This is a genomic window from uncultured Aquimonas sp., assembly GCF_937888285.1.
Classification (GTDB): domain Bacteria; phylum Pseudomonadota; class Gammaproteobacteria; order Xanthomonadales; family Xanthomonadaceae; genus Aquimonas.
On the sequence record NZ_CALART010000024.1, the window covers coordinates 1 to 102,952 of the forward strand.

Sequence of the window (102,952 nt, forward strand, 5' to 3'; positions counted from 1 at the left end):
TGGCCCTGCAAACCTGGCAAGACTGAAACAGTCGTGTAGTTCAGAGGCTCCCTAGCTCGAGGCTCTTGATGTGACGATGGGAGACCAGCTTCCAGCAGTATTCAGCGCTCATCACATCGCGATGATGTCGACAGAAGAGACAGCCATCCGCCCCAATGCAATCAGGCACAGGCGCCTCCGAGCGCGCGTTGTCGACCATCTCGGGCACACCGTTGAGATTAACGCAAAGTCCCGGCCCGGGTGGGGCGATGCTGGGGTCAGTAGCGCGGTGGAACTGCGATATCTCCACAGCGGCGGACTGAAAGTGCGGTTCTTCGTAGTCACGCGCGAGCGTTTCCTTCAAGTGGCCGCTCATGTCTGCTGTTAAATCAGGATCACGACTGCGACGAAGTAACCAGTTGACTCGGGTTTTGCGTAGAGCGCGAGTGTTTATGAAGCGGATACCCAGAGCGAGACAGTGCCTACGTGTAGCGCTGAAGTTCCGCAGGGCGCCAACTGCGGGAAGTACTCCGATGTAAAAAAATGGAAACAGGCGGTCATCCTCACTGTCAGGGGATAACTCGTCGAGCCAAGCCAAATAGCGCACGAAGTGCTGCTTGTATAGGCGAAATGCCCGGAAGACGGCTTCACCGCCGCGTCGCCCCTTGTACGCATATGCAATCATCTCGTCGCCGGCAGTTTGATAGCGAAATTTGACTCTGCGTAATGCTATGGCTTGGCTGAGGTTCATTGAGGTCTGCGCACAAAACAGTAGGAGTTCAGCCTCAATCCGTAGATTGGCGAGCGGGGCGCGCTTTTCCGCCGAGTCGCGGGGGTCCAACATGGCGCGGTTGCGACGAACCCTTTCTCGCTGGGAAGTCTTAAAGTCCTCCAGGTTCGCTGTGGGTTTCTTCAAGCCGGCGGCAAGCGTTAGCTTCAGGTTATTTGGCAGATCAATCGACAAAGGCAGCGGTCCGCGGAGGGCCTCAATTGTTAATGATTCGCATAATGTGGTGATAAATTCCCCGAAAACAAATGTGTCCTCCAGGTTCTGTTTGGATGTGGCGGACGATAGTGCGCGCTTCGTCTTCGTTGGCGAACGAAGACGCGTGTTCCTCAGAATCGCATTATCTCGAAGCCCTAGGGCTCGACCTATTACGGTAGAAGCAGCCATGGCATATGAGTATGCACTCGTTGCTTTCAGGCACTTCGTGATTCGAACGCGGTAAAGTAGTGACTCGGTCCACTGCTTGTACATTATGCTCGCGTTCTCCTCTGTAACGCTCAGGCTGTTGTCATCTAGCCAGGAGTAGAACTTGCGTAAGGCGAACATTTGCTCTTTAGTCGTTGCTGGCGAGCCTCCTCCGACAATCGCTGCATTCATAACTTCATGCAGCCTCGTTACGAGTGGTACACGTTCCCTCAGTAGACCCCCAAGCTTTCCGGTGGCTATCATTGCCAGAACGTCAGTGATCCTTGTCTTCGCGCCTCCACGGTAGAGAAAAACGCGGAAGTCGAACACAGTCTGGTGGGTACCGTAGGGCAACTGCCGAAGGGCTAGGTCCGGAAGGTTCATGTCACGCACCGCCTGCGTTCCTTACAAGGCCCATCATCGCTCCCGTAAAGGCATCGGCGATCTCCGCCATCGCCGCTGACTTTTCGACGAAGTGGATGTACCGCCATGTAGTTTGTTCGTGGCGGTGAAGGCAGGCATCGCGCACAAGCACTAGAGCATCTCCAGGATTCATGCCAGCGCGAATCGAAGCGCGTGCAAGTTCCGTAGCGAAGGTAGCTCGTGTCCTATGGAAGTTGAAACCGTATAGCGAGTTAACACCGGCGGCGACGCCCGCCTTACGCAACCTACCCATTTCGACGTTCACAGCGCGGCTGTCGCGATCATTAAGGTAGGGCGCCCCGAATCGGTTCAGGAACAATGTTTCGCGATGTTCTTTCGCAGCGAGTGACTGTCGCTTCAGTCGACGAGTACTGAATGCATAGACACGGAGTTGGGTGAGCAGTCCGTTAGGAATGGGCACCTGGCCTGTGACACCGAACTTGGTACGGACCGGAGGATGTGCGCCGGGTCCGATGGACAATCTGTGCCAACCTTGTAGTGTTGGGTCTTCAACCGCTCGCTCGATAGTTCTCATCTTCAAGTCACAAATGGATCCGAGGCGAAGTCCTGTTTGAAAGCCCAGCCGCAGCATGAGCGCGAGTTCGGGGCTAGCCACCGAATCTGCAAAATCCATGATGCGAAGTGCCGATTCGGTGGAAACAGGTAACAGGCCACCTTCCAGCTTGGGGCTGCCGGCCACCCTTCGATTCGGAATGGCGAGACTGGTGGTCCTGACGTTTAGCGTGTGTTGCAGGCCAAATGTGTCTGTGAGTTGAATCCCGATCTGTCGCTCGCTCCACATGGGCCATTCGGGGCTGAGAAGTCGCGTAGCCTCCAACCAGCGATAGAATCTCACGACAGTCGACATGCGGGCCGAGGCAAGTGAAGGCGCAAGTTGCCCAGAATTTCTTGCTGCGATCAATGCGCCTCTATAGCGATGCAGACACCGGTCGCTCTCGCGTGCAGGGAAGTGCCACCAGTTGACATCTTCCTGCTCGAGCCACTTCGCATACGCATGCAGACACCTCATGGCGCTCTTGACCGTTTCCAGGTCCTTGCGTTGGCTCGTCGCGTGCTGCAACGCCCAGAGATTTGCTTCCGCCCAGGTTCTGCCGTCTTTCCAACAGATCTGCGGCAAGCGGTCGATTGGCATCAGATCCTTCCGGTGCACCCAGCGCACACGTCCGTCAACTACTTCCGCTCGGCGCGGAATGTGTCGGATGAGTTCAAGACTTGCCATCCCGATGGCTCCTCGCTTGACGGTGACTTTGCCCAGGAAGGGCTAGATGTCCATATGTAGAGCGAACGTTACGGATACGCGGAGCATGCGCCATGTTACTGGTAGACACCCAGTGGGACATGTTCCTGGCGCTGTGCGGAGCGATCGCGGCGCAGCTGCTGCTGGGCCGCTGGCATGCGCGCCAGCTGCCGGCGGCCTGAGCCTGATCCGCTAAACTTCGCGGCGTTCGGCGCGGCTCGGCCCGCGCGTTTCGAGACTCGCAATGAAGATTTCCCTTGGCTCGGGTGGCGTCCGCATTCCCGGCTGGCTGCACGTCGATGCCGACGCCCACTGGCAGCCGGATATGGTCGCCGACCTGTCGCAGCCGCTGCCCTTTGGCGATGACTACGCCGACTTCCTGCAGTCCGAGGACTTCATCGGCCAGCTCAGCTTCGCCCAGGCCCGCGAGCACCTGCGCGACTGCCATCGCGTGCTGAAGCGCGGCGGCGTGCTGCGCCTGCTGACGCCCGATCTCGCCGTGCTGGTCGACCACTACCAGCGTGGCGACACCCGCGTGCTGGAACTCTGGAAGCGCGAGGTCGGCATCCCGCTGGTCACCGACACCCTGGGTGAGCTGCTGCACGCCGCGCTGACCTTCGCCGGACAGAAGAGCTTCTACGACGAGGCCACCCTGCGCGCTCTGCTGGAGCCGATCGGCTTCGAGGTGCAGCGCGTGGCCTACAACCAGAGCGCCTGGCCTGAGCTGCGCGGGCTCGATCTGCGCAGCCCGGACAACGCGATCAGCCTTTACCTCGACTGCGTGAAGCGCTGAGCCGCATGCCGCGCACCCGCCTGCAGCAGTGGAAGAAGCGCCTGCGCGAGATCGTCGAGCTGTGGCTGGTGCCGATCGGCAGCGCCCTGCTGCCGTGGCCGCTAAGCCGACGCCTGCTGTGGCGGCTCTCGCGCTTCCGCGGCTGGTACTACGAGGAAGCCATCGTGTCGGTGCGCCACGCGGAGGCGCTCGGCGTGACTGCCGACGCAGAAGCCTTCTGGCGACGCCTGCGCTTCCGCCTGCTGATCGAGCACATGGACTGTTTCCTGGTGCCGCTGCGCTCGCGCCGCTACATCCGCCGCTGGGTGCGCGTGCATGGTGATGCGTTGCCGGCGACCGGCGGCATCCAGCTGATCGGCAGCCACCATGGCTGCGGCTATTGGTTCGTGCCCTGGGCGGATTCGATCGGGCGCAGCCCGAGCATCGTGATTCCCAAGCTCGGCCCGCATCTGGCCCGCGCCAGCCTGCTGGGCTGGCTCTACCTGCGTCTGCGCTACTACCTGCTGGCGCGCGCATCCGGGCGGCCGATGATCGTGCGCGATGGCACCGCGCGGAACCAGGTGGCCGAGCTGCTGGCGAAGGGCGAAGTCGGCTGGGGCGCCTGCGACATGCCGACCAATCGGCCCGATGCGGTCGAAGTGCGGCTGGCCGGCTGGCCGACACGACTGGCGCAGAACATGTTCGAGATCGCGCAGGCGCAGGGCGTGCCGATCTTCCTGTTCACCTCGGACACCGACCTCACCACCGGCTACCGGCACATCCACATCCAGCGCGCGGTGGACGGCACGCCCGAGGAGCAAGTGCGGCAGTTCGCCGACCTGCTCAGCGCCTCGATCCTGCGCGACCCGACCGGCTGGCGCTTCTTCTCGATCGCGCATTCCTTCTTTCCGGACCGGCTGCGCTCGCCGGACGCCGCTGACTGAGCGTGCCGCCATGCGTCTGATCCTGACCTATCACGCCACCCGCCTGGAGCGCTTCGACCGTCGCGGCTGCGATCTGCTGCGGCTGCTGGCCGATCTCGATCTGCTGGCCGATGCCGGCCTGCCGGTGTTGCCGCTGGAAGCGCTGCTGGCGCCGGACTGCCGCGAGGGCGTGGCGATCACCCTCGACGACGGCACCCGCATCGACGGCGAGCCGCATCTGCATCCGGGTCTGGGCCTGCTGCCCTCGATGCTGCAGGTGCTGGCGCAGGCGAAGCGGCGCCTGCCGCAGCTGCGCGCCTCGAGCTTCGTGATCGCCTCGCCGGCCGCGCGCGCCGACATGGCGACCGCCCTGCGGGTCGACTACGGCGACGATCTGATGCACGAGCGCTGGTGGCCGCAGGCGCAGGCCTCGGGCCTGATGGACATCGAGAACCACAGCTGGGACCACAACCATCCGCTGGTGGCGCGGACGGCGCAGCGCGACAACCGCCGCGGCAGCTTCCTCGACATCGAGACCGAAGCCGAGGCCGAGGCCGAGATCAGCGCCGCCAGCGAGTACCTGCAGCGCGCCACCGGCCGGCGGCCACGCTACTTCGCGTATCCCTTCGGCCACGTCAGCGAGTTCCTGCGCGCCGACTGGCTGCCGCGCCGCGGCCCGCAGGTCGGGCTGGAAGCCGCTTTCAGCACGGAGCCGCGCGCGGTGTGCGTGGACGACGACCGCTGGGCCCTGCCGCGCTTCGTCGCCGGCCGCGATTGGCGCGACGATCCCGGCCTGCTGGCACTGCTGCGCCGGGCCGATACGTGAGCCTCGGACTAGCCGCGGGGCGGGGACTCGTCAGTGCCAGCGGGGCCCGGCGTGGAATCGCGATTGGGTGAGCGCGTGAGACGCATCTCGCCGCCCTCGATCCGCAGCGGAAACTGCACCACCACGCCGCGCAGCGGCGGCGCAGCGGGCGGCGCGCCGCGGCGCGGGCCGTCCCACAGCGGCTGCACGTCCCTGGGCGGTGCGGGCTCCCAGGTCGCCTGCTCCAGCGCGCGCTGCTCGGCTTCGAGCTCTTCCTCGATCTCCCAGCTGTAGCGCTTGCGCGGCGGCAGCGGGTCGAGCCGCGCCCACAGCAGGCCGCTGATCACGCCGAACACCGCGCCGGCGAGGTGGTACTCCCAGCTCACGCCCGGTTCGCGCGGCAGCACGGTCAGCAGCATGCCGCCGTAGAGGAAGAAGGCGATGAAGCCGGTGGCGATGGCGACGCGGTCGCGGCGCTTGAGGCCCAGCGTCAGCAGCAGGAACATCAGGCCGTGGGTCAGCCCGCTGGCGCCGATGTGGAAGCTCTCGCGGGCGAAGCCCCAGACGGCAAGGCCGGCCAGTCCCCAGATCAGCGGCAGGCTGCGCCAGCTCGCTTTCGGAAACGAGGCGAAGGCCAGGGTGCCCAGCACCAGCAGGGCCAGGGTGTTCGACATCAGGTGCGCGACCGAGCCGTGCAGCAGCGGCGCGGTCAGCACGCCGAGCAGGCCGGCCCACTCGCGCGGCCGATTGCCGAGCACGCCGAAGTCGAGGTCGAAGGCCAGTTCGAAGGCCTTGATCCACCACAGCAGCACGATGAAGCCGCCGGCCGTGATCAGCCCGCGGCGGAAACGCAGACGGTCATGCGCGGCCTGGGCGGCCGGATCCGGATGAGGTTCGTAGAGGGGAAGGTCCATGCGGTCGAGGGGTTGGGGCGGCCGCGCGCCGGCGCAAGGGCCGCCGGATCGGTCCACCGCAGCGGACGACGGCGGGATCGGCTTGGCCAGGAGGTCCTGCGCAGCCCCGCTTTCAGCCGCGCTTCATGCCGCGCAGTCGTGGCTTCGGATCCGGGAAGCCGCTACAGGTGTTTGAATCCATTGGCGAATTTGGGTGTGGCCGCAGCGCCCGCCGGAGGCTCCACCGGCGGCGCGCCGAAAGCACGCCCGTGCCGCTCACCTCGTCTTGCCCTTGCTGCGCTGCCGCAGGCCGTAAGATGCGCGCCTTCACGAATGTCCTGCGCCCGCCGCGCTTTACGCGCAGCTCACGCGCGCTGCCACGAAGTCCCGAATGACCGAAGCTGCCGCCATCGAGTTCGACCGCGTCACCCTGGCGCGTGGCCCGCGCGTGATCCTGCGCGAGGCCAGCCTGCGCGTGCCGGCCGGCAAGGTCACGGCGGTGATCGGCCCGTCCGGTGCCGGCAAGTCGACCCTGCTACATGCGGTGACGGGAGAGCTGGAGCCGAGATCCGGCCGCGTGCGCGTGCTCGATCACGCGCACCCCACGCGCAGCACCGCCGAGCTGTTCCGCCTGCGCCGGCGCATGGGCGTGCTGCTGCAGGGCAATGGCCTGCTGTCGGATCTGTCGACCTTCGAGAACGTCGCTCTGCCGCTGCGCGAGCACACCCGCCTGCCGGAGCCGGTGCTGCGCGAGCTGGTGCAGATGAAGTTGAACGCGGTGGGCCTCGCCGAGGCCGGCGCGCTGATGCCGCAGGAGCTCTCGGGCGGCATGGCCCGGCGCGTCGCGCTGGCGCGCGCCCTGGTGCTGGACCCGCCGCTGATGCTCTACGACGAGCCGCTGACCGGCCTCGACCCGATCGCTTGCGGCGTGATCCTGTCCTTGATCCGCAACTTGAACGACAGCCTCGGCCTGTCCAGCTTCGTGATCACCCACCACGTGGCGGAGACGCTGGCGATGGCCGATCAGGTGATCGTGGTCGCCGAGCAGGGCATCGCCTTCGCCGGTTCACCGGCCGAACTGAACGCGACCCGCGACCCGCTGTTGCGCCAGTTCCTCGACGGCGCTCCCGATGGGCCGATCGGCTTTGACTACCGCCGCAGCGGCACGGGGGCCTCGCATGGCTGAGATGCTCGCCTCGCTGGGCCGCATGGGCCTGTTCCTGCTGCGCGTGCTGGGCGCGATCCGGCCCGGCCATGGCTTCGTCCGCGACACCGCCGCGCAGATCCATTCGATCGGCTCGCGTTCGGTCTCGATCGTCGCCGTCGGCGGTGCCTTCGTTGGCCTGGTGCTGGCCCTGCAGGGCTATCGCACGCTCAGCACCTTCGGCGCCGGCAGCTCGCTCGGCACGCTGCTGGGCCTGACGCTGTACCGCGAGCTGGGTCCCGTGCTGGCGGCGATCCTGTTCTGCGGCCGCGCCGGTTCGGCGATGGCCGCCGAGCTGGGCTTGATGCGCGCCACCGACCAGATCACCGCGCTGTCGATGATGGCCATCGACCCGGTGCGCAAGGTGGTCGCGCCGCGGTTTCTGGCGGGCGTGATCAGCCTGCCGGTGCTGACCATGGTGTTCTGCGCCTTCGCCATCCTCGGCGGCTACGTGCAGGGCGTGCTGGTGCTGGGCCTGGACAGCGGCTTCTACTGGAGCTCGCTGCAGCAGAGCATCGATCTGGTCGACGACTTCGGCCAGTCCATCGTCAAGTCGATCTTCTTCGGCATCGCCACCACCCTGATCGCCACCTACGCCGGCTACCACGCGCCGCCCACCATCGAGGGCACCTCGGTGGCCACCACCCGCTCGGTGGTGATGGGCTCGCTGATGGTGCTGTGCCTCGATTTCATCCTGAGCGCTACGCTGTACTGAGGACGCCATGGCAACTTCTGCAAAGACCGAATGGAGCGTCGGCTTCTTCATCCTGATGGGCTTCGCCTGCGCGCTGGTGCTGGCGTTCGCCTCCACCAATTCGAAGGACGGCCTGCGCGGCGAGAGCTACAGCGTGATCGCGCGCTTTTCCAATGCCGGTGAGCTCAAGGTGCGCGCGCCGGTGCGCATCGCCGGCGTCAAGGTCGGCGAGGTCGCCAGCGTGGTGCTCGACCCGGTCAGCTTCGACGCTATCGCCACCCTGCGCCTCAGCGCGGACGCGGGCGAGCTGCCGGCCGATACCGCCGCGGCGATCTATACCAGCGGCCTGCTCGGTGATCGCTACGTCGGCCTGGCGCCGGGCGGTGATCCCGAGCCGCTCAAGGACGGCGACGAGATCCTGCTGACCCAGTCGGCGGTGGTGCTGGAGCAGCTGATCGGCCAGTTCATGTTCGGTAACGGCGAGTCGGGCGAAAACGCCGGCACGACCCCCAGCGCGACGGAGTAAAGGAGAACCCCATGCGCATCACCCAGATCCTGCAGTCGAGCGTGCTGACCCTGCTCATCTTCGCCAGCGCGGCTGCAGCCGCCAATGTGCGCCCCGCGGCCATCGTCGAGGAACGCACCGAGACCGTGCTCAAGACCCTGGTCGACCAGCGTGCTGCCTTCAGCGCCGACCGCGGCAAGCTCAATGCCTTCGTTGAGAGCGAGCTCGACGCGCTGTTCGACCGCGAGTACTCGGCCCGCCTGGTGCTGGGCCGGCACAGCCGCGGCGCCGATCCGGCCAAGATCAGCGCCTTCGCCGATGCCCTGGTGAAGAGCCTGCTTAACAAGTACGGCGCCGCCATGCTCGATGCCGACCCCAGCCTGGACGTGCGCGTGGCCGGCGAGACCGAGCTGCGCGGCGGCCAGATCGTGCGCGTGGCCAGCGAGATCCACCGCCGCGGCGGCGCGCCGGTCAAGGTCGACTACCTGTTTCGTCCGGTCGGGGAACAGTGGCTGGTGTTCGACGTGATCGTCGAGGGCGTGTCCTATGTGCAGACCTTCCGCACCCAGTTCGACGAGCGCCTGCGCCGGCAGAACCTCGACCAGGTGATCGAGGGCCTGAACCGCGGTGAGATCGATGTCGAAGGCTGAGCCGCGCCTGCAGGCCCGCTTCGAGGCCGGCGTGCTGCAGCTCGGCGGCCGGCTCGGCGCCGACGAGGCCGCCGCTCTGCTGGCCGCGGCCGCGCAGCACGACGCCGCACTGACGCGCATCGACCTCGGCGCACTCGACGAGATCGACAGCGCCGGCGTGGCCAGCCTGCATCTGCTGCAGCGCCAAGCCCGCGCGGCGGGTCGCACGCTGGTTCTGCAGCCGGTGTCGACGCGCTACCGGGCGATCTGCGTCGCCCACCGACTGTCCATCGACTGACGCGTACACTCGTGCGCTGGCCGGCCCATGCCCGGCACGGCGCATTCACACGACGCACCTCACAGAGCGCAGGAGAGCGCCCATGAGCCAAGCCATCGCACGCACCCTGGCCGCGCCCGCGCTGGCCCTGATCCTGCTCGGCAGCAGCCTGGACGGCCGCGCCCAGGACGCTGCCGCCCCGCTCAGCTGGGGCCCCGGTCTCGACCTTGAGAATTCCGGCCCGCGTTCGGCGGCGGATGATTCGCGCGAGGCGCAGTCCCTCGACCCCTGGGAGCGCTTCAACCGGCCGATGCACCGCTTCAACATGGGCATCGACCGCATCGCCCTGCGGCCGGTGGCCAAGGCCTACCAGCGCGTGACCCCGCAGCCGGTGCGCAACGGCGTGCGCAAGTTCTTCACCAACCTGGTCCAGCCGCTGACCGCGCTGAACCTCCTGCTGCAGGGTGAGCCGGGCCATGCCGGCACCGCGCTGGGCCGCTTCACCGTCAACACCACGATCGGGCTCGCCGGCTTCTTCGATCCGGCCAGCCGCATGGACATCCCCTATCGCGACGCCGACTTCGGCCAGACCCTGGGCCGCTGGGGCTGGCGCGACTCGCGCTATCTGGTGATGCCGATCTTCGGGCCGGGCACGGTGCGCGATGTTGCTGGCCGCCTCGGCACCACCCGGGTCAGCCCGGTCAGCTGGGCCGCCCGCGAGTACGGCTGGGGCATCAGCGTGATGTACGGCGTAGACGCCCGCGCCTACGCCCTGCAGTTCGACGACCTGCTGCGCGAGGCCGAGGACGACTACCTGCTGATCCGCGACGCCTACCTGCAGCGTCGCCGCTGCCAGATCGAAGACTGCAGCGGCGACCTGCCGGACTACCTGCTGCCCGACTACGACTACGAGATTCCCGACGTCGATTTCGGCGAGTTCCGCCGCTGAGCGGGGTCGGTCCCGGCACGCCTGTCGTGAGCGACCGTGGCGCGGCATGGATCTGAAGCTCCGCAACCCCAGGCCTGCGGCTGCACGAGGCACATTCACGGCGCGCCATGGCCGCCCGCACTAGCCTCTCGCGCATCGGGCCGCGCGGCGGTCCTCTGCCGATACAGGCGCTTCGATGTCCTCACTGCCCCAGCCCGACCGTCTCGATGCGGTGCTCGACCAGACCTGGCAGCTGCTGATCGAAGGTGCTGCGCGCCGGCATTCGTCCTTCCACCAGGGCGTGCTCGCCAACCTCGGTTCGGAGGGGCCGGACGCGCGCTATGTGGTGCTGCGGCGGGCCGAGCGTCCGTCTGCGCGCCTCGCCTTCCACAGCGACCGCCGCTCACCCAAGATCCGCCAGCTGCTGAACGATCCGCGCGCCAGCTGGTGCTTCTTCGGCGAAGGCGTACAGCTGCGCCTGGCCGGCCGCGCCACCCCGCTGTTCGAGGGCGAGTCCGTCGATGCCGCCTGGCAGCGCACCAGCGCCTTCGGCCGCCGCTGCTACACCGTTGGCAGCGCACCCGGCGCGGAACTCAGCGAAGCCGGCAGCGGGCTGCCCGAGGGTGCGCTGCGACCGGGCCTGGAACCCGCGCTCAACGAAATCGGACGCGAGCACTTCTGCTTGGTCGAGTTCCAGCTCGAGCGCATCGACTGGCTGCACCTCGCCCACAGCGGCCACCGCCGCGCGCAGTTCGAAGCAGCGGACAGCTGGCAGGGGCGGTGGGTGCAGCCCTGATGTGCGGCTGCAAGCTACGCGCTGCCTTGTAGTTGAGGCACGGTGTGCACCGCTTCAGAGATCAGCGAAAGAAGCGCTTCGACCGAGGCCCCAGCCTCTCGCGAGGGTCTCGAGTGGCCGGCAAGCGGCGCAGCTTTGAAAGGCGCGTCCCGCCTTCATCCAGTTTTGACGCTTGCCGCAGCGAGCCGATACCGTACGCGCGTGCGCCCTTCGCGCCGACTTCCGGATTTCTCTTCCATGAGCCAGACCACCAGCGGCCTGCGCGCCGCCCTTTCGCTGCCTTCCGTCTATGACTTCGTGCAGAACCTCGTAGGTGCGGCGCGTGCGCGGCGCGAGCTGAGTGCCCACTATCTGCGCGCCGAGTCGGGGCAGCTTCTGGTCGATGTGGGCTGCGGCACCGGCGAGATGCTCGACTTCCTGCCCGCGGGTGTCCGCTATGTGGGCTTCGATCTCTCGCAGCGCTACATCGACGCGGCGCGTCGCCGATACGGCGAACGCGCCCGCTTCGAATGCCTGGATGTCGCCGAGGCCGGCAGGCTCGACATCCATGATGTCGACATCGCCCTGGCCTTCGGCCTGCTCCACCATCTCGACGATCACGAAGTCCTGGGTCTGCTGCACGCCCTCGCCCGACTGCTGGGCCCCAACGGACGCATCCTCACCATCGACCCCACCCTGAGTCCCGGCCAGCACCCGGTGGCCGCCTTCGTTGCCCGCCGTGACCGCGGGCAGAACGTGCGGTCGCCGGAGGCCTACCGCGCGCTGGCCGCACGGGTCTTTGATCGGGTCGACTGCGAGGTCCGCCACGACCTGCTGCGCATTCCGTACTCGCACTGCATCCTGCAGATGCGCGCTGCGCCCCGGGTCTGAACCAGGGCAAGGCTGAAGCATGCAGCGTTGCCGCGCGCCATGCAGGGCGCGCCCGCGCATCGAGCACCTGATGTTGGGTGCAGCGCGGGCGTCGCCGCCCAGCGCCCGAACGAGTTCGAACCGGTGCCGGACGCGCGTCCACGCATCAAGGCCAGGAGGGAACGGGTCCGCGTGGCGCTGGTGCGAAGCGCCGTCACACTGCGCGCTCGCGCATACTCCGGCGCGCTGTCCCTGAGCCACCGGAGCCGCCCGTGACGCCTGCCATCGAACTGATCGGCCTTGAGAAATCCTTCGGCCCCAAACGCGCGGTGCGCGACCTGCATCTGAGCGTGCCGCGCGGCGCGCTGTACGGAATCATCGGCCCCAACGGCGCCGGCAAGAGCACCTCGCTGCGCATGCTGCTGTCGATCCTGTTTCCCGACCGCGGCGAGGTGCGGGTGCTGGGCTTCGACTCGGCGCTCAAGGCCAAGGACCGCATCGGCTACCTGCCGGAAGAGCGCGGCGTCTACCGCAAGATGAAGGTCGCCGATTTCCTGTTGCACATGGGTGTGCTGAAGGGGCTGTCGCGCGCGGAGGCCAAGCGCCGCACCCTGCAGTGGCTGGAACGCGTTGGCTTGGCCGAGGTCGCGAAGAAGCGCTGCGAGGAGCTGTCCAAGGGCATGCAGCAGAAAGTGCAGTTCATCGCCGCGGTGATACACGCGCCCGAGCTGCTGATCCTCGACGAGCCCTTCAGCGGGCTCGACCCGGTCAACATGCGCCTGCTCAAGAGCCTGATCGAAGCCGAGCACGCGCGCGGCTGCACCGTGCTGTTCTCGACCCATGTGATGCCGCAGGCCGAGACGATGTGCGAGCACATCGTGATGATCCACCAGGGCCGCAAGGTGCTGGACGATACCCTCGCCGGCATCCGCGCCGGCCACCAGCCGAACGCCATCCAGCTGGAGCCGCTGCAGCCCGGCGGCGAGGTGCCGGCGAGCGTGCGTGCGCTGCCCGGCATCACCGGCGTCAGCGCGCAGGACGGCGGCTACCGGATCGCGCTGGCCGACGGCACGGAGCTTGCGGCGACCCTGGCCGCACTGGCCCGCGAATGGCCGCCGGCGAAGCTCGAGATCGTGCGGCCCAGCCTGGAGGACATCTTCATCGACATCGTCGGCAGCGACCTCGCGCAGGAGCACGCCGCATGAGCAAGATCCTGCAGATCGCCTGGCGCGAATTCGTCGCCACCGCGCTGACCAAGGGCTTCATCATCGGCCTGGTCGCGGTGCCGGTGATGATGCTGATCGCCATGCTGGCCATTCCGCTGCTGACCAATTTCAAGACGCCGGCGGTGCGCGGCGAGATCGCCGTGCTCGACCTCTCCGGCGCGGGCATCGACGCGCGCCTCGCCGAGGCGCTGTCGCCCGAGGCCTTCATCGAACGTCGGCGCAAGACCCAGGCGCGCATCGATGCGGTGATGCCCGACGCGCTGCGCGGCCTGCAGGGCAGCGCCCAGGCCCAGCAGGGCATCGACGCCGCACTCGGCGAAGTGCCGAACCTCAGCGTCACCGCGCTCGTGCCGGGTGTCGACGTCGAAGCCGAGAAGGCGCGCCTGCTCACGACGGAAGAAGGCCAGGCGCGCCGTCTCGCCCTGCTGGTGATCGCGCCGGACGCCGTGCGCGCGGGTGAGTCGGGTGCGCTGGGCAGCTACGCGTTCTACATCCGCAAGAAGCTCGACGAGCGCGTGGTCGGCGAGATCCGCGATGTCCTGCGACCGGCCTTGATCGACGCCCGCATGCAGGCCAATGGCCTCGATGCCGACCAGATCCGCGCCTTGAACGAGCTGCCCCGGGTGCGTGCTGTCACCGTTGGCGAGGATGGCGACAGCAGTGCGGCGCTGGCGGTGGCCGAGATCCTTCCGGTCGCCTTCATGATGCTGATGTTCATCGCCATCATGACCGCCGGCCAGATGCTGGTGACCACCACGGTCGAGGAGAAATCGAGCCGCGTCGTCGAGGTGCTGCTGGCGGCGGTGTCGCCGACCCAGCTGATGGCCGGCAAGATCCTCGGCCAGCTCGGCGTCGGCCTGCTGATGATGTCGGTCTACGCGGGCCTCGGTGTGCTCGCCCTGCTCAGCTTCGCCCTGACCGGACTGGTCGAGTTCTGGCAGCTCGCAGTCTTCGCCCTGTTCTTCCTGATCGCCTTCGCCACCTTCGGCGCGCTGATGGCCGCCGCCGGTGCGGCGGTGAACGAGCTGCGCGAAGCGCAAAGCCTGATGACGCCGATCGTGCTGATGGCAGTCGCGCCGATGATCCTGTGGATGCCGATCCGCAGCGACCCGAACTCGACGCTGGCCACCGTGCTGAGCCTGACCCCGCCGGTCAGCCCCTTCGTGATGGTGATGCGGATCAGCTCGAACACCCCGCCGCCGGTCTGGCAGATTGGCTTGGCCCTGCTGATCGGCGTGCTGGCAGCGATGGCGGCGATGTGGGTCGCCGGCAAGGTGTTCCGGGTGGGCTTGCTGATGCACGGCAAGCCGCCGAGCTTCGGGACGTTGGTGAGGTGGGTGCGGATGGCGTGAGGGGCTTGGGGTGGGCCCTGGCCCACCATGGGCTCCACGCTCGCCTCGATCTTGCTCTGTGCGTTCGTTGCTCGAAGCGAAGCGCAGAGCTTTCGGTCCGTCCTTCCGCGCTCCCAAAGCATGGCCATCCATGGCCATTCCCGCGTGCGGCTGGCGCGACCCAGCGCTCGTCATAGGGTGGGCCCTGGCCCACCATGAGCTCCACGCTCGCCCCGGTTTCGCTTGGTCGCTTGGTCGCTTGAAGCGAAGAGCAAGAGCTTTCGGTCAGCCCTTCGGGCTGCCCGACCTACTTCTCTTCGCGTGCCCAAAGAGAAGTAGGCAAGAGAAAGGGCACCCCTCGTCCGCGCCCTTCGCGCATCCGTGCGCTCAGGGGTCGCGTGAGTCCGTGGGTGTTCGTGGACAGGCCATCCCTGGCCTGTCACGAACATCGGCCGCATCCCTGCGGCCGACCCTGCGGGCTGATCCACGAACTCCCGCCGCTCCCCAGGGGCCCCGGGAAGAGCGCGGGCTCCTGCCCGCAAGAGCCAGAGCAAAAGCGAGAAGCTCTGGTTGGGCGGGTCTTGACCCGCCGAAACCTTGCGGAGTCCTCAGCGTTCGATCCTCCAGACGACAAGCCCCGCCGCGCCACACCGCAGCCGACCTTCGCCCGAACGGGTCAGGGTCGCCGCGGGAAACTTGGATCAACGGCGATCTGCCAAGCCCAGCTCTCGCTTAAGCGCCTCACCCACATCGCAATAGCTGTGCTCGCTATGCCAGCTGTGCGACTCCTCGAAATAGAGCCACGGCCGCCCCGGGATCCCCTCAGGGTTGTGTCGCAGCGTCAACTCGCGGAAGCGAACAAGGCGTTCCTCGAAATAGGATTCGTGCAGCTCCCGCTCCGCGACCACGATCACGGGTTCTGACTCCGGTGTAACCGTCAGGCGGAAATCGCCCAGCACGCAGTCCGCACCCTCGTGCGTTCTGAGCGAGACGGACTCGCCGTCCTGTTTGAAGAAGGGAACGAGTTGCTGGACAGCCGGGGCCTCCGATGGGCCGGCGCTGTGCACGAACAGCACGTCGAAGCCATGCGCGTTGAAGTTCTCACGCCGCAACAAGGTCGTGCGCAGGCCAAGTTCGGTCGCGGCGCCTCGCACTTCGTGGGTCCCGTACGACAGGCGGAGGGTTTCCCTGCGCTCTTCCGCAGAGGCGAATGTCGTGGCCGCGGTGGCTACCATCACCAGCAGGAACTGCATCCATCGCCTGCAAGCGAAAGCAGGCAGCACGCAGCCGCAGGACCGATGTTTCATACAAGTCACCCCTGAAGAATGCTGACGCCGGGCGGGCTCGAATGCTTGGCTTCCCTACCAACAGCTGCAGAGATCGGGCAGGCGCCCGCTGTATGCGCAGGGTAGCGCAGCGAGGAGCGTGTCCCCCAACCAACGGCCCTCACCCCCGCGCCACCCCGCATCCATACTCCGCGCCACCCCATCGGCAAAGGACGCTCCATGGCCCCCTCGATCTTGAGCCGCGCGCTGCGCGCTTCGCTGGTTCTCGCTGGATTCGCTGCGGCCGGGCAGGCCAGCGCTGAGACGAAGCTGCTGCGCTTTCCCGACGTGCACGGTGAGCGCGTGGCCTTCGTCTATGCCGGTGACATCTACATCGCCTCCACCCAGGGCGGGCTGGCCCAGCGCCTGACCTCGCATCCGGGCCGCGAGCTGTATCCGAAGTTCAGCCCGGACGGTACGCAGATCGCGTTCTCGGCCGAGTACAACGGCACCCGCCAGGTGTTCGTGATGCCGGCCGCTGGCGGCGAGCCGCGGCAGCTGACCTGGTACAACGACGTCGGTCCGATGCCGCCGCGGGGCGGCACCGACAACCGCGTGCTCGACTGGACGCCGGACGGCCAGCACGTGGTGGTGCGCATGAACCGCGTGCCCTATGACGAACGCAGCGGGCGCCCGTACCTCGTGCCAGTGGCCGGCGGCATGGAGCAGCCGCTGGCCATCCCTGAAAGCGGCGGCGGCATGCTGAGCCCGGACGGCACGCAGTTCGTCTACACGCCGATCGACCGCGACTTCCGTGCATGGAAGCGCTACCGCGGCGGCCGTGCACAGGAGGTCTGGACCTACGACCTCGTGAACAACACCTCGCGGCAGCTGACCAACCACCCGGCCACCGACCACCAGCCGATGTGGATCGGCGACACCATCTACTTTGTTTCGGACCGAAACTACACGCTGAACCTGTACGCGATGCCCGCCAGCGGCGGTGAGCCGCAGCAGCTCACCCGGTTCACGGACTTCGACATCCTCTGGCCCAGCGCCGGGCCGGACAGCCTGGTGTTCGAGAACGGCGGCGCGCTCTGGCAGTTCCTGCCGGCCTCCGGCGAGACCCGGCAGATCCCGATCACGGTGCGTGCGGACTTCCCCGAAACCCAGCCGCGCTTCGTCGATGCGTCGAAGAACATCGAGAGCTTCGACTTGAGCCACGACGGCAAGCGCGCCCTGTTCGGCGCGCGTGGCGAGGTCTTCAGCGTGCCGGCCAAGCACGGCGAGGCGCGCAACCTGACGCGCACGCCGGATGCGCGCGAGCACAGCGTGAGCTGGTCGCCGGACGGCCGCTTCGTCGCCTACCTGTCGGATGCCTCGGGCGAATACGAGCTGTACGTGCAGGCGCAGGACGGCAGCAGCCCGGCGCGTCGCGTCACCACGGACGGCGACATCTGGCGCTTCGCACCGAGCTGGTCGCCGGATGGTCGTCATTTCGTCTACGGCGACAAGCGCCAGCGCCTGCGCCTGGTCAACGCCGAGACCGGTGCCACCGCCGAGATCGACAGCTCGGTGCAGGAGGACATCACCCAGTACAGCTGGGCGCCCGACAGCCGCTTCGTGGCCTACGTCAAGACCGGCGGCAGCCGCAACGGCTCGATCTGGCTGTACAGCCTGGACAGTTCTTCCACGCAACAGCTGACGCCGGACGAGACCAGCGAGTTCGCGCCGACCTTCGACCCGGAAGGCCGCTACCTGTATTTCCTCTCGAACCGCGACTTCAACCTCGGCTTCTCGGCCTACGAGTTCAACTACCTCTACCAGAACGCCACCCGCATCTATGCCGCAACGCTGGCCGCCGACGGCCCGGTGCTGTACGCGCCGAAGAGCGATGAAGTCGCACCGCGCAGCGCGGCCGAGGCCAGGTCCGGCAACAGCAATGGCAGCGGCAAGGCCGAGGCGAAGCGTCTGCGCATCGACGTGCCCGGCTTCAACCAGCGCGTGCTCGCGCTGAAGGCCCCGGCCGGCAACTACCAGGGCCTGTCGGCGAATGCCAAGGGCGTGTTCTTCGTTGCCGGCAATGGCCAGGGCCCGGGTGAGCTGCGCTACCTTGGCCTTGAGGACGAGCAGCCGAAGAGCGTGGCGGGGCAGATCAGCGGCTACACGCTGGCGGCCGGCGGCGGCCACCTGCTGCTGCGGCGCGGCGAGCGCTTCGCCATCGTCGAGGCCAAGCCCGAGGTCGACTTCGAGGCCGGTGCGCTCAAGCTGGATGGCCTGCAGCTGCGCGTCGATCCCAAGCGCGAGTGGGCGCAGCAGTACGCCGATGCCTGGCGCATCCTGCGCGACTGGTTCTACGACCCGGGCATGCACGGCCAGGACTGGGCGGCGATCCGCGACCGCTATGCAACCCTGCTGCCGCATGTCGCCAGCCGCGCCGACCTCGACTACCTGCTGACCGAGCTCGCCGGCGAGACCAATGCCGGCCACGTCTACGTCGAGCGCGGTGACGAGCCGCAGGTGCCGCGTCGCGCGGGCGGCCTGCTGGGCGCGGACCTGCGTTCGCACGAGAGCGGCTACTTCCAGGTCGGCCGGATCTTTGCCGGCGAGAACTGGAACCCGGCCCTGCGCAGCCCGCTGACCGAGGCGCACGCGAATGTGCGCGAAGGCGAGTTCATCCTCGCCATCGACAACGTCAGCACCCGCGAGGTGGCCAACGTCTACCAGCTGCTGGAAGGCAAGGGTGATCGCACGGTCAGCCTGCGCGTGAACACTCGACCGGAAGAGGCCGGCGCGCGCTCCGTGCGCGTGCAGACCCTCACCAGCGAACAGGGCCTGCGCTACAAGGACTGGGTCGATGCGCGGCGTCGCCTCGCCGCCGAGCTGTCCGGCGGCCGCGTCGGCTACATCCACCTGCCGAACACGGCGGTCGACGGCAACCGCGAGCTGCACCGCGGCATGCTGGCCTACGCGCACATGGACGCGCTGATCATCGACGACCGCTACAACGGCGGTGGCTTCATCCCCGACCGCATGATCGAGCTGCTGTCGCGGCAGCCGCTGAACTTCTGGAAGCGCCGCGGCCTGGAGCCCAACCCGACTCCGCTGCTGCACCACGCCGGGCCGAAGGTGATGCTGGCGAACGGACTGTCCAGCTCGGGCGGCGACGCCTTGCCCTACTACTTCCGCAAGATGGGTCTGGGCCCGATCATCGGCACCCGTACCTGGGGTGGGCTGATCGGCATCAGCGGCAATCCGCGCCTGGCCGACGGCGGCGCGATTCTGGCTGCGACCTTCCGCTTCATGGACACCGACGGCCGCTGGGCGGTGGAGGACGAAGGCGTGGCGCCGGATATCGAGGTCATTGATCGTCCCGAGCAGATCGCCGCCGGCCGCGACCCCAGCCTGGAGCGCGGCGTGGCCGAGCTGCTGCGCGCGCTGGAAGCCAATCCGCCCAAGCGCGTCGAGGCGCCACCGGCGCCGACGCAGTTCCCGCGGATGTAATGCCTCGTCGCGGGCGCTCGCAAGGGCGCCCGCGCATGCCGTGCACGGGCGCTGTTCCAGTGCGGCACAGACGCAGACGCGCTGCCGCCACGGGCGTTCAGAGGCGGCCGCAGCAGGCGGCGGGTTTTCACAGGCTCCCATTGATGCCGGTGCGGCGCTGGTCGCCCCCACGCGCCACACCGTGCCAACCGGCAGATCGGCAGGCCGGTTCTGCGCCGCTATGATCGCGATCCCTTATCCATGGATCCGGAGCAGCCCATGCGCCTGCCTTCCACCAAGCCGCTGGCGGTTGCGCTTCTTGGCGCCCTGCTGGGCGTCTCGCTTGTCGCCTGCACGCCCGCCGAGCGCGTGCGCAGCGACGCCGCCAGCGCACCCGCAGCGGCGGAGATCGCACTGCCGGTCGATATCGCCTACGAGACCTTCACCCTGCCCAATGGTCTGCGTGTGGTGGTCCACACCGATCGCAAGGCGCCGATCGTCGCGGTCAATGTCTGGTACCACGTCGGCAGCAAGGACGAGCCGGCCGGCAAGACCGGCTTCGCGCATTTGTTCGAGCACCTGATGTTCCAGGGCTCGGAGAACTACCGCGGCGAGTTCTTCGAACCTTTCGAGCAGGTCGGCGCCACCGGCCAGAACGGCACCACCAACACCGACCGCACCAACTATTTCCAGAACGTGCCGACCACCGCACTCGACATGGCGCTGTGGATGGAATCCGACCGCATGGGCCACTTCCTCGGTGCCATCGACCAGGCCCTGCTCGACGAGCAGCGCGGCGTGGTGCAGAACGAGAAGCGCCAGGGCGAAAACCAGCCCTATGGTCAGGCCTGGGAGCGCCTGTCCAAGGCCATGTATCCGGAAGGCCACCCCTACAGCTGGAGCGTGATCGGCTCGATGGCCGATCTCAACGCTGCCACGCTCGATGACGTTCGCAACTGGTTCCGCACCTGGTACGGCCCGAACAATGCGGTGCTGGTGCTGGCCGGCGACATCGACGTCGAAACCGCGCGCGAGAAGGTCACGCGCTACTTCGGCGACATCCCGCCCGGCCCGGTCACCACCCAGCCCAAGGTCGATGTCGCCAAGCGCGAGGCTTCGACCCGCGAAGTGCTGCCCGACCGCGTGCCGCAGACCCGCGTCTATCGCGCCTGGAATGTGGCCGAGGCCACTGATGCCGATTCCGACCGCCTGCAGCTGATCACCCAGATGCTGGGCGGCAGCCGCAGCTCGCGGCTGGATCGGCGACTCGTCCATGGCGACCAGCTCGCCGACAGCGTGTCGAGCTTCCTGCTGCAGGGTCAGCTCGGCAGCCGCCTGCTGGTCTTCGTCGACGTCAAGCAGGGTGTCGAGGTCGAAACCGTCGAGCGCGTGCTCGATGAGGAGATCACGCGCCTGCTGGACGAGGGCATCAGCGCCGAGGAGCTGGCGCAGGCGCGCACCGTGTTCGAGGCGCGCTTCATTCGCGGCATCGAGCGTGTGGGCGGCTTTGGCGGCAAGTCCGATGTGCTGGCGCAGTGCACGGTCTACACCGGCAACCCGGGCTGCTTCCGCGACAGCATGCGCACGATCCTGGCCGCCACGCCGGTCGAGCTGCAGGCCACCGCGCAGCGCTGGCTGTCCAGCGGTGACCACACCCTGGTGGTGGTGCCGGGCGAGCGTCCGCCTTCGCCACCGGATGTGCGCAGCATCGATGCCGGTGAGGAAGCCCTCGCCCTGGTCGAGCCGACACCGGCACCCGGCCTGCGCGCGCTCGACGCGGGCGTGGACCGTTCGACCGGCGTGCCGCAGACCACCGAGTTCCCCAAGCTGAGCTTCCCCGCGCTGGAGCGCGCGACCCTGTCGAACGGCGTGCAGGTGGTGCTGGCGCAGCGCCATGACGTGCCGGTGGTGCAGCTTGGCATCGAGTTCCGCGGCGGCTACACCTTGGACCAGGGCCGCACCTTGGGTACCGCCGGTTTCACCATGGGCATGCTCGATGAGGGCGCGGGCGAGCTGGATGCTCTGGCCTTCGGCGCCCGCGCGGAATCCTTGGGCGCCAACATCGGCTCGGGCGCGGGTCTCGATGGCGCCAGCATCTCGCTGTCGGCCCTGCGCGAGAACCTGGATCCCTCGCTGGCCCTGCTGGCCGACACCCTGCTGCGGCCGCGCTTCGACGCCGCCGACATCGAGCGCGTGCGGCAGAGCTGGATCGCCGGCATCCGCCAGGAGAAGGCGCGGCCGAACGCGATTCCGCTGCGGATCCTGCCGCCGGTGCTGTTCGGCGCGGGCCACCCGTATGCGATTCCCTTCAGCGGCAGCGGCACCGAGGAGTCGATCGCCGCGCTGACCCGTGAGGAACTGCTGGCCTTCCATCGCGAGCAGACCCATCCGGGCCTGGCCACGATCGTCGCGGTCGGTGCGATCACGCTCGACGAGCTGATGCCGCTGCTCGAGAAGCACCTCGCCGATTGGAAGGCCGACGGCCCCGCACCTGCGGTGCCCGCACTCGCCGAAGTGGCGCTGCCGCAGGGCCAGCGCGTGTTCCTGGTCGACCAGCCCGGCGCGATCCAGGCCAACATCCTCGCCGGCCAGCTGGTGGCGCCGACCAAGGACCCGCGCTCGATCGAGTTCGACGTCGCCAACGGCGTGCTCGGCGGCACCTTCTCCTCGCGCCTCAACATGAACCTGCGCGAGGACAAGAGCTGGTCCTACGGCAGCTACAGCTTCGTGCCGGCAGCGCTGGGCCAGCGTCCGTGGATCGTCTCGGCACCGGTGCAGATCGACCGCACGGTCGAGTCCATCGCCGAGATCAAGCGCGAGCTGCGCGAGTTCACCGGCGCGCGGCCGGCCAGCGCCGACGAGGTCGAGAAGATCAAGGCCCGCAACGTGCGCGCCCTGCCGGGCTCGTTCGAAAGCGCGGGCGCGGTGCTCGGCCAGATCAGCGGCATCCTGCGCTACGACCGCCCGGACGACTGGCCGCTGCGGTACCAGGCCCTCCAGGAATCGATGAGCCTCGACCAGGTCCGCGCTGCTGCCGGCGTGATCCAGCCCGAGGCCCTGACCTGGGTGATCGTCGGCGACCTCGCCAAGATCGAGCAGCCCGTCCGCGAACTGTTCGGCGCCTCGGTGCCGGTGCAGGTGCTGGATGCGGATGGGGAGCTGGTGGAGTGAGGCCCGTCGCCTGAGCGAGCCACCAAGCTGCTGCAAACCCGAACGCCGCCGGAGAGATTCGGCGGCGTTCGGGTTGACTGACGATGTTGTCGACAGCCGAGCACAAAGATGTGATCCAGTCAGCGTTGAGCCGCAATGCGTCGCGCCCTGAGAGGGGCGTTGGCACATCAACGCTGGCCGATCTCGTCACCCTCAAAGCCTGAGCGGAACAACGGCAAATCGATCAGTGCCAAATGTGAAGCGGGTTCGCCTGCGCCATTGCCGAAGAACCCGGCGACGATGGCCCCGCTTGGAGTGCTTTGAATGTCGTAGACCGCTTCAAAGATCTTGCCCTGACCAACCGGAACTCGCGAAGGCGCCCAGCGGCCTTGATCGAAGATGGCGGTTCGCGGGCTCGATAGTTCCAGACCATTAGGCCCCTGGATATTGGAGAACCCTCCGCCGATCAGAAGTTGCGTTCCCCTGATCTGCAGTGCTGTTACGAAGCCATCCACGCCTTGGTCTGGACCGCCCACCGGGCGCCACTCAGAACCTGTCCAAAGCGCGACGTTGCGTACCGCTATGGCGGACGGGTCTCCGGTGTTTGCCTCGTAGAAGTTGCCGCCCACGTACAGACCCTCGGGGCTCGCCTGCAGCGCCAACGCGTATGCCGGGCCGCTAGGCGTATTGCGTATGAGCGCGACCCCTGAGCCCGTGCCGGAGCCCAGGCGTTCCCATCGGACACCGTTCCAACTAGCAATACCTCGCGCCTCTATCGCTCCGGACGGATCTGACGCGAAATGGAAGTTGCCGCTCACGTACAACCTTTCATCAAAATGCTCTAGCGCCTCGACGGTGCCTTGAACGCCGTTCATCACGCCTGATCCAAAGATCGTCCAGCCATCAGCTTCAAAGCGCGCCAAAGACCGCGCCTCGACAACGGAACCGGCGACGCTCACCCGGCCGAATGTTCCTCCTACCACCAGGCCGTCACCGTCTTGCAGCAGCGCTCGAACGATCCCATCCGTCCCCACGCCTGGTCCGAGTGGCGCAAGACTGGAGCCATTCCAGACCGCGAGCCGCGCGGATGGCGTTCGCTGGTCTCCGTGCTCGATCATGGTGAAGGCGCCGCCCATGACAAGCGTTTGGCCACGCGATGCAAAGGCGAGTACCGGGCCGTCAAGGCCGGTACCGTCCGGTCCAAGTGCACGCCAGCGGCTCCCATCGTGGCGCGCGACGCCTCCGGCAGCTACGCCGCCAATCGTGCTGAAGACACCGCCAGCAAACAGTTCACCGAGGTGCTCGTAGAGCTCGAGTATGGCGCCGTTCGCGCCACCACCCGCCGAGGTGCCAAGGGCTGCCCAGCCATCGCGGTTCAATAGCGCCACGTGGTTGACGATTCTTGGAGGCGCACCACCCGTCCATCCAAACTCCCCGCCGATGAGGTAGCCCGCGCTGGATGTGGCGAGTGTGCGGACCTCGGAGGCACCTCCACCGATCGGTTGCGGTGATGCGGGCTCCCACGTACTGCCGATCCAGCGGGCGAGCTTTGGACTCGCTGCAGTGCCCGCGATGCTGAAACGTCCGCCAGCGAGCAAGCTCGCGGCGCTCGAATGCAGGGCCAGGACCCGACCGTCAAGACCTGCGCCTACAGCGCTCCATTGGCTACCATCCCATCTGGCAATGTTGCGGACCTCGACCGGGTTGGCGGCCCCGGCATCCACCGTGGAAAACTCCCCACCCAGGTACAGGGCTCCGGCGTGGACGGCGAGGCTGAGCGCCAGCACGCTTGATTCGCCCCCTAGAGCGCCACCGCCCTCGGTGCCGACAACGCGCCATGCGCTGTTGCTCCAGCGTGCAACGCGACGGGTTCCGGTGGGGCGGTGGCCGTTGATGGGAAGCATGTTCAGTATCCCAGCGATATGAACTTCCCCTTGGAAAACCGCTATCGCGTCAACCCGGCCATACCAGCTGCCTGCCCCAGGCGCGATAGGCGCGAACGACGCTCCGTTCCACAGCGCGATGTTGCTGAACGGCTCGCCGTTAGCCTTCGCGTCGAATTCTCCTGCGAGATACAGGCCCGCTTGCGTCGATAGCAGAGCGTTGACCGTCACAGCCTCTATTTCGCTTTCCCCTTCCAATCGATGCCAGGTGGCGCCATCCCAGATGGCTATCTGCTGCACGATCAGCGAGCTGTCGTCACCCGACATGGCCTTGCCGAAGTTGCCTGCGGCCACGAGCGTGCCCTCGTGGATCACCAAGGCGTTCACAGGGGCGTTGACGCCGTTGGACGAACGGCTGCCCAGCGCCGACCAGGTTTGTGTTTCGGGATCAAAGCGCGCGATGTTGTTGACACTGACATCACCGCATAAGCTGAAGTGGCCGCCGACATAAATGTCACCGTCTGGTGCTTCCACCAGCGCGTTGACCGGCCCATTGCAGCCGGCACCCAGCGCCAGTGAAGACGCTGAGCCGGCACGGTCGAGACCGGAAACGGGCTCAGCCGTCGCAAGCCCGCAGGCAAACCAGAGACAGACCGGCCCAAGCGCTGGCCGCAGTAGTGAGGAACGCAGAATATTCATCGAAGCTCTTATTGGGGCGGAAGTCGGCCGGTACTCTAGGAAGCAATCCCGTCAGCGGCAACTGCGGAAGAACTCCCGCTGACCCGGGACCACACGCTGCCAGTTCTGACGGGTAGCGGGCAGGCCAGACGAGCCGAGACTGCGGGTCGCTATCTCTGGCTGGAGGCTGGGTACGCGCTTGCTGAACGGAGCATCCACGCTTGCCGCTGCGTGTGCGCCAGCGCTTGCTAGACTCCGCGCGATCAAGAACCCCGGAGCCCCAGCCATGTCGCCTCGCATCCACGTTGCCCTTGCCGCCGCTCTCGTCGCCCTGCTGCCGGCCTGCACCTGGGTCAAGATCGAGCCCGAGGCCAAACAGATCCGGGTGGTGGATGCCAGTGCGGACATGAGCCGCTGCGGGCCGATGTTGAGCGAGATCAGCGTCAGCGTGCGCGATCGCGTCGGCTTCGTTGACCGCAACGAGATCAAGGTGCGCGACGAGTTGGAGACGCTGGCGCGCAATCAGGCCGCGGGCGGCCAGGGCGATACGCTGAAGCCGCTGGCCGAGCCGATGAACGGCGAGCAGCGCTTTGGCACCTGGCGCTGCGGCGGCGGCACCCCGCCGCGGGCGCAGGCGACCCAGCGCGCCGCCGAGACGCGGCCTTCGAACTTCGAGGAAGTCGAGGTGATTCCGCTGGAGGACTGAGTCCATCGACTTCGATGCACATGACGGGCGCCTTCGGGCGCCCGTTTTCGTTGGCCTTTCGACCTCCTGCCGTCATCCTTGACGCGCGTTGGCGATCAGGCTGCAGGGTGCGGAGGGCGTGATGGGGGGCGGGCGTGGCGTCTGGTCAGGGGCTGGGGCGGGGGGGCGGTACATGCGCTGCGCTTATGTAACCTACGCGCGCAGGAGCCTAGCGCTTCGATGCGGGCAAGGCGTCTCTCGAGCCGTAGGGCGGATAAGCGCAGCGCATCCGCCATCCACTCTTGAGGGAGCGCTGGGATCGCGGGCGAAGTCCGCCCGCCTCAGTCCTGCATCCAGCCCTGGATGCGCGCTTCCGATTCGATGGCTTCGATATCGATCTGCAGCTGGCGCTGGCGCCGCTGCAGGGCGCCGGCCTGGTCTTCGCTGGCGCCGCGCAGCCGCTCGCCGATCTCGGCGAACTCCGCGCGCAGGCCGGCCAGTTCGGTGCCGAGCAGATGGGCTTCCTTGGCGGCGTCCTCGCTGCAGGTCGGGTCGGGCAGGCGGCGTTCGAGGCCGGCGCGCCACTGCGCCTGCGGGCTGCAGTCGCTCACTGGCGCAGGGGTTTCGGTACAAGCACCGAGCAGGAGCACGAGCAGGCTGGGGGCGATCTGGCGGAGGTCGGCGCGCATGCGGGTTCTCGCGGCGGTAGTGGCCTGCGATTATGCCCGCCGGATTCCCTGCATCGAGGTCGTGGCATGAGTGCATCGCGCTGGCGTCTGGACGGCCAGGTGGCCCTGATCACCGGCGCCAGCTGGGGCATCGGCCTGGCCTGCGCGCGCGAGCTGGGCGCGCTCGGCGCGCGCCTGCTGCTGGTGGCGCGCGAGGGCGAGCGGCTCGCCCAGGCGCAGGCCGAGCTGGAAGAGGACATCGGCGGACTGTCGTGCTCGACCTTCGCCGCCGATCTCGGGCAGCCGGAGGAGCGCATCGCCCTGTTCGACTGGATCGAGGACCGCGGCGAGGCGCTGTCGATCCTGGTCAACAACGCCGGCACCAATGACAGCCGCGCGGCGGTGGACTACGAGGACGCGCAGTGGCGGGCGATCGTCGAGCTGAACCTGGCCGCGCCCTTCGAGCTGTGCCGGCTGGCCTATCCGCTGCTGCGCCAGCATGCGCAGTCGAGCATCGTCAACATCGGCTCGGTGTCGGGCCTGAACCACGTGCGCACCGGCGCGCCCTACGGCATGAGCAAGGCCGGCCTGCACCAGCTCTCGCGCAATCTCGCCTGCGAATGGGCGGAGGACGGCATCCGCGTCAACACGGTCGCCCCCTGGTACATCCGCACGCGACGCACCTCGCCGAAGCTGGCGGATCCGGACTACCTCGATGAAGTCATCGAGCGCACGCCGATGCGGCGGGTGGGCGAGCCCGAGGAGGTCGCGGCTGCGGTGGCCTTCCTGTGCCTGCCGGCGGCGAGCTACATCACCGGGCAGTGTCTCGCCGTGGACGGCGGCTTCAGCCAGTACGGCTTCTGACCCGCGCGTGCAGCGCGCAGCGATCGAACGACCGCTGCGCGCCGCGTGCACGTGACCTCAGCGCTTCGGCACCACGTACTCGCTGGTGAACTCGATGCCCTCGGCGCTGAACAGGATCTGGCCGTCGGCGCGCTCGATCATGTCCTCGTAGAGCTTGAACATCGCGCTCATGTCCGGCGCGTTCGGATCGGCCTTGGCGGCTTCCTCCATCACGCTGCGCATCACCCCACCGTAGAACTTGCCCTGGTAGCTGAACTGCAGCAACGGTTGCGGGCCGCCGGCGTCGACCGCGAGCGAGGTGCGCAGGCTGTCGCGCTGGGCCTCGCCGATGGCGATGCCCAGCGCCTGGCCGCTGGCCGCACCGAACAGCTGCAGGTCGACGGGTGCGTCCGGCAGCGTCGGCAGGGCGACCGGCTCGGCGTCGGTTTCGAGGCGGAACTCGGCCAGCTGCGGCACGAAGTTGCGCGCCATCGCCACCAGGCCCTGCGGGTTCGGCGAGCCGATCAGCAGCTTGCCTTCGAAGCTGGGCGTTTCGCCCGAGGACAGGCCGCCGGCCGGCAGCTCGAACGTGCTGAGCAGCACGTGGAAGGCATTGGCGCTGGGGCCGATCGCGTACACGGCCGGGTTCTGCAGCGCATCGCCCAGCTCGCTGAAGCTTTCATTGAGCGGCTGCAGGGCTTCGCAGGTCCACGGCGCACTGCGTACGGCGTTGGCCCATTTGCTGGCCAGCGGCGGCAGGGCGTCGGCCTTCAGCGCGAACGAAAAGCTGACCAGGGCATTCGCGGCTTCGGCCAGGCCAGGCGTCGGCGCCAGCACCGTGCGCAGGTCGTCCATCACCGGCTTCGGCGCTTCGATCAGGGCGCGCATGCGGTAGCCGCTGGCGTCGAAGCGGGTATAGCCGACCGCAGTACGCGGCCACTGCGAGGTCAGCGCGCGGCCTTCGCTCAGGCAGGCCTCGGAGCTGGTGTCCGGCGGGGTGATCTTGAGCGCCTTCATGAAGGCACCCTGGCTGCCGGTCATCGGCTTCATGAACAGCTCGAACAGGCGGGCATGGTCGAGGTAGCCCGAGCCGTAGGCGACGAAGCCGAGTCGCGTGTTCAGCGCGGCCAGGGTGCCGGCCTCGAGCAGGTTGGATTCGGGCAACTCCAGACCGAGCAGGCGACGCAGCAGGGCATCATCCGGCGCGGTCGGTGCCAGCGTCGCCACGAGCTGGTTGGCCTGGGTGGCGAACACCAGGCGCAGCGGTGCGCCTTCGGGCTGGAAGCTCCAGTAGGGCAGATCATCGACGGTGCCGCGGGTCAGAGTGAGGCCGGCGGCTGTCTCCATGCGCGCCACGCCCTCCGCGAAGCGCGCCGGGTCGGCCAGCTCCAGGCGCAGCACGGGCACCAGATCGATGCCGTAGACCGCGCTCAGCGGGGTCAGCGTCAGGCCCCAGGCCTCAGCCAGCTGGGCCAGGTCGGTCTTGCCCTCGAGCTCGGCGCGCATGCCGCGCAGCAGGGGCAGGCCAGGGGCCTCTTCGGCCGGCTTGCCTTCGAGTTCGGCGATGCTCTGGTCCAGCAGGTCGCGGTACAGCGGCAGCAGGGTGTTGCTCAGCGCCAGCCATTGGTCGGCAACCGCCTGCGGGATCGGCTCGATCGCGCCCATCACGTAGGGGGTGTCGGCGGGCACATAGGCGAGCGGTGGCAGCGGGCCCTCGTCCTTGCCGCAGGCGGTGAGCATCAGAAGGGCAAGCGCAGCGGGCAGCACGGCGAGACGCGGCTTCATGGCGGAAGTCCAGACGGTGAAGAGGGCGTGGATGGTAGCAAGCCTTGCAATTCGCACCAGCGGACTGTGAGGCTTGCCGACGAACGCGCACCCGACCCGCGGAGACCGCATGCGTGACATCAGCCCTGCACTACGACCACCCCCCGCAGGCCTGCTGGACGCTCTGCGTCGCGCCTTGCGCCCGCTGCTGCTGAGCGGCGCAGGCATGTCGGCGGAAAGCGGCATCGCCACCTTCCGCGGCGGCGAGGACAGCCTGTGGTCGCGTTTCGATCCGCTGCAGCTGGCGACACCCGAAGCCTTCGATGCCGATCCGCCCCTGGTCTGGGCCTGGTACCGCTGGCGGATGGCGAAGATCGCACGGGCGCAGCCGCATGCCGGGCATCGCGCGCTGGCGGCGCTGGCGCGGCTCAAGCCCGGCCTGGTGCTGGCGACGCAGAACGTCGATGACCTCCACGAGCGTGCCGGCAGTGCAGAGGTGCTGCACCTGCATGGGCGCATCGCTGCCACCCGCTGCCGTGACTGCGATGCCGATCAGCCCATCGAGATCGATCCGTGCTGGGCGGATGCGCCCGAACTGCGCGTCGCCCCACCGGCCTGCAGCGCCTGCGGCGGGCCCTTGCGACCCGGTGTCGTCTGGTTCGGCGAATCACTTCCGGTCGAGGAATTCACTGCGGCTGGACGTGCCGCGCGGGCGGCCGATCTGGTGCTGGTGGTCGGCACCTCGGGCCTGGTGAATCCCGCCGCCGGGCTGCCGGACATCGCGCCCGGAAGTTGCCCGCGCTTTGAGATCAACCCGGAGATGTCGGCCCTCAGTGGGCGCATGGATGGCGTGTGGCGGGCCAGCGCTGGCGAGGCGCTGCCGCGGCTGGTCGAAAGCCTGGGGGTGGCTTGAGCGCTTCGCTGCCGGCGCGCACGGCATGCGGTGGTGTCCGTACGCTGCATGCAGAGGGAGGCCTTGGTGGGCCAGGGCCCACTCCATGCAGGCGCGTTGTTCGAGGCCTGGCAGGCAGGCTCGGCTAGGCTTCGCCTGAGGGACGGCGCCGGCAGCGTGCCGGCGGCGTCCTCAGTCTGAGGCTCAGCGGTTGGTCAGCTGGATCTCGATTCGGCGATTGCGTGCCAAGGCGTCCTCGCTGCTGCCGGGGTCGAGCGGATGGTGCTCACCGAAACCATTGGCGGCCAGACGCTGCGGCGGAATGCCGGCCTGGGTCAGGAATTTGACGATGGCGATGGCGCGCGCGGCAGACAGCTCCCAGTTGGAGGGAAAGCGGCCGGTGCTGATCGGGCGGCGATCGGTGTGGCCATCGATGCGCAGCACCCAGTCGACATCGCCGGGGATCTGCGCGCTGACCTCTTTCAGGGTGCTGGCCAGCTGCTGCAGTTGCTGGATGCCGGCCGGGTTCAGCTCGTCGGAGGCGCTGGGAAAGAGCAGCTCCGAGGGCACCACGAAGCGGTCGCCCACCACCTGGATGTCGGCGCGGTTGCCGAGCGCTGCGCGCAGCTTGCCGAAGAACTCGGAGCGGTAGCGGGTGAGTTCGTTGACCCGATCGGCCAGCGCCAGATTCAGGCGTGCACCCAGCTCTTCGAGCTGCAGATCCTTCTGCCGCGCAGTGCTTTCGGCGGTGGCCAGCGCGGCTTCGACCCGCGCCAGCTGCTCGCGCAGTGCCAGCAGCTGGCGGTTGAGCAGCTCGGCCTGGGCGGCTGCCTTGGCCGACAGGTCGGTCTGCACGACCAGCTTGTCCTTGTTTTCCTCCAGCTCGGCCAGGCGCGAGGCCAGCTCGGCTTCGAGCTGGCGCTTCAGCTCCGCCAGCGCGTTGACGTCGGCGGTCAGGCGTGCGCGCTCCTCCTCGCTGTCGCTGAGGGTGTCGCGGGTGCTGTCGAGGTCGAGCTGCAGCTGGGTCCTCGCCTGCTCGCTGGTGGAGAGGCTGGCGGTAAGGTCGCCGACCTGGACCAGGGCCTGCTCCTTGGCGCCGCGTTCCATCGACAGGGCTTCGGCCAGCGCCGCAAGTTCGCGGTTCAGCGCATCCAGCGCGCGGTCGCGGCCTGACAGTGCATCGGACAGTGCGAACTGACCGACCGCGAACACCAGCAGCAGGAACACCAGCACCATCAGCAGAGCCGACAGGGCATCGACGAAGCCCGGCCAGAAGTCGACGCCGCGGCGGCGGCGCGCGGCAAGCGTGCTCACGGCGCGCCCCGGCGCGCCTCGCCGGCGGCCGCGATGGTGCGGCCGAGCAGGCGGAACTCCGAGCGCAGGTCCTCGCTGAGCGTGTTGCCCTGCCCCAGGGCCTTCAGCGCGCCGCGCAGCTCGACCTGGGTGTCGGCGAGTCGCGCCAGGTGGGTCGAGAGTTCGGCCATCTGCTCGGCGGCGCCGCGGCGCTCGCGCTCGCTTTCGACAATGGCGCGCTGCATGCGCTCCAGACCGTCGGCGGTCTGCTCCAGCAGCGCCTGCACATAGGCCGGCACGCTGGCCTCGCCCTCGCCGCTGCCGATGCCACCGGCCGAGAGCCGGGTCATGCCCGAGAGCCATTCCTCGACTTCGTTGTAGAAGCGGTTGGCGGCGCGCGCGGTGAGCAGGTCGGTCAGGCCCAGCACCAGCGAGCCGGCAAGGCCGAACAGCGAAGTCGAGAAGCTGGTCGCCATGCCGCCCAGAGGTTCCTGCAGGCGCGACTTCAGCTGTTCGAACATCTGCGCGGCATCGGTGCCGGCCGACAGCCCGGCGATGATCTCGCTGACCGAGCCAATGGTGATCAGCAGGCCCCAGAAGGTGCCGAGCAGGCCGAGGAAAATCAGCAGCCCGATCAGGTAGCGCGAGAGGTCGCGCTGCTCCTCAAGCCGCAGGTAGACGCTGTCGAGGATGGTGCGGGTCGACGCGGTCGACAGGCTCTGCGGCTTGACGCCCTTGCCGAGCATCTTGGCCATCGGCGCCAGCAGCAGGGGCTGGCCGCCGGGCGGACGGTCCGGGCTGGCGCGGCGGTAGTCCTCGATCCAGCGCACTTCGCGCTGCAGGCGCAGCACCTGCAGCAGGTTGACCGCGAGGCCCACCGCGAACACCGCGAGGATGACGCTGTTGAACACCGGCGTGGCGCCGAAGGCCGCGGCCAGCGGCGTGGCCAGGGCGAGCGCGACGCCGGCCAGCACGATCAGGACGCCGAGGATCCAGGCAAGCACGCGGATCGGTTGACTCATGGGGCGCTCCAAGGGGGAAGGGGAGGGGCCCGGAACATCAAGGCTTCGGGGCGCGGGCAAGCATGACTGCAGCCGACAGGGCTTTGTTCCCTCGCAGCTGAACGAGGTGAAGCCCGCGTCAGCGTCCTGCGGCAAGAAGCTTGCAAGCCGCTGTCGGCGGCCCGTGTGTCGCACTGCGGCAGCATCGCTGCGCAGCGTTGCTAGAATCGGCCAGCGACACGTCGCCAACGGCCCGTACCGCAGCCCCTTTTTCCGGACTCCGCCCATGTCCTCGGCCCAGCCCGCTGAACTCGCCAGCGCCAAGACGCTCGCCGCCCAGGGGCGGGCCCGCGAGTGGGTGGAGAGCTTTGGCCGCCTGTTGATGGGCCAGTGGCAGCCGACCGAAGTGTTGGCCCTGCACGAGCGCCTCGATGAACTGGTGCACGAGGCTGATATGGCAGGTGTCGCCGATGTGGTCGAGCACGCGATCGCGCTGTCCGCCTATCTGTGTTCTTTCGTCGAGGAAGGCCGCCAGCCCGATCCGAACCAGCGCCTGCGCCTGCGCCGGCTGTGCGAGGACCTGTCTCCGGAAGTGCATCTGGACCTGCTGCCTGCCGCGGCGGCCAGCTCGGCGCAACCCGCACGCACCCTGCTGCTGGTAAGTCAGGACAGTGTGCTGGCGGGTGCGCTCGCGGAGCGGCTGCGCGACACAGGTATCGAGGTGCAGGCGCGCAGCGATGTCGAAGCGGCGATCAGCCAGCCGATCCAGGCCGGGCTTGACGCCGTGCTGATCGATGCCACCGAACTGCCGGAGTACGCCCGCCGCGCGCGCGCCTTCGGCCATGCCTATCGCAGCGAAGACCGCCGCCTCGCCCTGCTGGTGCTGACCCGCAGCGCTGATCCCGCCGAGCGCATGTTCGCCCTGCGCGCCGGCGCCGATGAGGTGATCCGCCATGCCGACGGCGTCGAGGCGCTCGCCACGCGCGTGCTCGAAGCCGTGCAGCCGGGCCAGGCCAGACCCTTCCGCGTGCTGATCGTCGACGACGATCGCAGCCAGATCCTGTTCTGCGAGGCGGTGCTGCGCAGCCAGAACGTGCAGACCCGCGCCTGCATGGACCCCGAGCAGGCGGTCGAGGCGGTGCGCGAGTTCCAGCCCGAGGTGGTCCTGTTGGATCTGTACATGCCGGGCATCGACGGCATCGAGATCGCCTCGCGCATCCGCGCCCTGCCCGGCAGCGAACTGCTGTCAATCGTGTTCCTGTCGGGCGATCACGAGCAGGACGTGCGTTTCGACGTGCTGGCCGCCGGTGGCGATGATTTCTTCACCAAGCCGATCCAGCCGCGCCATCTGGTCACCGGCGTGATCAGCCGGGCCCGCCGCGCGCGCGCGCTGGCGCGCCGCCTCGGCGAAAACTGAGCCCAATCGGGTCGCGCCCAGGCCGCATCCGAGCCCGCATGATCATCGATGGCGAGGGTGCCCTCGCCCCGCGGCGGCGCGTCTGGTTCGCCGCCATTCCTGAACCGATCCCCACTGCAGGCCTACGCCCAAGGTCGATCATGACTTATGGCCTATCGCGCGCTCGATTTGGTGTTGTAGTCTACCAGCACACCACATCACGGAGACACCACCATGAACAGCCCGGACCCCCGCACGACCCCGCGCACGCCGGCTGTCACGGCCCCCCTGCCGACGCGTCCGCTGCCCCAGCAGGACGACGGCCACGAGCGCTACCGCGAACGCGACTTCGGCATCGGTTACGGCCGCAGCAGCGGCTATGCCCAGACCCGCCGTTACGTGCCCGGCATGCGCAGCAGTCCCTTCAGCGTGCGCTGATTGGATGCCGATTTCCCGGTGATGGCGGGGCCGGATGCCCCGCCCGCCCGTCGGCACTGCCGCCGGGAGTCCGGAGACCGGTGCCAGGACGGTGCCGGGGCCGGGGGCCAGGGAGGGCCCACCTGCGCAGGGACGCGCACGCGGTGATGCCGGTCGGGCAGGAGGCCCGTCGGACGCATCGCTCGACATGAGGGAAGCAGGGACCGGGGCCCGCACACGCGGGCCTTTCCTTGTGTCATCATTTCGACGTTTCCGGAAGCATAGAATCATGGACACCTTGATTGCACTCTACTGCCTGCGGGCGCTGGGCCAGGAGCATCGACTCGCTGCCTTCCGCGCGCTGGTCCAGGCCGGACCGGCCGGCCTCTGCGTGGGAGAACTTAAGGACCGGCTCGGCATTCCCGGCCCCACGCTGAGCTCTCACCTGAACCAGCTGCGTGCCGCCGGCCTCGTCCAGGACCGACGCGAGGGGCGACAGATCCAGCTGGCCGCTGATTTCCGGCGCATGAACGACCTGCTCGCCTACCTCACCGAAAACTGCTGCGCCGGTGCCAGCTGCGCGCCGGCCAGCCTCTGTCCACCGCCGCTTCAGGAGACCGCCCCGTGAGTTCCGAACCTGTCCGCGTCCTGTTCGTCTGCGTCGAAAATGCCAACCGCAGTCAGATGGCGGAAGCGCTTGCGCGCATGCATGGAGGCGTGCACGTCGAGGCGCACAGCGCCGGCTCCCGACCCTCGGGCGTGATCAATCCGAAGGCCGTGCGCTTCATGGCTGAGCTGGGCTACGACCTGGCGGCGCACGGCTCGAAGTCGCTGGACGAAATCGCAGGCATCGACTTCGACGCGGTGATCACCATGGGCTGCGGCGATTCCTGCCCCTGGGTGCCTGCGAAGCGCCGCGAGGATTGGGCGCTGCCCGATCCCAAGCACATGGACGATGAGGCCTACCGGGCGGTGCGCGACGACATTGCTGCACGCGTGCGCCGCCTGCTGGCCGAGCTGGGCGTGCCGGCGTGACCGCGGTGATGCAGGACAGCATCCCGGCGCAGCGCCCCGGCCTGGATCTGTTCGGCCGCTACCTGACGCTGTGGGTGGCGCTGTGCATCCTCGTCGGCATCGGGCTCGGCGAGCTGTTTCCCTCAGCCTTCGTGGCGCTGTCCGCCATGGAGGTCGAGCACGTCAACCTGCCGATGGCCCTGCTGATCTGGCTGATGATCATCCCCATGCTGATGAAGATCGACTTCGCGCGCATGCGCGAAGTCGGCCGGCAGGCGCGGGCGATCGGGGTCACCTTGGCGGTGAACTGGCTGATCAAGCCATTCACCATGGCCGCACTGGGCGCGCTCTTCATCTACGGGCTGTTCGCTGACTGGCTGCCCACCGATCAGCTCGACAGCTATGTGGCCGGGCTGATCCTGCTGGGCGCCGCCCCCTGCACCGCGATGGTGTTCGTGTGGTCGAACCTCGTCGACGGCGAGCCCAATTTCACCCTGAGCCAGGTCGCGCTGAACGACGCGGTGATGGTGTTCGCCTTCGCACCCATCGTCGCCCTGCTGCTGGGCGTGTCGGCGATCAGCGTGCCCTGGGCCACCCTGCTGCTGTCGGTCGGCCTGTACATCGTGGTGCCCCTGCTGATCGCACAGGCGCTGCGGACGTGGCTGCTTGCGCGCGGTGCCCAGACCTTCGAGCGCGTGCAGGCGGGGCTCGGGCCAGTCTCCATGCTTGCCCTGCTGCTCACCCTGGTGCTGCTGTTCGGTTTCCAGGGCCGGCAGATTCTCGCCCAGCCGCTGATCATCCTGCTGCTGGCGGTGCCGATCGTCATCCAGGCCTATCTGATCGCGGCGATTGCGATGGGCCTGAACCGCTGGCTCAAGGTGCCCCACTGCGTCGCCGGACCCTCTGCCCTGATCGGCACCAGCAACTTCTTCGAGCTCGCGGTCGCAGTGGCGATCAGCCTGTTCGGGCTGGGTTCGGGGGCGGCGCTGGCGACGGTCGTCGGCGTGCTGGTCGAGGTGCCGGTGATGCTGTCGCTGGTGGCGTGGATCCGCCGGCGCGCGCCCGTGCAGGCGCTCTGACGCCCGTTTGCCCGTTTCGCAGCAGGCTGCGCCAAAAGGGTGCAATTGCCTGTCGGTCCGCACGTGTATGGTGCGATGGGCCTTCTGATCTTCCGGAATAATCATATAAAACAAAGACATGGCAAACCGTCGCCGCTGGCATGATGATTGCTGCAACTGCAGCAGTCCCCACCACCCGCGGAGCGTTTCATGTCGTTCGAACAGGTTCAGAAGCTGGCCCAGGACAATGAGATCGAGTGGATCGATCTGCGATTCACCGACGTCCGCGGCGTACAGCACCACGTCACCTTCCCGGCCCGCGTGCTCGAGCCCGGCCTGTTCGAGGACGGCAAGATGTTCGACGGCAGCTCGATCCCGGGCTGGCGCGGCATCAACGAGTCCGACATGGTGCTGCTGCCGGATCCGAGCACGGCCTTCATCGATCCGTTCACCGCTGATCCGACCCTGGTCCTGATCTGCGACATCCTCGACCCCAAGACCATGCAGGGCTACACCCGCGACCCGCGCGGCGTGGCCAAGCGGGCCGAGGCCTACCTGAAGTCGACCGGCATCGCCGACACCGCCTTCTTCGGCCCCGAGCCCGAGTTCTTCATCTTCGACTCCGTTCGCTACAAGAACGAGATGAGCGGCGCGTCCTTCGAGGTCGACTCCGAGGAAGCGCCGTGGAACACCAACCGCAAGTACGACGGCGGCAACAGCGGCCACCGTCCGACCGTCAAGGGCGGCTACTTCCCGGTGGCGCCGGTCGACTCGCTGCACGACATCCGCGGCGAGATGTGCCGCCTGCTGGAGCAGGTCGGCATTGAGGTCGAAGTGCACCACCATGAAGTCGCCGGCCCCGGCCAGTGCGAGATCGGCGCGAAGTTCAACACCCTGGTGAAGAAGGCCGACGAGCTGACGATGCTGAAGTACATCGTCAAGAACGTCGCCCATCGCAACGGCAAGACCGCCACCTTCATGCCCAAGCCGATCGTCGGCGACAACGGCAGCGGCATGCACGTCCACCAGTCGCTGGCCAAGGGTGGCAGCAACCTGTTCAGCGGCGAGGGCTATGCCGGCTTGTCGCAGCTGGCGCTGTGGTACATCGGCGGCGTGTTCAAGCACGCGCGCGCCATCAACGCCTTCTCGAACTCCACCACCAACAGCTACAAGCGCCTGGTGCCCGGCTTCGAAGCGCCGGTGATGCTGGCCTACTCCGCCAGCAACCGTTCGGCCAGCTGCCGCATCCCCTTCGTCAGCAACCCGAAGGCGCGCCGCATCGAGATGCGCTTCCCCGATCCGATGAACTCGGGCTACCTGACCTTCACCGCGCTGATGATGGCCGGCATCGACGGCATCCTGAACAAGATCGACCCGGGCGCGCCCAGCGACAAGGACCTCTACGACCTGCCGCCTGAAGAAGAGAAGAACTTCCCGACCGTCTGCCACAGCCTCGACCAGGCGCTCGACGCCCTCGACAAGGATCGCGAGTTCCTGAAGGCCGGCGGCGTGATGAGCGACGACTTCATCGACGGCTACATCGCGCTGAAGATGCAGGAGGTCACCAAGTTCCGCGCCGCCACGCACCCGCTGGAGTACCAGCTGTACTACAGCCTGTAAGCCGCACCAGTGGATGCCTGCCTCTCCCCAGGGGCACACAGCGGGGCCTGCGCGAGCAGGCCCCGCCTGTTTCGCAGTCGGGTGTGAGCGCGGTAGATGTGCTGTAGCCGCGCGAGGCATCCGGCCAGCGCGTCACGCGAGGGGTTTCGAAGTCAGTGCCCTGCCCGGAGGTGGCTGCACTCGGTCCAGCCCGCCTGCACACCGAACACTCCTGTCGTGGTCGGAGATCGCGCGGCACGCGGCAGGCTCAAGAAGCACCAATCCTCATCGCTGCCGGGTGCACGCAGCCGTGCGGTAGCCCAGCCGCTCACACCGCTCTCGAAGCGATCCAGCTGATTGCCGAACACGGGCGCCTCGGCCCAGAGCGTCAGGACCTCGTTGGGAGTGTCGTCGCGCACCGGTGAACTTCGCAGCAGGCCTTCGCTACGGGTGGTCACCGGCTCGGGCGCGGCGCCTGAAGCCGGCGCCTGCGTCTGGGCGTCGACCCCCACCTGCGCCAGGGGCTCGGGATCTGACAATGCCTGGATCCTGTAGACATCCACGCGGTCGGCACAGCAGGCAGCAAGCCTCAACAGGAATGCGCCGGCGGGATCATGCTCAAGCTGGACATACAGCGCATCTCCGAAGGCCCAGGAGGCGACATGCCAAGCATCAGGTTCGCGCGTCCAGAGCACGCTGACGGAAGCCTCGGAACAGTGGGAGGTTCCGGTGTAGAGGATTCGATGCTTGGCTTCCGTGGAGTTTCCCAGCCAGCGGAAACTGCCGCGAACATCCCCATCGCTCCCCAGCGCTCGCGCCACGAAGCTGCAGCTGTGCTCCGATCCCACGTCGTTCTCCTGCAGGGCGTGGCGTACAGCGCTCGCCATGTACGCGACACGCAGGTCAGCCGAAAGCGCGCGGAGTTCCGCGTCGGTCACCGCGGGGAACTCCGCTACCGGCGTCCACTGCAGCTCTGGTGCAAACAGCCGGCGCGGATCGAGTTCCGGCTTGGAGGGAGGGTGCTGCGCGCAGCCCAGGCCGGAACAGGCAAGGAAGCTCAGCGCCGACCACAGACACGCCCGAAACGAGCGGGCAAGTGCGCTCATGCAAGCCCCGTTGTTGTGGTCGCGGCCGTGCTCACGCGATAGCGATAGCGCGCGATGACCGGGTTGCCCCAGTACTGGATCGCCATCAAGGTGAAGGGGCGGTTGAAGTACTCGCCGGTGGCCGAATAGCCCGAGCGTCGGGCGGTCCACATCTGGCCGGGGCTGGCGAGAATGGCGAGATGCCCATTGAACTGCAGCACGTCGCCTGCTTGCCCAGCCTCGCCTTCACTCAGGCGCCGGAACGGGATGTGACCGCTGTTGACGGCTTGGGACCACTGCCCCGAGGCGCGATAGGTATAGGGGAAGCCGGCAGCGCCGTAAACCTTCCAGGTGCTGCCGGAGCAGTCGCCGCCCACCCCGCGCTCGGCGCCGGCGCCGTTGTACTGCCGGTACGGCCCGGGTGGCTGCAGATGCGGCTGATCCGCATAGGGCGTGTCCTTCCAAAGAGCGGCCTCGGCGACGATGCGCTCGCCTTCGGCTGCAGTAACATCGCGGGCTTGCGAAGCGGTGGCCGGCGCCGTGCTCGCAAGCAGCACGTCCGACGAAGGCACGCCGCCGTGGGCAACCCCGGGCGGCTGAGCTGGGCGCCACGGTGTGGGCGTACCAGTGTCGAACCGGTGCGCCACCGGATACAGACCCAGCGGGCCGGGAATTCGATAGCGGGACATGGGCGTTGTCGCTCAGGCTGTCATGTGGGGCGACAGTATAGGCAAGCGCGAACCGGGCGCGCCGGTGCTGCCTTCCCGAGAGATGTTGTCAGACCCCCTCGGGCCTGTCGGAGCCCGTAGGCGCGTCCGCTGCGCCAGCCCATCGAATTCGGCTCCGGCGTGCGAATCGGGAGTGCGGTCGGAACGCGGAGGGCTGCCCGGAGCCCACAGGGTAGGCCCTGGCCCACCATGGCCTCCAAAACGCCCCACGCCCCACGCCACGAACAAGTGCCGGCGCGCGTCCTACGCTCAGGCACTCGCCAACGCCGCCACCCCCAGGCTGCGCGCGATCGACTTCGCCGCCTCGCGGCCTTCGTACACCGCCGTAACGACCAGGTCCGCGCCGCGCACCATGTCGCCGCCGGCGAAGATCTTGGCATTCGCGGTCTGGAAGGGCAGGGCGCCGGCCTCGGCCACGCGCACGCGCCCGTTGTTCTGCAGCGTAACGCCGTGCTTGCCCAGCCACTCCGGCGGGCTGGGCGTGAAGCCGAAGGCCACCATCACCTGGTCGGCGGCGATCTCGCGCTCGCTGCCGGGGATCTCCTCGAACTGGCGGCGGCCCTTGGCATCGGGCGGGCCCAGCCGGGTCTCGACCACCTGCACCGCGCGCACTCGATTCTCGTCATCGCCAAGAATCGCCTTGGGCTGCAGGCGGAACAGGAAGTTGACGCCTTCTTCCTTGGCCTTGACGACCTCGCGGCGGCTGCCGGGCATGTCGTCCTCGTCGCGGCGGTAGACGCAGGACACCGAGGCTGCGCCCTGGCGGATCGCGGTGCGGTTGCAGTCCATGGCGGTATCGCCGCCGCCCAGCACGATCACGTGCTTGCCCCACAGGCGCGGCGGCTCGGGGTCGATGCCCAGCGCATGGCGGCCGTTGCTGATCAGGTAGGGAAGGGCGGGCACCACGCCGTCGAGGTCCAGACCCGGCAGGCCACCGTCGACCGCTGTGTAGGTGCCAAGGCCCAAGAAGACCGCGTCGAACTCATCCACCAGCTGATCGAAGCTGACATCGCGGCCGACGTCCACGCCCAGGCGGAACTCGATGCCCATGCCCTCCAGCACCTGTCGGCGCGTGCGCACGACCTCCTTGTCCAGCTTGAAAGGCGGAATGCCGAAGCTCAGCAGGCCGCCGATCTCCGGGTGCCGATCGAACACAACGGCAGAGATGCCCTGCCGCGCCAGCACGTCGGCGCAGGCGAGGCCCGCAGGCCCCGCGCCGATCACGGCGACGCGCTTGCCGGAAGGGACCACGCCGGAGAGATCCGGCCGCCAGCCCTGCGCGAGAGCGGTGTCGGTGATGTACTTCTCGATGCTGCCGATGGTGACCGCGCCGAAGTCCTCATTGAGCGTGCAGGCGCCTTCGCACAAACGGTCCTGCGGGCAGACGCGGCCGCAGATCTCGGGCAGCGGATTGGTCGAATGCGAGAGCTCGGCGGCCTCGAACAGGCGACCTTCGCGGATCAGCTCCAGCCAGTTCGGAATGTAGTTGTGGACCGGACACTTCCACTCGCAATAGGGGTTGCCGCAGTCCAGGCAGCGCGCCGCCTGGTCGGCGGCGTCGGCGGCTTCGTACTGGCCGTAGATCTCGCGGCCGTCGAGGATGCGCAGCTTGACCGGCACCTCGGCCGGCATGCGGCGGCCGGAGCTCAGGAAATGCATGGGATCGCGCTTCATCAGGCAGCCCTCCGCAGCGCGTTGATGAGCGAATCGAGGCCCGCGGCCTTGGGCTTGACCAGCCAGAAGCGCGGCAGGAAGCCGCGGAAGTCGTCGAGCACCTCTGCCGCCAGGGTGCTGCCGGTGAGCACGCGGTGGCGCTCGATCAGGCCTCGCAGGTGCTGCAGATGTGCCTCCAGGCCTTCCAGGGTGATGCGGTTCAAGTCGATCAGCTCGTGGTTGTAGCGGTCGACGAAGCTGCGGTCGATATCGAGCACGTAGGCGAAGCCGCCGGTCATGCCGGCGCCGAAGTTCAGCCCCGTGCTGCCCAGCACTGCGACCACGCCGCCGGTCATGTACTCGCAGCAGTGGTCGCCCGCACCTTCCACCACGGCGGTGGCGCCGGAGTTGCGCACCGCGAAGCGCTGGCCCGCCGTTCCAGCCGCGAACAGATCGCCGCCGGTGGCGCCGTACAGGCAGGTGTTGCCGAGGATGGCCGACTTGCGCGCCAGATAGCGCGCGTCATCGGGCGGCCGCACCGTGATCAGGCCGCCCGCCATGCCCTTGCCGACGTAGTCGTTGGCCTCGCCGGTCAGGTGCAGCTCCAGGCCACCGGCGTTGAAGGCGCCGAAGCTCTGGCCGACGCTGCCGGACAGGTCCAGCCGCACCGGGTTGGCCGCCATCGCGGTATTGCCGTGGCGGCGCGCGATCAGGCCCGACAGCGCGGTGCCGACCGAGCGGTGCACATTGCGCACCGGGTAGCTGAAGCGACCGCCCGTGCCCGCTTCGATCGCCGGGCCGACCTCGGCCAGCAGGCGCTGGTGGAAGTCATCGGGATCCTTCGTGGGGCGCCCCGGTGCGCAGGACGCTGCCGGCGGGTTCGGTGGCGGCGCCAGGATCGGCCGCAGGTCGATGCGCTGGCGACGCGCGTCGGTGTTCGGTCGCGGACGCAGCAGGTCGCTGCGGCCGGTCAGCTCGGCCAGCGTGCGGATGCCGAGCCGCGCCATGTAGCCACGCAGCTCCTCGACCACGCCGATGAAGTAGGCCATCACCTGTTCGGGCATGCCCTTGAAGTGCTTGGCGCGCAGCACGTGGTGCTGGGTGGCCACGCCGGTGGCGCAGTTGTTGAGATGGCAGATGCGCAGGTACTTGCAGCCCAGCGCGATCATCGGCGCGGTGCCGAAGCCGAAGCTGTCGGCGCCCAGCAGCGCTGCCTTCAGCACGTCCAGGCCGGTCTTCAGACCGCCGTCGGTCTGCAGGATGATGCGGTCGCGCAGGCCGTTCGCACGCAGCGCGTGATGCGCTTCGGTGAGGCCCAATTCCCAGGGGCCGCCGGCGTACTTGATCGAGGTCAGCGGGCTGGCGCCGGTGCCGCCGTCGTAGCCGCTGACGGTGATCAGATCGGCGCCGGCCTTGGCCACGCCGGCGGCAATCGTGCCGACGCCGGCGTGGCTGACCAGCTTCACCGAGACCAGGGCGGTCGGGTTGATCTGCTTCAGGTCGTAGATCAGCTGGGCCAGGTCTTCGATCGAGTAGATGTCGTGGTGCGGCGGCGGGCTGATCAGGCCGATGCCGGGCTTTGCGTAGCGCAGCCGCGCGATCAGCTCGTTGACCTTGTGGCCGGGCAGCTGGCCACCCTCGCCGGGCTTGGCCCCCTGCGCCACCTTGATCTGCAGCACGTCGGCATTGACCAGGTACTCCGGGGTGACGCCGAAGCGGCCGGAGGCGACCTGCTTGATGCGCGAGGTTTTCTCGGTGCCGTAGCGCGCCGGGTCCTCGCCGCCCTCGCCGGAGTTGCTGCGCCCGCCGAGCCGGTTCATCGCGATCGCCAGCGCTTCATGCGCCTCGGGCGAGAGCGCGCCCAAGCTCATGCCGGCCGAATCGAAGGCCTTGAACATCGCGGACGCCGGTTCGACCTCGTCCAGCGCAATCGGCGTGGCGCCCTCGAAATCGGGCTCCAGCAGGTCGCGCAGCATGGACGGCTCGCGTTCGTTCACCAGCTTCGCGTACTTCAGCCAGTCCTCGTGTTCGCCGGTCAGCGTGGCGACCTGCAGGGCGCCGACCACGTCCGGGTTGAAGGCGTGGTACTCGCCGCCGTGCATGTACTTGAACAGGCCGCCGGCCTCCAGCCCGAAGCCGGTGTTCCAGGCGCGCTCGGCGAGCTGCTGCTGGTCGGCCTCGATGTCGGCGAAACCCGGGCCGCCGACGCGACTGGGCGTGCCGGCGAAGCAGCGCGCGACCACGTCGTTGGACAGGCCGACGATCTCGAACAGGGCCGCGCCGCGGTAGCTCGCCACCGTGCTGATGCCCATCTTCGACAGGATCTTGAGCAGGCCGTTGCGAATGCCGCGGCGGTAGCTGCGGCCGAGCTCGCGGTGCTGTGCCAGCCGCGAGTCCGAGTCGCCGCTGCGGGCGAGATCGAAGATGGTCTGGAAGGCGAGGTAGGGATACACCGCCGTCGCGCCGTAGCCGATCAGGCAGGCGAAGTGGTGCGGGTCGCGGGCGGTCGCGGTTTCGACCAGCAGGTTGCAGTCCGAGCGCAGGCCGCAGGCGACCAGGTGCTGGTGCACCGCGCCCACCGCCAGCAGGGCGTGGATGGGCAGATGACCTTCGCGGATTGCGCGGTCCGACAGCACCACCAGCAGCTTGCCTTCGCGCACGGCGTCTTCAGCCAGCCTGCAGCAGCGCGCCAGCGCCGCATCGAGGCCCTCGGCTTGGGCGTAGTTGAGATCGATCACCACCGAGCCCACGCCTTCCTCGCGCAGGGCCAGGATCTGCAGGAACTTGCGCTGCGACAGCACCGGCGAATTGATCATCACCTGGCGCGCGTAGGCGGGGTTCAGTTCGAACAGGTTGCTCTCGCGCGCGATCTGGGTGTGCAGGCTCATCACCAGCTTCTCGCGATAGCTGTCGATGGGCGGGTTGGTGACCTGGGCGAAGGCCTGGCGGAAGGCGTCGTAGAGCGAGCGCACGCGGGTCGACAGCAGCGGCAGGGGCGTGTCGTCGCCCATCGAGCCGATGGCCTCGCCTTCGGTTTCGGCCAGCACCTTGAGCACGGTGTCGCGCTCTTCGGCCGAGAGGTTGAACATCTTCTGGTGGCGCAGCAGCTCCTCTCGCGGCATCGGCTCGGCGGCGAGGCTGGGGTCGATCAGGTCGGTTTCGAGATAGCGCACGCCCTGCTTCAGCCAGCGCTTGAAGGGCGCGCGCTCGCGGTTGATCTGGTCGATGCGCGCGGTGTCGAGGAACTCGCCGCGGTGCAGGTCCACCGCCAGCATTTCGCCGGGGCCGAGACGACCCTTGGCGACGATGTCGCGGGCCGGCCAGTCGACCACGCCGGCCTCGGAGGCCACCACCAGCATGCGGTCCTTGGACAGCGCCCAGCGCGCCGGGCGCAGGCCGTTGCGGTCGAGCGCGCAGGCGGCGTAGCGGCTGTCGGCGACGACGATGCCGGCCGGCCCGTCCCAGGGCTCCATGTGCAGGGCGAAGTATTCGTAGAAGGCGCGCAGGTCCGGGTCCATGCCGTCGACGTTCTGCCAGGCCGGCGGGATCAGGATGCGCATGGCCTGCAGCAGGTCCATGCCACCGGTCAGCAGCACCTCCAGCATGTTGTCGAGGCTGGCCGAGTCCGAGCTGTCCTGGCTGACCAGCGGCTTGAACTCGCGGAAGTCGACGAAGGGCGAGCGCATTCGCGCGCCGCGGGCGCGCGCCCAGAAACGGTTGCCGCGGATGGTGTTGATCTCGCCGTTGTGGGCGAGGAAGCGGAAGGGCTGGGCCAGGGCCCAGCGCGGCATGGTGTTGGTCGAGAAGCGCTGGTGGAAGACCACCGCCGAACTCGCCAGCCGCGGATGCGAGAGATCCGGATAGAACTCGCGCAGGCGCTCGGGCATCACCATGCCCTTGTAGCCCAGGCTGTGCTCGGCCAGCGTCACCACGTGGAAGTCGCTGACCTCCACCAGCGCCATCTCGGCCCGACGACGTGCCATGTACAGGCCACGCTGGAAACCGGCGGCATCCTCGCCGCGATCGGCATTCACGAACACCTGCTCGATCCGCGGCAGGCGTTCCCGCGCCAGCGGGCCCGCGGCCTGTGGATTGATCGGCACCTGTCGCCAGCCGGCGATGCGCGAGCCGACCTTCTCCAGCTGCGCCTGCAGCTCGCTGCGGCAACGCGCGGCCAGCGTCTCGTCGATCGGCAGGAATACCAGGCCGGCGGTGGCCAGCGGCGCCAGCGAGAAGCCGTGGTCCTCGGCCAGCGCGCGGATGAAGGCTTCCGGGCGGCGGATCAGCAGGCCGCAGCCGTCGCCGGATTCACCGTCGGCGGCGACGGCACCGCGATGGGTCATGCGCGAAAGCGCGCTCAGGCCGAGATCGACGATCTCGCGGCTGGGCGCATCGTCAAGATGCGCGATCAGGCCGAAGCCGCAACCGTCGTGTTCCAGCCGTGGGTCAAACAGACCCTGCGGCGCCTGATGCTCGATTCCGCTCATACGCTTGCTGCCCCCGGGGGATGGTGCTGGCGCGGTCCACGGCGCCCACCGTGGGCGGCCGGACCCCCACACAATCACACCCTTGTGCGACGCGTCAAACTACCAAGGGGCATATTCCGGGCGGCCATGTGCGGGCGTTTCCGCACGACGGCAGCTGCGGTGCGTGGAGCCGCCTCAGTCGCGGTGCTGCAGGGCCTTCAGCAACTCCGCCACGGCCCTGCCGCGGTGGCTGATGCGGTGCTTCTGCGCGGGCTCCAGTTCGGCCGCCGAAAGGCCGGAGTCCGGGTCGAGGAAGACCGGGTCATAGCCGAAGCCGCCGCTGCCGCGCGGGGCGTGCAGGATACGGCCCTGCCAGCGGCCCTGTGCGATCAGCGGGGCGGGGTCGAGCGGGTGGCGGATGAGTGCGATCACGCTGATGAAGAAGGCGCCGCGTTCGCTGTCGTCGCGGCTGGCGAGTTCGCCCAGCAGTTTCCTGATGTTGGCCGCATGGTCGCCATGCGCGCCGGCGTAGCGCGCCGAATACAGCCCAGGCGCGCTGCCGAGTGCATCGACGCAGAGGCCCGAGTCGTCGGCCAGCGCCGGCAGGCCGGAAGCTTCGCTCGCATGTCGCGCCTTCAGCAGGGCGTTCTCGACGAAGCTGAGTCCGGTCTCGTCAGGGTCGGGGATGCCAAGCTCGCCCTGGGCGATCAGCTCGAAGCCGTGCGGTGCGAGAATCTCGCGGAACTCGCGCAGCTTGCCGGCGTTGCCGCTGGCCAGGACGAGCTTCTGCATGGCCTCAGGCCGCGTCGAGTGCGGCGCGCTGGAAGCCGATCAGGCCCTGCACGCCGGAGGCGGCGAGATCGAGCAGGCCGTCGAGTTCCGAGCGACGGAAGGCGTGGCCCTCGGCCGTGCCCTGGACCTCGATGAAGCCGCCGCCGTCGTTCATCACCACGTTCATGTCGGTGTCGCAGTCGCTGTCCTCGGCGTAGTCGAGATCCAGCACCGGCGCGCCGCGATAGACGCCCACCGAGACCGCGGCGATGGCGCCGTGGATCGGGCTGCGCGTGATGTCGCCGCGCTTCTCCAGCTTCCGGCAGGCCAGCGCCAGGGCCACGTAGGCCCCGGTGATCGCGGCGCAGCGGGTGCCGCCGTCAGCCTGCAGCACGTCGCAGTCCAGCGTGATGGTGCGTTCGCCCAGTGCCGCGCGATCGACGCAGGCGCGCAGGCTGCGGCCGATCAGGCGCTGGATCTCATGGGTGCGCCCGCCGATCCGCCCGGCGCTGGCCTCGCGCTGGGTGCGCTCCTTGGTGGCGCGCGGCAGCATCGAGTACTCGGCGGTGACCCAGCCCTCGCCTTTGCCGCGCAGGAAGCCCGGCACGCGGTTCTCGACCGTGGCGTTGCAGAGCACGCGGGTGTCGCCGACGCTGATCAGCACCGAGCCCTCGGCGTGCCGGGTGAAGCCGGTTTCGATGCGGATCTCGCGGAGGGCGTCGAAACGGCGGCCGGAGGGCCGGACAACATCAGTCATGGGGGCTGCTTCTTAACGGCGGCCGCGCAGTTTACCATCGCCCTCCCCGCGCCCCGGCTGCCGCCGTGGCCTCGATCCCGCTGCGAGCCGCGCGCGCCACCGGCGCATCGCCTGTTCCAATCCCGAGAGTTGCCGCATGAGCGCACGCACCGCCGCATCGATCCGCAGCATGACGGCCTACGCCTCGGGCGAGCGCGCCACCGCGTTCGGCACGCTGGCCTGCGAGGTCCGCGCGGTCAATCACCGTTTCCTGGAGCCCGGTTTCCGCCTCTCCGAAGAGCTGCGCGGGCTGGAGCCGGCGCTGCGCGAGAAGCTGGCCCAGCGCATCGCCCGCGGCAAGGTCGATGTCGGCTTCCGCCTGCGCGCAGCCGCCAGCAGCGAGGGTCTCAAGCTCAATCCGCAGGTGCTGGACCAGCTGAGCGCACTGGCGCTGGAGATGTCGGGCCGCTTTCCCGGCTTCAAGGTCGAGTTCACCGAGCTGCTGCGCCAGCCCGGCCTGATCGAGCAGGCCGAAGTGGATGCCGAGGGCTTGCAGGCCGAATGCCTGGCGCTGATGGATGCGGTGCTCGATGACTTCGTCGCCGCCCGCGAGCGCGAGGGCGCAGCACTCGCCGCCGCCATGCGCGAGCGCCTCGACGGCATCGAGCGCATCGTCGCCGAGGTCAAGATGGCGCTGCCCGAAATTCGCACCGCGCTCCGCGCGCGTCTGGACGCGCGCATCGCCGACCTGAAGCAGCCGCTGGATCCGGGCCGGCTGGAGCAGGAGCTGGTGCTGCAGCTGCAGAAGATTGATGTCGACGAGGAACTCGACCGGCTGGGCGCGCACATCGCCGAGATGCGCCGCACGCTGGCCAGCCGCGAGGCGGTGGGGCGCCGGCTCGACTTCCTGCTGCAGGAGTTCAACCGCGAGGCCAATACGCTGGGCTCGAAGTCGATCGACGCGCGCTCCAGCGCGGCTTCGGTCGAGCTGAAGGTGCTGATCGAACAGTTGCGCGAACAGGTGCAGAACATCGAATGAGCGGCTCGCTCTACATCGTCGCGGCGCCGTCGGGCGCCGGCAAGTCCAGCCTGGTCAACGCCCTGCTCGCACGCGAGCCGGATATCCAGCTGTCGATCTCCTACACCTCGCGTGGCCCGCGCCCCGGCGAGACCGAAGGCGCGCACTACCACTTCGTCAGTCGCGAGGCTTTCGAAGGCATGGTCGCGCGCGGCGAGTTCTTCGAGCACGCGGTCGTGCACGGCGACTTGAAGGGCACCGCCCGCCACACCGTCGAGGAGCCGCTGAAGCAGGGCCGCGACGTGCTGCTGGAGATCGATTACCAGGGCGCGCGCCAGGTGCGCGCCCTGGTGCCCGACTGCGTCAGCGTGTTCATCCTGCCGCCCTCGCGCGAGGAACTCGAACGCCGCCTGCGCGGCCGCGCCCAGGACAGCGAGGAGACGATTCTCAAGCGGCTGGAGAACTCGCGCGAGGAGATCGCCCACCTCGACGACTTCGACTACCTGATCGTCAACGACAGCTTCGAGCGTGCGCTGGAAGACCTCTGCGCCATCGTCCGATCCCACCGCCTGCGCCGCACCGAGCAGGCGCGCCGGCAGGCAGGCTTGATCCGGGCGCTGCTGGCCTGAACTTGCCTGCTGGCGTCCAGCGGGGCTATCCTTCCGCTCTTGTTTGAATTCCCGGAGCCGGTCCGCCATGGCCCGTATCACCGTTGAAGATTGCCTCGCCGTCGTGAACAACCGCTTCGAGCTGGTGGTGATGGCCTCGCGCCGCGCCCGTCAGCTGGCCAACGGTGCCGACAACCAGCTGGGCCTGCAGGACCCGGAAGACAAGCCGACCGTGCTGGCCCTGCGCGAAATCGCCGCCCGCCGCATCGACATCGCCACCATCGAGGCGGTGGAGAAGGCCGAGCGCGAGCGCGCCGAGCGTGAAGCCCTGGCCTGGGCCGCGGCCGAAGTCGATGACGACCTGTCCAAGGGCGGCGACGACCTCTAAGCCGGTCCGGCACCGAGGCACTGCAACGGCCCCCGCGTGGGGCCGTTGGCGTTTTCGGAATCCGTCGTCCTCGGTCGGTCCTGGGTGTCCGGGTGCGCTCGCCCGAGGCTGCAGCTTGGCCCGCGCCAGGGAATTCCTGCCCGAACCGGCCCCAAACGCTTGCGCCAGCGCGCTTGCCGCCGGGTCGGGCGCTGTTTAGGCTCGCGTCATGCCCCCTTCTGCCCTAGCCAGCGCTGACGCGCCCTTCGACCCGTGTCCGGAGGCCATCGAGGCCCTCCTGGTCAAGCTGCGCCCCTACCTGCCGGCCGAGCAGATCCCCACGGTCAAGCGCGCCTACCACGTTGGTGCCGTGGCGCATGACGGCCAGACCCGCAAGAGTGGTGAGCCCTACATCACCCATCCGCTGGCGGTGGCCGGCATCCTCGCCGAGCTCGGCATGGACGTCGAAACCCTGTGCGCGGCGATCCTGCACGATGCGCTGGAAGACACCCAGCTCGGCCGCGAGGCGATCTCGGGCGAGTTCGGCGAAGCCGTGGCCGAACTGGTCGACGGCGTCACCAAGCTCGACAAGCTGAGCTTCCGCGATCGCAACGAGGCGATGGCCGAGAGCTTCCGCAAGATGCTGCTGGCCATGGCCCGCGACCTGCGGGTGATCCTGATCAAGCTCGCCGACCGCCTGCACAACATGCGCACGATCGGCTCGATGTCGGCGGAGTCGCGCCGCCGCATCGCCCGCGAAACCCTGGACATCTACGCGCCCATCGCCCAGCGCCTGGGCATGAACCGGATCAAGTCCGAGCTGCAGGACCTGGGCTTCCGCGCCATGCATCCCTGGCGACACGCGGTGATCGCGCGACGCATCGCGCAGCAGCCGGTGATGCGTCGCGAGGCGATGGCCACGATCGAGGCCGCGCTCTCGCAGAAGCTCAAGCAGGAAGGCCTGAAGCACCGCCTGGTCAGCCGGGTGAAAACGCCGCACAGCGTCTACAACAAGATGCGCCACGAGTACAAACCGCGCTCCGGCGAAGCGCGCGGCAAGCGCTTCGAGCGGGTGATGGACGTATTCGGCTTCCGCGTGGTGGTCGAGCAGACCATGCAGTGCTACCACGCCCTGGGCGCGGTGCACGCCCTGTACAAGCCGGTCGAGGCGCGCTTCCGCGACTTCATCGCGATTCCCAAGGCGAATGGCTACCAGAGCCTGCACACGGTGCTGTTCAGCCCCTACGGCTCGCACGTCGAGGTGCAGATCCGCACCGAGGACATGGACCTGCTGGCCGAGCGCGGCATCGCCGCGCACTGGCTGTACAAGACCGACGCCTCGCAGAACAGCAACAACAACGCCCAGAACCGCGCGCGCGCCTGGCTCTCCGAGCTGCTGGAATCGCAGCAGGACGCCGGCAGCTCGCTGGAGTTCCTGGAGAACGTCAAGGTCGACCTGTTCCCGGACGAGGTCTACATCTTCTCGCCCAAGGGTCGCATCTTCGCCCTGCCGCGCGGTGCGACCGTGCTCGACTTCGCCTACGCAGTGCACACCGACGTCGGCAACCGCGCGGTGGCCTCGCGCATCGACAAGAAGCTCGCCCCGCTGCGCACGCGCCTGACCAGCGGCCAGACGGTCGAGGTCATCACCGCGCCTTCCGCTGTGCCAAACCCGCAGTGGCTGGAGTTCGTGGTGTCCTCGCGCGCCCGCACGGCGATCCGCCACCACCTGAAGCGCCTGCAGCACGAGGATGCCGTCGAGCTCGGTCACCGCATGCTCGAAGCCGCGCTCGACGCCATCGAGGCCTCGCTGGAGCGGGTGCCGCCGGCGGTACTCGACCACTACCTTCAGGACAATCGCCTGCGCCGGCTGGAAGACCTGCTCGCCGACATCGCGCTCGGCAACCGCATGCCCCAGCAGGTGGCGCTGGCGCTGACCGAGGGTCGCCGCCCCGGGGAGCGTCGCTCGACCCCGCGGCTGGAGAAGATCCACATCAGCGGCGCCGGCCACGGTCTGCTCAGCTTTGCCGCCTGCTGCCGGCCGCTGCCGGGCGACGAGATCATGGGCTATCTGTCATCGGGCAAAGGGGTGGTCGTGCACCGCATGGAGTGCCCGAACCTGCCCGAGCTGCAGAAGAGCCCGGAGCGCTGGGTGCCGGTCGACTGGGACCGCGAGGTCGAAGGCGACTTCCGCGCCGGCCTGCGCGTCGAGGTGCTGAACAAGCCCGGCGTGCTTGCCCAGGTCGCAGCGGCGATCGCCGAAGCCGAATCGAATATCGACAACGTCGAATACCAGGAGCGCGACCTGCGCATGGCGGTGATGCACTTCGGCATCGAGGTGAAGCACCGCAAGCATCTGGCCGACGTGATGCGGCGCGTGCGCAAGCTGGACGTGGTGCTGGGCATCCAGCGCCTGTAGCGCCGCCGCTTCTCCATCTTCATCCCCGAATCCCGCGACGCAAGGAGCGCCCATGCCCCGCAATGCCATCCACTCCGACAAGGCGCCCGCCGCCATTGGCCCGTACTCGCAGGCCGTGCGCTGCGGCAACCTGGTCTTCCTTTCCGGCCAGATCCCGCTGTCGGCCAACACCGGCGAGCTGGTGCTGGGCGACATCGCCTTCCAGACCCGTCGCGTGTTCGAGAACCTGAAGGCCGTCTGCGAGGCCGCCGGCGGCTCGCTGGCCGACGTCGCCCGCATCGGCATCTACCTCACCGACCTCGGCCATTTCGCCACCGTCAACGCGGTGATGGCCGAATACTTCGAGGCGCCCTACCCGGCGCGCTCGACCATCGGCGTCTCGGCGCTGCCGCGCGGCGCGGCGGTCGAGGTCGACGCGGTGATGGTGCTCGGCTGAGCCCGGGCCTCCTGTTCAAGCCATGAACAGCCTCGCCGCGCGGCAGGGCATCGCGCATGCCGGCGAGGCCAGCGTGCGCGGCCTGCCGGGCGTCGGCCCGCAGGTCGCGCAGAAGCTCGCGGCCGCGGGCATCGAGCGCCTGCAGGACCTGTGGTTCTGGCTGCCGCGCAGCTACGAGGACCGCACCCGCGTCGCGCCGATCGCCAGCCTCGCCCACGGCGAGAGGGCCATGGTCGAGGGCCGCGTCGAAGCGGTGGAGAAGGGCTTCCGCTTCCGTCCGCAGCTGAAGGTCGCGATCAGCGACGACAGCGGCGACACCCTGGTGCTGCGCTTCTTCCACTTCCACGCCGGCCAGGTCGCGCAGTTCACGCACGGCGCCTGGGTGCGCTGCTACGGCGAGGCGCGCAATTCCGGCCTGTCGATGGAGATGGTTCACCCCAGCTATCGGCGGATCAGCGAATCCGAGCGCGGCGAAGTCTCGGAAAGGCTCGACCCGGTCTATCCGACGGTCGAGGGCATCGGCCCGGCGCGGCTCGCCCAGCTGGTGCACGCGGCCATCGACGCGCTGCCGCCGTCGGAGGAGTTCGAGCTGCTGCCCGCAGGCCTGCGCGCCGAGCTCAAGCTGCCCGACCTCGGTCGCGCCCTGCGCTTCGTGCATGCGCCCACGGTCGGCACCGATCTCGCCGCACTCAGCGACGGCCGCCATCCGGCGCGGCGCCGTCTGGCGCTGGAGGAGTTGCTCGCCCATCACCTGAGCCTGCGGCGCCAGCGCGTCGACCTGCGCCAGCAGGGCGCGCCGCCGCTGCGCGCGAGCGGTCGCTTGGCCCGAAGCCTGCGCGCACATCTGCCCTTCGCACTCACCGATGCGCAGGAGCGCGTGCTGGGCGAGGTGCTGCAGGACCTCGGCGCCAGCGAGCCCATGCTGCGACTGGTGCAGGGCGACGTCGGCTCCGGCAAGACCGTGGTCGCGGCGATGGCGGGCCTGCACGCGGTGGAGGCCGGCGCCCAGGTGGCGCTGATGGCGCCGACCGAACTGCTGGCCGAGCAGCACTTCAACAACTTCCGCGGCTGGCTGGAACCGTTGGGCGTGGAGGTCGTCTGGCTGGCCGGCAAGGTCAAGGGTCGCGCGCGCTCGGCCGCGCTCGCGCGCATTGCGGAAGGCGCCGGCGTGGTTGTCGGCACGCACGCGCTGATGCAGGAGGGCGTGGCCTTCGCCGGCCTCGGGCTCGCCATCATCGACGAGCAGCACCGCTTCGGCGTGCACCAGCGCCTCGCCCTGCGCGACAAGGGCCTGGTCGGCAGCCGCATCCCGCACCAGCTGGTGATGACCGCCACGCCGATCCCGCGCACGCTGGCGATGACTGCCTATGCGGACCTCGATGTCTCGGTGATCGACGCCCTGCCGCCCGGGCGCACGCCGGTGCAGACGGTGGCGCTGGGCGTGGAGCGCCGGCCCGAGCTGGTCGAGCGCATCCGCGCGGCCTGCGCCGAAGGGCGCCAGGTGTACTGGGTCTGCACCCTGATAGAGGACAGCGACGAGGTGCAGGCACAGGCCGCGCAGACCACCTACGAGCAGCTGCTGGCGCAGCTGCCCGAGGTGCGCGTCGCGCTGGTGCACGGGCGCATGAAGCCGGCCGAGAAGCAGGCGGTGATGCAGGCCTTCAAGGCCGGCGAGCTCCAGCTACTGGTCGCGACCACGGTGATCGAGGTCGGCGTCGACGTGCCGAACGCCAGCCTGATGGTGATCGAGAACGCCGAACGGCTGGGCCTGGCCCAGCTGCACCAGCTGCGCGGCCGGGTCGGCCGCGGTGCGGCCAAATCGAGCTGCGTGCTGCTGTACCAGTCGCCGCTGTCGCGGTTGGCGCGCGAGCGCCTCGACACCCTGCGCCAGACCAACGACGGCTTCGTCATCGCCGAAAAGGATCTCGAACTGCGCGGCCCGGGCGAACTGCTGGGCACCCGCCAGACCGGCCTCGTCGGTTTCCGCATCGCCGACCTTGGTCGTGATGCCGACCTGCTGCCGGCTGCGCAGCGGCTTGCCGACGCGCTGCTCGCCGACAGCCCCGAGCGCGCCGACCGCGTGATCGCCCGCTGGATCGGCGCCGCCGTCCGTTATGCAGGTGCTTAGGGTGGGCCCTGGCCCACCCTGACGTAATGTCTGGCGGTGGGCCCTGGCCCACCCTGACGTAATGTCTGGCGGTGGGCCCTGGCCCACCAGGGCCATGACACTCGCCCCGGTCAACTCTGCAGCCTTGGCCAAGCCACTCCCATCCGCCGGTCGGCCCATCGCCGACGCCAACGATTTCGAACCGCTCACATCGAGAACCCAGTGACCACCAAGCAGAAGCTTCTGATCGACACCGACCCCGGCGTGGATGACGCCCTCGCCCTGCTGATGGCCCTGCGCCATCCGCGCGCCGAGGTGGTGGGCATCACCGTCACCGCCGGCAACGTCGGCCTCACGCACACCACCCGCAACGCGCTGACCCTGGTCGAGCGCTGCGGGCTGGAGGTGCCGGTGTTCGTCGGCGCCGATCGGCCGTTGGTATGGCCGGCCGTCGATGCCGCCTATGTGCACGGCAGCGATGGCTTCGGCGATGCCGGTCTTGAGGCACCCACCCGGGCGGCGCAGAGCGAACACGCGGTGCAGGCGATCCTGCGGCTCTCGCGCGAATACGCGGGCGAACTCACCCTGGTGACGCTGGGGCCGCTGACCAATCTGGCGCTGGCCTTGCGCCTCGATCCTTCGCTGCCGGAGCGGATTCCACGCCTGGTGGTGATGGGCGCAGCGGTGACGGGCCTCGGCAACATCACGCCCAGCGCCGAGTTCAACATCTACTTCGATCCCGAAGCGGCCAAGGTGGTGTTCGACGCCTGGCCGGCCTTCGAGCTGGTCGACTGGGAGGCAACCCTGGCGCACGCCATGCCGGACGAGCAGTTCGGCCGCTGGCTGGCCGAGGGCGGCGAGCTCGCCCGCTTCTACGACATGATCTCGGCGCAGACCCGCGCCTTCATTCGCGCCCACCACGCCGACACCTTCCACAGCGCCGACGCGCTGGCGATGGCGGTGGTGCTGGAGCCCGAGATCGGCAGCGAGGTGCGCCTGCGCCGCATCGAGGTCGAAGTGGCGCAGGGCCTGTACCGCGGCGCCACCCGCGTCGACTGGGACAGCCGCGACCCGCGCGGCCCGAACGCCGCCATCGTCGGCCGTATCGATCCGCAGCGCCTGCAGGTCCTGCTGCGGAGGGCGATCGGGCTCGACGCCTGAGGGCCGGCGCGGGCTTTGCGGCTCAGACCGCCGGAGCCTCCGGCCGCTCATCGTTCGATGAGCGGCGACCCTCGGCCAGCGCGGCCGGCAGATCGCGCACGTGCAGGTCCATCTGCGGGAACGCGATCTCGATGCCCTGTTCGGCCAGCAGGGTGGCGACGCGACCATGCAGGTCGCTCTGCGCCAGCAGGCGCAGATCGATCGAAGGCACGAACACGCGCAGCTCGAAGTCGAGCGAGCTGGGGCCAAAGGCCATCAGCCAGGTGCGCGGCGGAGGCTCGGAGGTGATGTGCGGGCACTCGGCAGCGGCCTTCAGCAGCAGGCGGTGCACCTGCGCGACATCGCTGCCGTAGGCTACGCCGACCTTGACGATCAGCCGCGTCATCGAGTCGCTCAGCGTCCAGTTGGTCAGGCGGTCGGTGATGAAGGCCTTGTTCGGGATCACCACTTCCTTGTTGTCGAAGTCGAGGATGGTGGTGGCTCGCGTGCGGATGCGGGTGACCCGGCCGGTGAACTCGCCGATGGTGATGATGTCGCCGACCCGGAAGGGCCGCTCGAACAGCAGGATCAGGCCCGACACGAAGTTGGCGAAGATCTCCTGCAGGCCGAAGCCCAGGCCGACCGTCAGCGCCGCCGCCATCCACTGCAGCTGCGACCAGCGCATGCCGAGGAAGGACAGGCCCAGCAGCACGCCGACGATCACGATCGCGTAGCGCGCCAGGGTGGTGATCGCATAGCGGGTCGGCGCGTCGATGTGCACGCGGTTCAGCAGGCCGATCTCCAGCAGGCCGGGCAGGTTGCGTGCGGCCACCACGGTCAGCAGCAGGGCGGCGGCGCCGATCAGGGCCGCACGCAGCGACACCTGGCCAATGATGGCGCTGCCGTCGGCGGCCTTGTCCGAGAAGCTCCACAGGGCGATCTCGTCGAGCCGCTGCAGGGCCGGCAGGATGTCCGCCCACACCCAGAACAGCAGCACCACCAGGGCGCTGGCGCTGACCGCTCGCACCAGGCGCTGGGTCTGTGCGCTGATGCTCTGGATATCCATCTGCTCGGCCTCGCTCTCGACCGGCAGCTCACTGTCGCTGCTGTCCGCGCCATCTGCACGCTCGGCCTCGCGACGGGCCTCGGCGCGCTGCAGGGCGAGGCGGCGCTCGCCGAGCAGGAACCAGCGGCTCAGCAGGCCGTGCAGCAGGGACACCGCCAGCATCACTCCGCCGGTTTCCCACAGGCAGCGCACCAGCACGCCAGCGGTGAACACGTAGCCCTTGAGCGTCAGCGCGAGGATCAGCAGCAGCAGGGCGACCAGGGCGATACGCAGGGCCTGGCGCAGGCGCACCGGCTCGACCACGCCGCCGCGCGGACTCCATAGCCGGCCCGGCGCGAGCAGCCACCAGAACAAGCCACCACCGGTGATCGCGAACAGCATCAGCAAGCTGCGTCCGGCGGTGTCGATGGCGAGGTCCTGTCCGCGTACCAGGGCCAGCACGCTGAGCAGCTGCGCCGGCAGCAATACCCAGGCTGCGCGCGGCACCGCGGTGGCCAGCGCTTCGCGGCGGGCCCGGGTCCAGCGGAAGTGCGCATGCACCAGGCCGCGCTCGATCAGGCTCCAGCGCAGGAAGGTGAACAGGGCGATGCTGCCGGTCAGGGTCGCGAGCGCGATGCCGATCGAATGGGTGTAGCGACCGGGTTCGCCCGAGATCTGCAGCAGCCGGCCGCCGAGCCAGATCATCGCGGCCCAGGGCAGGGCAGCCAGGATGGTCCAGCCCAGTGCCTGCCACGTCAGCGCGTAGCGGTCCTCGCGAATGCGCCGCAGCGGCGGTGCCAACTCGGGCAGGCGCGCGCGCGCGCGCCGCTGCAGCACGAACAGCCCGAGCACCAGCAGCAGGCCCAGGAGGCTCGACCAGAAGCGTTCGGAGACGGTGTGCAGCACGCGTTCGACGCTGCTGCCGAGGCGAGGCGGATTGAGCAGATCGGACCAGCCAGCGCCCTGCTGGCGCAGCCAGTCGAGATCGACGCTGCGGTGGCTGGGAATCCAGAACAGCTGACGATCCAGCAGGGCCTTGAGCTGCAGGCTGGCTTCGAGCTGGCCTTCCAGCGTGACTTCGGCCTGCTCGATCCTCTCGATCAGGCGGCGCAGGGTGGTGTCGAGCCGTCGCAGCAGATCGCCACGGGTGCGGACCAGCGCTTGGACATCCTGCGTCGGCGCCGCCGCGCCCTGCAGTCCGGCGGCCTGCGGCGGCTCTTCGTCGGCGGCTGCCGCGTTCAACTCGTTTGCCAGGCTTTCCAGCCTGGGCTCCGCGTCCGCGACATCGAGCAGGCGCAGCCGCAGCTGCACCACTTCCTCGCGCAGCTCGGCGATCTGCCGGCGCAGAACCTCGGGCTGGGGAAGCCGCTGACGCTCGCGCAGCAGCACCGCGCCCACTGCCTCGCCGCTTGCGCCCAGCGCAACCCGCGACTCTGCGTCGCGCAGTGCGCGCTGCAGGCGCTCGCGCTCGCGCGCCAGCGTCGCCGTGTCCACGCGCATCGCGCTCAATCGACGGTTGGCCTGGGCATAGGTGCGACCCAGCTCGACGTTGGCGGCCGCCGCATCGGCCAGAGGCCGCGGTGCCTCCGCCAGCGCGAGCTGCTGCACGGCCAGCGCCGCTTCCAGGGCGCCCAGCTCGGCCTCGCCCCGCTCGCCCAGCTTCGACTGCAGCAGGGCCTCAAGCGGCTCCAGCATCTCCAGCTGTCGACGCAGCAGGCGTTGCTGCAGCAGCAGCGGCGCGCGTCGGGTGTCGATCGTTTCGGCGCGCACCTGCGCGTGCTCGAATTCGGCGAGGCGCAGCTCGCGTTCCGCCTCGATCTGTTCGCGCCCGACGCGATCGGCAAGGCCGCCATCGCCGGTGGTTTCCGCCAGCCGTTGGCTCAAGGCATCGATGCTTTCCTGCAGGCGCACCTGCGAGACGCCCGTGCCGGTGTCATTGGCGTCCAGCGCCGCGGTCACGGCCTGCAGCTCGCGCCGCAGCGGTTCGATGCGCGCCTGCAGCGCGCGCAACTCCTGTTCCAGCGACTCGGTGTCGTCGAGCGCGTCGATCCGGCGTCGACTGCGCTCGATGTCCGCCGATTCGTCACGGGCAAGTTCGCGCTCAAGTCGCTGGACCTCGGTCGCCGCACCGGCCGCAGCGGCGCGCAGTGCTTCGGTTTCCGCGCGCTTTCGCGTCGCCGCGCCCAGGTTCTGCTGGGCCGCGTCCAGGCTCGCCAGCAGGCCGCTGCGCTGGGATTCCTCCAGGCCCACTGTTTCCTGGACCTGGGTCTTCAGGGCGGCGGGATCCTCGGCGCGAGCGCCGCTGGCGGCTAAGCCGAGTAGAAACAGCAGACTTGCGCCCTTGAGGAAGGATGCGCAGCTCGGTCCTGGAGGCAGCATGCGAGGAGTGACTTGCAGGGGGCGGCGGCGAACGTTACCATGCCGCTCTTGTCTCGCCGAATTCCGGGCCGCGCCATGAAAGCCGACATCCACCCCAAGTACAATCCGGTCGTGTTCCAGGACGTGTCCTGCGACTTCTCCTTCCTGACCCGCTCCACGCTGACCAGCAAGGAGACGATCAAGTGGGAAGACGGCCAGGAGTATCCGCTGATCAAGGTGGAAATCTCCGCTGAGTCCCACCCGTTCTACACGGGCAAGCAGAAGATCGTCGATACCGGCGGCCGCATCGACAAGTTCCGTCGCCGCTACGCCCAGAAGTAATCCCCCCACAGGGTTTCGTCTCCAGGCCTGGCAGCCTTCCGGCTGCCGGGCCTGTTGCCGTTTCCGGAGCCGGCCAATGCGCCCTGCGCAGCGCTGAGGCGACCCTGCGCTTCACCAAAGTTGGACTGACCCTCACAGGCCTGCGTGGCATACTTCGACGGTCTTTCAACAGCGCTGCCCTGATGCGCGGGCGTCGTCCGGATGCGTGCCACGCACCGCACTCGGGCCCAGCTCTTGCTTGCATGCGCGTCGGGAATGCGCGGGGACTCCCCCAGGGCAGGCCCGCTGCAGTGTGAGCGCTCCGCAGAGACGGTTGCCGCCGCATTTCCTCCCCAGATAACACGCACCAAGGAGTTAGCCGTGTCCGAGAGCCAGAGCCTCACGCTCACCGATTCCGCTGCCGGCAAGAGCGCCGAGTTTCCCCTGCTGCGCGGCACGCTCGGCGCGCCCTGCGTCGACATCGGCAAGCTGCCGAAGGAAACAGGCTACTTCACCTATGATCCGGGCTTCGTCGCCACTGCCAGCTGCCGCAGCGCGATCACCTACATCGACGGTGATCAGGGCGTGCTGCTGTACCGCGGCTACCCCATCGAGCAGCTGGCCAAGCATTCGAGCTTCCTGGAGGTCGCCTACCTGCTGATGCAGGGCGAGCTGCCGACCGCGGCCGAGTTCAAGAGCTTCGAGCACGAGGTCACGCATCACACGATGATGCACGAGGCCCTGAAGAACTTCCTCGGCGGCTTCCGCCACGATGCGCACCCGATGGCCATGCTGTGCGGCATGATCGGCTCGCTCGCGGCCTTCTACCACGACAGCCTGGACATGGAAGACCCGGCCCAGCGTCGCCTGGCGGCGATCCGCCTGATCGCCAAGGTGCCGACCATTGCAGCCGCCTGCTACCGCTATTCGATCGGCTGGCCCAACCGCTATCCGCGCAACAACCTCGAGTACGTCAACCGCTTCCTGCACATGATGTTCGAGGTCCCCTCGGGCCCGCTGGAGCTGCCGCCCGTGGCCGCCAAGGCGCTGGATCTGCTGTTCATCCTGCACGCCGACCACGAGCAGAACGCCTCGACCTCGACCGTGCGCCTGGTCGGCTCCACCGGCGCCAACCCCTATGCCTGCGTGGCCGCCGGCATCGCCGCCCTGTGGGGCCCGGCGCATGGCGGTGCCAACGAGGCAGTGCTGAAGATGCTGGAGGAGATCGGTCGCCCCGAGGATGTCGCCAAGGCTGTCGAGAAGGCGAAGGACAAGAACTCCGGCTTCCGCCTGATGGGCTTCGGCCACCGCGTCTACAAGAACTACGACCCGCGCGCCTCGATCATCCGCGAGATGACCCACAAGGTGCTGGCCGACCTCGGCGTCAACGATCCGCTGCTCGAGGTGGCGATGAAGCTGGAAGAGGCTGCCCTGAAGGACGACTACTTCGTCGCCCGCAAGCTCTACCCGAACGTCGACTTCTACTCGGGCCTGATCTACAAGGCGCTGAACATTCCGACCGAGATGTTCACGGTGATGTTCGCGATCGCCCGCACCGCCGGCTGGGTCAGCCACTGGCTCGAGCAGCAGAACGATCCGGAAGCCAAGATCGGCCGCCCGCGCCAGATCTACACCGGCGCCAACGTGCGCGATTACGCGCCGATCAGCGCCCGCTGAGCATCGCGCTATCCGCGTCGCGCAAATGCCCACCGCGAGGTGGGCGTTTGCGTTGCAGCAGCAGCCAATGGCGCACGGGCTCGGTCGGTGGCTCAGCCGCCCGCGTCGATCAGGTCGCGCAGCGCGGACAGCGAAGCGCGCTTCATCGGCCGATCGTCGATGCGGTCAAGGGGCGCTTGCCTCAAGGCATCGCGGGGCAGCACGGTGAGGTCGAACGGTAGGCCGTCGGCGTTGAAGACGTAAACCGGATACACCGCGCTGCGCTCGCGGTCCAGGCGCAGCCGGCGGCTCTGCTGTTCGACCGGAATGCCGTGCTCCTGCAGGAAGTGGCCAACGGTATCCGCCTCGTCGCAGAACAGGTGCAGGCAGACCGCCGAGCGCTGGTCGGCGGAACCGTCGAGCACAGCCCCGACCAATCGGGGATCGAAGCGTTCGAAGAAGCGCATCGCCTCCAGCGCAGCCTCGCGACGTTCGCGCAGCGCCTGCGGCTGTTCGCTGGCCTGGAACAGGCGCTGGTACTCGCGCAGCGCGACTTCGATCTCGGCATTGCGCGGCAGCGCGCCCTCGTCGGTGACGCCAAGCCTGGCCGCGGCGCGGCGCTTGGCGACGTTGTAGTCGCGGATGCCGCCTTCGGCCATCAGGCGCGCGGCTTCGAAGGCGAGCCGTTGACGGGCTTCTCGCGTGCGGGTGCGGGCGTGCTCGGCGGCATGTCGCATGAGGTTCCCCGGTGCGGTCGCGGTTTTCCGAGCATAGCCGAGAGACTTGATCGCGTGCGCATGCGCGCCGTGACCGCGAGGGAGTGGGCGCGGACGTGGCACCCTTCCGCCGCACGCTGGCTGGGGTGGGACTCAGGCGCCACCGGCGCTGCGCGGGCTCAGAAGATGTCGAAACTCTCCTGCGCATTCAGCGCGCGCTCGTCGGCAGGTGCGGTCCGCTGCAGACGGGCGATGTCCTCGACCCGGATCAGCTCGGGCAGTGCGCCCGGCGTGCCAGGCGGCAGCAGGACGCCCGTGGCCGGGTCGATGCTCACGGTGGCAATGCCGGACGGCTGGGTGAGCCGCGTTTCCGGCACCTCAGCCAGGGCGCCACGCATGTACTCGATCCAGATCGGCAGCGCCGCGCGCGCGCCGAACTCGCCGCGGCCAAGCGAGGCGAAATCGTCCATACCCACCCAGGCGGCGACGGCCTGGCCGCCGCCCACGCCCACGAACCACGCATCGCGGTGGTCATTGGTGCTGCCGGTCTTGCCGCCGATATCACCGCGGTTGAGGACCAGCGCATTGCGCCCGGTGCCGCGTCGGACGACGTCGCGCAGCAGCGAGTTGACCAGGTAGGCGGTGCGCGCATCGATGCGGCGCGGCGCCAGCACGGGCTCTTCTTCGCCGGCTGCCGAGGCACCTTCGATGGTCGCGCTGTCGGCGGGCGTGGCCGAGGCCTGCGCAGGGCCAAGGTCGAAGCCTGTGTCGCTGCTGCGATCGAGCTCCTCGCGCAGGCGCTGCGGGCAATCGCGGCAGGCCCTGGCTGGATTGGCCTGGTAGACCACGTTGCCGTCGCGATCCTCGATGCGGTCGATGAAATAGGGATCGACGAGATAGCCGCCGTTCTCGAACAGGGTGTAGCCGCGGGCCATGGCCAGAGGCGGCGTCGAGCTGGTGCCCAGCGCCAGCGACAGGTTCTCGGGCAGGCTCTCGGGCGAGAAGCCGAAGCCCTGGATGTAGCGCCGGGCGAAGCTGGCGCCGATGGCGTCCAGCAGGCGCACCGATACCAGGTTGCGCGAGGTCACCATGGCCTCGCGCAGGCGCATCGGCCCGGCGAAGGTCGCGTTGTCGTTCTGCGGACGCCAGGTCGTGCCGTCGTGCTGGCGGAACACCACCGGTGCATCGAGCACGATCGAGCCGGGGCCATAGCCGCGCTCGAAGGCCGCTGCGTAGACGAAGGGCTTGAAGCTTGAACCGGGCTGCCGCTGCGCCTGGGTCGCGCGATTGAACTTGTTCAGGGCGAAGCTGAATCCGCCCACCAGCGCGCGGACCGCGCCGGATTCGGCATCGACCGCGGCCAGGGCCCCCTGGGCCTTGGGCACTTGCGAGAGCTGGTAGGCGCCTTCGGCGTCCAGCTCCACCCGCACCACGTCGCCCACCGACAGCACCGCGTCGACCGCGCGCGGAGCGGGTCCACGGCGATCCTCGTCGAGGAAGGGTCGCGCCCATGCCACCTGTTCCAAGCCGAGCTCCACCAGTTGCCCGTCGCGCAGGATCAGCTGCGCGCGTTCGGTCGAGCTTTCCAGCACGAGGCCTGCGTGCAGGCCCGCTACCGTCGGGTAGTCACGCAGCAGGCGCTGAAGTTGTGCAGGAGTGGCCGCGTCGGGCACGTCGACGCTCGACTCGGCGCCGCGCCAGCCGTGGCGGCGGTCGTAGTCGAGCAGGGCCTGACGCAGGCCGCGATTGGCTGCAGCCTGGCCTGCACTGTGCAGGGTCGTGAAGACGCGGTGGCCGTCGGACATGGCGTCGGCGCCAAAACGCTCGACCGCGTCGGCCCGCGCGATCTCCGCAACATAGGGCGCTTCCAGTTCGACGGCGGGTTCGTTCGCCCGCGCGGTGTCCGGCGTCGCCTGCGCTGCGCGCAGGCTGGCCTCATCGATGAAGCCGACCTCGTGCATCCGCTGCAGGATGTAGTCACGCCGGATCCGCGCCCGCTCCGGGTTGGTCAGCGGATTGCCGCTGGACGGGAACTTGGGGATACCGGCCAACATCGCCGCCTCATGCAGTTCGAGGTCCTGCAGTTCCTTGCCGTAGTAGAACTCGGCGGCGGCAGCGATCCCATAAGCGCGGTTGCCGAAGAAACTCTTGTTCAGATAGAGCTCAAGGATCTCGTCCTTGCTGAGCTCGCGCTCCATCTTGAGCGCCAGGAAGATCTCGGTGAGCTTGCGGCTGTAGCTGTACTCGGCGCTCAGGAAGAAGTTGCGCGCCACCTGCTGGGTGATGGTGCTGCCGCCCGGGACGCGTTCGCGATCGCTGGTGGCCAGCAGCCAGACCGCACGGGTGATGCCGCGCCAGTCGATGCCGGGATGCTCGTAAAAGCGCGCGTCTTCGATGGCGATCACCGCCTGCTTGACCTGTTCGGGGATCTGGTCGATGGCGGCAGGCTTGCGTCGGGCCTCGCCGAACACGGCCATCAGCTTGCCGTCGGCCGAGTACACCGACAGGGGCACCTGCAGGCGGACGTCGCGCAGGACCTGCACGTCAGGCAGGGTCGGTGCGATCAGCCACCAGGCCACGCCGAGCGCGCCCAGGCCGAGCGCGCCAAACAGGAGCCCGAGCACGAGGGCCCAGCGCAAAAGGCGTCGAAACAGGCGCATCCGCGGCGTCCGGCAGCAAGGGAGAGGGCGCCGAGTATAGGCGCCCCGGCCTGAGCGGCAGCGCCCGCGGAGGCTGCTGAAAGCACCGGAGCACGGCCCGTGCCGTCGCCACGGAACCACGAAACCTTGACGGACATCGCGCTTGTCGCAGCCTGAACCGCGGCTATCTGTTGCCAGACTGCAAATAATCGTTATTTAATGTAGTCGTGGAGTTATTGCCTGTAAGGGCTTGTGGGAAGGGGAGAAACCGTGGGGCTGTTCGCAAACAAGAAGGTGCCCTTGATCGGCGTGGACATCAGCTCCACGGCCGTCAAGCTGCTCCAGCTGAGCCAAAGCGGCGGTCGCTATCGCGTCGAGCACTACGCGGTGGAGCCGCTTCCTCCCAATGCCGTGGTCGAAAAGAACATCGTCGAGGTCGAGGCGGTGGGCGAAGCGATCAAGCGTGCGCTCAACCGCTCCGGGTCCAAGACCCGCTTCGCGGCCGCGGCCGTGGCCGGTTCGGCGGTGATCACCAAGATCATCCCCATGCAGGCCGACCTGTCCGAAGACGAGCTGGAAGACCAGATCCAGGTCGAAGCCGGGCAGTACATCCCCTACCCGATCGAGGAAGTGAGCCTCGACTTCGAGGTGCTGGGGCCGGTCAAGGACAACCCGGAGATGGTCCAGGTCCTGCTGGCGGCCTCGCGTACCGAGAACGTCGAGGTCCGCACGGCGGCCCTCGACCTCGGTGGCCTCAACACCAAGGTCGTCGACGTCGAAGCCTTCGTGATGGAGAACGCCTTCCGCCTGATCGCCGACCAGCTTTCGGTCACGCGCGATGGCCTGGTCGCCCTGGTCGACGTCGGTGCGACCATGACCACGCTCAACGTGCTCCGCAACCAGCGCAGCATCTACACCCGCGAGCAGGTGTTCGGCGGCAAGCAGCTGACTGACGAGGTCATGCGCCGCTACGGCCTGTCCTACGAGGAGGCCGGCTTGGCCAAGCGTCAGGGCGGCCTGCCCGAGAGCTACGAGATCGAAGTGCTGGAGCCGTTCAAGGAAGCCATGGTCCAGCAGGTCAGCCGACTGCTGCAGTTCTTCTATGCCGGCAGCGAGTTCAACCGCGTCGACCAGATCGTCCTGGCTGGCGGCTGCGCATCGATTGCCGGCGTGGCCGAGATGGTCGAGGACCAGCTTGGCGTGAGCACCGTAGTGGCCAACCCGCTGGCGAACATGTCCCTGGCCTCGCGGGTCCAAGCGCAGGCCCTGGCGCAGGACGCGCCTTCGCTGATGATCGCCGCCGGGCTCGCACTCAGGAGCTTCGACTAAATGGCCAAGATCAATCTATTGCCGTGGCGCGCCGAGCGCCGCAAGCAGCGCCAGAACGAGTTCTTCGCCCTGCTGGGTTTGTGCGCCGGCCTTGCCATCGCCGTCAGTTTCGGTGCGATCCAGTACTTCGACGGCCTGATCAGCAACCAGCAGCAGAGGAACGCCTATCTGACGCGCGAGATCACGGCGCTGAAGACGAAAACCGCCGAGATCGAGATTCTGGAGAAGAAGAAGTCCGATCTGCTGGCGCGCAAGGCGGTCATCGAGCAGCTGCAGGCCAACCGCTCGCAGATGGTGCACCTGTTCGATGATCTGGTCCGGACAATCCCTGATGGCGTGCGCCTGTCTTCGGTGAAGCAGGCAGGCAACCAGTTGACTCTGGAGGGCATGACCCAGTCGAACGCCCGGGTATCGTCCTACATGCGCAACATCGAGGCGGCGGAATGGCTCACTAGCGCGGATCTTGGTGTGATCGAGATCAAGGGCGACGACAAGGCGATGCCCTACTTCTTCCGGATGAACGCCACCGCGACCAAGCCGGTTGGAGAGGGCGAGGGCGAGGGCGAGGGAGAAACAGCCGAGGGTGCGCCGGAGGTCCAGCCATGAAGAACTTTGACCTCAGCAATCTGGACTTCAACAACGCTGGTGCTTGGCCGCCGCCGGTCAAGGCGTTCTTCTGCGCCATGGTGGTGGTGCTGATCCTGTTCTTTGGCTGGTACCTGTTTGTCAGCACCCAGCAAGATCAGCTTGAGACGCTTCGTCGCGCCGAAGTCGGACTTCGCGATGACTTCGAGAAGGAGCAGGCCAAGGCGGTGAACCTGGAGCCGCTCAAGGAGCAGCTTGCGGAGATGGAAGCCATGCTCCAGCAGATGCTGCGGCAGCTGCCGTCCCGCACTGAAATGCCCGACCTGATCGTCGACATCTCGCAAACTGCGCTCGCTTCGGGTATCGCCAACGAGCTCTTCCAGCCGCAGCCGGAGATCCGCAAGGAGTTCTACGCGGAGAAGCCGATCTCGCTGCGCATGGTAGGCAGTTACCACCAGTTTGGCGACTTCGTGAGTGGCGTTGCGTCGCTGCCACGCGTGGTCATCATGACGATGCACGACATCTCGTTGAAGCCCCGCGACGAGAAGGTCGGCGCGAGCAGCGGGCTGGTGCTCGAAGGCACCGTCAAGACCTACCGCTATCTCGACGAAGAGGAGCAGGCCGAAGTGGCTGAGGCTCAGGCACAGCAGGGGGCCGCGCGATGAGCAAGATGCCGACCATCCCGCGCTTCGTTGCCCTCTTCGCCGCGACTTTTCTCCTCGCCGGCTGCGATCCCGGCATGCGCGACCTCGAGAACTACGTCGCTGATGTCAAGCAGCGCCCAGCACCGCCGCTGGAGCCGCTGCCGGTGATGAAGCAGTTCGAAACCTTCGTGTACGCGGCTCAGGACCTTCGCGATCCGTTCTCGATGCCGCAGCGGCGCGACGAGCAGAGCCGCAGCGACGGTCCGCGCCCCGACCCGAATCGCCGCAAGGAGATCCTGGAAGCCTTCCCGCTCGACGGCCTCGACATGGTCGGCCTGATCGGCGCGGGCGAGAACCAGGTGGCCCTGGTGATGGATCCGCAGCGCGTGGTCCACAGGGTCCGGGTGGGCCAGTACCTCGGGCAGAGCGACGGCCGCATCGTCGCAATCCGCGAAGACGGCCTAGAGCTCGTCGAACTCATTCCCGATGGTTCGGGTGGCTGGCTTGAACGCCCGGCGCGTCTCGCGCTCGACAACGAATAAGCAGTGGGGAATCGCATGAAGCGCACATCCAAGTCCTACACCAGCGTCCTGCGGATCCGCAGCCTGCGGCTCACGGCGCTCGCCGCCCTGCTCGGAGCGGGCAACCTCGCGCTTGCGGCGGGCAGCCTCGAGAACATCAGCTTCTCCGCCGGCCCGGGAGGGCAGGTCGACATCACCCTCAGCCTGAGTGAACCCGCGGCCGAGCTGCCGGTGTTCACCACCGATGATCCCCCGCGGATCATCGTGGACCTTCCTGATACCCGTAACGCGGTCGCCCAGCGCCGCATCCCCGTGGGCATTGGCGCGACCAGCGCGATCTCCACCGCGGAGGCTGCCGGCCGCACGCGAGTCTCGATCGACCTGTTCCGGTCGAGTGCGTACCAGACGCGCAGCGAGGGCAACAACGTCATCGTCAGCGTCGGGGCCGCCAGCACGACGGCGACCCAGGTCTCCGCCTATTCGGCCGATCCCGCCAAGCGCACGGCGAACGTGACTGAAGTCGCCAATATCGATTTCCGTCGCACGCCACAGGGCACCGGCAGGATCATCCTGACCCTGGCAGGCGAAGGCGCGGCGTCCGACATGCGTGTAGACGGACAGCGCGTGCAGGTCGATCTGGCCGGCGTGTTTCTCCCGGAGCAGATGGCCGAACGGCTCGACGTGTCCGACTTCGCCACGCCCGTGCAGTCAGTGCAGCTGAGCCGCAGCCCCGCAGGCACGCGGTTGGACATCGCGGTGAACGGTCGCTTTGAACCTTTGGCCTACCAGACCGGCAACGAGTTCGTCGTTGAGATTGATCCGGTCCAGCAGGTCGTCACAGCGGATGGTGTCGTCGCCGAAGGTGCGGAGCCCGGCTATACCGGTCGCCCGGTCACCTTCACCTTCCAGGACATCCCGGTCCGCACCTTGCTGCAGCTGATCGCCGAGGAGTCGGGCCTCAACATCGTGGCTGCCGACAGCGTCACCGGCAACATGACGCTGCGCCTGATCAATGTGCCCTGGGATCAGGCGCTCGATCTGATCCTCCGCGCCAAGTCGCTGGACAAGCGCCAGGATCGCAACGTCATCTGGGTCGCTCCGCAGGCCGAGATCGCAACCTACGAGAAGGCGATCGCCGACGCGCGCATCGAGCAGGAGCAGCGCGCCGAGCTGGTCAGCGAATACATCGCGATCAATTACGGCAGTGCCGAAGAGATCGCCAAGCTGTTGACCGAGGAGAGCAAGGGTAATCAGCAGGGGGGCGCCCAACAGCAGGCGCAGCAGGGCGGTGAGTCACGCGGCTTTCTTTCGGCTCGCGGCTCCGTGACTTTCGACAAGCGCACCAACACTCTGCTGGTGAACGACATACCGCCGAAGGTCGAGGAGATCAAGAACCTCATCGTCCTGCTGGATCGCCCGGTGGACCAGGTGCTGATCGAAGCGCGCATCGTCATCGCGAGCGAAAACTTCGCGCGCGAGCTGGGCGCCAAGTTCGGCGTCAGCGGTGCCGACCAGAGCAGCAGCGGGCGGGTGATCACGACCTCCGGCTCGCAGGCAGCGAACAATGCTCTGATCACCAGCGCCTTGAGCAATCGCTATGGGGCCCGAAACACTGCCAGCAACATCGGCGACGCGCTGACCATTGGTCCGCTGCTTGAAGGCCGTGGCCTTATTCCCCAGCGTGGTGACATCCTGCCTGCGGCGAGCCGCCTGGGTGTCAATCTGCCGGTCCAGAATGCTGCCGGTTCGATCGGCTTTGCGATCCTCAGCGCCGACTACCTGGTGGACCTGGAGCTTTCTGCGCTTCAGTCCGAAGGTCGGGGTGAACTGGTCTCCAGTCCCCGCGTGATCACCGCCAACCAGCGCGAAGCCAGCATCAAGCAGGGCGATGAGATCGGCTACATCACCACAACGGGCACGGGCGCATCGGCCCAGATCACCACGAAGTTCAAGGAGGTCGTGCTGGAACTGCTGGTGACGCCCACGATCACTCAGGACGACCGCGTCTATCTGACGCTCAAGGTCAAAAAGGATGAACTGGCTGAGTTCATTCCCAGTCCTCTGGGCAACATTCCTCTGATCTCCAAGCGAGAAATCAATACCGCGGTGCTTGTCGACAACGGGCAGACCGTGGTGATCGGTGGCGTGTACGAATTCAACAGTCGAGAAGATCTCCGCAAGGTGCCGTTCCTGGGCGACGTGCCGGTGTTGGGCAACCTGTTCCGGACCAAACGCAACGGCACCGAGAAAGCGGAGCTGCTGATCTTTGTGACGCCCAAGGTGCTGGCGGTTTCGGGACGCAGCACGCGCTGACGCCAGTTGCCCAGCTGACAGGACATCAACAATCGGGTCGGCGATGGAACGCTGCCGGCTTTTCTGGAGAGAGAAGATGAAACCAACACTTTTGCTCAAGTGCCTGCTGCTGGGCTCGGTGGCGCTGCTGACAGCCTGCGGAGGGGGCGGGGGCAGCGGAAACGACGGTACCTTCGGACCGATCTCGAGTGCCCGCATCAGCGCCAGCGCGCAGAGTGCAACCGTGCCAGCGGGTAGCAGCCTGGCTGTCAGTGTCAACGCCACGACATCCAACAACACGCCGCTCCCCGATGGCACCGTGGTCACCGCTTCGGCGAGCCCGAGCAATCTCGGCGGCATCTTCGGCGTCATCGGTGGCCAGCAGTCCTCGACCAACAGCGCCCCGACTGTGGGCGGCCGCGCGGAGTTCATCTACCTCGCGGGTAACAGCCAAGGCGCGGTCACGCTGACCTTCTCCGTCCAGCCTTCTAGTCAGCAGTCAGCGTCTGCCGCCTCGATCCCGGTGACCATCACCGCTCCGGCGCAGACCGGAAACATCACCATCGAAGCGACGCGAACGCAGCTCCCCGTGAATCTGTTTGGCGTTGGTCCCTTCCTGGGCTCGCCCTACATGAGTGAGCTCACCATCACCGCGCGTACCGCTAGCGGCCAGCCGATCTCCATTCCACGCGGTGGGTCGGGTGGTCTTGGGCTCTCGATCAACCCGGTGACCGTGGCCGCTCTGTCGACCCTTGATGATCCTGAAACGGAGGACGATCCGAGCACGCCGGTGATTGAGAACAACGAGTTCTTGACCTTGGTGGGCAGCACCCCTGTCGGTATCAACTCAGGCCGTGCCACGGCGTTCGTTCATTCGTTCAACACCACCGGTACCGCAGTCGTTACCGCGAGCATTCAGGACCCCGAAACTGGTCGTGTCCTGAGCACGACCCAAAGCATCCAGATCGTTTCCAACGCGCCGCCGCTGCCGGCAACGGTTCAGCTGCTCCCGACGTTTGCCGGTCTGTACGCGCAAGGTTCTGGTGGGCGCACCTCGGGCGTCTTCGAGGCTGAAGTGAATGATGGCATCGGCCAGCCGGTGCCGAACCCGGTCGCCGGCAACACCTCCTTCAACAACATTCGCGTGGAAGTGATCGGTGATGCCTCGACCGCCGCTGGCGAGCGCGTCAATGGCGTCAACGCAGCCGGACAGAACGTCAGCGGCGCGAGCATCGCGCTGAGGACCACTGCAGGTGGTGCCACATTCAACTTCATCTCCGGCTCGCGCATCGGTCAGTCCACCATCCGCGTCACCGCTGATCGCGCCGACAACAACGTCGACAACGGCATCAGCGATCCCGTGGTCGCCGAGCGCACGGTCGTGATCTCGGACGGCAAGCTGTTCGCGCTGCAGCTGACCAGCCCCAATGTGGAAGCCATCGAGGCAAATCGCGTCGCATCGAACGAACAAGGACTGATCGGAGGCCTCGACGGTACCTACAGCCTTACCGTCAGTGCACTTGCCACCGATCGCCAGGGCAACCCGGTGATTGCGGGCACACCCGTCGAGTTCGGCCTGATCGACGCTCCGCTGATTGGTTTCCCGACCCAGGGCTCCGGTGTGTTCGCGATTGCGGGCAACGACGGTAACCCGCAGGAAAATGGCTTCCTGTTCAGCGCTCCGGGTGGTGCATTCCAGACCGCCGGCGGCGGTGCCGGCCCGGGTGACACCCTGCTCGTGTTTGGTCAGTCCGTCCAGGGCAACCGCGACCTCGAAAGCGCGCGCACCATCGCCCAGGTCAACAGCCAGACGGCCCTTTCGACGGTCCAGCGCTTCAATCGCAACGACGACACCGGCACCAGCGTGGACAGCGGCAATGTCCTGCCCTACATCATCGGGCGCGCCCAGCACGGCAACATCATTGCAACCGGCTTCACCGATGAGAACGGTGTAGCGACAGTGCGGGTGAACTACCCGGTGTCGCGTCTTGGCCAGAGCGTGGCGATCTGGAGCCGCGGCAGCGCGACCACGACGACCGGTTCCAAGCTGGTGTCCGATATCGCGACTCTGGTGTATCCGGGTATCGCCGAGCTCAACATCATCGCCAACCCGGGCGCCATTCCCGGCAACACCACCGCCAATGTGACGGTCTGCTTGCGCGATGCCTTCGACTCGCCGATCCAGGGTGCCTTCGTCAACTTCGGTTTCAGCCTCGCCTCGGGCACTGGCACCATTGGCGGTCGCAACAGCGGTCCGCTGCCGAGCCCGACGGGCAGCAACGGCTGCGTCCTGGTTCCCGTTGTCACCAGCGGCATGACCGAGGATGGCGACAACCTGTTGACCTTCACCCTTGGCGATGCGGAACCTGCGGAAGTCGAGATCAACGTTGCGGATGATCTGATCCTGCAGGCCTTCCCGACCGCGTTCATCGGCGACGGATCGTTCACCGTCAACCTGCGCCTGATCGACGGCGCCGGCAACGGTATCTCCGGCCGCGCGATTGCCGCGCAGTGCTCCGGCGACGGCGACACCGCGGTGGTCAGCGTGTCGCAGGCGCCCACGATCACCGATGCCGGCGGCAATAGCACCGCCGTCGTAGTCGCTTCGCTGATGGATCAGCCGGGCGGCGGCGCGGAGTGGGAGTGCGAGTTCAGCCTGGCAGGCGGTGAGCCGTCGGCGACCGTGATCTTCAAGGGCCGCGACAGCTGCGCAGGCGGTGGTGGCTTCAGCCCGCCGCCGCCGGCCAATGCGTGCAATACGGGTGGCAACACGCAGAACCAGACCCTGACGCTGGTCCTCAACTCAACTCAGGCAATGGGCGGTGGCGGCAACGTTACGGGTACCGGTGGATTCACATGCAGTATCCCCGCCGGATCTGGCACTCCGCCGCAGGCAGTGACTTGTGCGCAGCCATTTCCAGCCAACACTATCGTCTCGATGACCGTAACGCCCAACGGAGCCGGGCCGACCCGACCAGTGCCTACCGTCAGTGCAGGCTGTTCTCTCTCGCCACTTAGCCCTGCCCCGGCAGCAACTTACAACGTCAACACCAGTGCCTTGAGCGGGCCGACAGCATGTAACATCACCTTCCAGTGATGTTCGACAGCTGAAACGACAAAGGGCCGCTCATGCGGCCCTTTGTTTTTGTGCCTGCGCGAGCGCGGACTGTGCCGCCGACATTTCATGCTTCGGCGTGCGCGCAGCAGCGGCCGCTCGATCAGGGTGCGCAGCACACTGGGACCAGTTGGGAAGCTTCGGTGCACCCGCGTGCGCCCACGGTCGCGAGCGGCGCTAGACTCGGCGAACGCTCGGCCACGGGCCGGGTGTTTGCGGGCTGGCGTAGCGCCTGGCGCGTTCGCTTGCCTGGCCCCGGATAGACGACTGCAGAGAGCCCACCGTGTCCCAGCACAGAATCGAACTGAAGCCCGGTGAAGTGCTGTTCCGCGAGGGCGATCCTCCCGACTGCGCCTTCCTTGTGCAGGCCGGAACGCTGCAGATCACCACCGGTCCGGAACAACGCATGCTGGCCGAAGTGCGTTCGGGGGAGTTGCTGGGCGAGATGGCGGTGATCGATCGCTCGCCGCGCACGGCCACGGCGACTGCGATCGACCACTGCGTGCTGGTGCCGATCACGCCGGAGCAGATCGCCGAACGCCTGCTCAATACCGACCCCGTGGTGCGCGCCCTGCTCGAAGGGCAGCTGCGCCGCTACCGCGCAACTCTGGCCAGCCTCCAGGGACAGGCACCTGCGGCGCCCGAGGTGATCCATGCGGGGATCGATGGGATTGGCAAGATCCGCTTGGAATCCGAACTGCGCGAAGCGCTCAGCACGGGCGGACTGGAAGTTCGTTTCCAGCCGCTGCTAGAGATCGACCGCGGTGAGATCGCTGGCTACGAAGCGCTGGTGCGTTGGCACCACGACCAGCGAGGCCAGATCTCTCCTGGCGAGTTCATCGCGCTGGCCGAAGAAACCTCGCTGATCGTGCCGGTCGGCGAGTTCGTGCTCGAGGCCAGCCTGGACGCCCTCGCCCGCATCGGTTCACCCCGCGGGCGCCTGCCCTTCATGGCGATCAACGTCTCGGCCCGCCAGCTCGTCGAGGACGCGCTGCTGCCGCGGCTGCTGGATCGCCTGCACGCGCGGGGCATCCAGCCTGCGCAGATCAAGATCGAGATCACAGAGAGCCGTCAGCTGGACTACCAGCGGGTTGCCGCGATGATGCGCAGCGCGCGGGAAGCTGGCGTGCGGGTCGCCCTCGACGACTTCGGCACCGGCTACTCGAACCTGCAGCACATGCACCTGCTGAGTTTCGACACGCTCAAGGTCGACCAGGCCTTCGCGCGCGCCATGCTCGAGGACCCGCGCGCCCGGCGCATCGTCGAGGCCATCGTCGACATGGCGCACGGTCTGGGTGCGGACGTGGTCGTGGAAGGCATCGAGCGCGAAGAGCAGCTCGGCGTGCTCCGCGAACTTGGCTGCCGCTACGCGCAGGGCTGGCTGGTGGGGCGTCCCATGGCGCTGGACGAACTCCTCGCACGTCAGGCGCGCGCCGACGCCTGAGGCTGCTGCCCCGCCGCGAAACAGATGCGAGCTGGACGCCCTCGACCGAGCAGCCACAGCAGCTGGACCTCGACGCGGCGAGGCTCGAACGCCGCAAGCGCGCCGCAAATGCGCCGCAACATCGCATTGGCGCGCTCAAGCGCAATCGATCTCGCCCGGCAGCCGGCCCCACCAATCGCACAGGCTGCTCTGCAGCATCGTCGGCATACTGGCAACGCTAGCGTCGGTGTCCGAACTGCAAGCGAGACGGCGTCGCCCCCCGAGGTCACTGTGTTGCCTGCTGAGGGTGCCACGCGGAAACCAAGCCCACGCTGGCGTTGTCCATGCCCGCCCCAAGACGGTGAACCCCCGATGCAAGCCACCGAAAACCCCACGCCTGAAGCCCGGATGGATCCACTGGCTGCCCGCTTCGCCGCCCTGCGCGACGCGCTCGCTGCCGAGGTTGTGGGCCAGCCCGAACTGGTCGAGCGGCTGCTGATCGCCCTGCTCGCCGACGGCCATCTGCTGGTGGAGGGCGCGCCGGGGCTGGCGAAGACCACGGCGATCAAGGCGCTGGCGGCACGCATCGAGGCCAACTTCCACCGAGTGCAGTTCACCCCCGACCTGCTGCCGGCCGACCTGACCGGCACCGAGGTCTACCGGCCGCAGGAAGGCCGTTTCGAGTTCCAGCCCGGTCCACTCTTCCACAACCTGCTGCTCGCCGACGAGATCAATCGCGCCCCTGCGAAGGTCCAGTCGGCCCTGCTGGAAGCCATGGGCGAACGCCAGATCACGGTAGGACGGGTCACCTATGCCCTGCCCGACCTGTTCCTGGTGATGGCCACCCAGAACCCGATCGAACAGGAGGGCACCTATCCCTTGCCCGAGGCCCAGCTCGACCGTTTCCTGATGCATGTGCGCATCGGCTATCCCCAGGCCGACACGGAAGCCGAGATCCTGCGCCTGGCGCGGACCCGCGCACTGAAGCCCGGGGGGGCGGCGCCTGCCAGCAACAGCGTGGCGCGCATCAGCGCCGATGACATCCGCGCCGCACGTCGACGCATCCTCGATCTGCACTTCGCGCCCCGGCTCGAGCGCTATCTGATCGAGCTCGTGCTGGCGACGCGGGATGCCACGCCCTACGGCGCCGAGCTGAAGAGGCAGATCGCATTCGGCGCCAGCCCGCGCGGATCGATCTCGCTGGAGCGCTGCGCGCGCGCCCACGCCTGGCTGGCCGGGCGGGATTTCGTCGCGCCGGAGGACATCCGCGCGATCGCGCTCGATGTCCTCCGGCACCGCGTACTGCTCAGCTTCGAGGCTGAAGCGGAGGGCCTCGACAGCGACTCGATCCTGCGCGCCCTGCTGGACCGCGTGCCGCTGCCTTGAGCGCGGCGCACGATACGGTGCTGGCGGTGAGCCACGCAGCCATCATTCCCGAGCTGGCCGAACTGGTCGCCCTGCGCTCGCGGGCGGCACAGCTGGCGGCCGGCGCGCGCCGACGCTCGGCGGATCGTGCTGCGGGAAGCCGCCACAGCCCTTTCCGTGGACGCGGCATGGACTACGCCGAGTCGCGCGCCTATGCGCCCGGCGACGACGTGCGCCACATCGACTGGCGTCTGACCGCCCGCACCGGCGATCTGCACACCAAGCTGTTCGCGGCGGAACGCGAGCGCACCTCGGCCATCCTGCTCGACACCGCCGCCGCGCTGCAGTTCGGCACCCGAGCGTGCTTCAAGTCGGTGCAGGCGGCCCGTCTGGGCGCATTGTTCGCCTGGTTCGCGCAGGCTGAGGGCGATCGCGTCTGTGCGGCCGCTTTCGGCCGCCGCGCCGGGCAGCTGCCTGCCGCCGGCACCCAGCGGGGCGTCCTGCGGGTGTTGAAGGCGCTCTGCGAATGGTCCCTGCCTGAACAGCCCGGCGGCGCGCCGCAGCCTATGGCGCGAGCCATCGACGCACTGGACCGCACCTTGCGTGCAGGCGCGCATGTGCTGCTGCTGCTGGATGCTTCCAGCCTCGACGACGACGCCCTGCGTGGCCTGCTGCGGCTGCGCCGGCAGCATGATGTGATCGCCGCGCTGCTGGTTGATCCGCTCGAGCGCGATGTCCTGCCGGCTGGCCGCTATCGCGTGCAGACCGCGCGCGGAGAATCCCTGCTGGAAGTGCCGGGCAGCGGTCGGCCATCGTGGCAGCAGACGCTGCGCGCGCGCCAGGACGGCGTCATCGAGCGCCTGCAGCGCGCGGGCGTCGGTGCGCGCCTGGTCAGCACGCGCGAAGACCCGGTCCCTGCGCTGCGCGATCTGCTGCGTGGCGGCCCACCGCGGGAGGGTGAATGAAGCCCGGCCCCGAACTCCGCGATATCCAGCTGCCGCCCGAACCCGGACTCTGGCCCTGGCCGCCGGGGGTGTGGGTGCTGCTGCTGGTGGCGCTTGCAGTTCTGCTGTGGCTCGGTCTGCGCGCACGTCGTGCCCTGGTCCGACGCCAACGCAATCGCCGATGGCTTGCGGCATTCGGCGCCATCGCAAGCGACAACGCCATTCCCGCGATCGAGCGCGTCGCGGCTGCGTCCGAACTGCTGCGGCGCGCCGTACGCCAGCAGGCGCCGACAGAGGCGGCATTCGAAGGTGCGGCATGGCGCGCCTATCTGCAGAGCCTCGGGCCTGCGTCCGACGCCGATCCTGGACTGGACACCCTCGTGCAGGGGCCCTGGCGCGCACAGCTCGCCGAACACGAGGCCAGGCTCGCGACCGCCTACGCCGAACGCTGTCTGCGGCGTCTGCTGGAGCGGTGGCCATGAGCGCCTGGCTGGCTGCTGTCGAATCGATCGAGCTGGCCCGACCCTGGGCGCTGTGGCTGCTGCCGCTGCCGCTGCTGGTCCTGCTGCTGCCGCCGGCCCGGCAGCGGCAGGGCACTGCCCTCAGGCTGCCCTTCGAGCTGCCACAGATGGAGGCCGGCAGTGCGCGCTCGCGGCTTGCGAGCGCGCGTCTGTTCATCGCCGTGCCGATCTGGCTGCTGGTCTGTCTGGCTGCCGCCCAGCCGCAGCGCTTGGGCGAGATCGAGGCACCGCCCAGCAGCGGCCGTGACCTCATGCTCGCCGTGGATGTCTCGGGATCCATGGCCGCCGAGGACATGCAGATCGGCGGACGCCGGGTCGATCGCCTGACCGCGGTCAAGCGTGTGCTGGGTGATTTTCTCGACCGCCGCGCCGGCGATCGCGTGGGCCTGATCCTGTTCGGCCAGAGTGCCTACCTGCTGACGCCGCTGACCTTCGATCGCGCCCACGTACGCTACCAGCTCGAAACCAGCGTGATCGGCATGGCCGGACGCGAAACCGCGATCGGCGATGCCGTGGGCCTCGGCGTCAAGCGCCTGCGCGAGCGCGGCGAGGGCGAGCGCGTGCTGATCCTGCTCACCGATGGCGTGCACAACGCCGGTGCGCTCGATCCCGAGCGGGCGACCCAGCTCGCCGTCGCCGAGAACGTGCGTGTACACACCATCGGCATGGGGGGCGACGGCGGCAGCGCCAGCGTATTCGGCCTGCAGGTCGCCACGCCCGGCGCCGAGATCGACGAGGCCAGCCTGCGGCGGATCGCCGAGAGCACTGGCGGACGCTACTTCCGCGCCCGCGACACCCGCGAGCTGGCCGGCATCTATGCCGAGCTCGATCGCCTGGAGCCGGTCGAGCAGGACGCCGAGCCGCTGCGCCCGCGTCACGAGCTGTTCCACTGGCCGCTGGCGCTCGCCCTGCTGCTCGCACTGAGCGTGCTGCTCGCAGGCAGCCTCGCCGCCGACCGGGAGCGTGCATGAGCGCGCTCGGCCTCGACGACTTCCACTTCCTGCGGCCGTTTTGGCTGCTGGCGCTGTTGGCCCTGCCGCTGCTGGTCTGGCTGCGCCATCGTGCGCACCGTGTCGGCGATCCCTGGCGGCGGGTGGTCGACGCGCCCCTGCTGGCGGCGCAGTTGGCGGGTCGCGCGCAGGGGCCACGCCTGCCCGAACTCCTCCTGGCCAGCGGCGTGGCGATCTGCGTGCTGGCGCTGGCCGGGCCGGCCTGGCGCGAGCTGCCGCAGCCCCTGCTGAAGCGCCAGGCGCCGCTGATCCTGGCCCTGGACCTGTCTGCCAACGTGCGCGCGGCCGACCTCAAGCCCGATCGCCTGAGCCGTGCGCGCCTGAAGCTCGCCGAGCTCGTGCGTCGCCGCGCCGACGGCCAGACCGCGCTCATCGCGTTTGCCGGCGAAGCCTTCACCGTGGCCCCGCTGACCGATGACGCCACCACCCTGGACGGACTGCTGGGGGCCCTCGACCCCTCGATCCTGCCGGTGCCCGGGCAACGCCCCGAGCGCGCGATCCGCATGGGCCTGCGCCTGCTGGCCGACAGCGGGGCCCAGCGCGGCGATCTGCTGCTGCTGACCGACCGCGTCGGCACGGCGGCGGTGGAGGCCGCGCGCGAGTCCGCCGCGCAGGGGCTGCGCGTCTCGGTGCTCGGCCTTGGAACCCCGGAAGGCGCGCCGGTGGCGGTGGGCGGCGGCGGCTTCATGCGCGACGAGGCCGGCAACATCCGCCTGCCGCGGCTCGACGAGGACAGCCTGCGCGCGCTGGCGCTGGCCGGGCAGGGCGGCTATGCGCGCTTCGCTGCCGACGGCAGCGATCTGCGCGCGCTGGGCTTCGACAGCACGCAGCCCACTGCCGATGCGGGCCGCGTGGAGACTGTTCGCAGCGATGCCAGCAGCCCGCTGCGCTACCAGGACGAAGGACCGCTGCTGGCCCTGCTGCTGCTGCCGCTGGCGGCGCTCGCCGCGCGCCGCGGCTGGCTGCTGGTGCTGCCTTTGCTCCTGCTGCCGCTGGCGCCGCCACGCACGGCGCAGGCGCAGCCCGCGCCAGCGCTGACTACTGCTCCAGCCGATGTCGCGGCCAATGCAGCGACCGGCGACGTCGACACATCGCCGGGCGCACTCGCGCAGTTCTGGAACGATCTCTGGGTGCGTCGAGACCGCCAGGCCTGGGACGCCCTGCAGAGCGATGCGCCCGAGCGTGCCGCGGCCCTGGCCGAGGATCCGGCCCTGCGCGGCAGCGCCGCCTATCGCGCCGGGGATCTCGAATCTGCGCTGGCCGATTTCGCCCAGGGCGACGATGCGCGCAGCCACTACAACCGCGGCAATGCACTCGCCGGGCTGCAGCGCTACGACGAGGCCCTCGCGGCCTATGACGCCGCCCTGGCCCGCGAGCCCGGGCACGCCGATGCCGCTGCCAACCGCCAGGCCGTCGAGGACTGGCTCAAGCAGCAGGAGCAGCAACAGCAGCAGGCTCGGGACGGCGAGCAGGGCAAGGACGGCGAGAAGTCGCAATCCGGCGACTCCGGGGAACCAGTGCCCGACGGCGAGCAGACGCCGGACGAGGGCAGCGAGTCGGAGTCCTCCGAAGGCACGTCGCCGCCGTCGTCCGAGGGCCCGCAGAACGATTCAACACGGGGCGAACAGGGCGGCGAGTCCGATCCGCAGGAGGCCGAAGCCGAAGGCGATGCGGCCGAGTCCGAGCAGGCACAGCAGGATTTCAACGAGGCGATGCAGCAGGCCCTGCAGGAGTCAAAAGCGCAGACCGAGCCTGATCCCCAGGGCGAGCCACCAAGCGCGGAAGCCATGGCCGAGGCGGAGAAGCGCCAGGCCCTGGAGCAGCTGATGCGTCGCGTGCCCGACGATCCCGGCGGCCTGCTGCGCCGAAAATTCCTGCTTGAGTACCAGCGCCGCCAGCGCGAGGGCGATCCGCGATGAATGTGCACCTGAAGAACCTTGTGGTCCTCCTCGCCGCCCTGCTGCTGCCGCTGGTCGCAGCGGCGCAGGGCACGCGCGCCTTTCTCGACCGCGAGCAGGTCGTGCTCGGCGAATCGGTCACCCTGAACATCGAGACCGATCAGCCTGGCAGCGGCGAGCCGGACCTGTCCACGCTGGGCAGCGATGTGCGCGTGCTCGGCAGCTCCAGCAGCACCCAGATCAGTCTCGTCAACGGCCGCCAGAGCATGCGCACCCTGTGGGGCGTGGTGCTGGAACCCCTGTCCGCGGGCGTACTCGGCATTCCGGCGCTGGAGGTGCGCGGTCAGCGCACCGAGCCACTGCGGCTGACCGTCCTGCCGGCCGCCGCACAGCCCCGCGACGGCACTGCCGACCTGCTGCTCGAAGTCGAAGTCGATCGCGAGCAGCCCTACGTCCAGCAGCAGGTGATCTACACCGTGCGCCTGCTGTATGCGGTGACCCTGCTCGACGGCCAGCTCGACGAGCCCGGCGCCGCCGGTGCCGACATCCGCCGGCTGGGCGGTGATGCCACCTACAGCCGCGAGATGGGCGGCCGCCGCTACAGCGTGGTCGAACGCCGCTACGCGCTGACGCCGCTGGCATCGGGCCCACTGGCGATTGAAGCCCCCCGCTTCCGCGGGCGCGCGCTGGCGGGCGGGCGCAGCAACCGCATGTTCGATCCCGGCACTCCGGTCGCGGCCGCTGGCGATGCGCTGCAGCTGGAGGTGCGGCCGCGACCGGCGACGGCGGGCGAGCCCTGGCTGCCCGCACAGTCCCTGGACTACCGCCTGCAGTCCAGCGCCGCCGGCACCCTGCGCGTGGGCGAGCCGGTGACGCTGTCCTTGCGGCTGTCGGCGCGCGGGCTGTCCGCGGAGCAGTTGCCCGAGCTGGTGCTGCCTGCGATCGACGGCGCCGAGGTCTATCCCGACCAGGAATCCAGCCAGACCCGCGAGGGGCCGCGCGGCATCGAAGGCGAGCGCAGCCGCAGCTTCGCGGTGGTGCCCAATCGCGCCGGCACGCTCGAACTGCCCCGACTCGTGATCCGCTGGTGGGATGTCGAAGCGGACGCGATGCGCGAAGCGGTGATCGAAGCGCAGCGCTTCGAGGTCGAGGCTGGCGCCGGCAGTGCTGCCGCCACCAGCGCAGGAGCGCCGATCACGGCCGCCCCGCAGAGCGAGCCGCGCATCGCGAACATCGTGCAGCAGGGCGTGCATCCGCTCTGGCGCATCGCAGCCCTGCTGCAGCTGCCGCTGGTGCCGCTGTTCGCCGCGCTGTGGTGGCGTGCGCGCAGGCGACGCCACGCGCCGGCGGGCACCGCCAACGCTGGTCCCGCTCCGCCACCCCAGGCCGGCCCCTCGCTGGCCGCGGCGCTGCGGCAGGGCGAGCTGGCCGACATCGCCGAAGCCCTGCGCGGCGTTGCGCGCGCGCGCGGCCTCGGCCCCGACCTGGGCGCGCTCATTCGGGCGTTGAGCGATCCCGGGCAGCGCGCTGCGGTGGAGGCACTGCAGCGAAGTCTGTATGCCGGCGCTGAGGGCGCACCGGCCCTGCAGGCGCTGCGCGCGGCGTTCGCGCGCGCGCCGGCGTTCCGCGCCGCAACGACGGCGGTTGCCGAGTCTGCTGGCCTGCCGGCGCTGTATCCGGATCGCGAGCGTCGCTGAGCGCAGCGCGCGGCCGAGCACTGCGCGTCGAGGGTCCGTGTCGATGGGCACCCGACCCCAGCGGGACCGTGATGTACCATCCGGTCTCGTTGCGTGCAGACCAAGGTCGGTCTTGCGCGGCGTCGATGCGGCGGGGAAGCCGCATCCTGGCGGTGCCCGGTGCGGCTGCGCCGAAGGCACGCTCAATCCACGCACAGTCCTCTGGGGGGACGCCCGATGATCCAACGTGTCGCGCTGGCTTTGCTGCTGGCATTTGGTCTACCTGCGCTTGCGCAGGACTCCGCGCCCGAGGGCAATCAAGGCTTCGAAACGGTACAGGCCGCCGAAGCTGCCGATGCCGCCCAGGCTGAGCCAGCACCACCGCAAGCCGCGCCGGCGCCCGCGATGTCGGCCGTGCCCGATGCGCCCGCTGCAGCGGTCGAGCCGAGCCTGGACCAACGCATCGAAGCTATGATCCGGCCGGTAGCAGACGCGGTGTCTGGACAGATTTTCAGAGCGGTACGAGTCGGCGGCACCGACGAAGCGCCGGTGATGTTCCCGCTGATCGTCGGCTGGCTGATCCTCGGCGGCCTGGTGTTCACCGTGTACCTCGGCTTCATCAACCTGCGCGGCTTCGCGCACGGCTTCCGCCTGTTGCGCGGCGACTACAGCAGCAAGCGCGACGCCGGTCCGGGTGAGGTCAGCCATTTCCAGGCCCTGACCTCCGCGGTGTCGGGCACCGTCGGCCTCGGCAACATCGCCGGCGTGGCGGTGGCGATCACCATCGGCGGCCCCGGCGCCACCTTCTGGATGGTGCTGGCCGGCCTGCTCGGCATGTCGACCAAGTTCGTCGAGTGCACCCTGGGCGTGAAGTACCGCCTGGAGAAGGCCGATGGCACGGTCTCGGGCGGCCCGATGTACTACCTCTCGCGCGGCATCGCCGAAAACTATCCGGGCATGAAGTGGTTCGGCTGGAAGCTGGCGATCATCTTCGCGATCTGCACCATGCTCGGCGCGATCGGCGCCGGCGCCATGTTCCAGGCCAACCAGGCCTATTCGCAGCTGCTCAACGTCACCGGTGGCGCCGAGGGTCCGCTGGCCGGCAACGCCCTGTGGTTCGGCCTTGCTTACGCCGCACTGGCCGGTGCCGTCGTGCTGGGCGGCATCACCCGCATCGGCAGCGTCACCGCCAAGCTGGTGCCTTCGATGGCGGTGCTGTACGTGCTCGGCTGTCTGTTCGTCATCCTCACCAATATCGGCCAGCTGCCTGGTGCGATCGGCGCGATCTTCACCGGTGCCTTCACCGGCGAAGGTGCCGTCGGCGGCATCATCGGCGCGCTGATCGTCGGCTTCCGCCGCGCGGCGTTCTCGAACGAGGCGGGCCTGGGCTCTTCGGCGATCGCCCATTCGGCGGTCAAGACCCGTGACCCGGTCACCGAGGGTTTCGTCGCCCTCTGGGAGCCCTTCATCGACACCGTGGTGATCTGCACCATGACCGCGCTGGTGATCATCATCACCGGCCAGTACCTGGTCGCGGGTGGTGGGGACGGCGTGCAGCTCACCTCGAACGCCTTCGGCAGCGTGGTCAGCTGGTTCCCCTACGTGCTGACCTTCGCGGTGCTGCTGTTCGCCTTCTCGACCACGATCACCTGGGGCTACTACGGCGCCAAGGCCGCGGCCTTCATGGCACGCGAGAACAAGGGCGTGCTCTACGGCTTCAAGATCTTCTACCTGTTCACCGCGGTGCTCGGCTGCACCCTGCAGCTGTCCAGCCTGGTCGACATCGCCGACGCCCTGCTGTTCATCATGGCGATCCCGAACCTGATCGGCGTCTACCTGCTGATGCCGGTGGTCAAGCGCGAGCTCAACGCCTACTGGGCGCGGCTCAAATCGGGTCAGCTGCGCAGCTACCGCGAACAGCCGGAGAGCTGAGCCATGGACCCTGTCCGCGGCATGTCCCTGCACACGAAGATGGCCATCGGCTTCGCGGTGGGTATCGCCGCGGGCGTGCTGGCCAACCTCACTGCCGCCGACGCCGACTGGCTCGGCGGCCTGATCCGCTACGTCACCGATCCGGTCGGCCAGGTCTTCCTGCGCCTGCTGTTCATGCTGGTGGTGCCGCTGGTGTTCTCGGCACTCGTGCTGGGCGTGGTGGAGATCGGCGACCCGCGCTCGCTCGGCCGCATCGGTGGGCGCACCCTGGTCTTCATCCTCGTCGTCACCACGATTGCGGTCAGCATCGGCCTGGTCGCGGTCAACCTGCTGCAGCCGGGCCAGGGTCTGCCACCGGACCTCGCCGACGAGCTGATCGCCGGCTCCAGCGAGCGTGTGGCCGACATCGCCAGCAAGGGCAGCGCGGTCTCGGGCATCGACCTGCTGATCAACATCGTGCCGCGCAATCCGCTCGCATCCGCGGTCAACGGCGATCTGATCGGGGTGATGTTCTTTGCGCTCATGTTCGGCATCGGCGCCACCGTGGTGGCCAGCGCCGGCACCCGCAGCTTCGTCGGCGCGGTGCAGGGCGTGTATGACATCTGCCTGAAGCTGATCGGCTGGATCATCCAGCTCGCCCCCTATGCGGTGGCGTGCCTGCTGTTCGGGATCACCGCCAAGCTGGGCTTCGACGTGCTGGTTCAGCTGGCGCGCTATGTCGGCACGGTGGTGCTGGCGCTCGCCATCCACTTCTTCGTGGTGTTTCCGCTGCTGGTGCGCGTGTTTGGCGGCATGTCGCCTCTGAAGTTCTTCAAGGGTGCGCAGCCGGCGATCCTCACTGCGTTCTCGACCAGCTCCTCCAGCGCGACCCTGCCGACCACGCTGGAATGTGCCGAGCATCGTCTTGGCGTGCCGCGTCCGGTGGCGCGCTTCGTCTGCACCCTGGGTGCCACCGCCAACATGAACGGCACCGCGCTGTTCGAGGGCATCACGGTGCTGTTCCTCGCCCAGTTCTTCGGCGTCGAACTGAGCTTCGTGCAGCAGATCAGCATCCTCGTGCTCTGCATCTTCGGCGCGATCGGTGCCGCCGGCGTGCCCGGCGGCTCGCTGCCGGTGATCGCGATGATCCTCGCGATGTTCGGCATCCCGCCCGAAGGCATCGGCCTGATCCTGGGCGTCGACCGCTTCCTCGACATGTGCCGTACCACGGTCAATGTCGGCGGCGATCTGGTCGGCTCGGTGGTGGTGGCGCGCGGCGGCCTGCTGCCGCCCGCGGAGTCGGACTACGGGGCACAGGCCGGGCCGGGCGAAGGCCGCAGCGAGGTCTGAGCCCGTGTCGGACAGCGACCTCACCGGCCTGCTGCAGGCCTGGCGCGGCGGCGACCGCGCCGCGCTCGATCGCCTGCTGCCCGAGGTCTACGGGCTGCTGAAGCGCATGGCGGCTGGCCGCGTCGGCAGCGTCGACCGCACGCCCACGCTGGAGCCCACGGCGCTGGTGCACGAGGCCGTGCTGCGCCTGCTGGGCGGCAGCCCGGACTGGCAGAACCGCAGCCATTTCCTCGCCGTGGCCGCGCTGCAGATGCGCGCGGTGCTGGTGGATCACGCCCGCGCCCGCGTCGCTGCCAAGCGCGGCGGCGGCGCGGCGCTGGTGACCCTGCGAGCCGCCGAGTTCGAAGCCGCTGGCGACGGCGTCGAGGTCGATCTGCTGGCCCTGGACCAGGCCCTGCAGCAGCTCGCCGGCACCGACGACCGCGCCGCCCGTGTCGTCGAGATGAGCTACTTCGCCGGCATGCAGCGCGAGGAGATCGCCGAGGTGCTGTCGGTCAGCCCGGCGACCATCGACCGCGACCTGCGCTTCGCCCGCGCCTTCCTCAATCGCCAGCTCGGCGGCTGAGTACGCAGCCCGCGGGCGTGCTCGCCGCGCCGCGCGAAACCTGACGCACCGCAGCAGCCGAGGGGCGACACCATCGCGTATGTTCCTCGGCTGGACAGGGGAAGGCAGATGGCGGCGAGCCTGCACTCGGACGTACTGGTGGTCGGTGGTGGCCTGGCCGGCATGGTCACGGCGCTCGAGTGTCTGCGCGGCGGTCGATCGGTGACGATCGTCGACCGCGACACGCCCGCGCGCTTCGGCGGCCTCGCGCGCTGGGCCTTCGGCGGCATGGCCCTGGTCGGCACGCCGCTGCAGGCGCGCATGAAGATCCGCGACACGTCCGAGCTCGCGCTGCGCGACTGGCTGAGCTTCGGCGAACTGGACCCCGCGGACACCTGGTCGCTGGCCTGGGCGAAGCACTACGTCGAGCGCTCGCGCGCCGAGGTTCATGATTGGCTGCTGGGCGAGGGCGTCCGCTTCCTGCCCGCGGTCAATTGGGTCGAGCGTGGCCGTCACGGCGAGGGCAATTCGGTGCCGCGCTACCACATCGTCTGGGGCACGGCGCGGCAGCTGGTGCTGTGCCTGCACGAGGCGCTGCGGCGTGCGGACCGCGGCGGTCGCCTGCGCGTGCTGCACCAGCACCGCGTCAGCGCGCTCGAATCGCGGGACGGCCGCGTCTGCGGCGCGCTCGCGATCGACGAACGCAGCGGCGCGGAGCTGCGCTTCCGCGCGGATGCCGTGGTGCTGGCGATGGGCGGCATCAATGGCAGCCACGAAGCCTGCCGCGCGCACTGGCCCAGGGACCGGCCGCTGCCGGCGACGATGCTCAACGGCGCGCATCCCTTCGCCGATGGCCGCCTGCATGGCGAAGTCGCCGAGCGCTTCGGCGGCCGCATCGTCAACGCCGGCGAGATGTGGAACTACGCTGGCGGCATCGCCCATCCCTTCCCGCATTTCGAGGGCCACGGCCTGTCGATCATTCCCTGCAAGTCGGCGCTGTGGCTGGACCACCGCGGCGAGCGCATCGGCCCCGAGCCGCTGGTCACCGGCTTCGATACCCACTGGCTGTGCCAGCGCGTGGCCGAGCAGGCCCGGCCCTGGACCTGGCAGCTGCTCAATCGCCGCATCGCGCTCCGCGAGTTCGCCATCTCCGGCGCCGAGCACAACCCGCGCATCCGCGATCGCCAGTTCCTGCGCTTCCTGATCGAGACCCTGCTCGGCAATGCGCGTCTGGTCGATCAGATGCAGCGCGAGAGCGACGATTTCCTCGTCGATGCGTCGCTGCCGGGCCTTGCCGCGAAGATGAACGCGCTGACGTGCTCACACGACATCGACGCACGGCGGCTCAAGGCCACGGTCGCGGCTTTTGACGCGCACTTCGCTGCGGGTCGAAATCCCAGCGATGACGAGCAGGTGCGGCGCATCCTGCAGGCACGCACGTGGCGTCCCGATCGCCTGCGCACCTGTGCACCCGCGCCTCTGTCTAAAGCGGGCGCGGGACCCTGGATCGCGATCCGCCTGCAGCTGATCACCCGCAAGAGCCTGGGCGGCCTGCGCACCGACCTGCAGTCGCGGGTGCTGGGGGCGGACGACGCGCCCATCCCCGGCCTCTACTGCGTCGGCGAGGCCGCCGGCTTCGGCGGTGGCGGGGCCAACGGCAAGCGCTCGCTGGAGGGTACTTTCCTGCCCGGCTGCATCCTGACGGCCCGCGCCGCGGCGCGTCATCTTGGCGACGGCTGAGCCACATCCCGACTCGAGATCCCGCACGGAGCCTACCCATGCCCAACGGCGCCCAAGCCCTGATGAAGACCCTCGCCGATGCCGGCGTCACGGTCTGCTTCACCAACCCCGGCACCAGCGAAATGCACTTCGTCGCAGCACTCGACGACGAGCCGCGCATGCGCGCCGTGCTCTGCCTGTTCGAGGGCGTGGCCACTGGCGCCGCCGACGGCTACGCGCGGATGACCGATCGCCCCGCGGCGACCCTGCTGCATCTCGGCTGCGGGCTCGGCAACGGGCTCGCCAACCTGCACAACGCCCGCAAGGGCAGGGTGCCGGTGGTGAACATCGTCGGCGACCACGCCACCTACCACATGCCGCTCGACGCGCAGCTGCAGAGCGATATCGAGACCGTGGCGCGCAACGTGTCGCCGGGCTTCGTGCGCACCTCGATGCGCACGCAAGACCTCAGCCGCGACGCGGTCGACGCGATCGCCGCCGCGTGCAGCCGGCCCGAGCAGGTCGCCACCCTGATCCTGCCGGCCGACGTCAGCTGGGGCGAGGGCGGGATTCCTTGTTCGCCGCCAGAGCGTTCCTCGCCGCCCGCGGCCGATGCGGCTGTGGTCGCGACGATTGCCGATGCGATCCGCAGCGGCGGCAAGGTCGCCCTGCTGCTGGGCCGGCACGCCCTGCGCGAGCCCGCGCTGCTGGCCGCCGCGCGCATCGCCGCGCACAGCGGGGTCAAGCTGCTGGCCGAGGTGTTCCCGACCCGGCTTGAGCGCGGTGCCGGCCTGCCGCCGGTCGAGCGCATCGCCTATCTGGCCGAGCTGGCCGGCGTGCAGCAGGCCGAGTTCCAGCATCTGGTGCTGGTCGACGCGAAAGCCCCGGTCAGTTTCTTCGCCTATCCGGGCAAGCCCAGCGAGCTGGTGCCTGCCAGCTGTCAGCTGCACACCCTGAGCACCCCGGCCGAGGACGCCGCGGCGAGTCTGCTGGCGCTGGCGGAGGCGCTGGGTGCAGACCATGCAGCGCCGGCGCTGCAGCCCGCCGCGCGCCCCGGCCGCCCGCGCGGGCGGCTCACCGCCGAGAAGGTCTGCAAGGCGGTCGGCCATCTGCTGCCCGAGCGCGCGATCGTGGTCGATGAGGCCATCACCTCCGGCCTGATGCTGCCGCTGATGACGGCGGGCGCCCCGCGCCACGACCTGATCACGCTGACCGGTGGCGCCATCGGCCAAGGCCTGCCCAACGCCATCGGCGCGGCGATCGCCTGCCCGGATCGGCCGGTGCTTGCACTGATCGGCGACGGCACCGCCATGTACACGATCCAGGCGCTGTGGACGCTGGCGCGCGAGCAGCTCGACGTCACCGTGATCATCTTCAACAACGCCAGCTACTCGGTGCTCAATGTCGAGCTGGAGCGCGTCGGCGCCGAACGCATCGGCGACAAGGCCCGCGCCCAGCTGGATCTGAAGGGCCCGCGCCTCGACTTCTGTCGGCTGGCCCAGGGCATGGGCGTGCATGGCGTGCGCGCCAGTACCGCCGAGGACTTCTGCCGCGCGCTGGAGTACGCCCTCGGCCATCCCGGCCCGCACCTGATCGAAGCGGTGGTGCCGGAAAGCCTGAGTGGCGTGAAGCGCAAGGCCCTGCCCTGGGTGCTGAAGGCCCTGCCAAAGCTGCCTGCGGCGCTGGCGCGGAGGCTGAAGAAGAAGCTGGCGCCGTAGTGATCAGTCGCGGTCAGCGCTGCGCCTGACCATGATCAAGGCGCAGTCCCCCGGTGCCGATCGACCATCGCCGCACCCCGGTTGCCGCGCGCCCTCCCATGTGCCTCGCCCTCGAACTGCTGCACGCCTTGAAGCGCCACGGTGCGCGCGAGATCTTCGGAATTCCCGGTGACTTCATCCTGCCGCTGTTCCGGCACATCGAGGCCAATGGCATCCTGCCCCTGTTCGCGCTGAGCCACGAGCCCTCGCTGGGTTTCGCCGCCGATGCGGCGGCCCGCATGAACCTCGGCCTCGGCGTCATCGCGGTGACCTACGGCGCCGGCGCACTGAACGTGGTGAATGCGGTCGCCGGCGCCTATGCCGAGCGCTCGCCGCTGGTGGTGCTCGCCGGCTGCCCGGGCGAAGTGGAGGGCCACGCCGGACTGGTGCTGCACCACCAGGTGCGGCATCTCGACTCGCAGTGGCGGATCTACGAGGAAATCACCTGCGATCGCGTGCGTCTCAGCGATGCGGCCAGCGCGCCGGCGCAGATCGCACGCGTGCTGCGCAGCTGCCGCGAGTTCTCGCAGCCGGTGCTGATCGAGGTCCCGCGCGACATGGCCGATCGGCCGATGGCGGCGGTGCCGATGCTGCCGCCCAGCGCGTTCGAGCAGGCCGCGGTCGACGAATGCGCGCAGGAATGGCTGGCGAAGATCGAATCCGCGCGTGCGCCGGTGCTGGTGGTCGATGTCGAGGTGCGGCGCTTCCATCTGGAGGCCAAGGTCGCCGAGCTGTCAAGGCGTCTCCAGCTGCCGGTGCTGACCACCTTCATGGGCCGCGGCCTGCTCAGCCAGGCAGGGCTGGACGTCGACGGCACCTATCTCGGCATCGCCGGCGATCCGCACGTCAGTCGCCTGCTGGATGAATCGGACCTGCCGGTGATGCTGGGCGCGATCCTGTCCGACAGCAACTTCGGCGTCAGCGCCGAGCGCATCGATTTCCGGCGCGCGCTGATTGCCGCGCATCGCGAGGCACGCGTGGGCTATCACGTCTACCACGACATACCGCTCGCGGCCCTGGTCGATGCCCTGCTGGCGCAGGTGCCGGAGTCGCAGGCCCGTCGACGCGCACCGCTGCCGGCGAACACGCAGGCCACCTTCGAGGCCGATGACCGCGCGCTCTGCGCGGCCGACCTCGCGCCCGCCCTGAACGCCTGCTTCGCGCGTCACGGCACGCCGCCGATCGCCTCCGACATCGGCGACTGCCTGTTCGCGGCGATGGAGCTGAAGCCTGCACCGCTGGTCGCGCCGGGCTACTACGCCTCGATGGGCTTCGGCGTGCCGGCCGGCATCGGCGTGCAGGCCACCAGCGGCGAGCGTCCGCTGATCCTGGTCGGCGACGGCGCCTTCCAGATGAACGGCTGGGAGCTCGGCAACTGCCGCCGCTACGGCCTCGACCCGATCGTCATCGTGCTGAACAACCAGAGCTGGGAGATGATCCGCGCCTTCCAGCCGGAGTCGCGCTGCGCCGATCTCGGCGACTGGCGCTATGCCGAGTTGGCCGAAACCCTGGGCGGCCATGGCCATCGAGTGCGCACGCGCGCCGAGCTGGCGGCGGCGTTGGACACCGCCTTCAGCCGCCGCGGCCGCTTCGAGCTGATCGAGCTGCTGCTGCCGCCCGGCGACTGCACGCCCACGCTCAAGCGCTTCTCCGACGGCATCCGTGCGCTGCGCGGAGGCCAGGCGTGCGCGGCCTGAGCGCGCATCGGCGAATCGCGCGCGACTGACCTGGGTCAGCGCGACCGCCGGGCCGCTGCGGGGAGACTGGGATCATGCCCACATCGTTCGCCCCTGCCATGGATGCTCTGCTCAGGTTCTCCGGACTCGATGGCGGCTTCCAGGGCTATCCGGATCCCGCCCGCTTCTCACCCGAGTTCGGCGAGCGCCAGCTGCGTGCGGCTGCGCGCGAAAGCAATGAGGACCCGGTGCCGCGGCGGTTGTCCCTCTACCTGCATGTGCCCTTCGCCGAGCAGCCCTGCAACCACTGTCCAGGCACCGTCACCGTCGGCGCGGATCGGCAGCGTGTTCGCGCCTATTTCGAGCGGCTCGCACGACAGTGCGAGCAGACCGCACCGCTGTTCGACCGCGATCGCGATGTCATCCAGCTCAAGGTCGGTGGCGGTGGCCCGAGCACGCTCGATGCGCAAGCGCTGGGTGAGCTGCTGTACGCCGCCTCCCGGCATTTCTTCCTGAGCCGCGGCCGCGAGCGCGAATTCATGATCGAGCTGCCTGCCGGCGCGCACAGCGGCGACGAGATCCAGGGCTTTGCCGACCTGGGCTTCAATCGCGCGCGCTTCAGCGTGTTCGACTTCGACCGCGCCACCCAGCAGCGACTGGGTCGCGAACTCGACGAAGCGGCGCTGCAGGCCAGCGTCGCCGCGGCGCGCAGCGCCGGCTTCCGCTCGGTCTGTTTCGATGTGATGTATGCCCTGCCCGGGCGCAGCGAGCAGGATCTGCTGCAGTGGCTGGAGCGCGTGCTGCAGCTGCAGCCGGACAGGATCAGCCTGCATCCGCTCGGCGGCCGCATCGGCCAGCGGGTAGCGCCTGCCAGCGAGCTGATGCGCCCGCTGGAGGAACGCATCGCGCAGCGCGCCGCAGCGATCCGCTGCCTGCTGCAGGCCGGCTACGACGCGATCGGCCTCGATGTGTTCGCCCTGCCGCAGGACGACCTGTCCCGCGCGCGCCGCAGCGGCCAGCTGCATCGCAACGCGCTGGGCTACACGCCGCATGCCGAGACCGATCTGATCGGCCTCGGCGTCAGCGCACAGAGCCGGATCGGTGATGCCTGCTGCCAGAACCATGTCGACCTGCCGGCCTGGGAGGGCGCGGTCGACATGGGCGAGTTCCCCCTGTGGCGCGGCCTGTGGCTGGACGTCGACGCGCGCCTGCGCAGCGATGTGCTGCACGACCTGCTGTGCCGCGGCGCGCTGGACCTGGTGCAGCTGCAGGAGCGCTACGAACTGGACTTCTGCACCTACTTCCGGCGCGAGCTGGCGGCGCTGGCACCGCAGCAGGAGGCGGGCTTGTTCGCGATGGACGAGCGCCGGCTCTGGCTGAGCGACGCCGGCCGGCTGGCGCTGCGCTCGATCTGCACGCCTTTCGCCGCTTGAGCGCCGCCGCCGACTGCGGGCCCCGCGGGGCCTCAGCCGCTGCAGCCGCCGCAGCAGACCGATGGCAGATGGACCAGCGACTCGGCTTCGATCGCCAGCCCGCAGGCGCGCAGTGCCCCCAGCAGGGACTGCGTGCCCATCACCGTCGACACCCGCAGGGCACCACTGAGCGCTTCGCGATCGAGCACCACCGCAGGATCGATGTCCTGCAGCAGGGCCTGCAGTCGCGCCATGTCCAGGTCCGCGCCCGGTCGTTCGATGCGCACTTCCATGGCGGCGCTAGCCCGCCTGCGGGCTGAAGTCGATCACCACCGTGCCCGGCTCGCGCTGCACGTAGGCCACCCGCAGGGCCTCGCCATAGCGCTGCTGCAGCTGCTGCAGCAGGGGCAGGGGGTCGTGGTCGTTGACGAAGCGCATGGTCTCGCCAGGGCGCAGCGCGTCCAGCGCGCCGAAGATGGCGGCGTGGCGGAAGCGCTTGGCGATGCCGCGCGCATCGAAGGGGTAGGGGCCGATCTGGGCCGGTCCGCAGTGCAGCTGCATGGGCGATCTCCGCGAGGGTGAGCCGGCAGGCTAGGAGCCGCCGGGGCCGCGCGCGCTGACCCAGATCAGCCGCGCGCGAGCCTGACCTGGATCAGCGCGGCGCCCATCGCAGCGCGGCAGGCTGTGGGACCCATGAGCCGATCACCGCCCACTGACCTCCAACCGCCACGAGAAACCCGCATGAGCCTGTCCGCCCCCGATCCCGTCCTGCTCGAGCAGGCGCGCCGCGCCCTCACCGCGCAGGATGAATCCGCCCACGTGGAGTTCGATGCCGCCAGCGGTGCGCTGCGCGTGCACTCGCAGCTCGACCAGGCCACGGTGCTGAAGGTGCTGCAGTCCGCCGCCCTGCCGGTGACCGTGGCGGCCGAACCGGCCGAGCGCAGCGACTGCTGCGGTGGCTGCTGCGGTTCCTGAGCTCAGGTCGATCCCAGCGATCCGAGCCGCGGATGCGCTGCGCCACTGAAGGAGATTCCGCATGCACAGCCCCCACCCTTTCCGCGTGTTGCCGATGAGCCTTGGCCTGCTGCTGCTCGCGGCCGGCGGCTGCAGCCGCCAGCCGGCGTCGGAGGTCGCGTCTCCGCCCGCCGCCACACAGACGCAGGCCACCGTGAGCCCGCCCGCCGAACCGCCGGCATCGGCAGCGGCCACGAGCGAAGCCCAGACGCAGGCAGACCCCCACGATGCCGGGCACGCGGGAGAGCACGCGCACTCCATCGAGCCCGGCACCCGGGTCGCGCCCGAGGGAGGCTGGGCCTCGGACGCGCCGCTGCGCCAAGGCATGCAGGCCATCCTCGATGCCGTGGTCGCTGCGGTGCGTGCGCAGGGCGAGGGCCCGGCACTGGCCGCCGAACTGCGCGCGCAGATCGACTTCCTGTTCGCCAACTGCCGGCTGGAGCCCGAGGCCGATGCGGCCCTGCACGGCATCCTCGCCGAGCTGCTGCTGTCGGCACAGCGTCTGGAGGCCGGTGCCAGCGCGGTCCAGGAGCACGACGCGCTGCACGCCAGCCTGCAGCGCTACGGCCAGCAGTTCCAGCATCCGGACTGGCCGCTGCGCTGACGGCCGCGACCCGGGCCCTGTCCTCACGGCGGCGGGCGCGGGAAACAGGTGGGATCCGCACCCGCCGCTGCACTTCAGAGCCGGCTGACTTCGCTGCTGTCCGCTGCCGCGTGTCCCGCGATGGGCGTTGCACCGTCGACCGCTGCCGGCGCGTTTGCTGCGTTCTCGCCCGCGGGGCCGGCGCCAATGCCCATCCGCGCCAGCAGCCCGTCGCGCCGCACCCAGGCGTGGTGCAGGGCCGCGCCGGCGTGCAGCAGCACCAGCGTCAGCAGGCCATAGGCCAGCCAGGCATGCAGCTCGCGCAGCAGTCCATAGCGCGCGAGATCCGCCTCCACGAGCGCCGGCAGCGCGAGGCCGAACAGCTGCAGCGGCAGGCCGGCGGCGCCCTGCATGGCCCAGCCGGTCAGTGGAAGCGCGAGCATCAGAACGTACAAGCCCAGATGACTGAGATGCGCGATCGCGCGCTGCGCCGCGGGCATGTCGTCCGGCAGGGCAGGGGCGCGGAAGCGCAGACGGTTCAGCAGCCGAACCAGCAGCAGGAGCAGGGCGAGCAGGCCCAATGCCTTGTGCAGCTGGAGGGCGCTCGTCGCCCAGGGCTGCCAGCGGTCGACCATGGCCGCGCCCAGGCACAGCATCGACAGCAGCAGGGCAGCCATCGCCCAGTGCAGCAGGCGCGCCGACAGCGGATAGCGCGCACTCATGGGCCGGCTCCGGTCAGGGTCTCGCGGGCGCGGCGGCGCAGGCTCTCCGCATAGGCCGCGCGGCGCGCGTGCAGGATCGGATCGGCCGAGGGCTCGATGCCCTGCGGCAGCACCAGCGGGTCGAAGTTGACCCCGTTGCAGGCACCGCCCTGCTGGGCTTCGGCGGCGACCAGCTCGACCACGCCGGCGTCGATCTCACGCCGCTGCGCCGGCCAGGGCTGGCTCGGGTCGGTGATGGCATCGCCGGGCTCGGCCAGCTGCAGGCGCAGGGTCCAGCGCACCGGCCCGCGCTGCAGACGCTGCACGAACTCCCGGCTGAGCGCGTCCTCCGCATGCGGGCCCTCGCCCAGCGGGGCGAAGGCCTGTTCCGGGACCAGCGCCCAGCGCACCGGCTGGCGGCGGCCGCTTGCTGCGACCAGCACGAAGGCATTGATGCTGTGGTAGCGCGTGTTGGCCCAGCTGTCGCTCGGCCGGTACTGCGCCTGCCAGGCGCGGAAGGCCGCGCTTTCCGGGTGCGCCTCGAAGAACGCCGCGAGCCGCGCGGGATCGTGCCGGCCGGTGGCGGGGTCGGGCGCGAGCGCGCGCAGCTGCGCGTGGAAGGCCTGCGGGGTGCCGACCGGCAGCACCGGCGGCGTGTTCATCGCCATCCGCCACTGCTGGCCATCGGCCTGGGTAACCACCAGGGCCAGGCTGCGCACGCCGGCGCTGGCTTCGGGGGCGGTCGGGTTGCCGCCGCCGATGGAAAGACGGCCGAGCAGGGGCGATTCGGTGGCTGCGAACAGCGGTGCAGTCGACAGCTCGGCCGCCTCGCCCGAGCCGATGAAGCGTCCGCTGACGCAGAGCCCGCGCGCATGGGCGCGGCGGAAGCCCGCATGCCGCGGCTCGGCGCCGCCCTGCTGGGTGTCGACAATCTGGCTGGGCCGCGAATCCTCGGCGCTGCCCAGCGCGCCGCGCAGGCCGGCCACGCTCAGGCCAACCGCACCGACCAGGGCCAGGATCAGCGCGTTGCGCAGCGTGCGGGCGCCGGGGCTCAAAGCGGAGGCGGGGTTTGTGGGCTCGGGCGGCGGAGAGTCGGGGTGGCCGGGGCTTTCCATAGCGTTTCCATGTGTCGAGCGAGCGTGATGCCACTCGCGGCGTGAACGCGGCGCCTCCGCGCCTGGGCAAATGTGCGGGGGCCTGATGGCAGAGCATGGCAGGCGCGTTGCGATTGCCGCGCTCCTGTCACCCGCCGCTGCCACCGTGGCGCGGACCAATGCGCTGCGCTTGAACATTCCCGCCAAAGGCGTAGTCTTGGACCCACGCCGCCGGACTGACCAGCGGTACCAACGCCAGAGGGATCCTCATGGACTTCGACTACGTGGTCTTCATTGGCCGCTTCGAGCCGTTCCACAACGGCCATCTCGCCGTCGCCCGCCACGCCCTGCGTCTGCTCCGGGGCACTGCCGACGGAAGCCCCCAAACGACACGCGCGGCCGCCCGGCCCGGCAAACTCATCCTGCTGATCGGCTCGGCCGACGCCCCGCGCACGCCGCGCAATCCCTGGACCGCTGCCGAGCGTCGGGTGATGCTGCAGGCCGCGCTGGAAGACGCCTCTGAGCAGATCCTCGTGCGTCCCTTGCGCGACCACCTGTACAACGAGGCGCAGTGGATCGCCGCCGTGCAGCGCACCGTCGCCGAGGCGATCCGCGCCGACGGCGGCCCAGCGGACGCGCGCATCGGCCTGATCGGCCAGCGCAAGGACGCCAGCAGCTACTACCTCGAGGAATTCCCGCAGTGGCGGCTGATCGATGTCGGCCACACCGAGACCTTGTCGGCCACGGATCTGCGCCGCCACCTGTTCGAAACCGGCCCCGGCGACTACGGCAGCCTGATGCTGGTGCGCGCCAACGTGCCCGAGCCGGTGTTCGCCATGCTGGATGCCTTCCGTCGGCATGACCCGGCGCATGCCGAGTTGGTCGAGGAATACCGATTCCTCCGCGACTACCGTGCGGCCTGGAATGCAGCGCCGTACGCGCCGACTTTCGTCACCACGGATGCGGTGGTGGTGCACTCGGGCCACGTGCTGCTGATCCGCCGCCGCAGTGCGCCCGGCAAGGGCCTGTGGGCGCTGCCGGGTGGTTTCATCCGCCAGGACGAGGCGCTGCTGGATGGCTGCATCCGAGAGCTGCGCGAGGAGACCCGCCTCAAGCTGCCGGCGCCGGTGTTGCGCGGCTCGCTCAAGGGCAGCCACGTTTTCGACCACCCCGAGCGCTCGCTGCGCGGGCGGACGATCACCCACGCCTTCCACTTCGAGTTCCCGCAGGGCGAGCTGCCGGCCGTGCGCGGCAGCGACGATGCCGACAAGGCGCGCTGGTTCCCGATGGCCGAGGCGCTGGAGATGGGGCCACGATTGTTCGAGGACCACCTGCACATCCTCGAATACTTCATCGGACGCGGCTGAGCCCGATGGGGTGCGTGTCGTCCAGCCACGCCCACCACAGCGGCCCTTCGGCCCCCGCGAACAATAGGGTGGTCCCTGGCCCACCATGGCCCCAACCCCGCCCCGCTCACCCGTGAGCCAAAGCCTCCGATATCGACGAGAACAGGCAAGCATCCAGCCCATGGTGGGCCAGGGCCCACCCTATGACTTCCGCTCCGACGCGAGTCATCGACACGCTCAAGGCATCCACTCATCCCCACCGCCGGCGGACAGACCACCGGCATCCGACGCGAAGGAGTTTCACGTCATGAACATCCGCAACCCGTTCGACAACCTCATCCTCAACACCGACAGCTACAAGGCCAGCCACTGGCTGCAGTATCCGCCGGGCACCGACGCCAGCTTCTTCTACGTCGAGAGCCGCGGTGGCACGCATGAGCATGTGCTGTTCTTTGGTCTGCAGGCGATCCTCAAGGCCTACTTCAGCGCGCCGATCACCCACGCCGATGTCGATGAGGCGCGCGATGTCTTCGCCGCCCACGGCGAGCCGTTCAACGAAACCGGCTGGCGGCGCATCGTCGACGTGCACGGCGGTCGCCTGCCGCTGCGCATCCGCGCCGTGCCCGAAGGCCACGTGGTGCCCACCCACCAGGCGCTGATGACGATCGAGTCGACCGACCCGGAAGCTTTCTGGCTGCCAAGCTACATGGAGACCCTGCTGCTGCGCCTGTGGTATCCGGTCACGGTGGCCACCATCAGCTGGCAGGCCAAGCAGACGATCCGCGACTACCTGCAGCGGACCAGCGACGACGCGCAAGGCCAGCTGCCCTTCAAGCTGCACGACTTCGGCGCGCGCGGCGTGTCGAGCACCGAGAGCGCGGGGCTGGGCGGCTTGGCGCATCTGGTGAACTTCCTCGGCACCGACACGGTGTCGGCGCTGATGGCGGCGCGCGCCTGGTACGGCGCCGACATGGCCGGCTTCAGCATCCCCGCCGCCGAGCACAGCACCATCACCAGCTGGGGCCGCGAGCGCGAGGTCGATGCCTACCGCAACATGCTGAAGCAGTTCGCCAAGCCCGGCGGCATCGTCGCCGTGGTGTCGGACAGCTACGACATCCACCGCGCGATCCGCGAACACTGGGGCCAGACCCTGCGCCAGGCGGTCATCGACTGCGGCGCCACGGTGGTGATCCGCCCCGACTCGGGCGACCCGGTCGAGATGGTGCTGAGCTGCCTGCAGGCGCTGGATGAGGCCTTTGGCCACGCCGTCAACAATAAAGGCTACAAAGTGCTGAACACGGTGCGCGTGATCCAGGGCGACGGCATCGATCCGGTCAGCCTGAAGCAGATCCTTGAGCGCTTCACGCAAGCCGGCTACAGCGCCGACAACGTCGCCTTCGGCATGGGCGGCGGGCTGCTGCAGAAGCTCAACCGCGACACCCAGAAGTTCGCCCTGAAGTGCTCGGCCGCCCGTATCGATGGGCAGTGGATCGACGTCTACAAGGACCCGGTCACCGACCCCGGCAAGCAGTCGAAGCGCGGCCGCCTCACCCTGATCCGGCATGCCGAGTTCGGCAGCTGGAAGACCGTGCCGGTACCGAACGAGATCGAGCGCATCGAGGACATGATCCTGCCGGCCGGCTGGGCGCATGCGATGGAGACGGTGTGGGAGGACGGCGCGCTCACCCGCGAGTGGACGCTGGACGAGGTGCGGGCGCGGGCGGCGTGGGGCCTGTGAAGGGACGGCCATGAAGACCTCTACGAAGTTCATCCGCCGCGACCGCCTCGCCGGTGGCCTGTACGGCCTGCTCATCGGCGATGCCTTGGGCGTGCCCTACGAGTTTCATCCTCCACAGGCGATTCCCGAGCCGCATGAGATCGAGTTCATGCCGCCGCCGGACTTCCACCGCGCGCACATCGGGACACCTCCCGGGACCTGGTCGGACGACGGCGCGCAGGCGCTGGTGTTGTTGCACTCGCTGCTGGAGCGCGATGGGCTGGATCTGGATCACTTCGCTCAGGGCCTTATGCGCTGGGCCGACGAAGGCTATTGCGCGGTCGATGGGCGCGTCTTCGACATCGGCATCCAGACCTCGAACGCCCTGAGTGCACTGCGGCGCGGCACGCCTACCGAGCGCGCTGGCCCCAGTGGCGAGCGGGAGAACGGCAACGGCGCGCTGATGCGGGTGCTGCCGCTCGCGCTATGGCATCGCGGTAACGACGAGGAGCTGGTCGCGTTGGCCATGCGGCAGTCGCTGCCCACCCATGGGCATCTGCGCTCGCAGCTCTGCTGCGCGCTGCTCTGCCTGTGGGGGCGCGCCGAGCTTGAGGGGCGCAGCGACGCGTGGGACTGGGGCGTCCAGCGCCTGAGCGCGCTGGCCTCTGCCGACTGGGGCGGTGAGCTTGCGCGCATTCTTGATCCTGCCAATGCAGCCGCGTCACGCGGCACTGGCTACGTGCTGGACACGCTGTGGTCGGCCAGGCGCTGCATGGATGCCGCGGAGAATTTCGAAGCCGCGGTGCGCGCAGCCATCCGCCTTGGCAATGACACCGATACCACGGCAGCCGTGGTCGGCGGCCTTGCCGGTCTGCGCTTCGGTCGCTTCGGGCTTCCGCAGCGCTGGGTACAGGGCCTGCGTGGCACCGAGTTGCTGGAGGAGGTGATCCCTCGTCTACTCGATCACGCGTCACCGCGTGCGCCAAAGCACACTGGCTCGGCGCGCACCAGCGAAACCCATCCGCTGTCTATCGCGACGTTGGCGCTTGGAACAAAGCCCGGCCGCGTCGGCATCACCTTCTGTCCCGGCAAGAAGCAGTCGAACGCCATCACGGGTGCTTGGGATCGCGACCTGCGCGCCGACCTTGAACGTATCCGGGATTGGGGTGCAAAGCATGTCGTCACCCTGATCGAGCCCTGGGAGATCGAGGCACTCGAAGTGCAGGAGCTGCCCAGCGCGTGTGCGTCACTGGGCTTGGTTTGGCATCACGCCCCCATACAGGATGGCTCCGTTCCTGATGAGCAGTGGGAGGCGCGGTGGGCTGCCATAGAACCGGTGCTGTTGTCAGCGTTGGATCAGGGCCATGGGGTTGTCGTTCACTGCAAGGGCGGCTTGGGTCGTGCTGGATCGATTGCATGTCGTCTCGCGATCGCGGCGGAGGACGTGACGTCCGCAGACGGGCTGATCGAACGCGTGCGCTCGGTAAGGCCAGGTGCCGTAGAGACCCGCGTCCAAGAGCGTGCCGTTTTCGAGTGGGTGCAGCGGTACAACCGCCAGTCCTGAAGAGTGCGGCCTGCACTTACGCGTAACCTGCCAGGGCGTCGTCCGAGGCAACATCGAACGAGCGGCAGGTCGAGGCCGCTCTACGGAGCGTGCAATCGGGTACTTCACGCTGTCGGCGAATGCCGGCGATGCCCAGGCCGCAGCGAACCTCGGCAACCTGTTCGCACGCGGCACGGACGGAGTCCAGCGCGACACCGTCCAGGCCGAGGAGTGGTGCCGGCGGGCAGATATGCTGGGCCACGCCAAGGCGGGTGAGTACGTCCGCGCCCTCGGCGCGCAGCGCGTCGCCGGCAACTGAGCACCGTCATGGCGCTATGGACGGCGCCGCGCGTAAGCAGAGTCGTGGCGGATTCGGCGGCCAGGCGGCGCTTGCGCGTCTCGGGGTCTGTGTTAGGTTTGCTTTAAATTCCTAGAATATTTAAAGCAAAATGAAAGCTCCACCGCCGGCACCAAGACTGAAAGGGTTCAACACACTGTCGCCGGAGAGGCTGGCGGTGGTTTTCAGCGCCCTGGAAGGGTTGGATGACGGCGCTTATCTGCACTGGGAGCAACTCCGCCATCGGACGCCGCCCGCTGGGCTGACCGTCGAAGAGTGGTGGCTTGCGGTCAAGTTCCGGCGTACCGCGAATCAGATCAAGTTTCCCGAACTGGTGGCCTGCAACGGCGATCCGCTGACGGTTTCGCGTCACGCACGAGTAGACGCAGGCCTCGCGCGGATGGACCGCCAATTAGGCGGCCACGTCGGCCTGCCCGAGGGTGTCGCGAACGCCTCCACGCGAGACCAGTACGTCGCCAGCTCGCTGATGGAGGAAGCGATCCACTCCAGCCTATTCGAGGGCGCGGTCAGCACACGCGAAGCCGCCAAGGATCTGCTGCGCAACGAGACGATACCAGCGACGCGCGATGAGCAGATGATCCTGAACAACTACCGCGCCATGCTTCGCATCCGCGAGCTCCGCACGGAGCCGATGTCGATGGAACTTCTGCTTGAGCTGCATCGCATCCTCACCGAGGGAACATTGGACCGGCCGGATCAAGCAGGCCGAATCCAAGCTCCCGAAGATCGACGGATCGAGGTGATCGACGAACGCTCCAAACGTGTGGTGCATCGGCCTCCCCCCGCAGAGCAACTCCCCCAGCGGCTGGAACGTCTGATCGAGTTCGCCAACGGAGCCGACGAAGCCAGCGGTCGCTTCGTGCACCCCGTGCTCCGTTCCATCCTGCTGCACTTCCAGCTCGCCTACGACCACCCTTTCTACGATGGCAACGGGCGAACGGCGCGTGCGCTCTTCTATTGGTCGATGCTGCGCCGAGGCTACTGGTTGGCGGAGTTCATATCGATCTCACGACTGCTCTATCGCAGCCGAGGCCCGTATGAGAGAGCCTACCTGTACGTCGAGAGCGATTCGCAGGACGCGACGTACTTCGTGCTCCAGCAGATTGAAGTGCTGGAGCAGGCGGTGCAGGAGCTGCATGCATACGTACAGCGAAAGAGTGCAGCCCAAAGGAACGTGCGCGCGATCCTGAATCAACGCGCCGACCTCAATCATCGTCAACTCGCCCTTCTGGATCATGCCATGCGTCATCCCGACGCGCGCTACACACACGAGTCCCACGCAAGCTCTCACCGCGTCACCATCGTGACCGCCCGCAGCGATCTTCAGAAGCTGGTGAAGCTCCGTTGGCTCAAGCCGGAGCGTGTGGGCAAGCGCATCCTTTATCGCCCGACGCCTGCGCTCAGCAAAGCGTTTGCCGGACAGTGAAGCTCCACAGCCACTGATCAACGGCGAATCAAGCCGCGAACGAGCCCCAGCAGATGGCCCTCCGGCGTCCTGAGCCGGCGGTGTAAAGAAGACCGAGCAGCGTCCCCCGCACTCCCGGACCGCTGGTGTCCCTTTCCATTAGTTCGCAGTAGGAACCAATTTGGTTGCAAGCCGCGCGATCGAGCCGAGGATGGCGTCTGCGGACGTGGTCCACACGAACGGCTTTGGGTCCTGGTTGTAGCCCTCGAGATAGCGGCCAATCGAAGTCTAGAGGTCTTTGAAATTGTTGTGTGCGCCGCGATTGATGTGTCGCTCGCCGATCAGTGCGAAGAACCGCTCGACCAGACTGATCGACGACGAGGTCGGGGTGATGAGGTCGACCTTCTGCTCCTTCGGCACGTTTGCACCGATGGTGTCGAGGAAGCGCAGGAATTCCGCGCTGCAACGTCGTCGCTGCAGCTGTCCGAACACCTTGCCGGTCGCCGCGTCCAAAGCAGCGAACAGCGAAGTCGTGCCGTGGCGCTAGTAATCGTGCGTGAGTGCGTGCGCGTCGCGGGCCTGACGGAGGTCAGCGGCAAGCCGGGTTGGGTCCGATTGAGCGCTTGGATCTGGCTCTTTTCGTCCACGCAAAGCACCAGCGCACGCTCAGGCGGAGCCAGGTACAGGCCCACGATGCCGCGCACCTTGGCGACGAAATGCGGATCGCTGGACAGCTTGAACGTCTTCTGCAGATGCGGCTTGAGTCCGAAAGCGCGCCAGACGCGACTGATCGCCGCGGGGTACAGCCCCGTGGCCTTGGCCGTCAGCGTCGTACTCCAGTGGGTCGCGTTCTCCGGAACCTCGTGCAAGGTCTTGCGGATCACTTTCTAGATGAGATCCTCACCGATCGTGCGTGGCTGGCGCGAGCGCGATGCATCGCTAAGGCCTGCGATAGGGGAGGTCACATCTAGTCGGGTGCCGGTTTTCTGTGGGCTTCCCATGACTGCTTGCTCCGAAGCGAGTGCAGGAGAGCGCCATCGTCGAGTGGGTAGAGCGGTATCAACGGCCTCGCAAGGACTGAGCCAAGCCGATGCCTAAGCCGGAGTCAGCGCCCCGGCAGCCTTAACCAGACAGAAGGGTTTGGGCTGGATAAGCCAGATCCGAGCATGTCTCGACTTCCAGAAATCTGCCCGAAACCGGGGGGTATTCGGAAAGTGGAGCGACTGTCGGCCTCGTAGAGTGGAGACCGTTGCCCATGGGTGTGTAGGTGCCGGGCAACTGCCCCGCTGCGCCTGACTGCCCGGAAAGCCATGCATCACGAATACCCAACCGACCCCGCCTTGTCGATCCGCGCAGAGTCCTGCAAGCGGAGCCGCTCCGATGCCTTGCCGGAGAACGGCACCCCTTAGTCTCAACTTCCAAGTGCAACACCCCACTTCAAGTAGGGTGCAGGCATG

General features: G+C 68.5%; 80 protein-coding genes and 2 pseudogenes. 59 read left to right on the plus strand and 23 right to left on the minus strand.

What is annotated here, in order from left to right; translation table 11 throughout:
- Positions 1-40: 40 nt before the first annotated feature.
- Positions 41-943 carry a hypothetical protein gene (locus Q0654_RS06880; protein WP_298851946.1) on the minus strand — a complete coding sequence of 301 codons (903 nt, stop codon included), beginning with the start codon at positions 941-943 and terminating at the stop codon, positions 41-43.
- Positions 944-1,556: 613 nt separating this feature from the next.
- Positions 1,557-2,834: a tyrosine-type recombinase/integrase gene (locus tag Q0654_RS06885; RefSeq protein WP_298851947.1), complete on the minus strand. Its 1,278-nt coding sequence runs from the start codon at positions 2,832-2,834 to the stop codon at positions 1,557-1,559.
- A 262-nt stretch (positions 2,835-3,096) separates the two neighbouring features.
- Here Q0654_RS06885 and Q0654_RS06890 point away from each other — a divergent pair, with 262 nt between their 5' ends.
- From Q0654_RS06890 to Q0654_RS06900, 3 genes are read left to right on the plus strand one after another with little or no spacing between them, the layout of a single operon-like run.
- The gene (locus Q0654_RS06890) at positions 3,097-3,645 is read left to right on the plus strand and encodes a methyltransferase domain-containing protein (protein WP_298851949.1); all 549 of its coding nucleotides are present in this window, start codon (positions 3,097-3,099) and stop codon (positions 3,643-3,645) included.
- 5 nt (positions 3,646-3,650) lie between these two features.
- Complete coding sequence (locus Q0654_RS06895; protein WP_298851951.1) at positions 3,651-4,568, plus strand: hypothetical protein; 918 nt, start codon at positions 3,651-3,653, stop codon at positions 4,566-4,568.
- Positions 4,569-4,578: 10 nt separating this feature from the next.
- Positions 4,579-5,373 carry a polysaccharide deacetylase family protein gene (locus tag Q0654_RS06900; RefSeq protein WP_298851953.1) on the plus strand — a complete coding sequence of 265 codons (795 nt, stop codon included), beginning with the start codon at positions 4,579-4,581 and terminating at the stop codon, positions 5,371-5,373.
- 8 nt (positions 5,374-5,381) lie between these two features.
- Here Q0654_RS06900 and Q0654_RS06905 read toward each other — a convergent pair whose 3' ends face one another.
- Entirely contained in the window at positions 5,382-6,266 is an 885-nt protein-coding gene (locus Q0654_RS06905; protein WP_298851956.1) for a rhomboid family intramembrane serine protease, read from the minus strand.
- A gap of 370 nt (positions 6,267-6,636) precedes the next feature.
- On the opposite strand from Q0654_RS06905, the gene Q0654_RS06910 reads away from it, so the two are divergent.
- The 10 genes from Q0654_RS06910 to Q0654_RS06955 all read left to right on the plus strand — a co-directional run bounded on the left by Q0654_RS06910 (position 6,637) and on the right by Q0654_RS06955 (position 14,705).
- Positions 6,637-7,431 carry an ATP-binding cassette domain-containing protein gene (locus Q0654_RS06910; RefSeq protein WP_298851958.1) on the plus strand — a complete coding sequence of 265 codons (795 nt, stop codon included), beginning with the start codon at positions 6,637-6,639 and terminating at the stop codon, positions 7,429-7,431.
- Positions 7,424-8,164 carry an MlaE family lipid ABC transporter permease subunit gene (locus Q0654_RS06915; protein WP_298851961.1) on the plus strand — a complete coding sequence of 247 codons (741 nt, stop codon included), beginning with the start codon at positions 7,424-7,426 and terminating at the stop codon, positions 8,162-8,164. Before Q0654_RS06910 ends, Q0654_RS06915 begins: the two co-directional genes overlap by 8 nt.
- Before the next feature lie 7 nt (positions 8,165-8,171).
- The gene (mlaD, locus tag Q0654_RS06920) at positions 8,172-8,669 is read left to right on the plus strand and encodes an outer membrane lipid asymmetry maintenance protein MlaD (protein ID WP_298851963.1); all 498 of its coding nucleotides are present in this window, start codon (positions 8,172-8,174) and stop codon (positions 8,667-8,669) included.
- Positions 8,670-8,680: 11 nt separating this feature from the next.
- Complete coding sequence (locus tag Q0654_RS06925; protein ID WP_298851965.1) at positions 8,681-9,298, plus strand: ABC transporter substrate-binding protein; 618 nt, start codon at positions 8,681-8,683, stop codon at positions 9,296-9,298.
- Positions 9,285-9,575: an STAS domain-containing protein gene (locus Q0654_RS06930; RefSeq protein ID WP_298851968.1), complete on the plus strand. Its 291-nt coding sequence runs from the start codon at positions 9,285-9,287 to the stop codon at positions 9,573-9,575. The genes Q0654_RS06925 and Q0654_RS06930 overlap by 14 nt, the downstream gene beginning before the upstream one ends.
- Before the next feature lie 82 nt (positions 9,576-9,657).
- Positions 9,658-10,503 (plus strand): VacJ family lipoprotein, encoded by an 846-nt coding sequence (locus Q0654_RS06935; RefSeq protein ID WP_298851970.1) that lies wholly within the window; start codon positions 9,658-9,660, stop codon positions 10,501-10,503.
- 175 nt (positions 10,504-10,678) lie between these two features.
- Positions 10,679-11,278, plus strand: coding sequence for a pyridoxamine 5'-phosphate oxidase family protein (locus tag Q0654_RS06940; protein WP_298851972.1), 600 nt, complete (start codon positions 10,679-10,681; stop codon positions 11,276-11,278).
- 237 nt (positions 11,279-11,515) lie between these two features.
- Positions 11,516-12,148, plus strand: a complete 633-nt coding sequence (locus tag Q0654_RS06945; RefSeq protein WP_298851974.1) for a class I SAM-dependent methyltransferase — start codon at positions 11,516-11,518, stop codon at positions 12,146-12,148.
- Positions 12,149-12,399: 251 nt separating this feature from the next.
- Positions 12,400-13,332, plus strand: coding sequence for an ATP-binding cassette domain-containing protein (locus Q0654_RS06950; RefSeq protein WP_298851976.1), 933 nt, complete (start codon positions 12,400-12,402; stop codon positions 13,330-13,332).
- Positions 13,329-14,705 carry an ABC transporter permease gene (locus tag Q0654_RS06955; protein ID WP_298852023.1) on the plus strand — a complete coding sequence of 459 codons (1,377 nt, stop codon included), beginning with the start codon at positions 13,329-13,331 and terminating at the stop codon, positions 14,703-14,705. The genes Q0654_RS06950 and Q0654_RS06955 overlap by 4 nt, the downstream gene beginning before the upstream one ends.
- Before the next feature lie 680 nt (positions 14,706-15,385).
- Here Q0654_RS06955 and Q0654_RS06960 read toward each other — a convergent pair.
- Positions 15,386-15,937 (minus strand): hypothetical protein, encoded by a 552-nt coding sequence (locus Q0654_RS06960; protein WP_298852025.1) that lies wholly within the window; start codon positions 15,935-15,937, stop codon positions 15,386-15,388.
- 252 nt (positions 15,938-16,189) lie between these two features.
- Here Q0654_RS06960 and Q0654_RS06965 point away from each other — a divergent pair, with 252 nt between their 5' ends.
- Entirely contained in the window at positions 16,190-19,453 is a 3,264-nt protein-coding gene (locus tag Q0654_RS06965) for a S41 family peptidase (protein WP_298852027.1), read from the plus strand.
- A gap of 258 nt (positions 19,454-19,711) precedes the next feature.
- Positions 19,712-22,603: a pitrilysin family protein gene (locus Q0654_RS06970; RefSeq protein WP_298852029.1), complete on the plus strand. Its 2,892-nt coding sequence runs from the start codon at positions 19,712-19,714 to the stop codon at positions 22,601-22,603.
- Between the two features lie 167 nt (positions 22,604-22,770).
- Here Q0654_RS06970 and Q0654_RS06975 read toward each other — a convergent pair whose 3' ends face one another.
- A complete protein-coding gene (locus Q0654_RS06975) occupies positions 22,771-25,164 on the minus strand; it encodes a hypothetical protein (protein WP_298852031.1) in 2,394 nt (797 codons plus the stop codon).
- A gap of 265 nt (positions 25,165-25,429) precedes the next feature.
- On the opposite strand from Q0654_RS06975, the gene Q0654_RS06980 reads away from it, so the two are divergent.
- Positions 25,430-25,849, plus strand: coding sequence for a DUF4156 domain-containing protein (locus Q0654_RS06980; RefSeq protein WP_298852032.1), 420 nt, complete (start codon positions 25,430-25,432; stop codon positions 25,847-25,849).
- 320 nt (positions 25,850-26,169) lie between these two features.
- On the opposite strand, the gene Q0654_RS06985 is transcribed toward Q0654_RS06980, so the two are convergent.
- Positions 26,170-26,517: a hypothetical protein gene (locus Q0654_RS06985; RefSeq protein ID WP_298852035.1), complete on the minus strand. Its 348-nt coding sequence runs from the start codon at positions 26,515-26,517 to the stop codon at positions 26,170-26,172.
- 66 nt (positions 26,518-26,583) lie between these two features.
- Between Q0654_RS06985 and Q0654_RS06990 the strand changes: the two genes are divergently transcribed.
- Positions 26,584-27,360: an SDR family oxidoreductase gene (locus Q0654_RS06990; RefSeq protein WP_298852037.1), complete on the plus strand. Its 777-nt coding sequence runs from the start codon at positions 26,584-26,586 to the stop codon at positions 27,358-27,360.
- 57 nt (positions 27,361-27,417) lie between these two features.
- On the opposite strand, the gene Q0654_RS06995 is transcribed toward Q0654_RS06990, so the two are convergent.
- Positions 27,418-29,124: a hypothetical protein gene (locus Q0654_RS06995; RefSeq protein WP_298852040.1), complete on the minus strand. Its 1,707-nt coding sequence runs from the start codon at positions 29,122-29,124 to the stop codon at positions 27,418-27,420.
- Between the two features lie 109 nt (positions 29,125-29,233).
- Between Q0654_RS06995 and Q0654_RS07000 the strand changes: the two genes are divergently transcribed.
- Complete coding sequence (locus Q0654_RS07000) at positions 29,234-30,016, plus strand: NAD-dependent protein deacylase (RefSeq protein WP_298852043.1); 783 nt, start codon at positions 29,234-29,236, stop codon at positions 30,014-30,016.
- A gap of 183 nt (positions 30,017-30,199) precedes the next feature.
- Here the strand turns inward: Q0654_RS07000 and Q0654_RS07005 are convergent, their stop codons facing one another.
- On the minus strand, positions 30,200-31,309 hold the full coding sequence (locus Q0654_RS07005; protein ID WP_298852045.1) for a peptidoglycan -binding protein: 1,110 nt from the start codon (positions 31,307-31,309) through the stop codon (positions 30,200-30,202).
- Complete coding sequence (locus Q0654_RS07010) at positions 31,306-32,310, minus strand: flagellar motor protein MotA (protein WP_298852047.1); 1,005 nt, start codon at positions 32,308-32,310, stop codon at positions 31,306-31,308. The genes Q0654_RS07005 and Q0654_RS07010 overlap by 4 nt, the downstream gene beginning before the upstream one ends.
- 265 nt (positions 32,311-32,575) lie before the next feature.
- Here Q0654_RS07010 and Q0654_RS07015 point away from each other — a divergent pair, with 265 nt between their 5' ends.
- The 6 genes from Q0654_RS07015 (at position 32,576) to glnA (ending at position 37,794) form a co-directional block, all read left to right on the plus strand.
- The gene (locus tag Q0654_RS07015) at positions 32,576-33,706 is read left to right on the plus strand and encodes a response regulator (protein WP_298852050.1); all 1,131 of its coding nucleotides are present in this window, start codon (positions 32,576-32,578) and stop codon (positions 33,704-33,706) included.
- Positions 33,707-33,919: 213 nt separating this feature from the next.
- Positions 33,920-34,123 (plus strand): hypothetical protein, encoded by a 204-nt coding sequence (locus tag Q0654_RS07020; protein WP_298852052.1) that lies wholly within the window; start codon positions 33,920-33,922, stop codon positions 34,121-34,123.
- A 268-nt stretch (positions 34,124-34,391) separates the two neighbouring features.
- Positions 34,392-34,730 (plus strand): metalloregulator ArsR/SmtB family transcription factor, encoded by a 339-nt coding sequence (locus Q0654_RS07025; RefSeq protein ID WP_298852055.1) that lies wholly within the window; start codon positions 34,392-34,394, stop codon positions 34,728-34,730.
- Positions 34,727-35,137: an arsenate reductase ArsC gene (locus Q0654_RS07030; protein ID WP_298852058.1), complete on the plus strand. Its 411-nt coding sequence runs from the start codon at positions 34,727-34,729 to the stop codon at positions 35,135-35,137. The genes Q0654_RS07025 and Q0654_RS07030 overlap by 4 nt, the downstream gene beginning before the upstream one ends.
- A gap of 41 nt (positions 35,138-35,178) precedes the next feature.
- Positions 35,179-36,195 (plus strand): ACR3 family arsenite efflux transporter, encoded by a 1,017-nt coding sequence (arsB, locus tag Q0654_RS07035; RefSeq protein WP_343230127.1) that lies wholly within the window; start codon positions 35,179-35,181, stop codon positions 36,193-36,195.
- A 189-nt stretch (positions 36,196-36,384) separates the two neighbouring features.
- Positions 36,385-37,794, plus strand: a complete 1,410-nt coding sequence (gene glnA, locus Q0654_RS07040; RefSeq protein WP_298852063.1) for a type I glutamate--ammonia ligase — start codon at positions 36,385-36,387, stop codon at positions 37,792-37,794.
- Positions 37,795-37,946: 152 nt separating this feature from the next.
- Here the strand turns inward: glnA and Q0654_RS07045 are convergent, their stop codons facing one another.
- The 6 genes from Q0654_RS07045 to rph all read right to left on the minus strand — a co-directional run bounded on the left by Q0654_RS07045 (position 37,947) and on the right by rph (position 47,233).
- On the minus strand, positions 37,947-38,711 hold the full coding sequence (locus Q0654_RS07045) for a hypothetical protein (protein ID WP_298852065.1): 765 nt from the start codon (positions 38,709-38,711) through the stop codon (positions 37,947-37,949).
- Positions 38,712-38,875: 164 nt separating this feature from the next.
- Complete coding sequence (locus tag Q0654_RS07050) at positions 38,876-39,547, minus strand: hypothetical protein (protein ID WP_298852068.1); 672 nt, start codon at positions 39,545-39,547, stop codon at positions 38,876-38,878.
- A 288-nt stretch (positions 39,548-39,835) separates the two neighbouring features.
- Positions 39,836-41,260 carry an FAD-dependent oxidoreductase gene (locus tag Q0654_RS07055; RefSeq protein ID WP_298852070.1) on the minus strand — a complete coding sequence of 475 codons (1,425 nt, stop codon included), beginning with the start codon at positions 41,258-41,260 and terminating at the stop codon, positions 39,836-39,838.
- Positions 41,260-45,726: a glutamate synthase large subunit gene (gene gltB, locus Q0654_RS07060; RefSeq protein WP_298852071.1), complete on the minus strand. Its 4,467-nt coding sequence runs from the start codon at positions 45,724-45,726 to the stop codon at positions 41,260-41,262. The genes Q0654_RS07055 and gltB overlap by 1 nt, the downstream gene beginning before the upstream one ends.
- A gap of 174 nt (positions 45,727-45,900) precedes the next feature.
- Positions 45,901-46,497 (minus strand): RdgB/HAM1 family non-canonical purine NTP pyrophosphatase, encoded by a 597-nt coding sequence (gene rdgB, locus Q0654_RS07065; protein WP_298852073.1) that lies wholly within the window; start codon positions 46,495-46,497, stop codon positions 45,901-45,903.
- Between the two features lie 4 nt (positions 46,498-46,501).
- A complete protein-coding gene (gene rph / locus Q0654_RS07070; RefSeq protein ID WP_298852075.1) occupies positions 46,502-47,233 on the minus strand; it encodes a ribonuclease PH in 732 nt (243 codons plus the stop codon).
- Positions 47,234-47,402: 169 nt separating this feature from the next.
- Between rph and Q0654_RS07075 the strand changes: the two genes are divergently transcribed.
- From Q0654_RS07075 to Q0654_RS07105, 7 genes are all read left to right on the plus strand, one after another.
- Positions 47,403-48,251: a YicC/YloC family endoribonuclease gene (locus tag Q0654_RS07075; RefSeq protein WP_298852152.1), complete on the plus strand. Its 849-nt coding sequence runs from the start codon at positions 47,403-47,405 to the stop codon at positions 48,249-48,251.
- Complete coding sequence (gene gmk / locus Q0654_RS07080) at positions 48,248-48,859, plus strand: guanylate kinase (RefSeq protein WP_298852080.1); 612 nt, start codon at positions 48,248-48,250, stop codon at positions 48,857-48,859. Before Q0654_RS07075 ends, gmk begins: the two co-directional genes overlap by 4 nt.
- Before the next feature lie 67 nt (positions 48,860-48,926).
- Positions 48,927-49,226: a DNA-directed RNA polymerase subunit omega gene (gene rpoZ, locus Q0654_RS07085; protein ID WP_091245114.1), complete on the plus strand. Its 300-nt coding sequence runs from the start codon at positions 48,927-48,929 to the stop codon at positions 49,224-49,226.
- A gap of 208 nt (positions 49,227-49,434) precedes the next feature.
- Positions 49,435-51,624 carry a bifunctional (p)ppGpp synthetase/guanosine-3',5'-bis(diphosphate) 3'-pyrophosphohydrolase gene (locus Q0654_RS07090; RefSeq protein WP_343230125.1) on the plus strand — a complete coding sequence of 730 codons (2,190 nt, stop codon included), beginning with the start codon at positions 49,435-49,437 and terminating at the stop codon, positions 51,622-51,624.
- 52 nt (positions 51,625-51,676) lie between these two features.
- The gene (locus Q0654_RS07095; protein ID WP_298852089.1) at positions 51,677-52,060 is read left to right on the plus strand and encodes a RidA family protein; all 384 of its coding nucleotides are present in this window, start codon (positions 51,677-51,679) and stop codon (positions 52,058-52,060) included.
- 22 nt (positions 52,061-52,082) lie between these two features.
- On the plus strand, positions 52,083-54,188 hold the full coding sequence (gene recG / locus Q0654_RS07100; protein WP_298852093.1) for an ATP-dependent DNA helicase RecG: 2,106 nt from the start codon (positions 52,083-52,085) through the stop codon (positions 54,186-54,188).
- Positions 54,189-54,389: 201 nt separating this feature from the next.
- Positions 54,390-55,328 (plus strand): nucleoside hydrolase, encoded by a 939-nt coding sequence (locus tag Q0654_RS07105; RefSeq protein WP_298852095.1) that lies wholly within the window; start codon positions 54,390-54,392, stop codon positions 55,326-55,328.
- Between the two features lie 22 nt (positions 55,329-55,350).
- Here Q0654_RS07105 and Q0654_RS07110 read toward each other — a convergent pair whose 3' ends face one another.
- Positions 55,351-58,731 (minus strand): mechanosensitive ion channel domain-containing protein, encoded by a 3,381-nt coding sequence (locus tag Q0654_RS07110; protein ID WP_298852098.1) that lies wholly within the window; start codon positions 58,729-58,731, stop codon positions 55,351-55,353.
- Between the two features lie 75 nt (positions 58,732-58,806).
- Here Q0654_RS07110 and Q0654_RS07115 point away from each other — a divergent pair, with 75 nt between their 5' ends.
- Together Q0654_RS07115 and Q0654_RS07120 are read left to right on the plus strand one after the other, a co-directional pair.
- Complete coding sequence (locus Q0654_RS07115) at positions 58,807-59,052, plus strand: type B 50S ribosomal protein L31 (RefSeq protein ID WP_298852100.1); 246 nt, start codon at positions 58,807-58,809, stop codon at positions 59,050-59,052.
- 360 nt (positions 59,053-59,412) lie between these two features.
- Positions 59,413-60,708 carry a citrate synthase gene (locus Q0654_RS07120; protein WP_298852102.1) on the plus strand — a complete coding sequence of 432 codons (1,296 nt, stop codon included), beginning with the start codon at positions 59,413-59,415 and terminating at the stop codon, positions 60,706-60,708.
- A 92-nt stretch (positions 60,709-60,800) separates the two neighbouring features.
- On the opposite strand, the gene Q0654_RS07125 is transcribed toward Q0654_RS07120, so the two are convergent.
- Positions 60,801-61,424 (minus strand): hypothetical protein, encoded by a 624-nt coding sequence (locus Q0654_RS07125; protein ID WP_298852105.1) that lies wholly within the window; start codon positions 61,422-61,424, stop codon positions 60,801-60,803.
- A gap of 158 nt (positions 61,425-61,582) precedes the next feature.
- Positions 61,583-64,063 (minus strand): PBP1A family penicillin-binding protein, encoded by a 2,481-nt coding sequence (locus tag Q0654_RS07130; protein ID WP_298852108.1) that lies wholly within the window; start codon positions 64,061-64,063, stop codon positions 61,583-61,585.
- 249 nt (positions 64,064-64,312) lie between these two features.
- Between Q0654_RS07130 and Q0654_RS07135 the strand changes: the two genes are divergently transcribed.
- The 20 genes from Q0654_RS07135 to Q0654_RS07230 all read left to right on the plus strand — a co-directional run bounded on the left by Q0654_RS07135 (position 64,313) and on the right by Q0654_RS07230 (position 91,755).
- Positions 64,313-65,371, plus strand: coding sequence for a pilus assembly protein PilM (locus Q0654_RS07135; protein ID WP_298852110.1), 1,059 nt, complete (start codon positions 64,313-64,315; stop codon positions 65,369-65,371).
- Positions 65,372-65,977 (plus strand): PilN domain-containing protein, encoded by a 606-nt coding sequence (locus Q0654_RS07140; protein WP_298852113.1) that lies wholly within the window; start codon positions 65,372-65,374, stop codon positions 65,975-65,977.
- Complete coding sequence (gene pilO, locus Q0654_RS07145; RefSeq protein WP_298852115.1) at positions 65,974-66,621, plus strand: type 4a pilus biogenesis protein PilO; 648 nt, start codon at positions 65,974-65,976, stop codon at positions 66,619-66,621. Before Q0654_RS07140 ends, pilO begins: the two co-directional genes overlap by 4 nt.
- The gene (locus Q0654_RS07150; RefSeq protein ID WP_343230126.1) at positions 66,618-67,142 is read left to right on the plus strand and encodes a pilus assembly protein PilP; all 525 of its coding nucleotides are present in this window, start codon (positions 66,618-66,620) and stop codon (positions 67,140-67,142) included. The genes pilO and Q0654_RS07150 overlap by 4 nt, the downstream gene beginning before the upstream one ends.
- Before the next feature lie 87 nt (positions 67,143-67,229).
- Positions 67,230-69,434 (plus strand): type IV pilus secretin PilQ, encoded by a 2,205-nt coding sequence (gene pilQ / locus Q0654_RS07155; RefSeq protein ID WP_298852158.1) that lies wholly within the window; start codon positions 67,230-67,232, stop codon positions 69,432-69,434.
- A gap of 76 nt (positions 69,435-69,510) precedes the next feature.
- Positions 69,511-72,510, plus strand: a complete 3,000-nt coding sequence (locus Q0654_RS07160; RefSeq protein WP_298852117.1) for a hypothetical protein — start codon at positions 69,511-69,513, stop codon at positions 72,508-72,510.
- Between the two features lie 301 nt (positions 72,511-72,811).
- On the plus strand, positions 72,812-73,972 hold the full coding sequence (locus Q0654_RS07165) for an EAL domain-containing protein (protein ID WP_298852120.1): 1,161 nt from the start codon (positions 72,812-72,814) through the stop codon (positions 73,970-73,972).
- 387 nt (positions 73,973-74,359) lie between these two features.
- Positions 74,360-75,337 (plus strand): MoxR family ATPase, encoded by a 978-nt coding sequence (locus tag Q0654_RS07170; RefSeq protein WP_298852161.1) that lies wholly within the window; start codon positions 74,360-74,362, stop codon positions 75,335-75,337.
- Entirely contained in the window at positions 75,334-76,281 is a 948-nt protein-coding gene (locus Q0654_RS07175) for a DUF58 domain-containing protein (RefSeq protein ID WP_298852122.1), read from the plus strand. The genes Q0654_RS07170 and Q0654_RS07175 overlap by 4 nt, the downstream gene beginning before the upstream one ends.
- A complete protein-coding gene (locus Q0654_RS07180; RefSeq protein ID WP_298852124.1) occupies positions 76,278-76,742 on the plus strand; it encodes a DUF4381 family protein in 465 nt (154 codons plus the stop codon). The genes Q0654_RS07175 and Q0654_RS07180 overlap by 4 nt, the downstream gene beginning before the upstream one ends.
- Complete coding sequence (locus tag Q0654_RS07185; RefSeq protein WP_298852126.1) at positions 76,739-77,752, plus strand: VWA domain-containing protein; 1,014 nt, start codon at positions 76,739-76,741, stop codon at positions 77,750-77,752. Before Q0654_RS07180 ends, Q0654_RS07185 begins: the two co-directional genes overlap by 4 nt.
- A complete protein-coding gene (locus Q0654_RS07190; protein ID WP_298852128.1) occupies positions 77,749-79,710 on the plus strand; it encodes a VWA domain-containing protein in 1,962 nt (653 codons plus the stop codon). The genes Q0654_RS07185 and Q0654_RS07190 overlap by 4 nt, the downstream gene beginning before the upstream one ends.
- Positions 79,707-81,386, plus strand: a complete 1,680-nt coding sequence (locus Q0654_RS07195; protein ID WP_298852130.1) for a BatD family protein — start codon at positions 79,707-79,709, stop codon at positions 81,384-81,386. The genes Q0654_RS07190 and Q0654_RS07195 overlap by 4 nt, the downstream gene beginning before the upstream one ends.
- A 216-nt stretch (positions 81,387-81,602) precedes the next feature.
- Complete coding sequence (locus Q0654_RS07200) at positions 81,603-83,297, plus strand: alanine/glycine:cation symporter family protein (RefSeq protein WP_298852131.1); 1,695 nt, start codon at positions 81,603-81,605, stop codon at positions 83,295-83,297.
- A 3-nt stretch (positions 83,298-83,300) separates the two neighbouring features.
- Positions 83,301-84,626 carry a dicarboxylate/amino acid:cation symporter gene (locus Q0654_RS07205; RefSeq protein ID WP_298852132.1) on the plus strand — a complete coding sequence of 442 codons (1,326 nt, stop codon included), beginning with the start codon at positions 83,301-83,303 and terminating at the stop codon, positions 84,624-84,626.
- A gap of 4 nt (positions 84,627-84,630) precedes the next feature.
- Positions 84,631-85,191, plus strand: a complete 561-nt coding sequence (locus Q0654_RS07210; protein ID WP_298852133.1) for an ECF-type sigma factor — start codon at positions 84,631-84,633, stop codon at positions 85,189-85,191.
- A gap of 108 nt (positions 85,192-85,299) precedes the next feature.
- Positions 85,300-86,910, plus strand: coding sequence for an FAD-binding dehydrogenase (locus tag Q0654_RS07215; RefSeq protein ID WP_298852134.1), 1,611 nt, complete (start codon positions 85,300-85,302; stop codon positions 86,908-86,910).
- 38 nt (positions 86,911-86,948) lie between these two features.
- On the plus strand, positions 86,949-88,607 hold the full coding sequence (locus tag Q0654_RS07220; protein ID WP_298852135.1) for an acetolactate synthase large subunit: 1,659 nt from the start codon (positions 86,949-86,951) through the stop codon (positions 88,605-88,607).
- Positions 88,608-88,705: 98 nt separating this feature from the next.
- Positions 88,706-90,343, plus strand: a complete 1,638-nt coding sequence (gene ipdC / locus Q0654_RS07225; RefSeq protein ID WP_298852136.1) for an indolepyruvate/phenylpyruvate decarboxylase — start codon at positions 88,706-88,708, stop codon at positions 90,341-90,343.
- A gap of 74 nt (positions 90,344-90,417) precedes the next feature.
- Entirely contained in the window at positions 90,418-91,755 is a 1,338-nt protein-coding gene (locus tag Q0654_RS07230; RefSeq protein WP_298852137.1) for a radical SAM protein, read from the plus strand.
- Between the two features lie 32 nt (positions 91,756-91,787).
- Here Q0654_RS07230 and Q0654_RS07235 read toward each other — a convergent pair whose 3' ends face one another.
- Both Q0654_RS07235 and Q0654_RS07240 read right to left on the minus strand, forming a co-directional pair.
- A complete protein-coding gene (locus Q0654_RS07235) occupies positions 91,788-92,027 on the minus strand; it encodes a hypothetical protein (protein ID WP_298852138.1) in 240 nt (79 codons plus the stop codon).
- 7 nt (positions 92,028-92,034) lie between these two features.
- Entirely contained in the window at positions 92,035-92,295 is a 261-nt protein-coding gene (locus Q0654_RS07240; RefSeq protein ID WP_298852139.1) for a DUF2249 domain-containing protein, read from the minus strand.
- Positions 92,296-92,475: 180 nt separating this feature from the next.
- On the opposite strand from Q0654_RS07240, the gene Q0654_RS07245 reads away from it, so the two are divergent.
- Both Q0654_RS07245 and Q0654_RS07250 read left to right on the plus strand, forming a co-directional pair.
- The gene (locus Q0654_RS07245; protein WP_298852140.1) at positions 92,476-92,709 is read left to right on the plus strand and encodes a hypothetical protein; all 234 of its coding nucleotides are present in this window, start codon (positions 92,476-92,478) and stop codon (positions 92,707-92,709) included.
- Positions 92,710-92,770: 61 nt separating this feature from the next.
- Complete coding sequence (locus Q0654_RS07250; protein WP_298852142.1) at positions 92,771-93,352, plus strand: hypothetical protein; 582 nt, start codon at positions 92,771-92,773, stop codon at positions 93,350-93,352.
- 191 nt (positions 93,353-93,543) lie between these two features.
- Here Q0654_RS07250 and Q0654_RS07255 read toward each other — a convergent pair.
- Together Q0654_RS07255 and Q0654_RS07260 are read right to left on the minus strand one after the other, a co-directional pair.
- Positions 93,544-94,053, minus strand: a pseudogene (locus Q0654_RS07255) (cytochrome b/b6 domain-containing protein); the annotation flags it as partial.
- On the minus strand, positions 94,050-95,147 hold the full coding sequence (locus Q0654_RS07260; protein ID WP_298852144.1) for a catalase family peroxidase: 1,098 nt from the start codon (positions 95,145-95,147) through the stop codon (positions 94,050-94,052). The pseudogene Q0654_RS07255 and the gene Q0654_RS07260, both read right to left, overlap by 4 nt.
- Before the next feature lie 242 nt (positions 95,148-95,389).
- On the opposite strand from Q0654_RS07260, the gene Q0654_RS07265 reads away from it, so the two are divergent.
- From Q0654_RS07265 to Q0654_RS07280, 4 genes are all read left to right on the plus strand, one after another.
- Positions 95,390-96,493 (plus strand): bifunctional nicotinamide-nucleotide adenylyltransferase/Nudix hydroxylase, encoded by a 1,104-nt coding sequence (locus Q0654_RS07265; RefSeq protein ID WP_298852163.1) that lies wholly within the window; start codon positions 95,390-95,392, stop codon positions 96,491-96,493.
- A gap of 286 nt (positions 96,494-96,779) precedes the next feature.
- Complete coding sequence (locus tag Q0654_RS07270; protein WP_298852146.1) at positions 96,780-98,210, plus strand: nicotinate phosphoribosyltransferase; 1,431 nt, start codon at positions 96,780-96,782, stop codon at positions 98,208-98,210.
- A 10-nt stretch (positions 98,211-98,220) separates the two neighbouring features.
- The gene (locus Q0654_RS07275; protein ID WP_298852147.1) at positions 98,221-99,753 is read left to right on the plus strand and encodes an ADP-ribosylglycohydrolase family protein; all 1,533 of its coding nucleotides are present in this window, start codon (positions 98,221-98,223) and stop codon (positions 99,751-99,753) included.
- 428 nt (positions 99,754-100,181) lie between these two features.
- A complete protein-coding gene (locus tag Q0654_RS07280) occupies positions 100,182-101,516 on the plus strand; it encodes a Fic family protein (protein WP_298852149.1) in 1,335 nt (444 codons plus the stop codon).
- 138 nt (positions 101,517-101,654) lie between these two features.
- Here Q0654_RS07280 and Q0654_RS07285 read toward each other — a convergent pair.
- Positions 101,655-102,442: pseudogene (locus tag Q0654_RS07285) on the minus strand (IS630 family transposase); the annotation flags it as partial.
- Between the last annotated feature and the right edge of the window lie 510 nt (positions 102,443-102,952).

What these genes read in the sequence shown, in the direction of transcription:
- Q0654_RS06885 (WP_298851947.1), bottom strand. Translation starts at nt 2,834, where the DNA reads ATGGCAAGTCTTGAACTCATCCGACACATTCCGCGCCGAGCGGAAGTA.
- Q0654_RS06890 (WP_298851949.1), top strand. Translation starts at nt 3,097, where the DNA reads ATGAAGATTTCCCTTGGCTCGGGTGGCGTCCGCATTCCCGGCTGGCTG.
- Q0654_RS06895 (WP_298851951.1), top strand. Translation starts at nt 3,651, where the DNA reads ATGCCGCGCACCCGCCTGCAGCAGTGGAAGAAGCGCCTGCGCGAGATC.
- Q0654_RS06900 (WP_298851953.1), top strand. Translation starts at nt 4,579, where the DNA reads ATGCGTCTGATCCTGACCTATCACGCCACCCGCCTGGAGCGCTTCGAC.
- Q0654_RS06905 (WP_298851956.1), bottom strand. Translation starts at nt 6,266, where the DNA reads ATGGACCTTCCCCTCTACGAACCTCATCCGGATCCGGCCGCCCAGGCC.
- Q0654_RS06910 (WP_298851958.1), top strand. Translation starts at nt 6,637, where the DNA reads ATGACCGAAGCTGCCGCCATCGAGTTCGACCGCGTCACCCTGGCGCGT.
- Q0654_RS06915 (WP_298851961.1), top strand. Translation starts at nt 7,424, where the DNA reads ATGGCTGAGATGCTCGCCTCGCTGGGCCGCATGGGCCTGTTCCTGCTG.
- mlaD (WP_298851963.1), top strand. Translation starts at nt 8,172, where the DNA reads ATGGCAACTTCTGCAAAGACCGAATGGAGCGTCGGCTTCTTCATCCTG.
- Q0654_RS06925 (WP_298851965.1), top strand. Translation starts at nt 8,681, where the DNA reads ATGCGCATCACCCAGATCCTGCAGTCGAGCGTGCTGACCCTGCTCATC.
- Q0654_RS06930 (WP_298851968.1), top strand. Translation starts at nt 9,285, where the DNA reads ATGTCGAAGGCTGAGCCGCGCCTGCAGGCCCGCTTCGAGGCCGGCGTG.
- Q0654_RS06935 (WP_298851970.1), top strand. Translation starts at nt 9,658, where the DNA reads ATGAGCCAAGCCATCGCACGCACCCTGGCCGCGCCCGCGCTGGCCCTG.
- Q0654_RS06940 (WP_298851972.1), top strand. Translation starts at nt 10,679, where the DNA reads ATGTCCTCACTGCCCCAGCCCGACCGTCTCGATGCGGTGCTCGACCAG.
- Q0654_RS06945 (WP_298851974.1), top strand. Translation starts at nt 11,516, where the DNA reads ATGAGCCAGACCACCAGCGGCCTGCGCGCCGCCCTTTCGCTGCCTTCC.
- Q0654_RS06955 (WP_298852023.1), top strand. Translation starts at nt 13,329, where the DNA reads ATGAGCAAGATCCTGCAGATCGCCTGGCGCGAATTCGTCGCCACCGCG.
- Q0654_RS06960 (WP_298852025.1), bottom strand. Translation starts at nt 15,937, where the DNA reads ATGCAGTTCCTGCTGGTGATGGTAGCCACCGCGGCCACGACATTCGCC.
- Q0654_RS06965 (WP_298852027.1), top strand. Translation starts at nt 16,190, where the DNA reads ATGGCCCCCTCGATCTTGAGCCGCGCGCTGCGCGCTTCGCTGGTTCTC.
- Q0654_RS06970 (WP_298852029.1), top strand. Translation starts at nt 19,712, where the DNA reads ATGCGCCTGCCTTCCACCAAGCCGCTGGCGGTTGCGCTTCTTGGCGCC.
- Q0654_RS06975 (WP_298852031.1), bottom strand. Translation starts at nt 25,164, where the DNA reads ATGAATATTCTGCGTTCCTCACTACTGCGGCCAGCGCTTGGGCCGGTC.
- Q0654_RS06980 (WP_298852032.1), top strand. Translation starts at nt 25,430, where the DNA reads ATGTCGCCTCGCATCCACGTTGCCCTTGCCGCCGCTCTCGTCGCCCTG.
- Q0654_RS06985 (WP_298852035.1), bottom strand. Translation starts at nt 26,517, where the DNA reads ATGCGCGCCGACCTCCGCCAGATCGCCCCCAGCCTGCTCGTGCTCCTG.
- Q0654_RS06990 (WP_298852037.1), top strand. Translation starts at nt 26,584, where the DNA reads ATGAGTGCATCGCGCTGGCGTCTGGACGGCCAGGTGGCCCTGATCACC.
- Q0654_RS06995 (WP_298852040.1), bottom strand. Translation starts at nt 29,124, where the DNA reads ATGAAGCCGCGTCTCGCCGTGCTGCCCGCTGCGCTTGCCCTTCTGATG.
- Q0654_RS07000 (WP_298852043.1), top strand. Translation starts at nt 29,234, where the DNA reads ATGCGTGACATCAGCCCTGCACTACGACCACCCCCCGCAGGCCTGCTG.
- Q0654_RS07010 (WP_298852047.1), bottom strand. Translation starts at nt 32,310, where the DNA reads ATGAGTCAACCGATCCGCGTGCTTGCCTGGATCCTCGGCGTCCTGATC.
- Q0654_RS07015 (WP_298852050.1), top strand. Translation starts at nt 32,576, where the DNA reads ATGTCCTCGGCCCAGCCCGCTGAACTCGCCAGCGCCAAGACGCTCGCC.
- Q0654_RS07020 (WP_298852052.1), top strand. Translation starts at nt 33,920, where the DNA reads ATGAACAGCCCGGACCCCCGCACGACCCCGCGCACGCCGGCTGTCACG.
- Q0654_RS07025 (WP_298852055.1), top strand. Translation starts at nt 34,392, where the DNA reads ATGGACACCTTGATTGCACTCTACTGCCTGCGGGCGCTGGGCCAGGAG.
- glnA (WP_298852063.1), top strand. Translation starts at nt 36,385, where the DNA reads ATGTCGTTCGAACAGGTTCAGAAGCTGGCCCAGGACAATGAGATCGAG.
- Q0654_RS07050 (WP_298852068.1), bottom strand. Translation starts at nt 39,547, where the DNA reads ATGTCCCGCTATCGAATTCCCGGCCCGCTGGGTCTGTATCCGGTGGCG.
- Q0654_RS07055 (WP_298852070.1), bottom strand. Translation starts at nt 41,260, where the DNA reads ATGAAGCGCGATCCCATGCATTTCCTGAGCTCCGGCCGCCGCATGCCG.
- gltB (WP_298852071.1), bottom strand. Translation starts at nt 45,726, where the DNA reads ATGAGCGGAATCGAGCATCAGGCGCCGCAGGGTCTGTTTGACCCACGG.
- rdgB (WP_298852073.1), bottom strand. Translation starts at nt 46,497, where the DNA reads ATGCAGAAGCTCGTCCTGGCCAGCGGCAACGCCGGCAAGCTGCGCGAG.
- rph (WP_298852075.1), bottom strand. Translation starts at nt 47,233, where the DNA reads ATGACTGATGTTGTCCGGCCCTCCGGCCGCCGTTTCGACGCCCTCCGC.
- Q0654_RS07075 (WP_298852152.1), top strand. Translation starts at nt 47,403, where the DNA reads ATGACGGCCTACGCCTCGGGCGAGCGCGCCACCGCGTTCGGCACGCTG.
- gmk (WP_298852080.1), top strand. Translation starts at nt 48,248, where the DNA reads ATGAGCGGCTCGCTCTACATCGTCGCGGCGCCGTCGGGCGCCGGCAAG.
- rpoZ (WP_091245114.1), top strand. Translation starts at nt 48,927, where the DNA reads ATGGCCCGTATCACCGTTGAAGATTGCCTCGCCGTCGTGAACAACCGC.
- Q0654_RS07090 (WP_343230125.1), top strand. Translation starts at nt 49,435, where the DNA reads ATGCCCCCTTCTGCCCTAGCCAGCGCTGACGCGCCCTTCGACCCGTGT.
- Q0654_RS07095 (WP_298852089.1), top strand. Translation starts at nt 51,677, where the DNA reads ATGCCCCGCAATGCCATCCACTCCGACAAGGCGCCCGCCGCCATTGGC.
- recG (WP_298852093.1), top strand. Translation starts at nt 52,083, where the DNA reads ATGAACAGCCTCGCCGCGCGGCAGGGCATCGCGCATGCCGGCGAGGCC.
- Q0654_RS07110 (WP_298852098.1), bottom strand. Translation starts at nt 58,731, where the DNA reads ATGCTGCCTCCAGGACCGAGCTGCGCATCCTTCCTCAAGGGCGCAAGT.
- Q0654_RS07115 (WP_298852100.1), top strand. Translation starts at nt 58,807, where the DNA reads ATGAAAGCCGACATCCACCCCAAGTACAATCCGGTCGTGTTCCAGGAC.
- Q0654_RS07125 (WP_298852105.1), bottom strand. Translation starts at nt 61,424, where the DNA reads ATGCGACATGCCGCCGAGCACGCCCGCACCCGCACGCGAGAAGCCCGT.
- Q0654_RS07130 (WP_298852108.1), bottom strand. Translation starts at nt 64,063, where the DNA reads ATGCGCCTGTTTCGACGCCTTTTGCGCTGGGCCCTCGTGCTCGGGCTC.
- Q0654_RS07140 (WP_298852113.1), top strand. Translation starts at nt 65,372, where the DNA reads ATGGCCAAGATCAATCTATTGCCGTGGCGCGCCGAGCGCCGCAAGCAG.
- pilO (WP_298852115.1), top strand. Translation starts at nt 65,974, where the DNA reads ATGAAGAACTTTGACCTCAGCAATCTGGACTTCAACAACGCTGGTGCT.
- Q0654_RS07150 (WP_343230126.1), top strand. Translation starts at nt 66,618, where the DNA reads ATGAGCAAGATGCCGACCATCCCGCGCTTCGTTGCCCTCTTCGCCGCG.
- Q0654_RS07160 (WP_298852117.1), top strand. Translation starts at nt 69,511, where the DNA reads ATGAAACCAACACTTTTGCTCAAGTGCCTGCTGCTGGGCTCGGTGGCG.
- Q0654_RS07170 (WP_298852161.1), top strand. Translation starts at nt 74,360, where the DNA reads ATGGATCCACTGGCTGCCCGCTTCGCCGCCCTGCGCGACGCGCTCGCT.
- Q0654_RS07180 (WP_298852124.1), top strand. Translation starts at nt 76,278, where the DNA reads ATGAAGCCCGGCCCCGAACTCCGCGATATCCAGCTGCCGCCCGAACCC.
- Q0654_RS07185 (WP_298852126.1), top strand. Translation starts at nt 76,739, where the DNA reads ATGAGCGCCTGGCTGGCTGCTGTCGAATCGATCGAGCTGGCCCGACCC.
- Q0654_RS07190 (WP_298852128.1), top strand. Translation starts at nt 77,749, where the DNA reads ATGAGCGCGCTCGGCCTCGACGACTTCCACTTCCTGCGGCCGTTTTGG.
- Q0654_RS07195 (WP_298852130.1), top strand. Translation starts at nt 79,707, where the DNA reads ATGAATGTGCACCTGAAGAACCTTGTGGTCCTCCTCGCCGCCCTGCTG.
- Q0654_RS07200 (WP_298852131.1), top strand. Translation starts at nt 81,603, where the DNA reads ATGATCCAACGTGTCGCGCTGGCTTTGCTGCTGGCATTTGGTCTACCT.
- Q0654_RS07205 (WP_298852132.1), top strand. Translation starts at nt 83,301, where the DNA reads ATGGACCCTGTCCGCGGCATGTCCCTGCACACGAAGATGGCCATCGGC.
- Q0654_RS07215 (WP_298852134.1), top strand. Translation starts at nt 85,300, where the DNA reads ATGGCGGCGAGCCTGCACTCGGACGTACTGGTGGTCGGTGGTGGCCTG.
- Q0654_RS07220 (WP_298852135.1), top strand. Translation starts at nt 86,949, where the DNA reads ATGCCCAACGGCGCCCAAGCCCTGATGAAGACCCTCGCCGATGCCGGC.
- ipdC (WP_298852136.1), top strand. Translation starts at nt 88,706, where the DNA reads ATGTGCCTCGCCCTCGAACTGCTGCACGCCTTGAAGCGCCACGGTGCG.
- Q0654_RS07230 (WP_298852137.1), top strand. Translation starts at nt 90,418, where the DNA reads ATGCCCACATCGTTCGCCCCTGCCATGGATGCTCTGCTCAGGTTCTCC.
- Q0654_RS07235 (WP_298852138.1), bottom strand. Translation starts at nt 92,027, where the DNA reads ATGGAAGTGCGCATCGAACGACCGGGCGCGGACCTGGACATGGCGCGA.
- Q0654_RS07240 (WP_298852139.1), bottom strand. Translation starts at nt 92,295, where the DNA reads ATGCAGCTGCACTGCGGACCGGCCCAGATCGGCCCCTACCCCTTCGAT.
- Q0654_RS07245 (WP_298852140.1), top strand. Translation starts at nt 92,476, where the DNA reads ATGAGCCTGTCCGCCCCCGATCCCGTCCTGCTCGAGCAGGCGCGCCGC.
- Q0654_RS07250 (WP_298852142.1), top strand. Translation starts at nt 92,771, where the DNA reads ATGCACAGCCCCCACCCTTTCCGCGTGTTGCCGATGAGCCTTGGCCTG.
- Q0654_RS07260 (WP_298852144.1), bottom strand. Translation starts at nt 95,147, where the DNA reads ATGGAAAGCCCCGGCCACCCCGACTCTCCGCCGCCCGAGCCCACAAAC.
- Q0654_RS07270 (WP_298852146.1), top strand. Translation starts at nt 96,780, where the DNA reads ATGAACATCCGCAACCCGTTCGACAACCTCATCCTCAACACCGACAGC.
- Q0654_RS07275 (WP_298852147.1), top strand. Translation starts at nt 98,221, where the DNA reads ATGAAGACCTCTACGAAGTTCATCCGCCGCGACCGCCTCGCCGGTGGC.
- Q0654_RS07280 (WP_298852149.1), top strand. Translation starts at nt 100,182, where the DNA reads ATGAAAGCTCCACCGCCGGCACCAAGACTGAAAGGGTTCAACACACTG.